Source organism: Citrobacter sp. KTE30 (genome assembly GCF_000398825.1).
Classification (GTDB): domain Bacteria; phylum Pseudomonadota; class Gammaproteobacteria; order Enterobacterales; family Enterobacteriaceae; genus Citrobacter; species Citrobacter freundii.
Genome location: NZ_KB976055.1, coordinates 2915928 through 3031270, shown reverse-complemented (window position 1 = coordinate 3031270; position 115343 = coordinate 2915928). Strand labels below are relative to the sequence as shown.

Annotated in this window: 99 protein-coding genes, 1 tRNA gene and 1 pseudogene (1 of these 101 only partly in view); 56 read left to right on the top strand and 45 right to left on the bottom strand. The window is 51.9% G+C overall.

Translation table 11 applies throughout. From position 1 onward, the window contains the following. Positions 1-16: 16 nt before the first annotated feature. From WC1_RS25135 to ubiG, 5 genes and pseudogenes are all read right to left on the bottom strand, one after another. Positions 17-106 (bottom strand): annotated as a pseudogene (locus WC1_RS25135) (hypothetical protein); the annotation flags it as partial. 21 nt (positions 107-127) lie between these two features. Next, positions 128-382, bottom strand: a complete 255-nt coding sequence (gene yfaE / locus WC1_RS08575) for a ferredoxin-like diferric-tyrosyl radical cofactor maintenance protein YfaE (RefSeq protein ID WP_003027609.1) — start codon at positions 380-382, stop codon at positions 128-130. Next, on the bottom strand, positions 382-1512 hold the full coding sequence (nrdB, locus tag WC1_RS08580) for a class Ia ribonucleoside-diphosphate reductase subunit beta (protein WP_003027605.1): 1131 nt from the start codon (positions 1510-1512) through the stop codon (positions 382-384). The genes yfaE and nrdB overlap by 1 nt, the downstream gene beginning before the upstream one ends. Before the next feature lie 110 nt (positions 1513-1622). After that, positions 1623-3908, bottom strand: a complete 2286-nt coding sequence (gene nrdA, locus WC1_RS08585) for a class 1a ribonucleoside-diphosphate reductase subunit alpha (RefSeq protein ID WP_003027604.1) — start codon at positions 3906-3908, stop codon at positions 1623-1625. Positions 3909-4396: 488 nt separating this feature from the next. Further along, positions 4397-5125, bottom strand: a complete 729-nt coding sequence (ubiG, locus tag WC1_RS08590; protein WP_003027601.1) for a bifunctional 2-polyprenyl-6-hydroxyphenol methylase/3-demethylubiquinol 3-O-methyltransferase UbiG — start codon at positions 5123-5125, stop codon at positions 4397-4399. Positions 5126-5283: 158 nt separating this feature from the next. Between ubiG and gyrA the strand changes: the two genes are divergently transcribed. Both gyrA and rcsC read left to right on the top strand, forming a co-directional pair. Further along, positions 5284-7920, top strand: a complete 2637-nt coding sequence (gene gyrA / locus WC1_RS08595; protein ID WP_003027598.1) for a DNA topoisomerase (ATP-hydrolyzing) subunit A — start codon at positions 5284-5286, stop codon at positions 7918-7920. 121 nt (positions 7921-8041) lie between these two features. Next, on the top strand, positions 8042-10888 hold the full coding sequence (gene rcsC / locus WC1_RS08600; RefSeq protein WP_016150685.1) for a two-component system sensor histidine kinase RcsC: 2847 nt from the start codon (positions 8042-8044) through the stop codon (positions 10886-10888). Between the two features lie 112 nt (positions 10889-11000). Here the strand turns inward: rcsC and rcsB are convergent, their stop codons facing one another. Both rcsB and rcsD read right to left on the bottom strand, forming a co-directional pair. After that, on the bottom strand, positions 11001-11651 hold the full coding sequence (gene rcsB, locus WC1_RS08605) for a response regulator transcription factor RcsB (RefSeq protein ID WP_003027592.1): 651 nt from the start codon (positions 11649-11651) through the stop codon (positions 11001-11003). Between the two features lie 16 nt (positions 11652-11667). Next, complete coding sequence (gene rcsD, locus WC1_RS08610) at positions 11668-14337, bottom strand: phosphotransferase RcsD (RefSeq protein ID WP_003845134.1); 2670 nt, start codon at positions 14335-14337, stop codon at positions 11668-11670. 738 nt (positions 14338-15075) lie between these two features. Between rcsD and WC1_RS08615 the strand changes: the two genes are divergently transcribed. The 6 genes from WC1_RS08615 to mgtE all read left to right on the top strand — a co-directional run bounded on the left by WC1_RS08615 (position 15076) and on the right by mgtE (position 22414). Further along, positions 15076-16191: a porin OmpC gene (locus tag WC1_RS08615; RefSeq protein WP_003027588.1), complete on the top strand. Its 1116-nt coding sequence runs from the start codon at positions 15076-15078 to the stop codon at positions 16189-16191. 115 nt (positions 16192-16306) lie between these two features. Next, on the top strand, positions 16307-17359 hold the full coding sequence (apbE, locus tag WC1_RS08620) for an FAD:protein FMN transferase ApbE (protein WP_016150684.1): 1053 nt from the start codon (positions 16307-16309) through the stop codon (positions 17357-17359). Between the two features lie 79 nt (positions 17360-17438). Further along, positions 17439-18503: a bifunctional DNA-binding transcriptional regulator/O6-methylguanine-DNA methyltransferase Ada gene (ada, locus tag WC1_RS08625; protein WP_016150683.1), complete on the top strand. Its 1065-nt coding sequence runs from the start codon at positions 17439-17441 to the stop codon at positions 18501-18503. Continuing rightward, positions 18503-19153 carry a DNA oxidative demethylase AlkB gene (gene alkB / locus WC1_RS08630; RefSeq protein WP_003027582.1) on the top strand — a complete coding sequence of 217 codons (651 nt, stop codon included), beginning with the start codon at positions 18503-18505 and terminating at the stop codon, positions 19151-19153. The genes ada and alkB overlap by 1 nt, the downstream gene beginning before the upstream one ends. 75 nt (positions 19154-19228) lie before the next feature. After that, positions 19229-20872, top strand: a complete 1644-nt coding sequence (locus WC1_RS08635; protein WP_003027580.1) for a multidrug ABC transporter permease/ATP-binding protein — start codon at positions 19229-19231, stop codon at positions 20870-20872. A gap of 105 nt (positions 20873-20977) precedes the next feature. Beyond that, the gene (gene mgtE, locus WC1_RS08640) at positions 20978-22414 is read left to right on the top strand and encodes a magnesium transporter (RefSeq protein WP_016150682.1); all 1437 of its coding nucleotides are present in this window, start codon (positions 20978-20980) and stop codon (positions 22412-22414) included. On the opposite strand, the gene WC1_RS08645 is transcribed toward mgtE, so the two are convergent. Continuing rightward, positions 22377-23624, bottom strand: coding sequence for a SulP family inorganic anion transporter (locus WC1_RS08645; protein ID WP_032948118.1), 1248 nt, complete (start codon positions 23622-23624; stop codon positions 22377-22379). The two genes, mgtE and WC1_RS08645, sit on opposite strands and share 38 nt — an antisense overlap. 278 nt (positions 23625-23902) lie before the next feature. On the opposite strand from WC1_RS08645, the gene mqo reads away from it, so the two are divergent. Further along, positions 23903-25564, top strand: a complete 1662-nt coding sequence (gene mqo, locus WC1_RS08650) for a malate dehydrogenase (quinone) (RefSeq protein WP_016150680.1) — start codon at positions 23903-23905, stop codon at positions 25562-25564. 92 nt (positions 25565-25656) lie between these two features. Here the strand turns inward: mqo and eco are convergent, their stop codons facing one another. After that, positions 25657-26154: a serine protease inhibitor ecotin gene (eco, locus tag WC1_RS08655; RefSeq protein ID WP_003027568.1), complete on the bottom strand. Its 498-nt coding sequence runs from the start codon at positions 26152-26154 to the stop codon at positions 25657-25659. A 412-nt stretch (positions 26155-26566) separates the two neighbouring features. Here eco and napF point away from each other — a divergent pair, with 412 nt between their 5' ends. The 15 genes from napF to WC1_RS08730 all read left to right on the top strand — a co-directional run bounded on the left by napF (position 26567) and on the right by WC1_RS08730 (position 38752). Then, a complete protein-coding gene (gene napF, locus WC1_RS08660; RefSeq protein WP_016150679.1) occupies positions 26567-27058 on the top strand; it encodes a ferredoxin-type protein NapF in 492 nt (163 codons plus the stop codon). Next, complete coding sequence (gene napD, locus WC1_RS08665) at positions 27048-27311, top strand: chaperone NapD (protein WP_003027560.1); 264 nt, start codon at positions 27048-27050, stop codon at positions 27309-27311. The genes napF and napD overlap by 11 nt, the downstream gene beginning before the upstream one ends. After that, positions 27308-29794, top strand: a complete 2487-nt coding sequence (napA, locus tag WC1_RS08670) for a nitrate reductase catalytic subunit NapA (RefSeq protein WP_016150678.1) — start codon at positions 27308-27310, stop codon at positions 29792-29794. The genes napD and napA overlap by 4 nt, the downstream gene beginning before the upstream one ends. A gap of 6 nt (positions 29795-29800) precedes the next feature. Next, entirely contained in the window at positions 29801-30496 is a 696-nt protein-coding gene (napG, locus tag WC1_RS08675) for a ferredoxin-type protein NapG (RefSeq protein WP_003027555.1), read from the top strand. Then, on the top strand, positions 30483-31346 hold the full coding sequence (napH, locus tag WC1_RS08680; protein ID WP_003027552.1) for a quinol dehydrogenase ferredoxin subunit NapH: 864 nt from the start codon (positions 30483-30485) through the stop codon (positions 31344-31346). The genes napG and napH overlap by 14 nt, the downstream gene beginning before the upstream one ends. Further along, positions 31343-31792, top strand: a complete 450-nt coding sequence (gene napB, locus WC1_RS08685; protein WP_003839442.1) for a nitrate reductase cytochrome c-type subunit — start codon at positions 31343-31345, stop codon at positions 31790-31792. The genes napH and napB overlap by 4 nt, the downstream gene beginning before the upstream one ends. A gap of 9 nt (positions 31793-31801) precedes the next feature. Further along, complete coding sequence (gene napC / locus WC1_RS08690) at positions 31802-32404, top strand: cytochrome c-type protein NapC (RefSeq protein ID WP_003027548.1); 603 nt, start codon at positions 31802-31804, stop codon at positions 32402-32404. A gap of 20 nt (positions 32405-32424) precedes the next feature. Next, positions 32425-33045, top strand: a complete 621-nt coding sequence (gene ccmA / locus WC1_RS08695) for a cytochrome c biogenesis heme-transporting ATPase CcmA (RefSeq protein WP_003027545.1) — start codon at positions 32425-32427, stop codon at positions 33043-33045. Continuing rightward, positions 33042-33701, top strand: a complete 660-nt coding sequence (ccmB, locus tag WC1_RS08700) for a heme exporter protein CcmB (protein WP_003027542.1) — start codon at positions 33042-33044, stop codon at positions 33699-33701. Before ccmA ends, ccmB begins: the two co-directional genes overlap by 4 nt. Before the next feature lie 76 nt (positions 33702-33777). Further along, the gene (locus WC1_RS08705; RefSeq protein ID WP_003027538.1) at positions 33778-34515 is read left to right on the top strand and encodes a heme ABC transporter permease; all 738 of its coding nucleotides are present in this window, start codon (positions 33778-33780) and stop codon (positions 34513-34515) included. Next, positions 34512-34724: a heme exporter protein CcmD gene (gene ccmD, locus WC1_RS08710; RefSeq protein WP_003027536.1), complete on the top strand. Its 213-nt coding sequence runs from the start codon at positions 34512-34514 to the stop codon at positions 34722-34724. Before WC1_RS08705 ends, ccmD begins: the two co-directional genes overlap by 4 nt. Beyond that, entirely contained in the window at positions 34721-35200 is a 480-nt protein-coding gene (gene ccmE / locus WC1_RS08715; protein WP_016150677.1) for a cytochrome c maturation protein CcmE, read from the top strand. The genes ccmD and ccmE overlap by 4 nt, the downstream gene beginning before the upstream one ends. Next, positions 35197-37152, top strand: coding sequence for a heme lyase CcmF/NrfE family subunit (locus WC1_RS08720; protein WP_003839444.1), 1956 nt, complete (start codon positions 35197-35199; stop codon positions 37150-37152). Before ccmE ends, WC1_RS08720 begins: the two co-directional genes overlap by 4 nt. Next, positions 37149-37706: a thiol:disulfide interchange protein DsbE gene (gene dsbE / locus WC1_RS08725; protein WP_003834613.1), complete on the top strand. Its 558-nt coding sequence runs from the start codon at positions 37149-37151 to the stop codon at positions 37704-37706. The genes WC1_RS08720 and dsbE overlap by 4 nt, the downstream gene beginning before the upstream one ends. Further along, the gene (locus WC1_RS08730; RefSeq protein ID WP_016150676.1) at positions 37703-38752 is read left to right on the top strand and encodes a cytochrome c-type biogenesis protein CcmH; all 1050 of its coding nucleotides are present in this window, start codon (positions 37703-37705) and stop codon (positions 38750-38752) included. Before dsbE ends, WC1_RS08730 begins: the two co-directional genes overlap by 4 nt. A gap of 101 nt (positions 38753-38853) precedes the next feature. On the opposite strand, the gene narP is transcribed toward WC1_RS08730, so the two are convergent. From narP to WC1_RS08750, 4 genes are all read right to left on the bottom strand, one after another. Beyond that, positions 38854-39501 carry a nitrate/nitrite response regulator protein NarP gene (narP, locus tag WC1_RS08735; protein ID WP_003027518.1) on the bottom strand — a complete coding sequence of 216 codons (648 nt, stop codon included), beginning with the start codon at positions 39499-39501 and terminating at the stop codon, positions 38854-38856. 207 nt (positions 39502-39708) lie between these two features. After that, positions 39709-39785 (bottom strand) — tRNA-Pro (locus tag WC1_RS08740). Between the two features lie 74 nt (positions 39786-39859). Beyond that, on the bottom strand, positions 39860-41620 hold the full coding sequence (yejM, locus tag WC1_RS08745) for an LPS biosynthesis-modulating metalloenzyme YejM (protein ID WP_016150675.1): 1761 nt from the start codon (positions 41618-41620) through the stop codon (positions 39860-39862). 31 nt (positions 41621-41651) lie between these two features. After that, positions 41652-41879: a YejL family protein gene (locus tag WC1_RS08750; protein ID WP_003027506.1), complete on the bottom strand. Its 228-nt coding sequence runs from the start codon at positions 41877-41879 to the stop codon at positions 41652-41654. A 134-nt stretch (positions 41880-42013) separates the two neighbouring features. On the opposite strand from WC1_RS08750, the gene yejK reads away from it, so the two are divergent. After that, positions 42014-43021 (top strand): nucleoid-associated protein YejK, encoded by a 1008-nt coding sequence (gene yejK / locus WC1_RS08755; RefSeq protein WP_003027504.1) that lies wholly within the window; start codon positions 42014-42016, stop codon positions 43019-43021. A 120-nt stretch (positions 43022-43141) separates the two neighbouring features. On the opposite strand, the gene rplY is transcribed toward yejK, so the two are convergent. After that, a complete protein-coding gene (gene rplY, locus WC1_RS08760) occupies positions 43142-43426 on the bottom strand; it encodes a 50S ribosomal protein L25 (RefSeq protein ID WP_003027502.1) in 285 nt (94 codons plus the stop codon). A gap of 124 nt (positions 43427-43550) precedes the next feature. Then, positions 43551-45311: a DNA repair helicase RadD gene (locus WC1_RS08765; RefSeq protein ID WP_003840048.1), complete on the bottom strand. Its 1761-nt coding sequence runs from the start codon at positions 45309-45311 to the stop codon at positions 43551-43553. A 150-nt stretch (positions 45312-45461) separates the two neighbouring features. On the opposite strand from WC1_RS08765, the gene rsuA reads away from it, so the two are divergent. The 3 genes from rsuA to WC1_RS08780 all read left to right on the top strand — a co-directional run bounded on the left by rsuA (position 45462) and on the right by WC1_RS08780 (position 48053). After that, on the top strand, positions 45462-46169 hold the full coding sequence (gene rsuA, locus WC1_RS08770; RefSeq protein WP_016150674.1) for a 16S rRNA pseudouridine(516) synthase RsuA: 708 nt from the start codon (positions 45462-45464) through the stop codon (positions 46167-46169). Positions 46170-46184: 15 nt separating this feature from the next. Next, entirely contained in the window at positions 46185-47375 is a 1191-nt protein-coding gene (locus WC1_RS08775; protein ID WP_003027494.1) for a Bcr/CflA family multidrug efflux MFS transporter, read from the top strand. A gap of 333 nt (positions 47376-47708) precedes the next feature. Then, entirely contained in the window at positions 47709-48053 is a 345-nt protein-coding gene (locus WC1_RS08780) for a YejG family protein (protein WP_085951589.1), read from the top strand. A gap of 3 nt (positions 48054-48056) precedes the next feature. Here WC1_RS08780 and yejF read toward each other — a convergent pair whose 3' ends face one another. From yejF to WC1_RS08825, 9 genes are all read right to left on the bottom strand, one after another. Beyond that, positions 48057-49646, bottom strand: coding sequence for a microcin C ABC transporter ATP-binding protein YejF (gene yejF / locus WC1_RS08785; protein WP_016150673.1), 1590 nt, complete (start codon positions 49644-49646; stop codon positions 48057-48059). Position 49647: 1 nt separating this feature from the next. Then, complete coding sequence (locus WC1_RS08790) at positions 49648-50673, bottom strand: ABC transporter permease (protein ID WP_003840055.1); 1026 nt, start codon at positions 50671-50673, stop codon at positions 49648-49650. Next, the gene (locus WC1_RS08795) at positions 50673-51767 is read right to left on the bottom strand and encodes a microcin C ABC transporter permease YejB (RefSeq protein ID WP_003834575.1); all 1095 of its coding nucleotides are present in this window, start codon (positions 51765-51767) and stop codon (positions 50673-50675) included. Before WC1_RS08795 ends, WC1_RS08790 begins: the two co-directional genes overlap by 1 nt. Next, the gene (locus WC1_RS08800) at positions 51768-53582 is read right to left on the bottom strand and encodes an extracellular solute-binding protein (RefSeq protein ID WP_016150672.1); all 1815 of its coding nucleotides are present in this window, start codon (positions 53580-53582) and stop codon (positions 51768-51770) included. A 99-nt stretch (positions 53583-53681) separates the two neighbouring features. Next, positions 53682-55241: a cyclic di-GMP phosphodiesterase gene (locus WC1_RS08805; RefSeq protein WP_016150671.1), complete on the bottom strand. Its 1560-nt coding sequence runs from the start codon at positions 55239-55241 to the stop codon at positions 53682-53684. 171 nt (positions 55242-55412) lie between these two features. Continuing rightward, positions 55413-55982 (bottom strand): bifunctional murein DD-endopeptidase/murein LD-carboxypeptidase, encoded by a 570-nt coding sequence (gene mepS / locus WC1_RS08810; protein ID WP_003027474.1) that lies wholly within the window; start codon positions 55980-55982, stop codon positions 55413-55415. 413 nt (positions 55983-56395) lie between these two features. After that, a complete protein-coding gene (locus WC1_RS08815; RefSeq protein ID WP_016150670.1) occupies positions 56396-57109 on the bottom strand; it encodes a phosphatase PAP2 family protein in 714 nt (237 codons plus the stop codon). 34 nt (positions 57110-57143) lie between these two features. Beyond that, on the bottom strand, positions 57144-58130 hold the full coding sequence (locus tag WC1_RS08820; RefSeq protein WP_016150669.1) for a CobW family GTP-binding protein: 987 nt from the start codon (positions 58128-58130) through the stop codon (positions 57144-57146). Positions 58131-58249: 119 nt separating this feature from the next. Continuing rightward, positions 58250-59716 (bottom strand): mannitol dehydrogenase family protein, encoded by a 1467-nt coding sequence (locus WC1_RS08825; RefSeq protein WP_016150668.1) that lies wholly within the window; start codon positions 59714-59716, stop codon positions 58250-58252. Positions 59717-59918: 202 nt separating this feature from the next. Here WC1_RS08825 and uxuA point away from each other — a divergent pair, with 202 nt between their 5' ends. Further along, positions 59919-61109: a mannonate dehydratase gene (gene uxuA / locus WC1_RS08830; RefSeq protein WP_016150667.1), complete on the top strand. Its 1191-nt coding sequence runs from the start codon at positions 59919-59921 to the stop codon at positions 61107-61109. Between the two features lie 45 nt (positions 61110-61154). Here the strand turns inward: uxuA and WC1_RS08835 are convergent, their stop codons facing one another. Further along, a complete protein-coding gene (locus WC1_RS08835) occupies positions 61155-62627 on the bottom strand; it encodes a MocR-like pyridoxine biosynthesis transcription factor PdxR (protein WP_003845160.1) in 1473 nt (490 codons plus the stop codon). A 164-nt stretch (positions 62628-62791) separates the two neighbouring features. Here WC1_RS08835 and torC point away from each other — a divergent pair, with 164 nt between their 5' ends. Genes torC through torD form a run of 3 tightly spaced genes read left to right on the top strand, consistent with a single transcriptional unit; the run spans position 62792 to position 67055 of the window. Continuing rightward, the gene (gene torC, locus WC1_RS08840) at positions 62792-63925 is read left to right on the top strand and encodes a pentaheme c-type cytochrome TorC (RefSeq protein WP_016150666.1); all 1134 of its coding nucleotides are present in this window, start codon (positions 62792-62794) and stop codon (positions 63923-63925) included. 9 nt (positions 63926-63934) lie between these two features. Then, positions 63935-66433, top strand: coding sequence for a trimethylamine-N-oxide reductase TorA (gene torA / locus WC1_RS08845; RefSeq protein WP_016150665.1), 2499 nt, complete (start codon positions 63935-63937; stop codon positions 66431-66433). Continuing rightward, positions 66423-67055, top strand: coding sequence for a molecular chaperone TorD (torD, locus tag WC1_RS08850; protein WP_003840076.1), 633 nt, complete (start codon positions 66423-66425; stop codon positions 67053-67055). Before torA ends, torD begins: the two co-directional genes overlap by 11 nt. 732 nt (positions 67056-67787) lie before the next feature. On the opposite strand, the gene yeiP is transcribed toward torD, so the two are convergent. Then, on the bottom strand, positions 67788-68360 hold the full coding sequence (gene yeiP / locus WC1_RS08855; RefSeq protein ID WP_003027452.1) for an elongation factor P-like protein YeiP: 573 nt from the start codon (positions 68358-68360) through the stop codon (positions 67788-67790). A 157-nt stretch (positions 68361-68517) separates the two neighbouring features. On the opposite strand from yeiP, the gene WC1_RS08860 reads away from it, so the two are divergent. Beyond that, complete coding sequence (locus WC1_RS08860) at positions 68518-68772, top strand: YkgJ family cysteine cluster protein (protein WP_003840078.1); 255 nt, start codon at positions 68518-68520, stop codon at positions 68770-68772. Here WC1_RS08860 and setB read toward each other — a convergent pair. Beyond that, complete coding sequence (gene setB, locus WC1_RS08865) at positions 68769-69950, bottom strand: sugar efflux transporter SetB (protein ID WP_016150664.1); 1182 nt, start codon at positions 69948-69950, stop codon at positions 68769-68771. The two genes, WC1_RS08860 and setB, sit on opposite strands and share 4 nt — an antisense overlap. A 368-nt stretch (positions 69951-70318) precedes the next feature. Between setB and fruB the strand changes: the two genes are divergently transcribed. The 3 genes from fruB to fruA are packed head-to-tail and all read left to right on the top strand — an operon-like array spanning position 70319 to position 74092. Beyond that, a complete protein-coding gene (gene fruB / locus WC1_RS08870) occupies positions 70319-71449 on the top strand; it encodes a fused PTS fructose transporter subunit IIA/HPr protein (protein WP_003845166.1) in 1131 nt (376 codons plus the stop codon). Beyond that, positions 71449-72387, top strand: coding sequence for a 1-phosphofructokinase (gene fruK, locus WC1_RS08875; RefSeq protein ID WP_003027446.1), 939 nt, complete (start codon positions 71449-71451; stop codon positions 72385-72387). The genes fruB and fruK overlap by 1 nt, the downstream gene beginning before the upstream one ends. Positions 72388-72403: 16 nt before the next feature. Next, positions 72404-74092 (top strand): PTS fructose transporter subunit IIBC, encoded by a 1689-nt coding sequence (fruA, locus tag WC1_RS08880; protein ID WP_003840084.1) that lies wholly within the window; start codon positions 72404-72406, stop codon positions 74090-74092. Between the two features lie 85 nt (positions 74093-74177). Here the strand turns inward: fruA and WC1_RS08885 are convergent, their stop codons facing one another. Next, positions 74178-75476 carry an anaerobic C4-dicarboxylate transporter gene (locus WC1_RS08885; protein WP_016150663.1) on the bottom strand — a complete coding sequence of 433 codons (1299 nt, stop codon included), beginning with the start codon at positions 75474-75476 and terminating at the stop codon, positions 74178-74180. Positions 75477-75551: 75 nt separating this feature from the next. Further along, positions 75552-76271, bottom strand: a complete 720-nt coding sequence (locus WC1_RS08890; protein ID WP_003840089.1) for a cysteate racemase — start codon at positions 76269-76271, stop codon at positions 75552-75554. A gap of 349 nt (positions 76272-76620) precedes the next feature. Here WC1_RS08890 and hypT point away from each other — a divergent pair, with 349 nt between their 5' ends. The 4 genes from hypT (at position 76621) to WC1_RS08910 (ending at position 81046) form a co-directional block, all read left to right on the top strand. After that, a complete protein-coding gene (hypT, locus tag WC1_RS08895) occupies positions 76621-77532 on the top strand; it encodes a hypochlorite stress DNA-binding transcriptional regulator HypT (RefSeq protein WP_016150662.1) in 912 nt (303 codons plus the stop codon). A gap of 302 nt (positions 77533-77834) precedes the next feature. Beyond that, complete coding sequence (locus WC1_RS08900) at positions 77835-78776, top strand: pseudouridine kinase (protein ID WP_003845170.1); 942 nt, start codon at positions 77835-77837, stop codon at positions 78774-78776. After that, on the top strand, positions 78764-79699 hold the full coding sequence (locus WC1_RS08905) for a pseudouridine-5'-phosphate glycosidase (protein ID WP_016150661.1): 936 nt from the start codon (positions 78764-78766) through the stop codon (positions 79697-79699). The genes WC1_RS08900 and WC1_RS08905 overlap by 13 nt, the downstream gene beginning before the upstream one ends. A gap of 96 nt (positions 79700-79795) precedes the next feature. Continuing rightward, positions 79796-81046: a NupC/NupG family nucleoside CNT transporter gene (locus WC1_RS08910; protein WP_003027431.1), complete on the top strand. Its 1251-nt coding sequence runs from the start codon at positions 79796-79798 to the stop codon at positions 81044-81046. A gap of 46 nt (positions 81047-81092) precedes the next feature. Here the strand turns inward: WC1_RS08910 and WC1_RS08915 are convergent, their stop codons facing one another. The 3 genes from WC1_RS08915 to WC1_RS08925 all read right to left on the bottom strand — a co-directional run bounded on the left by WC1_RS08915 (position 81093) and on the right by WC1_RS08925 (position 84162). After that, positions 81093-82181 carry a sugar kinase gene (locus tag WC1_RS08915; protein ID WP_016150660.1) on the bottom strand — a complete coding sequence of 363 codons (1089 nt, stop codon included), beginning with the start codon at positions 82179-82181 and terminating at the stop codon, positions 81093-81095. A 2-nt stretch (positions 82182-82183) separates the two neighbouring features. Continuing rightward, on the bottom strand, positions 82184-83041 hold the full coding sequence (nfo, locus tag WC1_RS08920; RefSeq protein WP_016150659.1) for a deoxyribonuclease IV: 858 nt from the start codon (positions 83039-83041) through the stop codon (positions 82184-82186). A gap of 71 nt (positions 83042-83112) precedes the next feature. After that, on the bottom strand, positions 83113-84162 hold the full coding sequence (locus WC1_RS08925; RefSeq protein ID WP_003027424.1) for a YeiH family protein: 1050 nt from the start codon (positions 84160-84162) through the stop codon (positions 83113-83115). 178 nt (positions 84163-84340) lie between these two features. On the opposite strand from WC1_RS08925, the gene yieE reads away from it, so the two are divergent. Together yieE and lysP are read left to right on the top strand one after the other, a co-directional pair. Continuing rightward, positions 84341-85222 carry a DNA-binding transcriptional regulator YeiE gene (gene yieE / locus WC1_RS08930; protein WP_003840099.1) on the top strand — a complete coding sequence of 294 codons (882 nt, stop codon included), beginning with the start codon at positions 84341-84343 and terminating at the stop codon, positions 85220-85222. A gap of 195 nt (positions 85223-85417) precedes the next feature. Continuing rightward, on the top strand, positions 85418-86887 hold the full coding sequence (lysP, locus tag WC1_RS08935) for a lysine-specific permease (RefSeq protein WP_003027419.1): 1470 nt from the start codon (positions 85418-85420) through the stop codon (positions 86885-86887). 64 nt (positions 86888-86951) lie between these two features. Here lysP and WC1_RS08940 read toward each other — a convergent pair whose 3' ends face one another. The 3 genes from WC1_RS08940 to serB form a co-directional block, all read right to left on the bottom strand. Next, a complete protein-coding gene (locus tag WC1_RS08940) occupies positions 86952-88937 on the bottom strand; it encodes a ligand-gated channel protein (protein ID WP_016150658.1) in 1986 nt (661 codons plus the stop codon). A 333-nt stretch (positions 88938-89270) separates the two neighbouring features. Beyond that, positions 89271-90593 (bottom strand): MFS transporter, encoded by a 1323-nt coding sequence (locus WC1_RS08945; protein ID WP_016150657.1) that lies wholly within the window; start codon positions 90591-90593, stop codon positions 89271-89273. A 31-nt stretch (positions 90594-90624) separates the two neighbouring features. Further along, a complete protein-coding gene (gene serB, locus WC1_RS08950; RefSeq protein ID WP_016150656.1) occupies positions 90625-91512 on the bottom strand; it encodes a phosphoserine phosphatase SerB in 888 nt (295 codons plus the stop codon). Between the two features lie 216 nt (positions 91513-91728). Here serB and WC1_RS08955 point away from each other — a divergent pair, with 216 nt between their 5' ends. Both WC1_RS08955 and WC1_RS08960 read left to right on the top strand, forming a co-directional pair. Beyond that, positions 91729-93099, top strand: a complete 1371-nt coding sequence (locus WC1_RS08955; protein ID WP_071599140.1) for an L-serine ammonia-lyase — start codon at positions 91729-91731, stop codon at positions 93097-93099. Next, a complete protein-coding gene (locus WC1_RS08960) occupies positions 93089-93478 on the top strand; it encodes a helix-turn-helix domain-containing protein (protein WP_016150654.1) in 390 nt (129 codons plus the stop codon). Before WC1_RS08955 ends, WC1_RS08960 begins: the two co-directional genes overlap by 11 nt. On the opposite strand, the gene fghA is transcribed toward WC1_RS08960, so the two are convergent. Then, complete coding sequence (gene fghA / locus WC1_RS08965; protein WP_003845184.1) at positions 93479-94315, bottom strand: S-formylglutathione hydrolase; 837 nt, start codon at positions 94313-94315, stop codon at positions 93479-93481. Between the two features lie 322 nt (positions 94316-94637). On the opposite strand from fghA, the gene folE reads away from it, so the two are divergent. From folE to mglC, 6 genes are all read left to right on the top strand, one after another. Then, positions 94638-95306, top strand: a complete 669-nt coding sequence (gene folE, locus WC1_RS08970) for a GTP cyclohydrolase I FolE (RefSeq protein WP_003027410.1) — start codon at positions 94638-94640, stop codon at positions 95304-95306. Between the two features lie 14 nt (positions 95307-95320). Beyond that, positions 95321-96478, top strand: coding sequence for a DUF418 domain-containing protein YeiB (gene yeiB, locus WC1_RS08975; protein WP_003840115.1), 1158 nt, complete (start codon positions 95321-95323; stop codon positions 96476-96478). A gap of 144 nt (positions 96479-96622) precedes the next feature. Further along, positions 96623-97648: an HTH-type transcriptional regulator GalS gene (gene galS / locus WC1_RS08980; protein ID WP_003027402.1), complete on the top strand. Its 1026-nt coding sequence runs from the start codon at positions 96623-96625 to the stop codon at positions 97646-97648. A 292-nt stretch (positions 97649-97940) separates the two neighbouring features. After that, positions 97941-98939 carry a galactose/glucose ABC transporter substrate-binding protein MglB gene (gene mglB, locus WC1_RS08985; protein ID WP_003027399.1) on the top strand — a complete coding sequence of 333 codons (999 nt, stop codon included), beginning with the start codon at positions 97941-97943 and terminating at the stop codon, positions 98937-98939. A 71-nt stretch (positions 98940-99010) separates the two neighbouring features. Further along, complete coding sequence (gene mglA, locus WC1_RS08990; protein ID WP_003027396.1) at positions 99011-100531, top strand: galactose/methyl galactoside ABC transporter ATP-binding protein MglA; 1521 nt, start codon at positions 99011-99013, stop codon at positions 100529-100531. Between the two features lie 15 nt (positions 100532-100546). After that, positions 100547-101557, top strand: a complete 1011-nt coding sequence (gene mglC / locus WC1_RS08995) for a galactose/methyl galactoside ABC transporter permease MglC (protein WP_003027393.1) — start codon at positions 100547-100549, stop codon at positions 101555-101557. Between the two features lie 57 nt (positions 101558-101614). On the opposite strand, the gene preA is transcribed toward mglC, so the two are convergent. The 8 genes from preA to WC1_RS09035 all read right to left on the bottom strand — a co-directional run bounded on the left by preA (position 101615) and on the right by WC1_RS09035 (position 108579). Continuing rightward, complete coding sequence (gene preA, locus WC1_RS09000; RefSeq protein ID WP_016150653.1) at positions 101615-102850, bottom strand: NAD-dependent dihydropyrimidine dehydrogenase subunit PreA; 1236 nt, start codon at positions 102848-102850, stop codon at positions 101615-101617. Then, complete coding sequence (locus tag WC1_RS09005; protein ID WP_016150652.1) at positions 102844-104085, bottom strand: NAD(P)-dependent oxidoreductase; 1242 nt, start codon at positions 104083-104085, stop codon at positions 102844-102846. Before WC1_RS09005 ends, preA begins: the two co-directional genes overlap by 7 nt. A gap of 233 nt (positions 104086-104318) precedes the next feature. Continuing rightward, entirely contained in the window at positions 104319-104558 is a 240-nt protein-coding gene (locus tag WC1_RS09010) for a DUF2542 family protein (RefSeq protein WP_003027385.1), read from the bottom strand. A 2-nt stretch (positions 104559-104560) separates the two neighbouring features. After that, entirely contained in the window at positions 104561-105280 is a 720-nt protein-coding gene (gene sanA, locus WC1_RS09015; RefSeq protein WP_003027383.1) for an outer membrane permeability protein SanA, read from the bottom strand. A 135-nt stretch (positions 105281-105415) separates the two neighbouring features. Then, positions 105416-106300, bottom strand: coding sequence for a cytidine deaminase (cdd, locus tag WC1_RS09020; protein ID WP_003027381.1), 885 nt, complete (start codon positions 106298-106300; stop codon positions 105416-105418). A gap of 148 nt (positions 106301-106448) precedes the next feature. Then, positions 106449-107144 carry a CidB/LrgB family autolysis modulator gene (locus WC1_RS09025; protein ID WP_003027380.1) on the bottom strand — a complete coding sequence of 232 codons (696 nt, stop codon included), beginning with the start codon at positions 107142-107144 and terminating at the stop codon, positions 106449-106451. Further along, positions 107141-107539, bottom strand: a complete 399-nt coding sequence (locus WC1_RS09030) for a CidA/LrgA family protein (RefSeq protein WP_003027379.1) — start codon at positions 107537-107539, stop codon at positions 107141-107143. Before WC1_RS09030 ends, WC1_RS09025 begins: the two co-directional genes overlap by 4 nt. A 131-nt stretch (positions 107540-107670) precedes the next feature. Further along, complete coding sequence (locus WC1_RS09035) at positions 107671-108579, bottom strand: LysR substrate-binding domain-containing protein (RefSeq protein WP_003840122.1); 909 nt, start codon at positions 108577-108579, stop codon at positions 107671-107673. Positions 108580-108705: 126 nt separating this feature from the next. Between WC1_RS09035 and WC1_RS09040 the strand changes: the two genes are divergently transcribed. The 6 genes from WC1_RS09040 (at position 108706) to dusC (ending at position 114691) form a co-directional block, all read left to right on the top strand. After that, a complete protein-coding gene (locus WC1_RS09040) occupies positions 108706-110064 on the top strand; it encodes a 3-hydroxybenzoate transporter MhbT (RefSeq protein WP_003027377.1) in 1359 nt (452 codons plus the stop codon). Between the two features lie 11 nt (positions 110065-110075). Then, a complete protein-coding gene (gtdA, locus tag WC1_RS09045; RefSeq protein ID WP_003840127.1) occupies positions 110076-111113 on the top strand; it encodes a gentisate 1,2-dioxygenase in 1038 nt (345 codons plus the stop codon). Between the two features lie 15 nt (positions 111114-111128). Further along, entirely contained in the window at positions 111129-111830 is a 702-nt protein-coding gene (locus tag WC1_RS09050) for a fumarylacetoacetate hydrolase family protein (RefSeq protein ID WP_016150651.1), read from the top strand. Between the two features lie 8 nt (positions 111831-111838). Continuing rightward, positions 111839-112483: a maleylacetoacetate isomerase gene (maiA, locus tag WC1_RS09055; protein ID WP_016150650.1), complete on the top strand. Its 645-nt coding sequence runs from the start codon at positions 111839-111841 to the stop codon at positions 112481-112483. Between the two features lie 14 nt (positions 112484-112497). After that, positions 112498-113691 (top strand): 3-hydroxybenzoate 6-monooxygenase, encoded by a 1194-nt coding sequence (locus WC1_RS09060; RefSeq protein WP_003840133.1) that lies wholly within the window; start codon positions 112498-112500, stop codon positions 113689-113691. 61 nt (positions 113692-113752) lie between these two features. Continuing rightward, entirely contained in the window at positions 113753-114691 is a 939-nt protein-coding gene (gene dusC, locus WC1_RS09065) for a tRNA dihydrouridine(16) synthase DusC (RefSeq protein ID WP_016150649.1), read from the top strand. 222 nt (positions 114692-114913) lie between these two features. Here the strand turns inward: dusC and WC1_RS09070 are convergent, their stop codons facing one another. Beyond that, on the bottom strand, positions 114914-115343 hold the 3' portion of the coding sequence (locus WC1_RS09070) for a class I SAM-dependent methyltransferase (protein ID WP_016150648.1). 305 nt of this gene lie beyond the right edge of the window; the window shows 430 of its 735 coding nt (coding positions 306-735); its start codon lies beyond the right edge, outside the window; it ends in the stop codon at positions 114914-114916.

The window sequence follows — 115343 nt, the reverse complement described above, 5'->3', positions numbered from 1 at the left end:
GAAACGTGATTAACTGCTAGATAAGGCCGTCTGCTGTTAACGTTTTCCTACATGCCTGCAGGAGAAATAAAGGGCTGCCGTTCATCGGCGGCTCTTTTACCAGTAACAATTTTTATCCCGCCTTGCGTTACAGCTCTATTTCAATATCGCCTTTTGCCCGGCAACAGCAGGGCAATATTTCACCCGGTTGAATGAAGGCCAGAGGTTCGGCAATCCAGTCAACCTGTCCCGCCACCAGGCGGGTACGACAGGAGCCGCAGTAGCCTTCACGACACTGATATTCGACTTCAACATCGTGCGACTCGAGTGCGGCAAGTAGGGAAGGATGTTCATCCTGGCACAGCAGTTGTGTGCCAGAGATGCGCAAAGTCACGCGGCCCATCAGAGCTGGAAGTTACTCAGGTCGTCGGTATCAACTTCCGAATCGATCTGACCGACCAGATAAGAGCTGACTTCCACTTCCTGCGGTGCGACCTGGACGTTATCAGACACCAGCCAGGTATTGATCCACGGGATCGGGTTAGAGCGGGTCTGGAAAGGCAGATCGAGTCCGACAGCCTGCATACGGATGTTGGTGATGTACTCAACGTACTGGCACAGAATGTCTTTGTTCAGGCCAATCATTGAGCCATCACGGAACAGATAATCCGCCCACTCTTTTTCCTGCAGCGCGGCCTGTACGAACAGGTCGTAACATTCTTGTTTGCACTCTTCGGCAATTTCCGCCATCTCCGGATCGTCTACACCGCTGCGCAGAAGGTTCAGCATATGCTGAGTACCGGTCAGATGCAGGGCTTCGTCGCGGGCGATCAGACGAATAATTTTCGCGTTGCCTTCCATCAGTTCACGTTCGGCGAATGCGAAGGAGCAGGCGAAGCTGACATAAAAGCGGATCGCTTCCAGCGCGTTGACGCTCATCAGGCACAGATACAGCTTCTTCTTCAGCTCACGCAGGTTTACGACAACCGTTTTGCCATTAACGGTATGCGTACCTTCACCGAGCAAATGCCAGTAGCTGGTCATCTCGATCAATTCGTCGTAGTAGCTGGAAATACCTTCTGCGCGTTTCTGGATTTGCTCATTAGTGACGATATCGTCAAACACCACCGCCGGATCGTTAACGATATTGCGAATAATATGAGTGTAGGAGCGGGAATGGATTGTTTCAGAAAACGCCCACGTTTCCACCCAGGTTTCCAGTTCAGGGATCGAGATTAACGGCAGCAGCGCGACGTTTGGACTACGTCCCTGAATGGAGTCCAGCAGCGTCTGATACTTCAGGTTGCTGATGAAGATATGTTTTTCATGTTCCGGCAATGCCTGGAAATCGATACGATCGCGAGAAACATCGACCTCTTCCGGACGCCAGAAGAAAGAGAGCTGCTTTTCGATCAGTTTTTCAAAGATGTCATATTTTTGCTGATCGTAGCGGGCGACGTTCACCGGCTGGCCGAAGAACATCGGTTCCAGAAGCTGATCATTTTTCGTCTGTGAAAAAGTGGTGTATGCCATTGATGTGAATCCTGTCTGGAATGTACTGCCGGATGCGCTTTGCTTATCCGGCCTACAATACCGCGAATTAATTTGTAGGCCGGGTAAGCGCTACGCCACCCGGCAAAAGATTAAATCTTACATGCGCCGCTTTCGCAGCCATCGTCCTGAATGGACGGTACCAGATCGTCCTGAGAGTCTTCCGCACCGTCACGGGTGTTCTGATAATACAGCGTTTTGACACCAAATTTGTAGGCGGTGAGCAGGTCTTTCAGCAACTGCTGCATCGGTACTTTTCCGGACGGGAAGCGCGACGGATCGTAGTTGGTGTTGGCAGAAATCGACTGATCGATAAATTTCTGCATGATACCTACCAGCTGCAGGTAGCCGTCGTTGTTCGGCATTTCCCACAGCAGTTCATATGCGTCGTGCAGGTGTTCGTAGTCCGGCACGACCTGACGCAGAATTCCATCTTTCGATGCTTTGATGCTCACGTAACCGCGTGGTGGTTCAATACCGTTGGTGGCGTTGGAGATCTGCGAAGAGGTCTCGGACGGCATCAGAGCGGAGAGCGTGGAGTTACGCAGACCGTGAGTTTTAATTGATTCGCGCAGGCTTTCCCAGTTGTAATGCAGGGATTCGCTGACGATAGCATCCAGGTCTTTTTTATAGGTATCGATCGGCAGAATGCCTTTCGCATAGGTGGTTTCGTTAAACCACGGGCATGCGCCTTGCTCTTTCGCCAGCTCGTTAGACGCTTTCAGCAGGTAATACTGAATCGCTTCAAAGGTTTTGTGAGTCAGGTTATTGGCGCTGCCGTCAGAGTAGCGTTTACCGTTTTTCGCCAGCCAGTAGGCATAGTTGATAACGCCAATACCCAGCGTACGACGCCCCATCGCACCGCGTTTGGCGGCCGGAATCGGATAATCCTGGTAATCGAGCAGCGCATCCAACGCACGTACCGCCAGTACGGCCAGCTCTTCCAGTTCGTCCAGACTTTCGATAGCGCCCAAGTTAAATGCGGACAGCGTACACAGCGCAATTTCGCCGTTTTCATCGTTAACGTCGGTCAGCGGTTTGGTCGGCAGGGCGATTTCCAGGCACAGGTTGGACTGGCGTACCGGCGCGACAACCGGATCAAACGGGCTATGGGTGTTGCAGTGGTCAACGTTCTGAATATAGATACGACCAGTAGAGGCACGTTCCTGCATCATCAGTGAGAACAGCTCAACCGCTTTCACGCGCTGTTTGCGGATGCTGTCGTCGTTTTCATATTGGGTGTACAGACGTTCGAACTCATCCTGATCGGCGAAGAACGCGTCATACAGACCCGGGACGTCGGACGGGCTAAACAGGGTGATGTCGCCGCCTTTCAGCAAACGGGTGTACATCAGTTTGTTGATCTGTACGCCGTAGTCCATGTGACGAACGCGGTTGCCTTCGACGCCACGGTTGTTTTTCAGGACCAGCAGGCTTTCAACTTCCAGGTGCCACATAGGGTAGAACAGCGTGGCTGCACCGCCGCGTACGCCACCCTGAGAGCAGGATTTCACCGCAGTCTGGAAATGCTTGTAGAACGGAATACAGCCGGTGTGGAACGCTTCACCGCCGCGAATCGGGCTACCCAGCGCACGGATGCGACCGGCGTTAATGCCGATACCGGCACGCTGAGAAACGTATTTCACAATCGCGCTGGAGGTTGCGTTGATGGAGTCAAGGCTGTCGCCGCACTCGATCAGTACGCAGGAGCTGAACTGACGCGTTGGGGTACGCACGCCGGACATAATCGGCGTCGGCAGCGAGATTTTGAACGTAGAAACGGCGTCGTAGAAACGTTTTACATATTGCAGACGTGTTTCACGCGGATAGTTAGAAAACAGGCAGGCTGCTACCAGAATGTAGAGGAACTGTGCGCTTTCATAGATCTCACCGGTAACACGGTTTTGCACCAGATATTTGCCTTCTAACTGCTTCACCGCAGCGTAGGAGAAGGTCATATCACGATCGTGTACGATGAACGAGTCCATCTGCTTGAACTCTTCTTCCGTGTAGTCTTCCAGCAGATGATTGTCGTATTTGCCCATTTCAACCATTTTCACGACATGGTCAAACAGTTTTGGCGGTTCAAACTCGCCATAGGCTTTTTTGCGCAGATGGAAAATCGCCAGACGGGCGGCCAGATACTGATAATCCGGCGCTTCGCGGGAGATCAGGTCGGCGGCAGCTTTGATGATTGTTTCATGGATATCGGAGGTCTTGATACCGTCATAAAACTGAATGTGGGAGCGCAGCTCGACCTGAGAGATCGATACGTTATTCAGTCCTTCTGCCGCCCAATCCAGAACTCGGTGGATTTTGTCGAGATTGATGCGCTCTGTACTACCATCACGCTTTGTCACCAGCAGACTCTGATTCATGTGGTTTTTTACCTGTCCGTGAAAGAAAAAATATCCCCCATATTATCCACAGAGTCATGTTGTGACTAAGTCTGTGGATAAATACTATATGTAGGGGTTGTTTGATAAAATAGACGCTATATGGTGAGTATTCTAGTAGGGATTCTTTTCAGCACAAGAGTTGATTTTGAGGTTAAATTGAGGTTGCAAAAGGGTGAGAATCGCTAAGTGCGCGTCTTATAAGGCCTGGCGGGGATGTCAATAATTGAGAAAAAAAATAGAAATTTTGATCGAGTGCTGATTTCTTCATCTAAGGTAAGGAAAGTTCTTATGATCTGGCGCAAAAATTGCTGTACCGGTACTACTCAGGATTGGTAGGCGATGCGTAATAACGTAGGCCTGATAAGCGAAGCGCCATCAGGCGTTAAAGCCCGGAGTCGTGCCGGATGGCGGCGCTGGCGCGCTTTATCCGGCCTACAATCCAGCGTCATAAGGCCATGAGCGCTGGTTTATTCGCTTTTGGCGGTGGTATGCACCATATAGTTCACATCAACGCCCGGACCGAGTTTGAAGGTGTTGGTGATGGGGTTGTAGTGCAGGCCGGTCATATGACGCTCTTTCAGCACGGTCTGGTCAACCCACTCTAACAGTTCAGCGGGCTTAATGAATTTTTTCACATCATGCGTTCCTTTCGGCACCATCCGCAGAATATATTCCGCTCCGACCACCGCCATCAGCCAGGATTTGCCGTTGCGGTTAAGCGTGGAAAAAAAGACTTCGCCGCCCGGTTTAACCAGTCTGGCGCAGGCCCTGACCACCGACTGCGGATCTGGTACGTGCTCCAGCATTTCCATGCAGGTCACAACGTCATACTGATGCGCATGCTTATCCGCATGTTCTTCGACAGTTTCTTGTACGTACTCCACCTGGATGCCGCTCTCCAGCGCATGCAGTTTTGCGACTTGTAACGGTTCAAAGCCCATGTCCAGCCCGGTGACGGTTGCGCCTTCGCGCGCCATGCTTTCCGCCAGAATGCCGCCGCCGCAGCCGACGTCGAGAACCTTTTTACCAAACAGGCCACCTGAGCGCTCAGTAATGTAGCCCAGACGCAGCGGGTTAATACGGTGCAGTGGCTTAAATTCACCCTCAAGATCCCACCAGCGTGACGCGACTGCTTCAAACTTGGCAATTTCTTCATGGTCAACGTTGTGAGTAACCGGGGGTTTTTCGGCATTCATTGGGGCTTCTACTCCTAAATTTGCGATGCAAATGAGTATATCAGCCTGACGGGATGAATAAAGCCTCTGTCAGGGGGAATCCATTTACCTGAATCTTCACGTATGTGTTATAATTTGCGACCTTTGAATCCGGGATACAGTAGAGGGATAGCGGTTAGATGAGCGACCTTGCGAGAGAAATTACACCGGTCAACATTGAGGAAGAGCTGAAGAGCTCCTATCTGGATTATGCGATGTCGGTCATTGTTGGCCGTGCGCTGCCAGACGTCCGAGATGGCCTGAAGCCGGTTCACCGTCGCGTACTTTACGCCATGAACGTATTGGGCAACGACTGGAATAAAGCCTATAAAAAATCTGCCCGTGTCGTTGGTGACGTAATCGGTAAATACCACCCTCATGGTGATACCGCCGTTTACGACACCATTGTTCGTATGGCGCAGCCATTCTCCTTGCGTTACATGCTGGTAGATGGTCAGGGTAACTTTGGTTCTGTCGATGGCGACTCCGCAGCGGCGATGCGTTATACGGAAATCCGTATGTCGAAAATCGCCCATGAGCTGATGGCTGACCTGGAAAAAGAAACGGTTGATTTCGTCGATAACTACGACGGCACCGAACAAATTCCTGACGTCATGCCGACCAAAATTCCTAACCTGCTGGTGAACGGTTCGTCCGGTATCGCGGTAGGTATGGCGACCAATATTCCGCCGCACAACCTGACTGAAGTGATCAACGGTTGTCTGGCATATATTGACGATGAAGACATCAGCATTGAAGGGCTGATGGAACACATTCCGGGTCCGGACTTCCCGACTGCAGCGATCATCAACGGTCGTCGTGGTATCGAAGAAGCCTACCGTACCGGTCGTGGCAAAGTGTACATTCGCGCACGCGCGGAAGTCGAAGCGGATGCCAAAACGGGTCGTGAAACCATCATCGTCCACGAAATTCCGTATCAGGTAAACAAAGCGCGCCTGATTGAGAAAATCGCCGAACTGGTAAAAGACAAACGCGTTGAAGGTATCAGCGCGCTGCGTGACGAGTCTGATAAAGACGGTATGCGCATCGTGATTGAAGTGAAACGCGATGCGGTCGGGGAAGTGGTTCTGAACAACCTTTACTCCCAGACCCAATTGCAGGTTTCCTTCGGTATCAACATGGTTGCATTGCACCATGGCCAGCCGAAGATCATGAACCTGAAAGATATTATTGCCGCGTTCGTACGTCACCGCCGTGAAGTCGTAACTCGTCGTACTATCTTTGAACTGCGTAAAGCCCGCGACCGTGCGCACATCCTTGAAGCGCTGGCAATTGCGCTGGCGAACATCGATCCGATCATCGAACTGATCCGTCGTGCGCCGACCCCGGCAGAAGCGAAAGCCGCGCTGGTTGCGCGTTCGTGGGAACTGGGCAACGTTTCCGCCATGCTGGAACGTGCTGGTGATGACGCCGCGCGCCCTGAATGGCTGGAGCCGGAATTTGGCGTGCGTGACGGTCAGTACTACCTGACTGAACAGCAGGCTCAGGCTATTCTGGATCTGCGTTTGCAGAAACTGACCGGCCTTGAGCACGAAAAACTGCTCGACGAATACAAAGAGCTGCTGGAACAGATCGCTGAACTGCTGCACATTCTGGGCAGCGCAGATCGTCTGATGGAAGTTATCCGTGAAGAGATGGAGCTGATTCGTGAACAGTTCGGCGACGCGCGTCGGACCGAAATTACCGCGAACAGCGCTGACATCAACATCGAAGATCTGATTAACCAGGAAGATGTTGTCGTGACCTTGTCTCATCAGGGCTACGTGAAATATCAGCCGTTAACCGATTACGAAGCGCAGCGTCGTGGCGGTAAAGGCAAATCTGCAGCACGCATTAAAGAAGAAGACTTTATCGACCGCCTGCTGGTGGCCAACACCCATGACACGATCCTCTGCTTCTCCAGCCGTGGTCGTCTGTACTGGATGAAGGTTTATCAACTGCCGGAAGCGAGCCGTGGTGCGCGTGGACGTCCAATCGTTAACCTGCTGCCGCTGGAAGCGAACGAACGTATCACCGCAATTCTGCCGGTACGCGAGTACGAAGAGGGCGTCAACGTCTTCATGGCAACCGCCAGCGGTACCGTGAAGAAAACGGCATTGACCGAATTCAGCCGTCCGCGTTCTGCCGGTATTATCGCCGTCAACCTGAACGAAGGCGACGAACTGATTGGCGTTGATCTGACGTCCGGTAATGACGAAGTTATGCTGTTCTCTGCTGCCGGTAAAGTGGTGCGTTTTAAAGAGAACGCAGTTCGCGCGATGGGTCGTACGGCGACCGGTGTTCGCGGGATCAAACTGGCAGGTGAAGACTCCGTTGTTTCCCTGATCGTTCCACGCGGTGAAGGGGCAATCCTGACCGTCACGCAGAACGGTTACGGTAAGCGTACAGCGGAAAGCGAATACCCAACCAAGTCTCGTGGTACGCAGGGTGTTATCTCCATCAAAGTCACCGAGCGTAATGGCTCCGTTGTTGGCGCAGTACAGGTTGAAGATACCGACCAGATTATGATGATCACCGATGCAGGTACGCTGGTACGTACTCGCGTGTCGGAAATCAGCGTGGTAGGGCGTAATACCCAGGGTGTTATCCTTATCCGTACTGCGGAAGACGAAAACGTTGTGGGTCTGCAACGCGTTGCTGAACCGGTTGATGATGAAGAGCTCGACTCCATCGACGGAAGTGCAGCTGAAGGTGACGAGGATATCGCGCCTGAAGCGGAAAGCGATGATGATGCAGCGGATGACGCTGAAGAGTAATTAAAACGTAATAAGAAGGGCCGGAGAACTCCGGCCCTTTTTTTAATGGCATTGCGACAAAAGACATTTATCGCTACCTTAACCACACTCTATTAATGCCCTGAGGCGGAGCTTCGCCCCTTTGAAATACCTTGCTTCCGTTCATTCAACCCTAAAAGTCTCACGCTACCTGTTCAGAGCGCTGGCGCTCGTTATCTGGTGTCTGATTGCGTTTGCCTCCGTGTTTTACATTGTGAATGCGCTGCACCAGCGAGAGTCTGAAATCCATCAGGAGCTTAATCTCAGCTCCGATCAGGCCCAACGTTACATTCAGCGCACCTCTGATGTGATTAAAGAGCTGAAATATATTGCCGAAAATCGCTTAACAGCGGAAAACGGCGTGATGTCGTTGCGGGCGCGAGATGATAAAACCGTCGTGCCTAATTTTGAGCCGCTGTTTGCCGACTCCGACTGTTCCGTAATGGGTAACGCCTGGCGAGGTTCTCTGGAATCACTGGCATGGTTTATGCGCTACTGGCGCGACAACTTTTCCGCCGCTTATGATTTAAATCGAGTGTTCCTGATCGGCAGCGACAACCTCTGTATGGCCAATTTCGGTTTGCGTGATATGCCCGTCGAACGAGACGAGGCCCTGAAGGCTCTGCATGAGCGCATTATTAAGTATCGCAATGCTACGCAAGAAGATAACGGCAACAACTTGTTCTGGATTAGCCAGGGGCCGCGTCCGGGGGTAGGGTATTTCTATGCACTGACGCCGGTTTACCTCGCCAATCGTCTCCAGGCGCTGTTGGGCGTAGAGCAACCTATTCGCATGGAGAATTTCTTCACGCCGGGCAGTTTACCGATGGGCGTGACCATCCTCGACGAAAATGGCCATGCGCTAATTTCTCTCACCGGCCCTGAAGGGAATATTAAGGCTGAGCCCCACTGGATGCAGGAGCGCTCCTGGTTTGGTTACACGCCGGGTTTCCGCGAGCTGGTATTGAAGAAAAATCTGCCTCCGTCCTCCCTGAGCATCGTGTACTCCGTTCCTGTTGACCTGGTGCTGGAGCGGATCCGCATGATGATCCTGAACGCTATATTGCTGAACGTGCTGGTCGGGGCGGCATTGTTTATGCTCACGCGCATGTATGAACGGCGCATTTTTATTCCAGCGGAAAGTGATGCTCAGCGGCTGGAAGAACATGAGCAGTTTAACCGTAAAATCGTGGCTTCTGCGCCGGTGGGTATTTGTATTCTGCGCACGATGGATGGCATTAATATCCTGAGTAACGAACTGGCGCACACCTATCTGAACATGCTGACGCATGAAGACCGTCAGCGGTTAACGCAAATTATTTGCGGCCAACAGGTCAATTTTGTTGATGTGCTGACCAGCAACAATACCAATCTGCAAATCAGCTTTGTGCACTCGCGCTATCGTAATGAAAACGTGGCAATTTGTGTCCTTGTTGATGTCAGTGCGCGCGTTAAAATGGAAGAGTCGTTGCAGGAGATGGCACAGGCGGCGGAACAGGCTAGCCAGTCAAAATCGATGTTCCTTGCGACGGTGAGCCATGAGCTACGTACCCCGCTGTATGGTATTATCGGTAACCTTGATTTGTTGCAAACCAAAGAGTTACCGAGTGGGGTGGATCGTCTGGTAACGGCGATGAATAACTCTTCCAGCCTGCTGCTGAAAATTATCAGCGATATTCTCGACTTCTCAAAGATTGAATCTGAACAGCTGAAGATTGAACCGCGAGAGTTTTCACCGCGTGAAGTCATGAACCATATTACGGCTAACTATTTGCCGCTGGTGGTCCGCAAGCAGTTGGGGTTGTACTGCTTTATCGATCCGGATGTGCCTGTGGCGCTGAATGGCGATCCGATGCGTTTACAACAGGTGATTTCTAATCTACTGAGTAACGCAATCAAGTTTACCGATACCGGTTGTATTGTGTTGCACGTGCAGTGCAGCGGCGACTACCTGAGCATTCGAGTGCGTGATACGGGTGTAGGGATCCCTGCCAAAGAGGTGGTTCGGTTGTTCGATCCTTTCTTCCAGGTGGGGACTGGCGTACAGCGTAATTTCCAGGGAACGGGACTTGGTTTGGCGATCTGTGAAAAACTGATCAGCATGATGGATGGGGATATTTCCGTCGATTCCGAGCCGGGAATGGGGAGCCAGTTTACGCTGCGTATTCCGCTTTATGGCGCACAGTATCCGCTGAAAAAGGGTGTTGAAGGATTGGCTGGCACGCGTTGCTGGCTGGCAGTACGTAATGCGTCACTGTACCACTTTCTCGAATCCAGCCTGACGCGTAATGGGATGAAGGTGCTGCGATATGAGGGACAACAGCCCGATGCGGATGACCTGTTGGTGGCCGACGATGTGCTGGAACAGGCCTGGCAGGGGCGAGCAGCGGTGATTTTCTGCCGCCGACATATTGGCATTCCGCTGGAAAGAGAGCCTGGAGAATGGGTACACAGCGTGGCGTCACCGCACGAACTGCCTGCGCTGTTGGCACATATCTACAGTGTAGAGTTGGGGAGTGAAGATCTCTCCACGGCGCTGCCAACCCCGGATAAAGCCGGTGCGACGAACGATGACATGATGATCCTGGTTGTTGACGATCATCCTATAAACCGGCGCTTACTGGCCGATCAATTGGGATCGTTGGGATATCAGTGTAAAACCGCGAATGACGGTGTGGATGCGCTCAATGTGCTCAGCAAAAATCATATCGACATTGTGCTGAGTGACGTCAACATGCCAAACATGGATGGTTATCGCCTGACCCAGCGTATCCGCCAGTTAGGGTTAACGCTGCCGGTTGTCGGCGTGACGGCCAACGCGCTGGCCGAAGAGAAGCAGCGTTGCCTGGAATCGGGTATGGATAGCTGTCTGTCTAAGCCAGTGACGTTGGATGTATTGAAGCAAACGCTGACGGTCTATGCGGAAAGGGTGAGGAAGGCGCGGGAATAACAGATGCCGGATGGCGGCGCTTGCCTTATCCGGCCTACGGAACACGCACCACGCAGTGTCATTCGTAGGCCTGATAAACGGCGTGCCATCAGGCACTTTGGTGTTAAAAGAATTACTCTTTGTCTGAGGGACTCAGCGTTACGGAAGAGAGGTAATTCAACAGGGCGATATCGTTTTCCACACCGAGTTTCATCATTGCCGACTTTTTCTGGCTGCTGATGGTTTTAATACTGCGGTTGAGTTTTTTCGCGATTTCAGTAACCAGGAAACCTTCGGCAAACAGACGCAGAACTTCACTCTCTTTCGGTGACAGACGTTTGTCGCCATAGCCGCTGGCGCTGATTTTTTCCAGCAGACGAGACACGCTTTCCGGGGTGAATTTCTTACCTTTCTGTAGTGCGGCAAGCGCTTTCGGCAGATCGGTTGGCGCACCTTGCTTCAGTACAATCCCTTCAATATCGAGATCCAGTACCGCGCTCAGAATAGCCGGATTGTTGTTCATGGTCAGAACGATAATCGACAGGCTCGGGAAATGACGCTTGATATATTTAATTAACGTGATCCCATCACCGTATTTATCTCCCGGCATGGAGAGGTCGGTAATCAACACATGCGCATCCAACTTAGGCAAATTGTTGATCAGTGCAGTGGAGTCTTCAAATTCGCCGACAACATTTACCCACTCGATTTGCTCAAGTGATTTACGAATACCGAACAGTACAATCGGGTGGTCATCGGCAATAATTACGTTCATAGTGTTCATGTATTGGGCTACCTTGCTACAGCAAGCTCTTGACGTAAACGTCAATGTCGCTGATGTATTTTTCTATACCTGGAGCATCTTTCTCTTGAATAAGATGTTCCAGCGCTTCACATAACTGCTTGCCGGGTACCAGATTAAGCATGGCAAACACGCCTTTCAGGCGATGGGCCGTTTGGGCTAACGCAGCGAAATCGCTGATAGCCGCCTCAGTATACAACCTCTTAACATCATCCGGTACTGTGTCTACAAAGAGAGCGTAGTAACCACTGGCATGAAGTTCGGCGTTTTCATCTCCGCCGAGGGGGAGTTCCTGGAACCCTTCTTGCGCCAGTTGCTCTTCAATCAGCTCAAGGACAGCTTCCTGCATAGCATTGCTCATATTAAAGTTAACGCGCAGTTGGCCAGGGCCAATTTTCCGCACGCCAGACTCATCATCGCTTAAAAGTAGGCCTGAAGCAGTAAGATTAGACGGATTATCCGTTAAAAAGAGATCATATTCTTGACTATTCAACCGTTCATCGGGCGTGATGCAGGTTGCCCCCCAGTTTTCCAGCTGACGTAATACAATGCTACGTACGTCATTTGAGGTGACATCAACCATTACGCAGACGTCATCCAACAGGCGCTCTTCACTATCAGCATGTTGATCGTGCAGTGGCATTTTAACATGGACTATATAACGTGTTCCAAGTTCTTCCCGCGCTTTGATATTCAGGTGTCCGCCAAGCTTACGGGCTAACTGATCGCACAACCAGAACGTCAGAGGGTTGGCTTTGCCATACCGATCGCCCTGCGTGTCATTGATGAACGGGAAATGGAGATTATCAACTTCATTCAATGTGACGCCTTGCCCGGTATCCAGAATGCGGAAGGTCAGGCGTTCAGCCTCTGACTCATCCTGGTCGACTTCCAGCGTGATTTTACCAATCTGCGTGGTGGTTACCGCATATTGGATCAATAGCAGCAAAATACGGCGCAAGGCATCGCGATCGCCACGGCGTTCATCATGGGCGCTAAGGTGATTTTTAATCAGTAGCTGCAGCCCCTTACGCTTAATGGCTGGCAGAACCTCCGGAACTACGTCGTCAATTAATGCCTGCACGGAAAACAGTGTGGATTCACCTTTCCAGGCATCGTTCTCCAGCAGGTTGGCTAGCTGGATTTCGTCCACCATTCGCACCAGAACGTCGGCCTGATTTGCCAGTTTCTGGCTGTCCGGTGTATTGAGCGCGGCGGCATTGGCAGCCAACGTTTTCGCGGGGTCTTTCAGCGCGCTGCCAATATTCTGCATAAAGGCCGCGCGGGCCTGCTGATTTTTCTCATACAGCCGCTGCGCTTGTTTCAGCTTCTTATTGACCAGCACTTCGCGGTCCTGGTCACGAATGATAAAGATCTGCGTTCTCGGGGAGATCTGGCTGCGAAACAGTCTTATTTCATACAGTTCATTATTGATGGTGGCCTGAATGATTCCCTGATGCTGCTCTGCCATGTTGGTAATGTTTTGCAGATTTAAATGCGGCAGCAGGTGATCGGCAATTTTGTTGCTGATAACCGTACGATTTGCTTCCTGATCGTGTACCAGTAATCCCAGCGGCAGAAGGGAAACAATCTCTTCATTGATTGCGCGAAGAACGCGCAGTTCATTATTTGCCGCAAGGTTTGGCGCCACTTGGGTGGAACGGACTGGGAGGTGGCGAAAAGTGGTGTAGCCAAACAGCGCCAGGGCCAGCAACGCAATGTTCAGCAAAAGCGGTAGCAGAATGCTTTGCAATGTGTCGAGCAGCAATGAGCCAAACGGAACCTGCCATACCAGCCGCATATCCGTTGAGTTTAGCGCTGAAGAGATCTCAATTTTACTGTTGTTGAAATTAATGCTGACGCTGTCAGGCGACTCTTTTTCATTCAGGTGCTCGGTCGTTGAGGTGGCATCAGGTTCCAGATAGAAACTGTCCAGCGGCATACCGGGCGGGATCAAGTCATTAATCGGCAGGTCAAAGGCGACAACCGTTGCCAGATGTCCTGGCTGATTAAAGGTCGTGCGTAGCGTGAAGTAATGCCCGTTCTGCCAGGCCAGACGGCGTAGTGAAGAGAAGCTTTCACGTTCATCTAGCGCATTAGCCTGTTGCAGCATCTCAGCGCGCCGGGAATCGACAATATTCCCAATCGTCGATTCTTTAAAACCGGAGGTAAGATCTTTCAGCGGTAACGTCGAGATTAGGATCAGGCTGTTGTCCTGACCATTCAGGTAATACATTGACCATGGGACATTCTCTGCGCCCCACAACGTATCCAGATATGTTGAAATGCGCTGGGTCATTTCCAATGTAGAACTGTCATGCGAGCCGAAAATCAGCGCCTCGGTCTTTCTGCGTGGCTTCTCAAGATAATAGACATCTTGTTTCAGACGCGTTTCCTGCAGCCCTTCTGCACCCGGCGAACTGGTTGAGGCGGCAATGTTGTCATAGATTTGCCAGGTCACGTATCGCCAGGTATCGACCCTTTTATGAATGGCATGGGTAATATCGACGATCTGATAGCTCTTATCTTTTAACCAGGTGTTGACGGCGCTCTGGACCATAACACCCATCATCACCAACAGCACAACGATCAGTAATAAGAAGAAACGGGTAATACTTCCTGGCAACAGGGAGAATCGGGTGGAAACCGTTGTGTCAGACTGACTCATTCGTGTTTATGACCTGTTAAACGACGCGAAAGATGAAGGGGCAGTATAAAGGGTAATGTATGAATTACCACACTTACACCGCGCGGCAGAGGTTGCATTTTTTACGCCTCATTTGGTTGCACCCGTGACGGTGCAAAGGTGTACAGTGGATAACGGCGGGTACAAATATTCGTACGGAAAGTATACATTTAGCATTAAATAACAATCAATTATTTGTCAGGCTTATATCTGAGTGCAGTGCTATGAGATAGTTAATAGTCGTTATAGTTTTGCATCGGTAGCACAGAAAGGTAAGTTTTGTGTAAAGAAGGGTAAAAAAAAACCGAACGCTGAGCATTCGGTTGAAATAGGGGTAAACAGACATTCATAAATGAATGACGGTAATAAATAAAGTTAATGATGATAGCGGGTCTATTTTAGTTGCGAGTGAAGATTTTTTTTTGTCATTCAGTGCTATAAGATTTTTTCGTGTAACTTGTTGATTTTAAATGGCATCAATATGATTCTTGATTATTTGTGCTTATTTTGCCTATTTTTTGATTTTAAAAAAGTTCCCTTGTATTAATATTTTGAAACATCTATGCAGATAAATGAAACACCTTAAAAGTTTTAGTATCATATTCGTGTTGGATTATTCTGTGTTTTTGCGGAGAATGAAGTTGCCGACTGGTTAATGACCTTAATCAGTATGCAGTGGCATAAAAAAGCAATAAAGGCATATAACAGAGGGTTAATAACATGAAAGTTAAAGTACTGTCCCTCCTGGTACCAGCACTGCTGGTAGCAGGCGCAGCGAATGCGGCTGAAATTTATAACAAAGACGGCAACAAATTAGACCTGTACGGCAAAGTCGACGGTCTGCACTATTTCTCCGATGACAAAAGCGCTGACGGTGACCAAACCTATATGCGTATCGGCTTCAAAGGCGAAACTCAGGTTAATGACCAACTGACCGGTTACGGCCAGTGGGAATACCAGATTCAGGGTAACTCCGCAGAAAATGAAAACAACGCCTGGACCCGTGTGGCGTTTGCGGGTCTGAAATTCGCAGACGTGGGTTCATTCGACTACGGTCGTAACTACGGCGTAGTTTACGATGTAACGTCCTGGACCGACGTTCTGCCGGAATTCGGCGGCGACACCTACGGTTCTGACAACTTCATGCAGCAGCGTGGTAACGGCTTCGCGACCTACCGTAACACCGACTTCTTCGGTTTGGTTGATGGCCTGAACTTTGCCATTCAGTACCAGGGTAAAAACGGTAGCGTGAGTGGCGAAGACGATACCGGCAGAACTTTCACTGGCGTGACCAACAACGGTCGTGAAGCACTGCGTCAGAATGGCGACGGCGTTGGCGGATCTATCACTTATGATATCGGCGAAGGCTTCTCTCTGGGTACTGCAGTCACCAGTTCCAAACGTACCGACGAACAGAACCGTTTGAACTTCGGTACCGGCGACCGTGCTGAAACCTATACCGGTGGTATTAAATACGACGCGAACAATTTCTACTTTGCAACTCAGTACACTCAGACCTACAACGCAACGCGTGCAGGCTCCCTGGGTTGGGCTAACAAAGCACAGAACTTCGAAGCGGTTGCTCAGTACCAGTTCGACTTCGGTCTGCGTCCGTCCGTGGCTTACCTGCAGTCTAAAGGTAAAGACCTGGGCCGTGGCTATGGCGACGAAGACATCGTGAAATATGTTGATGTTGGCGCGACTTACTACTTCAACAAAAACATGTCCACCTATGTTGATTACAAAATCAACCTGCTGGATGACAATCAGTTCACCCGTGACGCAGGTATCGGTACCGATGATATCGTAGCGCTGGGTCTGGTTTACCAGTTCTAATCTACATTTATTGTTATCAAAGGCCCTGCGGGGCCTTTTTTAATGCTGTTTTTCCGCCGTACAAACAACGATTTTTGGTGTACTCTTGCGCGCGTTCGCATGAGGATAATTACGTATGGAAATGAAATTTTATCGCGCAGCGCTGCTGGCGGTGACGATTTTTTTTGTCGGGTGCGATGAAGCCCCGAAACCTGCTCAGACCACAACGCCAGCCACCGTTCTGGAAGGTAAAACCATGGGCACTTTCTGGCGGGTCAGTGTCGTGGGCGTCGATGCAAAACGCGCCGCAGAACTACAGGTGAAGATCCAGACTCAGCTTGATGCCGATGATCAACTGCTCTCCACCTATAAAAATGACTCTGCATTGATGCGCTTTAACTTATCGAATAGTTTGTCACCATGGCCGGTTAGCGACGCCATGGCGGATATCGTGACCTCGGCGCTACGCATTGGCGCAAAAACCGATGGGGCTATGGATATCACCGTGGGGCCGTTAGTCAATCTGTGGGGCTTTGGCCCAGATCAGCAACCGTTGCATATTCCCACCCAAGAGCAAATTGACGCTGCAAAAGCGAAAACCGGACTTTCACATCTAAAGGTTGTGAATGAAGCGCATCAGAATTACCTGCAAAAAGACTTGCCGGATCTGTATGTGGATCTCTCTACCGTTGGCGAAGGGTACGCCGCCGATCATCTGGCACGATTAATGGAGCAGGAAGGGATCGCCCGTTATCTGGTTTCCGTTGGTGGTGCGCTAAACAGCCGCGGTATGAATGCTGAAGGGCATCCGTGGCGAGTCGCAATTCAGAAACCGACCGATCGTGAAAACGCGGTGCAGGCGATTGTAGACATAAACGGGCATGGCATTAGCACCTCCGGCAGCTACCGTAACTATTATGAGCTGGATGGCAAGCGTCTTTCCCATGTTATCGATCCACAAACCGGTCGTCCGATTGAACACAACCTGGTATCCGTAACGGTGATTGCGCCAACGGCGCTGGAAGCTGACGGCTGGGATACTGGATTGATGGTGCTCGGCCCGGAAAAGGCCAAAGAAGTTGTGCGTCGTGAAGGGCTGGCGGTCTATATGATTATGAAAGAGGGCGAAGGGTTTAACACCTGGATGTCGCCGCAGTTCACAAGCTTTCTGGTCAGCGGAAAAAATTAAAAAGCAAGATTGCGGGTTTTTGTATCCGGCTATGGGGACACACTGACGCTAAGCGCTATGCTTAACAAAGGAGTCCGAAATGAAAAATCGTTTACGCATCACTGACGATGACCGTTGGCAGTCCGTTTTGGCTCGTGACGCCGACGCCGACGGTCATTTTGTTTTTGCCGTCCAGACCACCGGTATTTTCTGCCGTCCGTCCTGTCGGGCAAAACATGCGCTGCGCAAAAATGTCTGCTTTTTCTCTGATGCTCAGCAGGCGCAGGCTGCCGGGTTTCGCCCCTGTAAGCGCTGCCAGCCGGATAAAGACAGCGCGCAACAGCATCGACTGGACAAAATTGCCCGCGCCTGCCAGTTGTTGGAGCAAGAGTCACCTCTTACGCTGGACGAGTTGGCACAACAGGTGGCAATGAGCCCGTATCACTTACATCGCTTGTTCAAAGCTACGACAGGCATGACCCCGAAAGCGTGGCAGCAGTCCTGGCGTGCCCGCCGTCTGCGCGACGCTCTGGCGAAAGGTGTTCCGGTTACGCAGGCGATTCTCAACGCCGGATTCCCCGACAGCAGCAGCTATTACCGCAAAGCGGATCAGACATTAGGCATGACCGCAAAGCAATTTCGTAAAGGTGGCGACAACGTTTTTGTACGCTATACCCTCGCAGATTGCGCTCTGGGTCGTTGTCTGGTGGCAGAAAGCGAGCGGGGTATCTGTGCGATCTTACTTGGTGATGATGACGCCACGTTAGTTGCGGATCTGCATGAGCTGTTTCCCGCCGCGCAGGATGTTCCTGCAGATGCCGATTTTCAGCAGCGCGTGCGCGAAGTGATCGCCGCGATCAACTCGCGTGACGCGTCGCTATCGCTACCCCTGGATATCCGGGGCACCGCATTTCAGCAGCAGGTATGGCAGGCGCTGCGCGCAATTCCGTGCGGCGAAACAATGAGCTACCAACAGCTGGCCAGCGCCATCGGCAAACCGAAGGCGGTACGCGCGGTGGCCAGTGCCTGTGGGGCCAACAAACTGGCGATTGTTATACCGTGTCACCGGGTGATCCGTGGTGATGGCGCACTTTCGGGCTACCGATGGGGTATTGCGCGCAAGGCGCAGTTACTGCAACGGGAAACTACTGGCGAGGAAACATAATGCTCGATCTTTTTGCGGATGCTAAACCCTGGCAGGAGCCGCTGGCTTCAGGTGCGGTTATTCTGCGACGTTTCGCTTTTGACTCTGCACCCACTTTACTGCAGGCGATAGCGGCTGTCGCCAGACAGTCGCCGTTTCGTCAGATGGTAACGCCCGGCGGCTATACGATGTCGGTGGCAATGACCAACTGCGGCCATCTGGGCTGGACGACGGATCAGCATGGCTATCTTTATTCTCCGTTTGATCCACTCACCGGCGTGCACTGGCCGCCGCTGCCGGATGCATTTGCTGACCTGTGTCAACAGGCGGCGACGGCGGCGGGCTATGCTGATTTTCAACCCGATGCCTGCCTGATTAACCGCTACACGCCAGGGGCAAAACTGTCCTTACATCAGGATAAAGACGAGCCCGACCTGCGGGCGCCGATTGTCTCTGTATCGCTGGGGCTACCGGCCATCTTTCAATTTGGCGGATTGCGCCGTAATGACCCTTTAAAGCGTTTGCTGCTGGAGCATGGCGATGTCGTGGTGTGGGGCGGTAATTCGCGGCTGTTTTATCATGGGATCCAGCCGCTTAAAACGGGGTATCATCCGTTGACCGGAGACTGTCGTTACAATCTGACGTTTCGTCAGGCAGGTAAAAAAGAATAAAAATAAGAATTATTATTGCTGTCAGCGAAGAGATGTTTAAACTGCGGGCTGTTATTACTTGCCCGGGTTGTTCGCATGGAACTTTTACTTCTTGTCTGGCGGCAGTATCGCTGGCCATTTATCAGCGTGATGGCGCTCAGCCTCGCCAGCGCCGCGTTGGGGATTGGGCTGATTGCGTTTATCAACCAGCGTTTGATTGAAACGGTCGACACCACTCTGATGGTGCTACCGGAGTTTCTTGGCCTGCTGCTGTTATTGATGGCCGTCACCCTCGGTTCACAACTGGCGCTCACCACGCTGGGACACCACTTTGTCTACCGACTGCGTAGCGAATTTATCAAACGGATTCTGGACACCCACGTCGAGCGTATCGAACAGCTTGGCAGCGCCTCGTTGCTGGCGGGTTTAACCAGCGACATCCGCAACATCACCATCGCCTTTGTCCGCCTGCCTGAGCTGGTACAGGGGATTATCCTGACCGTCGGATCGGCGGCGTATCTGGCGATGCTGTCGACTAAAATGCTGCTGGTGACGGCAATCTGGATGGCAATCACCATCTGGGGCGGATTTGTGCTGGTGGCGCGGGTGTATAAACACATGGCTACCTTGCGCGAAACTGAAGATAAGTTGTACAACGATTATCAAACGGTGCTGGAAGGGCGCAAAGAGCTGACGCTCAACCGTGAGCGTGCCGAGCATATCTTTAATCAGATGTACGTCCCGGATGCCAAAGAGTACCGTCACCATATTATTCGCGCCGATACTTTCCACCTGAGCGCAGTCAACTGGTCGAACATTATGATGCTGGGCGCCATTGGTTTGGTGTTCTGGATGGCTAACAGTCTGGGATGGGCCGATACCGCCGTAGCGGCGACCTATTCGCTGACGCTGTTATTCCTGCGCACGCCGCTGCTCTCTGCCGTTGGCGCGCTACCGACGCTGCTCACCGCGCAGGTGGCCTTCAACAAGCTGAACAGGTTTGCCCTTGCGCCCTTTAAGGCCGAATTCCCGCGTCCAAATGCGTTTCCGAACTGGCAGACGCTGGAGTTACGTAACGTGGTATTCCACTATCAGGATAACGCCTTCTCCGTTGGACCAGTGAATCTGACGATTCATCGCGGTGAACTGATCTTTCTGATTGGCGGTAACGGTAGCGGGAAATCTACGCTGGCGATGTTACTGACCGGTCTATACCAGCCGCAGTCAGGCGAAATATTGCTTGATGGTAAGGCCGTTGCCGTTGAAAAACCGGAAGACTACCGCAAGCTATTCTCCGCCGTGTTTACTGACGTCTGGCTGTTCGACAAACTGCTGGGGCCGGAAGGTAAAGAGGCTAATCCGCAGTTGGTTGCGAAGTGGCTGGAACATCTGAAGATGGGGCACAAGCTGGAGCTGAGCGATGGCCGTATCCTCAATCTGAAACTGTCGAAAGGGCAGAAGAAACGCGTGGCGCTGCTGCTGGCTCTGGCGGAGGAGCGCGACATCATTCTGCTGGACGAATGGGCTGCCGATCAGGATCCCCATTTCCGCCGGGAGTTCTATCAGGTGCTATTGCCTTTGATGCAGGAAATGGGCAAAACCATTTTCGCCATTAGCCACGACGATCACTATTTTATTCACGCCGATCGTCTGCTGGAAATGCGTAACGGACAGTTGAGTGAACTGCTGGGCGATGAACGTGAAGCCGCCTCGCGTGACGCGGTGGCTCGCACAGCCTGATCCCACGTGCCGCCGGTTTTTTAGCCACCCGGCGGCACTGTTTATTGTTATTTACATAAATCGGCATCATGATTAATGATATTTCATATCATGGATTTATGATTAATGTCCGTAATAAACAAAAACAGCGCCAGGCTGCGTGATGAAGAGCGTGCGCGCCTTATCTGGCTGCTGACCACTGATAAAGCCATTATTTCAACACTGTTGGGCAAGCTTACCCTGGCTGAGCAATATGACGTCGGTACGTTAGCCGACGATATTGCTGAGGTAGGGGCGCTGGTCGCCCACCTGCCGCCTCCCGATTTAGCCGATACCCTCGAAGCATTACCTTCAGAAGAGCGTCACGCCCTGTGGCGACTGGTCGAAAATGAAAAGCGCGGTAACGTCCTGCTTGAGGCGTCTGAAAACGTCTGGGACGACCTGATCGATGAGATGAGTGACCGCGAAATACTGGATGCGCTGCAATATCTCGATATCGATGAACAGATTTATCTGGTGCAGCATCTCCCGCGTAACCTCACTGGACGGTTGCTGGCGACGTTACCAGCCGAAGAGCGGGCGCGTGTCCGCCAGGTAATGCATTACGAGAAGAATCGCGTCGGCGCGATTATGGAGTTCGAAGTCATCACCGTGCGTCCGGACGTGACGCTGGAAGTGGTGCAACGCTACCTGCGACGGTTGGGCAAAATGCCGGAGAACACCGATAAACTCTTCGTGACCGATCGCAATAAAGTGCTGGTTGGCGAATTGACGCTAACCTGTATTCTGCTCAATGATGTGCAACGCAAAGTCAGCGAGGTGATGGAAGATGACCCGCTCACCTTTTCTCCGGACGATATCGCTGAAAACGCTGCACGTACCTTCGAACGTGACGACCTGGTCAGTGCTGCAGTCGTTGACCCTTCAGGCAAGCTGATGGGCCGCTTAACTATCGATGAGATCGTCGATGTGGTTTATGAAGAAACTGATACCGATTTACGTCGAATGGGGGGCTTAAGCGCCGGAGAGGATGTGTTTGCGCCCGTTACCAAAGCGGTAAAAACCCGTTGGGCGTGGCTGGCCGTTAACCTCTGTACCGCCTTTATCGCCTCGCGGGTGATCGACGGTTTTGAACATACGATTTCGCAACTGGTGGCGCTGGCCTCGCTGATGCCAATTGTGGCGGGAATTGGCGGCAATACCGGGAATCAAACCATCACCATGATCGTTCGCGCGCTGGCGCTACAAAATATTCAGCCGGGGAACCTGACGTTTTTGATCCTGCGCGAAATGGGCGTGGCAGTGATTAATGGCCTCGTATGGGGCGGAATTATGGGCGGTATTACCTGGTGGCTGTACGATGACATGGCGCTCGGCGGAGTAATGACCCTGGCGATGATGCTTAATTTGTTGATGGCAGCATTAATGGGGGTCATCATTCCGATGACGATGGTGAAGCTCGGGCGCGACCCGGCGGTCGGCTCGAGCGTCATGATTACGGCTATTACCGATACCGGCGGTTTCTTTATTTTTCTCGGTCTGGCAACGCTGTTTCTGATGTAGCTGCGCGTTTGTTTCTGACGATACGCGGCAGAATGAGCATCGCCATTACCCCGGCAACCACGCCAATCGCCAGGTTGCCGGTGGACACCGTGGCAGCGACGGTCACCAGCATCACCAGCGTTTCAGTGACGGGGAGTTTCCTCAGCGTGGTGGGCTGAATGCTGTGCCAACTGAAGGTTTTTACCGCCACAATCGCCATAATTCCCGCCAGCACCGACATGGGTATTTCTGCCATCACTTCGCTTAATCCAGTGACTAACAGTAGTAATACCAGTCCGGCGGCAACCGTCGAGACGCGGCTGCGTCCTTTGCCCATCTCGACGTTAACGATGGTTTGACCAATCATCGCGCACCCGGCGATGCCGCCATAAAATCCGGCCAGAATATTGGCTATCCCCAGCCCAGCACTCTCGCGATTCTTATTCGACGGCGTCACCGTCAGGTCATCCACCAGACGGGCAGTTAACAGCGACTCCATCAAACCAACAAAAGCGATGCTCAGCGCGCAGGGCCAGATAATCGCCAGCGTTTGCAGGTTGAGCGGAACCAACAACTGGGTGAAACCCGGCAGGCCGCCGCTCATCGAACCTTCGTCACCGACGGTCGGTAACAGTTGCCCGCTGGTGACAGTGAATAAGGTCAGTAGCACGATGGCGATAAGCGGTGCGGGGATGGCTTTAATAAACCGCGGAACCCACAGCACAATCAGCAGCGTCAGGACAAACAGCCCCCAGATGAGCGGGCTTTTCCCCCAGAAATGAGGGACCTGGGCAAAGAAAATCAAAATACCTAGTGCGTTGACAAATCCGGTCATCACGGCCGTAGGGATGAATCGCATCAGACGTGCCATTCCCAATACACCAAACGGGATCTGAATCATCCCGGCCAGCACCACTGCAGGCAGGATGTATTGCACGCCGTGTTGATGCACCATCGGACCAATCACCAGCGCAACCGATCCTGCAGCGGCGGTAACCATTGCGGGACGACCACCTAAAAAGGACATCGCCAGGCACAGTACGACGGAGGCGATCAGACTGACTTTAGGATCAACGCCTGCGATAACGGAAAACGAGATCACTTCCGGGATCAGCGCCAGGGCGGTTACCACACCGGCCAGTGTTTCGCGAACCAGCAGACGGGGTTGGCGGAGCACGGCACGGGTCGCGTTTTCCGCGACTGCGACAGAGGAATGTTGAGTTGCAGACATAGTTACACTCAGGTCAAAAATGGCCTGATACAGCAGACCGACAGGCATCCGTGCGGTGAATAGCAAAGCGCAGCATAGTACCCGTCTGACGGACTGGTTTCCAGAAATGATTGTCAATAACCATATAAACTATCAACGTATTAATAACATTTTTAAAAATTAAATATAATTTATAAACAATATTTAATTATTTTTACTTAAGTGTTACCGTTGATGCCGCTCGATTTTCACCTGCATTAAAAGCAAAAAAGCGATACTAAAAGTAAGGCATTAACATTATGAAAAAAGTGACTGCCATGCTCTTCACCATGGCTGTAGGGCTGAATGTTGTCTCGATGGCGGCAAAAGCGAAAGCGGCGGAAGAGCAGGAAACGGATGTACTGTTGATTGGCGGCGGCATCATGAGCGCCACGCTGGGAACCTATTTACAGGAGCTGGAGCCGCAATGGTCAATGACCATGGTTGAGCGACTGGATGGTGTAGCGCAGGAAAGCTCAAATGGCTGGAATAACGCCGGAACGGGACACTCCGCACTGATGGAGCTGAACTACACGCCTAAAAAGGCAGACGGTAGCATCAGCATTGAAAAGGCAGTCGACATTAACGAAGCCTTCCAGATTTCCCGCCAGTTTTGGGCATATCAGGTTAATAATGGCGTGATGCATGAACCACGCTCGTTTATCACTACCGTTCCGCACATGAGTTTTGTCTGGGGTGACGAGAACGTCAACTTCCTGCGTGCCCGTTACGCCGCATTGCAACAGAGCACGTTATTCCGCGGTATGCGTTATTCTGAAGATCACGCGCAGATTAAAGAGTGGGCGCCGCTGGTCATGGAAGGTCGTGATCCAAAACAGAAAGTCGCAGCAACGCGTACCGAGATTGGTACTGACGTGAACTACGGCGAAATCACGCGCCAGTTGATTACCTCATTGCAGAAAAAGCCCAACTTTGCGCTGCAGTTGAGCACCGAAGTGCGCGGTTTTAAGCGTAATGCCGACAATAGCTGGACGGTCACGGTCGCCGATCTGAAAAATAACGAAGCGGAACATGATATCAAGGCGAAGTTTGTCTTTATCGGTGCCGGTGGTGCTGCGCTGAAGCTGTTGCAGGAAACCGACATTCCGGAAGCGAAAGGCTATGCCGGATTCCCGGTGGGCGGGCAGTTCCTGGTTGCGGACAATCCGGACGTAGTCAACCGCCACCTGGCGAAAGTGTACGGTCAGGCCTCCGTTGGCGCGCCGCCGATGTCCGTACCGCACATCGACACGCGTATCCTTGATGGCAAGCGCGTTGTGCTGTTTGGGCCATTCGCGACATTCTCCACCAAGTTCCTGAAAAACGGTTCATTGTGGGATCTGCTCAGCTCGACCACCACGTCGAACTTTATGCCGATGGTCAACGTGGGTCTGGATAACTTCGATCTGGTGAAATATCTGGTGAGCCAGGTGATGCTCAGCGACGACGACCGTTTTGCTGCGCTGCAAGAGTACTATCCGCAGGCGAAAAAAGAAGACTGGCGTTTATGGCAGGCGGGCCAGCGTGTGCAGATCATCAAAAGCGATGCGGAGAAGGGCGGCGTGTTGCGTCTGGGTACTGAAGTCGTCAGCGATAAAGAAGGCACGATTGCTGCGCTGCTGGGAGCTTCTCCGGGCGCATCAACCGCGGCACCGATCATGCTGCATCTGATGGAAAAAGTGTTTAAAGATAAAGTGGCCAGCCCCGAGTGGCAGGCGAAGCTGAAAACCATCATTCCGTCTTATGGTACTAAGCTGAACGGTAACGTTGAGGCTACGGAACAAGAGTTGCAGTACACCAGTGAGGTTCTGGGTCTGAAATATGACAAGCCGCAGGTTGCTGATGAAGCACCGAAACCACAGCTGAAACCTCAGGCACAACCGCAGCCTGAACAGAAAGCCGTCGCGGATATCGCACTGTAAATACAATGCCGGATGGCGCTGCGCTTATCCGGCCTGTTTTATGCGTCTGTAGGCCGGATAAGGCGGTACGCCGCCATCCGGCACATCCTGACTTAGCGCGCGACTGCGTCCTGAATTTTATCTTCTGCTTTCCAGATACGGTATTTAACGTCCACGTTTTCCGGGGTGTAGACCACAATCGGCAGCTTGCTGTTGTAACGGAGCATGCCGTCATCACCCAGATACGCAGTAATGAATTTCTTCTCTTTCTTACCGTCCGGGCAGGCCATCATGGTTGAAACCGGAGATGTGACTTTGTCGAAGACGTAGTAGTCATATCCCCAACCTTCCAGCGTTTTGCTGTCCAGTTCGCCACCCAGGCGGTGTTGGTTGCAGTCAACTTCCAGCGTTTGTCCGATCAGCAGTTCTACTTTCAGAGTAGATTCATCTTTCTCAGGGGTAAGCTGGATAACCTGGCGCTTCATACCCTTTTCCGCCTTAGGATAAGGGGCGACTTTTTCCAGCGGTTGAGCGCCGGCTTCGTTACTGGCAGCCCATGCAGAGGTGCTGGCAAAGGCGGCGAAAAGTACGGCAGGGACAATTGTCTTCATCTTATTGTTCACAGTGTTTCCTTTCTTCTGTCTTTTGAACGAGTCTGGGGCAGGTTAACATATTCGCATCATCAATTAATCTGTATTTACTTATATTTTAAGTGTATCTAGCAATGGTTTACGTTCAATGTAGTGATATATTCTAAGAATTATCTTAAATGTAAGATTATTCTCTTAATATTGATACGCTATATACATGGCTATATAACTCATTGAAATGTGAGCAAAAGCGCATTTTTTCCCGCCAACTCAACACTCCTTTGATCCGGCAACAGCATTTACCCCAATTGGGGTATGCACCTCTAACACATCCTGAAATATCTTACGGCTAAAAATAACTACTCATAAATAGTGCAGTTTTTTATGTCGTTCAACCCGCCGAGGGAGGGCGTCATTATGGAAGGACAATGTCATGGTTGATTTATCCCTTCGAGGCATGTTGACAGGCAGTTGGCGAAACGCCAGCTCAGGGATCCGTCCGCCGTGGAGCAAGGAAGACTCTCACTTTCTGGCCCATTGCCTCCGTTGTGACGCCTGCATCCAGGCGTGCGAAACCGACATCCTGCAGCGAGGCCAGGGTGGTTACCCGAGCGTAAATTTCAAACACGGCGAGTGCAGCTTTTGCTATGCCTGCGCAGAAGCCTGTCCCGAATCACTTTTTCTTCCGCGCCACACCAGGGCATGGGATCTGAACTTTACGATTGGGGAAAACTGTCTCGCACATCAGTCCGTTGAATGTCACCGCTGTCAGGATAGCTGCGAGCCCATGGCAATAACCTTTCGCCCCACGCTGTCCGGCATTTATCAGCCGCAGCTCGACAATCAGGACTGTAACGGATGTGGCGCCTGTGTCGCTATCTGCCCGGTATCAGCCATTAACGCGGAGTACAACCATGGACAATAACTGGCAGGTCTGCAGCCTGGTCGTTCAGGCCAAAAGCCAGCATATCAACGATATCGCCACGCAGTTGCGTTCCTTTCCCGGTTGCGAAGTTGCCCTCAGCGATGTGGAAAGTGGTCAGTTGATTGTGGTGGTGGAAGCTGAGCAAAGTGAAACGCTAATGAAAACAATTGAGTCAGTGCGCAACGTTGCGGGCGTGCTGGCGGTGTCGCTGGTTTATCACCAGCAGGATGAGCAAGGTGAGGAAACACCATGAAACTCAGTCGTCGTAGCTTTATGAAAGCTAACGCCGTTGCGGCCGCTGCGGCGGCTGCCGGGTTAAGCGTGCCGGGCGTTGCCCGCGCGGTAGTCGGTCAGCAAGAAGCCATCAAATGGGACAAAGCCCCGTGCCGTTTTTGCGGGACGGGCTGCGGCGTATTGGTCGGAACGCAGCAAGGGCGTGTTGTGGCATGCCAGGGCGATCCGGATGCGCCGGTTAACCGTGGGCTTAACTGCATCAAAGGTTACTTCCTGCCGAAAATCATGTACGGACAAGACCGTTTAACGCAGCCGATGCTGCGCATGAAAGACGGCAAATATCACAAAGAAGGCGAGTTCACCCCGATTAGCTGGGACCAGGCTTTTGACGTGATGGAAGAGAAATTCAAAACGTCGATGAAAGAGAAAGGCCCGGAATCTATCGGCATGTTCGGCTCTGGCCAGTGGACGATTTGGGAAGGTTATGCTGCTGCCAAATTGTTTAAAGCGGGTTTCCGTTCCAATAACATCGACCCGAACGCACGTCACTGCATGGCCTCAGCGGTAGTCGGCTTTATGCGTACCTTCGGTATGGATGAACCGATGGGCTGCTATGACGATATCGAACATGCAGACGCCTTCGTCCTGTGGGGTGCGAATATGGCAGAGATGCACCCGATCCTGTGGTCGCGCATCACCAACCGTCGTCTGTCCGATCCTAACGTCAACGTCGCGGTTCTCTCCACTTTCCAGCACCGCAGCTTTGAGCTGGCGGATAACGGTATGGTCTTCACGCCGCAAACCGATCTGGTGATCCTCAACTACATCGCGAACTACATCATTCAAAACAATGCGATTAACCAGGATTTCTTTAGCAAGCACGTCAACCTGCGTAAAGGCGTGACGGACATCGGCTACGGTCTGCGTCCGACCCATCCGCTGGAAAAAGCGGCGAAAAACCCGGGATCCGATGCCTCTGAACCGATGAGCTTTGAGGATTACAAAGCCTTCGTTGCTGAGTACACGCTGGATAAAACCGCCGAAATGACCGGCGTACCAAAAGATCAGTTGGAACAGCTGGCACAGCTGTATGCCGATCCGAAGAAAAAAGTCATCTCCTACTGGACGATGGGCTTTAACCAGCACACCCGCGGCGTATGGGCTAACAACCTGGTCTATAACCTGCACTTGCTGACTGGCAAAATCTCCCAGCCAGGCTGTGGCCCGTTCTCTCTGACCGGCCAGCCTTCCGCCTGCGGCACCGCGCGTGAAGTCGGTACATTCTCCCATCGTCTGCCTGCGGACATGGTGGTGACAAACGAAAAACACCGCGATATCTGCGAGAAGCACTGGAATATTCCGTCAGGGACCATTCCGGCAAAAATCGGTCTGCACGCCGTGGCGCAAGACCGCGCGCTGAAAGATGGCAAGCTCAATGTCTACTGGGCGATGTGTACCAACAACATGCAGGCTGGTCCGAACATCAATGAGGAGCGTATGCCGGGCTGGCGCGATCCGCGCAACTTCATCATTGTCTCCGATCCGTACCCGACGGTCAGCGCCTTGTCTGCTGACCTGATCCTGCCGACTGCGATGTGGGTAGAGAAAGAAGGTGCCTACGGTAACGCTGAACGCCGTACACAGTTCTGGCGTCAGCAGATTAAAGCACCGGGCGAATCGAAGTCGGATCTGTGGCAACTGGTGCAGTTCTCTCGTCGCTTCAAAACAGAAGAAGTGTGGCCCGAAGAGCTGCTGGCACAAAAGCCGGAGCTGCGTGGCAAAACGCTGTATGACGTGCTGTTTGCCACGCCAGCAGTGACAAAATTCCCGGTGACTGAACTGGCTGAAGATCAACTGAATGATGAATCCCGCGAGCTGGGCTTCTATCTGCAAAAAGGGTTGTTCGAAGAGTACGCCTGGTTTGGTCGCGGCCACGGGCATGACCTTGCGCCATTTGACGATTACCACAAAGCCCGCGGTTTACGCTGGCCGGTCGTTGAAGGCAAAGAGACCCAGTGGCGCTACAGCGAAGGCAACGACCCTTACGTGAAAGCAGGTGAAAGCTACAAGTTCTACGGTAAACCGGACGGTAAAGCGGTTATCTTCGCGCTGCCGTTTGAGCCTGCTGCTGAAGCGCCGGATAAAGAATATGACCTGTGGCTATCCACCGGACGTGTTCTGGAACACTGGCATACCGGCAGTATGACGCGTCGTGTGCCTGAACTGCACCGCGCTTTCCCGGAAGCTGTGCTGTTCATCCACCCGCTGGATGCAAAAGCACGCGATCTGCGTCGTGGCGATAAGGTCAAAGTGATTTCCCGTCGTGGCGAAGTGATTTCGATTGTTGAAACACGCGGTCGTAACCGTCCGCCGCAGGGGCTGGTGTACATGCCGTTCTTCGACGCCGCACAGCTGGTGAACAACCTGACACTGGATGCGACGGATCCGCTCTCAAAAGAGACGGATTTCAAGAAGTGCGCCGTGAAACTGGCGAAGGTGTAACGCGTTATGTCCCGGTCAGCAAAACCCCAAAATGGCCGCCGCCGCTTTCTGCGCGATATGGTTCGCGCAGCGGGCGGGCTGGCCGTCGTTGGCGTGGCGCTGGGGTTGCAACAACAAACCGCACGCGCAACCGGCGTGCGGTTGCGCCCGCCTGGTGCACTGAGCGAGGAGGCATTCGCCAGCGCCTGCGTACGTTGCGGTCAGTGCGTTCAGGCATGTCCGTATGACACGCTGAAGCTGGCGACGCTGGCCTCCGGGCTGGCGGCTGGTACGCCATATTTCATCGCCCGTGATATTCCCTGCGAAATGTGTGAGGACATTCCATGCGCCAAAGTCTGCCCCAGCGGCGCGTTGGACAGAGAAATTGAATCCATTGACGATTCGCGTATGGGGCTGGCGGTACTGCTGGATCACGAAAACTGCCTCAACTATCAGGGATTACGCTGTGACGTTTGCTATCGCGAGTGCCCGAAAATCGATGAGGCGATCACCCTGGAGCTGGACCGTAACATGCGTACCGGCAAACATGCGCGGTTTATTCCTACCGTGCACAGCGATGCCTGTACCGGCTGCGGGAAATGCGAAAAAGTCTGCGTACTGGAGCAGCCAGCAATAAAAGTGCTGCCGTTGTCGCTGGCGAAAGGGGAGTTAGGACACCATTACCGCTTCGGTTGGCTGGAGGGGAACAATGGCAAATCGTAAACGTGATGCCGGGCGTGAAGCGCAGGCAAAAAAAGGATGGTGGAAGAGTCATCGTTGGCTGCTGCTGCGTCGTCTGAGTCAGTTTCTGATACTGGCGATGTTCCTTAGCGGCCCGTGGCTTGGTGTTTGGATCCTGCATGGCAACTACAGTAGCAGCCTGTTGCTGGACGCTATCCCGTTCACCGATCCGCTGATTACTCTGCAAAGCCTGGCCAGCGGGCATCTGCCCGCGACGGTGGCATTAACGGGGGCAGCCATCATTACGGTGCTGTATGCCCTGGCCGGTAAACGACTGTTTTGCAGTTGGGTTTGTCCCATGAACCCGGTCACCGATTTAGCCAGCTGGCTGCGCAGAAGGTTTGACCTGAATCAGTCTGCGACCCTGCCGCGCCATATACGGTACGTCCTGCTGGTGGTCATTCTGGTCGGTTCAGCGCTGACTGGTACGCTGCTGTGGGAGTGGATAAACCCGGTTTCTTTGCTGGGACGTAGCCTGGTAATGGGATTCGGTAGCGGAGCGTTGCTGATCCTCGCGCTGTTTTTATTTGATTTACTGGTCGTTGAGCATGGCTGGTGCGGGCATCTCTGCCCACTGGGTGCGCTGTATAGCGTGGTGGGAAGCAAAGGTGCATTAACCGTTTCGGCAAAAGAACGTAACAGATGTAACCGCTGTATGGATTGTTTTCATGTTTGCCCGGAACCGCATGTGCTACGTGCGCCGGTGCTGGATGAGCAAAGTCCGGTGCAGGTAACCAGTCGCGATTGCATGGCCTGCGGTCGCTGTGTGGATGTCTGTTCTGAGGATGTTTTTACAATAACAACACGATGGAGTTCGGGAGCGAAATCATGAAAAGCCATGACCTGATTAAAGCGCTGAGTCAATGGATGGCCGCGCTGGCCTTGCTAGTCAGTGGGGCAGTTTGGGCTGCAAACGGAGTGGATCTGAGCCAGTCACCGGAAGTCTCAGGAACACAGGAAGGGGCGATTCGCATGCCGAAAGAGCAAGTGCGTATGCCGCTGAACTATGTGAATCAGCCGCCGATGGTTCCGCACAGCGTTGAAGGATATCAGGTGACGACTAACACCAACCGCTGCCTGCAATGCCACGGTGTGGAAAGCTATCGTACCACCGGTGCGCCGCGCATCAGTCCGACGCACTTTATGGATAGCGACGGCAAGGTATTGGCTGAAGTCGCGCCGCGTCGTTATTTCTGTCTGCAATGTCACGTTCCGCAGGCTGACGCCGCGCCGATTGTTGAAAATACCTTCACCCCCTCGAAAGGTTACGGGAAATAAGAGGTCATTATGGAAAATTCTAACCGTAAACCAGGCTGGATTAAGCGCGTCTGGCAATGGTGGCGTCGCCCCAGCCGTCTGGCGCTCGGCACGCTGTTGTTAATCGGCTTTGTGGGCGGCATTATTTTCTGGGGCGGCTTTAATACCGGTATGGAAAAGGCCAATACAGAAGAGTTCTGCATTAGCTGTCACGAAATGCGCAATACGGTGTACCAGGAATACATGGAAACCGTACACTACAACAACCGCAGTGGTGTGCGAGCGACTTGCCCTGATTGCCACGTCCCACACGAGTGGGGCCCGAAAATGATCCGTAAGATCAAGGCCAGTAAAGAGCTGTACGCGAAAGCACTGGGGTTAATAGATACACCGCAGAAATTTGAAGATCATCGTTTAACGATGGCGCAAAATGAGTGGCGGCGTATGAAAGATAACAATTCGCAAGAGTGTCGAAACTGTCACAACTTCGAGTTTATGGATTTAACCGCCCAGAAAGGCGTCGCGGCCAAAATGCACGACCAGGCCGTGAAAGACGGGCAAACCTGTATTGACTGCCATAAAGGGATAGCGCACAAACTGCCTGATATGCGCGAAGTCAAACCGGGCTTTTAACAGGATGTAGATAACCAGGTATGCTTGAAGCCAGAGAATTACTTTGCGAGCGGGATGACAGAATACTGTTCAGCGAGTTGTCATTTCGCGTCAACGCAGGGGAATGGGTACAAATTACCGGCAGCAACGGCGCAGGGAAAACCACTCTGCTGCGGTTGCTTACCGGGCTGGCGCGTCCCGACGCAGGGGAGGTTTGCTGGCAAGAGCAACCGCTGCATCACGTGCGGGACAGCTACCATCAGCAACTACTGTGGATTGGACATCAGCCGGGGATAAAAACCCGGCTTTCGGCGTTGGAGAACCTGCGTTTCTTCCATCATGACGGCGACATCGCGCAGTGTCTGGCTGCGCTGGCGCAGGCGGGACTTGCCGGATATGAAGATATCCCAGTAAACCAACTTTCCGCCGGACAACAGCGGCGCGTGGCGCTGGCCCGTTTGTGGCTGACCCGCGCCCGACTGTGGATCCTCGATGAACCCTTTACCGCCATTGATGTTAACGGCGTTGAGCGACTGACTCAGCGTATGGCGCAGCATACGGAGCAGGGCGGTATTGTTATTCTCACCACCCACCAACCGCTCAATGTTGAAACCGATAAAGTGCGACGTATTGCGCTGACCAGTGAGAGGGCAACGCAATGATGTGGCGAATCTTTCGTTTAGAACTGCGAGTTGCGTTTCGTCATAGTGCGGAAATTGCTAATCCTTTATGGTTCTTCCTGATTGTTATTACGCTGTTCCCCCTGAGTATTGGGCCGGAGCCACAGCTGCTGGCGCGCATAGCGCCGGGCATCATCTGGGTTGCGGCGCTACTGGCGTCATTGCTGGCGCTGGAACGGCTATTTCGTGATGACTTACAGGATGGCAGCCTTGAGCAACTGATGCTGCTGCCGTTACCGCTACCGGCCGTGGTGCTGGCGAAAGTGATGGCGCACTGGGTCGTGACAGGTCTGCCGCTGCTGATCCTCTCGCCGCTGGTGGCGCTGTTGCTGGGCATGGATATGTACGGCTGGAAAATTATGGCGCTGACCTTGTTACTCGGAACGCCGACGCTGGGTTTTCTCGGCGCGCCGGGCGTAGGGTTGACGGTGGGCTTAAAGCGCGGCGGCGTGCTGTTAAGCGTGCTGGTACTCCCGCTCACCATACCCTTACTGATTTTTGCGACCGCCGCGATGGATGCGGCTTCTATGCACTTACCGGTTGAAGGGTACATGGCGATTCTGGGTGCGTTGCTGGTCGGCAGCGCCACGTTAAGCCCGTTTGCCACAGCCGCGGCGTTACGGATAAGCGTGCAGTAACGAGAATTAGATGTGCATGCCGGGCAAGGCGCTCCGGCACAACGGATTTTAATTTATGGAGTCTGGTGACTGAACTATGTGGAAAACACTTCATCAATTGGCGATGCCCCCTCGGCTCTATCAGATCTGTGGCTGGTTTATCCCGTGGCTGGCGATTGCCAGCGCGGTGGTACTGATAACGGGATGGGTCTGGGGCTTTGGTTTTGCGCCTGCAGACTATCAGCAGGGGCAGAGCTATCGCATTATTTATCTGCACGTTCCGGCGGCAATCTGGTCGATGGGCATTTACGCCTCGATGGCCGTTGCCGCGTTTATCGGCCTGGTCTGGCAGATGAAAATGGCCAATCTGGCGCTGGCTGCGATGGCGCCGATTGGTGCAGTGTTTACCTTTATTGCGCTGGTGACAGGTTCCGCATGGGGCAAACCGATGTGGGGAACCTGGTGGGTCTGGGATGCCCGACTCACCTCTGAACTGGTGCTGCTGTTTCTCTACGTTGGCGCCATTGCGCTGTGGCATGCCTTTGACGACCGCCGTCTGGCAGGTCGTGCCGCCGGTATTCTGGTGCTGATTGGCGTGGTCAACTTGCCGATTATCCACTACTCGGTTGAGTGGTGGAATACGCTGCATCAGGGTTCTACCCGCATGCAGCAAAGCATCGATCCGGCGATGCGTACGCCTCTGCGTCTGGCGATCGTCGGCTACCTGTTACTGTTTGTCACGCTGGCGCTGATGCGCATGCGTAACCTGATTTTGATGATGGAAAAACGCCGCCCGTGGGTGAGCGAACTGATCTTAAAAAGAGGCCGCCAATGACCCCTGCATTTGCATCATGGAGTGATTTTTTCGCGATGGGCGGCTACGCCTTGTATGTCTGGCTTGCCGTAGCGATGAGTGTTATCCCGCTGGTGGTGCTGGTAGTGCATTCCACGTTACAGCATCGCGCAATTTTACGCGGTGTAGCGCAGCAGCGGGCGAGAGAAGCACGTATGCGTGCGGCGCAAGTGCAACGGGAGGCGGCGTGAATATTCGACGTAAAAATCGGTTATGGATAGCCTGTGCGGTACTGGCGGGTCTGGCTTTGACCATTACGCTGGTGCTTTATGCGCTACGTTCCAATATTGACCTGTTCTATACGCCGGGAGAGATACTCTACGGTAAGCGCGAAACGCAGCAGATGCCTGAAGTCGGTCAGCGCCTGCGCGTGGGCGGTATGGTGATGCCCGGTAGCGTAAAGCGCGATCCGCAGTCGTTGAAGGTGAATTTCAGCATCTATGACGCCGAAGGTGTAGTGGATGTAACCTATGAAGGTATTCTGCCGGATCTGTTCCGCGAAGGGCAGGGTGTTGTTGTTCAGGGCGAACTGAACGAGGGAAATCATGTACAGGCCAAAGAGGTTCTGGCCAAACATGATGAAAATTACACCCCGCCGGAAGTTGAAAAAGCGATGCAGGAAAACCATCGTCGTCCGGAAAGCGTGTATAAGGATAAAACGTCATGATGCCTGAAATTGGCAATGCGCTGTTGTGCCTTGCGCTAGGCGTGGCGTTACTGCTGTCGGTCTATCCGCTGTGGGGCGTAGCGCGCGGCGATGTGCGGATGATGGCTTCCGCGCGGCCCTTTGCCTGGGTGTTATTTATCTGTGTGATGGGCGCGTTCCTGATTCTGGTCAACGCCTTCGTGGTTAATGACTTTACCGTCACCTACGTTGCCAGCAACTCCAATACCCAGCTTCCGGTCTGGTATCGGGTGGCAGCAACCTGGGGCGCGCATGAAGGCTCTCTGCTGCTGTGGGTACTGCTGATGAGCGGCTGGACGTTCGCCGTTGCGGCATTCAGCCAGCGTATGCCGCTGGACATCGTCGCCCGCGTGCTGGCGGTGATGGGGATGGTCAGCGTTGGCTTTCTGCTGTTTATTCTGTTTACCTCCAATCCATTTGCCCGTACGTTGCCCAACTTCCCTATTGAAGGGCGCGACCTGAACCCGCTGTTGCAGGATCCGGGGCTGATTTTCCATCCGCCGTTGCTGTACATGGGGTATGTCGGTTTCTCCGTGGCCTTTGCGTTTGCGATTGCCGCGTTGATGAGTGGCCGACTGGACAGTACCTTCGCCCGTTTTTCGCGTCCGTGGACGCTGGCGGCGTGGGTGTTCCTGACGCTGGGTATTGTGCTCGGTTCCGCCTGGGCCTATTACGAGCTGGGCTGGGGCGGCTGGTGGTTCTGGGATCCAGTTGAAAATGCCTCGTTTATGCCATGGCTGGTGGGAACGGCGCTGATGCACTCGTTGTCGGTCACCGAACAGCGTGCCAGCTTTAAAGCCTGGACGCTGCTGCTGTCAATCTGCGCATTCTCGCTTTGCCTGTTGGGGACTTTCCTGGTGCGCTCCGGCGTGCTGGTGTCGGTGCATGCTTTTGCCTCCGATCCGTCGCGCGGGATGTTTATTCTCGCCTTTATGGTATTAGTGATTGGCGGCTCCCTGCTGCTGTTTGCGGTTCGCGGTCACAAGGTCCGCTCGCGGGTAAATAACGCGCTGTGGTCGCGTGAATCTCTGCTGTTGGGCAACAACGTTCTGCTTATTGCCGCCATGCTGGTGGTGCTATTGGGTACGCTGCTGCCGTTGGTGCACAAACAGCTGGGGCTGGGCAGCATTTCGATTGGCGAGCCGTTCTTCAACACCATGTTTACCTGGCTGATGGCACCGTTCGCGCTGTTGCTGGGAATAGGGCCATTAGTGCGCTGGGGCCGTGACCGACCGCGTAAACTGAAAACGTTACTGATTATCGCGTTTGTCACCACGCTTGTTATGTCGCTGCTGCTGCCGTGGCTGTTTGAGGATCGCATTGCCGCTATGACGGTGGTGGGTCTGGCGATGGCATGCTGGATATTCGTGCTGGCGGTGTCCGAAGCGTTCCTGCGTGTTTCCCGCGGAACGAAGTTAACACCAAGCTATTGGGGCATGGTGTCGGGCCACGTTGGGCTGGCGATTACTATTGTCGGTATTGCCTTTAGCCAGAACTACAGTGTTGAACGCGATGTGCGCATGAAGGCAGGTGATAGCGTCAGTATCCATAACTATCAGTTCACGTTCCGCGAAGTGAAAGATATTACCGGACCTAACTACCGGGGCGGTGTCGCCATTATTGGCGTTACCCGAGATGGTAAACCAGAAGCCACGCTGCATGCGGAAAAACGCTTCTATAACAGCACCAGTTCGATGATGACTGAAGCGGCAATTGACGGCGGATTCACACGCGATCTGTACGCTGCGCTGGGTGAAGAACTGGATAACGGCGCATGGGCTGTGCGTCTGTACTACAAACCGTTTATTCGCTGGATTTGGGCCGGAGGATTGCTGATGGCGCTGGGCGGATTGTTCTGCCTGTTTGATCCACGCTATCGTCAGCGCACGCGTCCTCGCGCCGCGGTGCAAAAAAATGCGTCGGAGGCTGTATGAAGCGCAACGCACTGTTAATTCCGTTTATTATTTTTCTGATCATTGCGGCGGCGCTGCTGTGGCAACTGGCGCGTAACGCTCAGGGGGACGATCCCACTAATCTGGAGTCGGCGCTGATCGGCAAACCCGTTCCGACATTCCGCCTGGAGTCGCTGGAAAATCCGGGGCAGCATTATCAGGCCGATGTGCTGACCCAGGGCAAACCGGTACTGCTTAACGTCTGGGCGACCTGGTGTCCGACCTGTCGCGCCGAGCATCAGTACTTGAATCAACTGTCTGCGCAGGGCGTGCGGGTGGTGGGTCTGAACTATAAAGACGATCGTCAGAAAGCCATTGTCTGGCTGAAAGAGCTGGGCAATCCTTACTCATTAAGCCTGTTTGACGGCGACGGTATGCTTGGTCTGGATCTTGGTGTGTACGGCGCGCCGGAGACGTTCCTGATCGACGGGAAAGGTATTATTCGCTATCGCCATGCCGGCGATTTGAATGCCAGGGTGTGGGAGAGCGAGATCAAACCGTTGTGGGATAAGTACAGTAAGGAGGCTGCGCAATGAGATTTTTACTGGGCCTGCTGATGCTGGTTATCTCTGGATCCGCGCTTGCGACCATCGATGTGATGCAGTTTAAGGATGAAGCGCAGGAGCAGCAGTTCCGTCAGCTTACCGAACAGTTGCGCTGTCCTAAATGTCAGAACAACAGTATTGCCGATTCTAACTCGATGATTGCCACCGACCTGCGTCAGAAAGTGTACGAACTGATGCAGGAAGGAAAAAGTCAGAAAGAGATTGTCGACTACATGGTGGCGCGCTACGGCAACTTCGTCACTTACGATCCGCCGTTGACGCCGCTTACTGTACTTTTGTGGGTGATGCCGGTGGTTGCGATTGGTCTGGGTGGCTGGATTATTTTCGCCCGTACTCGCCGACGTGTCCGGGTAAAACAGGAAGAGTTTCCTGATGAAGTTATCCCGGATGGTAAGCGCGGTGGGTTCGGGTTGTTTGTGCCCGGCATCGTGGTGGCGCTGGGGGTTGGCGCAGTGAGCTATTATGAAACCGGCAACTATAAGCAGGTTCAGGTCTGGCAACAGGCCACCGCTCAGGCTCCGGCGCTGCTGGAGCGGGCGTTGGATCCAAAAGCTGATCCGCTCAATGAAGAAGATATGACGCGTCTGGCGTTGGGTCTGCGCACTCGCTTACAAGCCGATCCTGCCAACGTTGAAGGTTGGATCATGCTTGGGCGCATTGGCATGGTACTTGGTAACGCCAGTACGGCCACTGAAGCCTATGCCAATGCTTATCGACTGGATCCGAAAAACAGCGATGCTGCGCTGGGCTATGCGGAAGCGCTGACCCGTTCTTCCGATCCTGATGATAACCGTCGGGGAGGGGAGCTGCTACGCCAGTTGGTACGCGGCGAACATGCCAACGTGCGGGTTCTCAGCATGTATGCGTTTAACGCTTTTGAACAGCAGCGCTTTGGCGAGGCGGTTGCGGCGTGGGAGATGATGCTGAAATTATTACCGGCCAATGATACCCGTCGGGCGGTGATAGAACGCAGCATTAAGCAGGCGATGGAGCAGCTAACGCCGCAGGAGAAGTAAGAGTGGAAGATGCCGGATGGCGACGCAAAGCGTCTTATCCGGCCTACTGATGCACGTGACTTGTTGGCCCGATAAGCGTAGCGCCATCGGGCAATATCTGATTACTGCATGCCGCGTGTTTGTAAAAATAGAATGGTGGCAGCTACACGAGAACGCACGTTGAGTTTGCGCAGCAGATTGCGAATATGCACCTTCACCGTCTGTTCAGAAATATTCAGCACTGATGCAATCTGTTTGTTCGATAGCCCCTGAGCAAGTTCATGTAACACATCCAGTTCGCGTTCGGTGAGAACGCTGAATGGGTCTTCCTGGGCGCCAAACAGGTCGCGCTCGCGCAAATATTCGCTGACGCGGGTACTAAAGGCTTTACCACCTTTGGCACCACTGCGAATAGCCTCCAGCAGGACTTCAGGATCGCTGTCTTTAAGCAAATAACCATCCGCGCCGGCATCAATTAGAGCGTACACATCGTTGGCGGCATCCGATACGGTAAGAATAATAATTTGCGCGGTGACGCCATCCCGACGCAGCGCATTCAGGGTATCCAGTCCGCTCATCCCTTTCATATTGAGATCCAGTAGGATCACATCAAGGTCCAGGCGGTTTGCCAGGTCGATAGCGCTGGCACCATCACCCGCTTCCGCGACTACGTTAAAGGCGGGATCAAGTTGCAATAATTGACTAATTCCTCGCCGCATCAGTGGGTGGTCGTCAACAATCAGCACCCGAAAAGGCGTTGCTTCAGGCATACTATTCTCCTGAGTTTTTATTAGTATCATTATTGTTTTCAGCGCATCAATCGTCCAGATTCATCACGCTGATGAGAGGATAAATTTTACCCCAATTTGTGCATGGGTAAGTAGTAAAACCTGTACTGAAAGCCGTAGTAATACTCAGGAATGATGAATCTCAGACATAAAAAAACCAACCCTAAGGTTGGTTTTTTTGGGGATTTTTGGTCGGCACGAGAGGATTTGAACCTCCGACCCCCGACACCCCATGACGGTGCGCTACCAGGCTGCGCTACGTGCCGACGCTATGGCTGCTAATACTACTGCTTTCCGCTACGAATGCAAGAGCATGTCTCGCTAACTGATTTATAATTAATCAGTTAGCAATAAATCGCTTCTCATCCGTCAGAACCTGTAACAGCAGACTTAGCTGCGGTTTCTGATCTTTTATTTTCTCGCCGCGCAAATTATAGGTCTGATAATTACCGTTGTTGTTCAGCACCAGCGTCATCTCGGGTGTGGTAACGGCCATCGTGCTGCCGTCAGCGGCAGTAACCCAGTAATGGCGGCGGGTTGCATTGAACAGATCCTGCCCCTGCGAGTATTCGTTAGCAGGTGTACTGACGTGCAGCAGGCGCTGCATCAGCGTTGTCATCAGGTCCGTATGATCGGTCAGGCTATTGATGCGCTGAGCAGGCGTTCCCGGCCAGTGAATAACCAGAGGAACCTGCAGATGGCCTCGCGACCAGGCAAAGCTGTTCTCTTCCTGCGTCAGCGGCACGCCCCGACCAGCGGTAATAATCACCACCGTGTTGTTCAGTTTGCCGGAGTCGCGCAGGGCGCTCAGAATGCGGTTAATGTTGGCATCCACATCCTGAGCGGCGCTGGCATAGCGTTTGGCAAAATTCTTCTGGTTACTCTCATCAAGGTTGGTCCCGTTAAAGGAGACCCACGAGAACCAGCGGTTATCTTCCTGCGCGTAGCGTCCCAGCCAGTTAATCCACTGGCTTGCGGTTTGGTCGTCAGATTGCGTCTGCACGCTTGGCATGGAGAAATCTGACAGCAGCGCCTGGCGATAAAGCGGGCTGGTAAAGCCATCCGAGGAGAATAGCCCTAACTGATAGCCCTGCTGGTTCAGCGCGGAAATCAACGCCGCAGGCGTTCGGGTCGATAAAATCCCATCCATGTAGCTTGGTGAGACGCCGTAAAACAGGCCAAAAATCCCGTTATCCGTGGTGTTGCCAGTGCTCATGTGACGCGTAAAGGAGATATTCTGCCCGGCGAATTCAGCCAGCGCAGGCATCTGCTTTTCAAAGCGTGAATAGTTCAGGCCGTCGACGGTGATCAGCAGGACGTTCTGGCCGGTGCCCATATCGCGATAGCGCAGTTCGCTCAGCGGGTACTGCACGGAAACTGCTTCCGGATTCCCCTGCTCGATCAGGCGACGCTGATACTCTTGCGCATCCAGCAGACCATGTTTTTCCAGGAACTTACGCGCCGTCATCGGGTAGGAGAGCGGCAGATTCGCGCGCTGCATGGTAATCGGGCGATAGAAATTGGCATCCGCCCAGATATACACCACGTGCGAGGCGATAAAGCAAATGAAGAAGAATGCGGCTAACGGTTTGGCGAAGTGGCGACGACGCGTCAGGCTACGCAGCTTTTGCCAACTCCAGGTCGCAAACAGCATTTCAATTAACAGAATCACTGGCACGCTGATAAACATCAGTTGCCAGTCACGCGCCGCTTCATTCTGGTCAGGGTTGATGACCAGTTCCCAGACGATCGGGTTGAGGTGCAAATGGAAGCGGGTGAAAACTTCGCTGTCGATTAGCAACAGCGTCATGCCCACTGTCGCCAGAATAGCTGATAAGAATCGCATCAGCCTCTGGGACATGACGATAAACGTCAGGGGAAACAGGATTAGCAGATAGGTGGCAAACACCAGAAAACTAAAATGTCCGACCAGGCTTACATAGGAATAAATACGACCTGCAAGCGTTGTCGGCCAGTCGGCGACAAACAGGTAACGGCTACCGAGTACCACGGCCAACAGGATGTTGAACAAGGCAAACCAGTGCCCCCAGCTAACCATCTGGGAGACTTTCTCACGGTAGCGCTGACGATGAGTTACCATAAACTGTTGTTCGTTTCCCCGGAGCAGGCTCTTAATGCGCTTGGTCGTCGTTTACCGAAGACTGTAATGCGCGGGCAAAAGAGTTGGCAATCGCCTGGCGCTGGGCCGGTGCGATGCTTGTATTGATAAGGTTAGTCACCATATTTCCCAGTACCATCAGGGAAAGGTCGGTCGGCGCCTTATGTTTTTCCAGTACGTTGAGCATCTCATTCAGCAGTTGTTCAACGTGTTCGTCACTATAGCGGGAAATTTGTGGCATAAATCGAAATCAGTCTGTTCATGAAAGGGCAACATATTACCGTACAGACAGTTTTTTTTCTGCTTTTTTATCTTCTATTGCGTCACTGCCCGGCAGGTGGTTGAATACCGCCCGGTCTAAAAGGAGAGTTTATCATGAGTCTGGATATCAACCAGATTGCCCTGCACCAGCTTATCAAACGTGACGAGCAGAACCTTGAGCTGGTCTTGCGCGATTCATTACTGGAACCGACAGCGACGGTTGTCGATATGATGGCTGAGCTGCATCGGGTATATAGCGCCAAGAATAAAGCTTATGGCCTGTTTAGCGAAGAGAGTGAACTGGCACAAACGCTGCGTTTACAGCGTCAGGGCGAAGAGGATTTTCTGGCATTTAGTCGTGCCGCGACCGGACGCTTGCGGGACGAGCTGGCGAAATATCCTTTTGCCGACGGCGGCATTGTCCTGTTCTGCCATTACCGCTATCTGGCGGTAGAGTATCTGTTGGTCGCCGTGCTGAACAATTTAAGCAGCATGCGCGTCAATGAAAATCTGGATATCAATCCGACGCACTATCTGGACATCAATCATGCGGATATCGTGGCGCGTATTGATTTAACCGAGTGGGAAACCAATCCGGAGTCCACGCGCTATCTGACGTTCCTGAAAGGGCGGGTAGGGCGCAAAGTCGCCGATTTCTTTATGGATTTCCTCGGTGCCAGCGAAGGTCTGAACGCCAAAGCGCAAAACCGTGGCCTGCTGCAGGCGGTCGATGACTTTACTGCCGAGGCGCAGCTCGATAAAGCTGAACGCCAGAACGTGCGTCAGCAGGTGTACAGCTACTGCAACGAACAGCTACAAGCCGGTGAAGAGATCGAGCTGGAGTCGCTGTCCAAAGAGCTTTCCGGCGTCAGTGAAGTTAGCTTCAGCGAATTTACCGCTGATAAAGGCTACGAGCTGGAAGAGAGCTTCCCGGCAGATCGCAGTACGCTGCGTCAGTTAACCAAATTTGCCGGAAGCGGCGGTGGGTTAACCATCAACTTCGACGCCATGCTACTGGGTGAACGTATTTTCTGGGATCCGGCTACAGATACTTTGACCATCAAAGGTACGCCGCCGAACCTGCGCGACCAGCTGCAGCGTCGCACGTCGGGCGGGAAATAAAACCGTTTGCCGGGTGAGAGCGTAAACGCCTTATCCGGTCGACGAGAACCATCAGTATCGATTACAAAATCCCATAAAAAAACCCCGCCTTGGCGGGGTTTTTCTTCAACTTGTTTGCGATTACGCGCGAACGAAGTCGATGTGAGACAGCTTCGGCTTGAACGGGTGACGCTGTACAGCCTGAGCTTTAACTTTAACTTCTTTACCGTCAACAACGATGGTCAGAACTTCGCTGTAGAATTCAGCTTTAGCTTGCATGTTCATAACTGCATCGTGATCCAGTTCGATAGCAATCGGGGCTTCTGCGCCACCGTAGATGATTGCCGGGAACTTGTTAGCGGCACGCAGGCGGCGGCTCGCACCCTTACCCTGCTCTTTACGTACTTCAGCGTTGATAGTAAACATTTAAATCTCTCTTTAATAATTCCTGCTACAGGCGACCCAGCAACAGGTAAGTGATCTGCTTTGCGTATGCAAAAGCGGGCGAGATTCTATACTCAAACAGCTGGTACATCAATCAAAAGTACGATTAACCGCGTAATTCATGTGCCCGACGAAAGCGTCCTTCATAATCGAAGACCTTTTCACGGACCTGCCAGTACTGACCTTTCATGCGCGCGACCACGAAATCAGGATGACGTAACAGCGCCTGCTGGGCGAGGATATCGGCGGCGGTTATCCAGCGTAAGGGAATGCCAGGCGTTCGGGTATGCGGGCGAATAAACAGTTGCTCGAAGGCTGTACGCTGCGCGGGAGTATGCAGGCGAAAGCGTTCGCTGACGTCAGCGCCATCTTCATCGTAATAGGTAATTTTCAGCCATTCGCCTTTTTCATCCTGCCCATTTTGTAGCGCCATCCCGCTGCAGCGCAGAACCAGCGCATCTTTAAGCCTGAGCGCGGCTTTCAGCATGTCATCCGGGTCAACCAGTACCGCGTCGCACTCCCTACAACGGCGGGCGGCGATGTCATTTTCCGCGTTGCACTGCGGGCAGTTTTTAAAACGGAAACGAAAATCGCACTGTTCGCGATGGCCGTCATCATCTTCAAACCATCCCTGACAGCGGCGGCCAAAGTGCTCAATCAGCGTGCCGTCGGCCGTTGTTTTGCCCCAGAAGGTGTTGGCAAAGCCGCAGGCAGGACAGAACACCTGTACCGGAACGTTGTCGCTTTTCCCTTTCGGCGCACCAACTTCCGGCGCGTACAGGTCGTGCGGGTTACCAGCGTAATCGAGGATCAGACAGTCGGTTTTATCCGGCGCCAGGCGCAGCCCACGACCGACAATTTGTTGGTAAAGGCTAACTGACTCGGTCGGGCGAAGAATGGCGATAAGGTCGACGTGCGGGGCATCGAAGCCAGTGGTCAGGACCGACACATTCACCAGATAGCGAAAACGTTGGGCTTTGAACTCTTCAATCAGCACGTCGCGTTCGGCGCCAGGCGTGTCTCCGGTGATAAGTGCGGCGTCGTCAGCAGGTAGCAGACCCAGAATTTCTTTGGCGTGTTCAACTGTGGCGGCGAAAATCATCACCCCTTTACGCGTCTGGGCAAACTCGACAATCTGGCTGATGATATGCGGCGTTATTCGCTGCTGCTTTTTCAGTTCCTGATTCAGGTCCGCTTCGCTAAACAGGCCGTTACTTTGCGCCTGCAGGCGGCTGAAGTCATATTGCACTACCGGCATGTCGAGGCGTTCTGGCGGTGTCAGGTAGCCGTGTTTAATCATGTAGCGCAGCGGTAATTCATAAATGCAGTCGCGAAACAGTGCTTTTTCATCGCCGCGCACCATTCCGTGATAATGAAAATGATAAATCCAGCCTTTGCCCAAACGAAAAGGTGTGGCGGTAAGTCCGAGCAGGCGTAAGTGAGGATTTACTTTGGTCAGGTGAGTGAGGATTTGCTGATACTGACTCTCTTCATCATCGCCAATGCGATGGCATTCATCGACGATAAGCAGGGAGAATTCTCCCTGAAAGGCGTCCAGATTACGCGCTACCGACTGTACGCTGCCAAATACCACTTTCCCGTGGCTCTCTTTACGCTTCAGGCCTGCGGCAAAAATATCGGCTTCCAGCCCCAGCGCACAATATTTCGCATGGTTTTGTGCGACCAGTTCTTTGACGTGCGCCAGTACCAGTACGCGACCACGCGCCACGCGGGCCAGCTCGGCAATCACCAGACTTTTGCCCGCGCCGGTTGGCAGGACGATAACCGCCGGGGTGCGGTGGTGGCGAAAATGGTTGAGCGTGGCGTCCACGGCTTCTTTTTGGTACGGGCGAAGAGTAAAAATCATGGGCTCACTATAATAAACAATAACAAGGAGTAGTATGCCATGAATCATTTCTCTTGAGGGATGGTGTAACGCCGCTATACTGGGCGGATAACGGTCCCACTTTTCGGGCGTAAACCCGATTCTCGTATTTTTACAGGCAAAATCACACACATGCGACTTGATAAATTTATCGCTCAGCAACTCGGCGTCAGCCGCGCTATTGCCGGGCGTGAGATCCGTGCTAACCGCGTTACCGTCGACGGTGAAATCGTCAGAAATAGCGCTTTTAAGCTGCTGCCAGAACACGACGTAGAATATGACGGTAATTCCCTGGTTCAACAAAATGGCCTGCGCTATTTTATGCTGAATAAGCCTCAGGGTTATGTTTGCTCAACGGATGATCCCGATCACCCGACGGTGCTCTATTTCCTTGATGAACCGGTTGCCTACAAACTGCATGCGGCAGGGCGTCTGGATATCGACACCACTGGACTGGTGCTGATGACCGATGACGGACAGTGGTCGCATCGCATCACCTCTCCTCGTCACCATTGTGAGAAAACCTATCTGGTGACGCTGGAGTCGCCAGTGGCAGATGATACCGCCGAACAGTTTGCCCATGGCGTACAGTTGCACAATGAGAAAGACCTGACCAAACCGGCCTTGCTGGAAGTGATTACGCCAACTCAGGTGCGTTTGACCATCAGCGAAGGGCGCTATCATCAGGTTAAACGTATGTTTGCCGCAGTGGGTAACCACGTTGTGGAACTGCACCGTGAACGGATTGGTGACATCAGGCTTGATGAGGATCTGGCGCCAGGTGAATACCGTCCTTTGACTGAAGAAGAAATCGCCAGCGTTAACTTAACCCCGCGTTAATTTCAGGAGCTAAATGTGACCACCCGGCAGAACTCGTCAATTGCCATTGTCTTTATCCTTGGCTTGTTAGCCATGTTGATGCCGTTGTCGATTGATATGTATCTTCCGGCGCTGCCTGTTATCTCTGAACAGTTTGGTGTGCCAGCAGGTAGCGCGCAGATGACCCTCAGTACCTATATTCTGGGGTTCGCAGTGGGGCAACTGTTCTATGGGCCAATGGCAGACAGCCTTGGACGCAAGCCAGTGATCCTGGGCGGGACGCTGGTGTTTGCGGCGGCGGCAGTGGCCTGCGCACTGGCGCAAACCATCGATCAACTGATCGTGATGCGTTTCTTCCACGGCCTGGCTGCGGCGGCGGCGAGCGTGGTTATCAACGCCCTGATGCGTGATATCTATCCGAAAGAAGAGTTTTCGCGCATGATGTCATTCGTCATGCTGGTCACGACAATTGCGCCATTAATGGCACCGATTATCGGTGGCTGGGTGCTGGTATGGCTGAGCTGGCACTATATCTTTTGGATCCTCGCCATGGCAGCTATTCTGGCGTCGGTGATGATCCTTACACTGATCAAAGAGACTCTGCCGGTAGAGCGTCGCCAGCCATTTCGCCTGCGTACTACTATTGGCAACTTTGCCTCGCTGTTTCGTCATAAACGTGTGCTGAGCTATATGCTGGCCAGCGGATTCAGTTTTGCCGGGATGTTCTCGTTTCTGAGCGCCGGACCCTTTGTCTACATTGAGATCAACCACGTTTCACCGCAACATTTCGGTTATTACTTCGCACTGAACATCGTATTCCTGTTCGTGATGACTATCATCAACAGCCGCTTTGTGCGTCGGGTTGGGGCATTGAATATGTTCCGTACCGGTCTGTGGATCCAGTTCGTGATGGCAGGCTGGATGGTCTTTAGCACACTGTTTGGGTTGGGGTTCTGGGCCCTGGTCGTGGGCGTTGCGGCGTTTGTTGGCTGTGTGTCGATGGTGTCATCTAACGCTATGGCGGTTATTCTGGATGAATTTCCACATATGGCGGGAACGGCGTCATCGCTGGCAGGGACATTCCGCTTCGGCATTGGTGCCATCGTTGGGGCGCTGTTGTCTCTGGCGACCTTTAACTCGGCCTGGCCAATGATATGGTCGATCGCATTTTGCGCTACCTGTTCAATTCTCTTCTGTCTTTACGCCAGTCGCGCCCAAAAACGGTGATCTATTACACATCCTGGGGGCCTTAAGGCCTCCAGAGTTGATATACATCAACCGCAAATCTATCATTTCCCCTGGTTATGTTTATTTTATGTAAAATCAATTTATGTAAAAAGTCACATCATTGTAGTTAAAAAGGTTGAGTTAGATCGCAGAAACGAGTACATATAGCCCGGAAATATGCCAGAACCATTGAATAATTTTAATTACCTGGTTCGGAAAGCGGCATAAAGACAGGGTGTAAACGTTTACCAACTGTCTGAAGACGTATTGTCAATGATGTGTTAATATTGATGTAAAATAATTGTGAAGTGATTGTGCTTCCAGGGAAAGAAAGTGATGACATTACAACTCTCAATCGTTCATCGTCTGCCGCAGAGCTATCGTTGGTCGGTGGGTTTCGCAGGTTCAAAGGTTGAACCGATTCCGCAAAACGGTCAGAGCAATGAGAACAGCCTGGTGGCGCTCAAATTGCTCAGCCCTGATGGTGACAGCGCATGGTCAGTCATGCATAAGCTCAGCCAGGCCCTTAGCGACATTGAGGTTCCTTGTTCCGTACTGGAATGCGAAGGGGAGCCGTGCCTGTTTGTGAATCGCCAGGATGAATTTGCCGCGACCTGCAGACTGAAAAACTTCGGCGTGGCCATCGCAGAGCCGTTTTCAAATAACAATCCGTTTTGAGCGTCAGCTTAGCGCAAGCAGCTGACGCGTATAGGCTTGCTGTGGCGCGTTAAATACGTGCTCGCATTGCCCTTGCTCCACAACCTCTCCCTGACGTAGCACAATAACCTGATGGCATAACGCACGTACTACGTGCAAATCATGGCTGATAAAAATATAAGCCAGCCTATGCTTTTCCTGTAAGGACTTTAACAACGTCAGGATTTGCGCCTGTACGGTTCTGTCAAGCGATGATGTTGGCTCATCCAGGATAATCAAGGAAGGTTTGAGAATCAATGCTCTGGCGATGGCAATACGTTGGCGCTGACCGCCGGAAAACTCAGCCGGGTAACGATGCCGCGTTTCGCTATCCAGTCCCACTTCCGTCATCACCGCTTTCACCTGCGCTTCGCGTTGTTCGGCTGACAGGGTTGGCTGATGAACGCGTAACCCCTCCTCGATAATCTGTAGCACGCTCAGGCGTGGGTTAAGCGAGGAGTTGGGATCCTGAAATACCACCTGAATACGGTGACGGACCGGCAACAGCTGGCGACGATTTAAGGTATGCAGTGCCTGACCATCGAATACAATACTGCCCTGTGAGGAGATTAACCTCAGGAGCGCCAGTCCGGTAGTGCTTTTCCCCGACCCAGACTCACCTACCAACCCCAGCGTTTCACCGGGCCGCAGAGAGAAACTGATATTGTTAACCACGACGTTGTGGTCCACCACACGCCTCAGGATACCTTTGCGGATGGGGAAGGCGACGTGCAGTTTTTCCACTTCCAGCAGCGGGGCTTGTCCGGCCGGTAAAGGTACCGGGTCGCCGGAAGGTTCACTGTTTAGCAACTTCTGCGTGTAGGGATGCGTGGGCGCAGTGAGCAACTGTGCTGCTTTATTTTGCTCAACGCACTGACCGTTTTGCATGACCGCCACGGTATCGGCCAGCTTTTTCACAATGCTGAGGTTGTGGGTGATGAACAGTAATCCCATGTTCAGCTCGCGCTGTAGTTCCCTCAGCAGTTGCAGGATCTGTGCCTGAACGGAAACGTCCAGCGCGGTAGTCGGTTCATCGGCAATCAACAGCTCCGGTCGTGTTAGCAATGCCATGGCAATCATCACGCGCTGGCGTTCCCCGCCGGACAGTTGGTGCGGGTAGTCTGCGAGACGTTTGGCCGCCTGACGGATGCCGACGCGATCCAGACAGGTCAGGATTTCTGCTCGCGCGGCCTCCCGACGCATTCCCCTATGCAGCGACAGCACTTCATAAAGCTGTTTTTCCAGATTGTGGAGCGGGTTCAGTGACACCATTGGTTCCTGGAAAATCATGGCGATTTTATTCCCCCGCACGCCGCGAAGCGTTTGCTCATCGGCGTGAAGTAATGATTCACCATGAAAACGGATGTCGCCGGAAAGGTAGACGACCGGAGGGGAGGGCAATAACCGTAAAATAGATAGCGCGGTCACGCTTTTACCTGAGCCGGACTCACCCACCAGTGCCAGCGTTTGTCCGGCATCAACGCGCAGTGACAGACTGTTGACCACGATGCGCACGGTCTCTTGTTGACGAAAACCTACCGATAAATTGTCAATAGCTAACAGAGGTTGTGTCATCTTAAATCGCCTTGTTGGGATCGAACGCGTCGCGTACCGCTTCACCAATAAAGATCAGAAGCGATAAGAGCAGGGCAACGGAGATGAACGCGGTAATGCCAAGCCACGGTGCCTGCAGGTTGTTTTTACCCTGTAACAGAAGTTCTCCGAGCGATGGCGAGCCAAGCGGTAAGCCAAACCCAAGAAAATCCAGCGAGGTTAGAGTGGTTATCGAGGCGCACAAAATAAACGGTAAAAAGGTCAGAGCGGCAACCATCGCATTGGGTAGCATATGGCGCAGAATAATACTGCTATCGCTCACGCCTAGCGCCTGAGCGGCACGAATATAATCAAAGTTTCGGGTACGTAAAAACTCCGCGCGCACCACGCCAACCAGGCTCATCCAGCCAAACAACACCGTAATACCCAGCAGCCACCAGAAGTTAGGCTGGACAACGCTCGACAGTAGAATGATGAGAAACAGCGTTGGCATACCGGACCAAACTTCAATGAATCGTTGCCCCCACAGGTCCACCTTGCCGCCATAATAGCCCTGTATTGCGCCAGCCATAATGCCCATCACGCTCGAACACAGGGTGAGCATTAAGCCAAATAAGACCGAAATACGTGTGCCGTAGAGGATCCGTGCCAGTACATCACCGCCGTTGGCGTCTGTTCCCAGCCAGTTTTGTGCAGAAGGCGGGGAAGGGAAGGGCTTATCGGTGGCAAAGTTAATGCTGGTGGCCCCAAAGCGTATTGGTGCCCACAGGATCCAGCCCTGGTTTTCCAGGCGCTGCTGTAGCCACGGATCCTGATAATCAGCCCGGGTCGCCAGCGGTCCGCCGAAGTCGCTTTCACTGTAGTTTTTGAACAGGGGGAAATACCAGCTATTGTCGTAGCGCACCAGTAACGGCTTATCATTGGCAATCAGCTCTGAACACAGACTAAGACCGAACAGCACCAGAAAAATCCACAGCGACCAGTAGCCGCGACGGTTGTGGCGAAAGCGCGCCCAGCGGGCCTGATTGACGGGGCTTAATCGCGACATTAGCGTCCCTCAAAATCAATACGGGGATCGACCAGCGTATAGCTGATGTCGCTGAGGATATTCAGCAGCAGACCGATCAGGGTGAAGATATAGAGTGTGCCAAACATTACCGGGTAGTCGCGTGATACGGTGGATTCATACCCCAGTAGTCCCAGACCGTTAAGCGAGAACATCACTTCAATCAGCAGCGAACCGGTAAAAAACATGCTGATAAACGTCGCCGGGAAGCCGGCGATCACCAGCAACATGGCATTGCGAAACACATGTTTCCACAGAATATTTTTCTCGCTGACCCCTTTAGCGCGTGCGGTGACGACATACTGTTTGCGCACCTCATCCAGAAATGAGTTCTTGGTCAGCATAGTCAGCGCGGCAAACCCACCAACTACCGTCGCCAGCACCGGCAGGGTAATATGCCAAAGGTAGTCGGTCACTTTCTGATACCAGGGCAGGGAGTCAAAATTGGCGGAAACCAGCCCGCGCAGCGGGAACAGGTCGTAGTAGCTGCCCCCGGCAAAAAAGACGATCAGCAAAATGGCAAACAGAAAGGCCGGAATGGCATAGCCAATAATAATAAATGCGCTACTCCAGACATCAAACCGGCTGCCGTTGTGAACCGCTTTGCGGATCCCAAGGGGTATCGACACCAGATAGATGATGAGCGTACTCCATAGGCCCAGCGTAACGGAAACCGGCAGGCTGTCTTTGATAAGCGTCAGCACAGAGGCGCTACGAAACAGGCTGTCGCCGAAATCGAAACGAATATAGTCCCAAAGCATTTTGAAATAACGCTCATGAATGGGCTTATCGAACCCGTAGCGCCGAGTGATTTCCGCGATGACTTCCGGGTCCAGACCCCGGCCGCCGCGATAATTACTGTCGCTGATGTTACCAACGCCGGTTTGCGCATGGCTGGCGCGAACGCCTTCGCTACCCGCGCCAGGTAATGCCCCGCTTTGCCCGAACTCAATGGCGGCGACGGCCTGTTCAACCGGACCGCCGGGGGCAATTTGCACGATAAAAAAGTTGATGGTGATGATGGCCCAAAGCGTTGGGATCACCAGCAGCAGACGTCGAATCAGATAAGCGCCCATCTATTCTCCCTGCCGTCTGGCTGCGGGCAGTTTCGCCGCTTTGTTGACGTCATACCACCAGTTGTCGAGGCCAATGGTATAAATTGGGCGAATAGCCGGATGCGAAAATTTGTCCCACCAGGCGATACGATCCTCGGCCATAAACCACATCGGCAACATGTAGTAATTCCAGGTTAAAACTCTGTCCAGTGCCCGGCCGAGTGGGATCAGTTTGGCTTTATCACCTTGCGCGGCAATGATTTGACCGATCAGCTTATCGATAACCGGGCTTTGCACACCGGGGGCGTTATAGCTGGAGTCAATATATTGAGAAGCCCACAGAATTTGCAGGTCTGAACTCGGCCACGGCATTGCGCGATACAACCTTGGCATCATGTCATAGTCGCGACTGCGTAAGCGGTTGGTAATTTGTGAGTTATCAACCTGGCGGATGTTCATGGTAATGCCTAAGCGTTGCAGGTTGTGCTGGAACGGCAACACCCACTGACTGTTGCTGCCCGCCGGGAGCAATAGTTCAAAGCTCAGAGGTTTACCGCTGACGCTGTTTACGCGCTGCTGCCCCTTGAGTACCCATCCGGCTTGTTCCAGTAAGGTATCGGCTTTCAGCAAGTTCTCACGATCGTAGCCATCGCCTTTTGATTTTGGCGGCTGATAGATTTGGCTGAAGACCTCAGGAGGGAGATCTTTTTTCAAGGGCGCGAGTACCACCAGTTCATCTGCATCGGGGTATTTTGTCGCAGCATATTCGGTATTCTGAAAATAGCTGTTGGTCCGGCTCCAGGCGTTATAGAACAGGGCTTTATTCATCCATTCAAAATCAAAGGCCAGCGTGATGGCTTCCCGCACCCGTCGGTCACTGAACACCGGACGCTGAATATTAAAAGCCAGCCAGCGCGTATCCTGGGCGGATTCATTTTTTTGTTCATCTTTGATGATGTAATGATTCGCAAAATTTTTCCCGGTATAACGCGTCGCCCAGTTTTTGGCATCATTTTCAAGACGCAGATCAAACGCACCGGCCTTAAACGCTTCAAAGGCGACGTTATCATCCAGATAATAGTCGTAGCGGATGGTATCGAAGTTCCAGCGTCCACGATTGACGGGTAGATTAGCGGCCCAATAATCTTTGACGCGCGAATAGACAATATACTGGCCCATCTTCCATTTGGTAATGCGATAAGGGCCGCTGGCGAGCGGTGGCGATGATAAGGGATCGCTGAGCTTATGGTCTTTCCAGTACTTCTCTGGCATCACGGGTAATGAAAACAGGCTGAGCATGTCCTCTTTACTCGGTTTGGCTAATTCAATGCGTACGGTTAATGGCGCGATGGCTTTTACCGTTGTTCCCTTGTAGACCAGACGAAACTGTGGCACGCCTTCAGTCATAAATTTGTGGAAGGTGAATGCGACGTCGCGGGCGGTAATGGGTGATCCATCGTGAAAACGCGCTCGTGGATTAATGGCAATTTCTACCCAGGAATAGTCGTCAGCATAGCGTGCGCTGTCGGCAATGAGCGGGTAATAGCTACCAGGCTCATCGTCAGAGGTTGTAAACAGCGTATCGTAAAGCGTTTCGGTACGTGCGCCTGGATTACCGCGCATTGCATAGCGGTTAAAGTTGTCAAATGTGCCAATGGCGGAGAGGGTGATTTGACCACCTTTAGGGGCTGCGGGATTAACATAATCGAAGTGATTAAAGTTAAACGCGTACTTCGGTTCACCCAGCACGGCAAAAGCATAGCTTTCTTTGATGGATTGCGCCTCGGCGCTAAACCCGATGAGGGCGATAAACAGCAGCAATACGCGAGGGATCATTAAAAGCGATTTCCTTTTCCTGCCACAACCCGACGGGCATCATGCCTGAAAGATAGGAGATGTAGCGGCGAGTGAGAATATATGAATCGCATACTGCGATCACCACGTCGGCTTATTGGGCTGCGCCATCCAACGCACGAAATCAGCAAGCTTTAATGGGCGGCTAATCCAGTATCCCTGGAAAAAATGTACTCCACGTTCGCGCAGCCAACGGGCTTGCTCAGGTGTTTCTACCCCTTCAGCAACCGTCAGCATATTAAGACGTTTAGAGAGTGTCAACACAGCGTCCAGAACCGGAGAGGTCAGGGTTTCCGTCCCAATGGCGTTAATAAAGCCACGATCGATTTTCAGGTAGTCAACGGTAAAGCGTTCCAGATAAATAAGCGCACTATGACCGGTGCCAAAATCATCAATGGCAATCTCAAAACCTGCTGAATGCAGCCATTCAAATAGCTTTGTCGCCTCGTGCTGATTGAGCATATCTCGTTCAGTGATTTCCAGTACTATCTGAAAATAGTTTGCGGGAAGCGAAGCGTGCAGGTGCCGAATGTCGTCCTTAAACGTCTCGCCGTGTAAGTGCGTTGGCGCGATATTGATCCCCAATTTTGCGCCAGCGGGTAACACTTTTTGCAGCGTCGGCGCGTCCTGGGCTATCAGCTTGAAGAGGTGCTGGGTTAGCGGCACAATCATTTTCTGTGATTCAGCGTAATGAATAAAGGCATCCGGTGGGATCTCACCCGTTGTTGGGTGATGCCAGCGTAATAGTACCTCAACGCCTTTCACCTCCAGCGTTTGCATCTCTACGACTGGCTGGTACACCACATAAAACTGGTTATGTTTAATGGCGTTGAGGATATCTTTGCCTGGGCGTAAACGGATGCTGTAGATGTAGTACCAGAGAAGGAGGGCGGTCATGATCCCGGCCATGCATCCGAGCATGATGGCGTATCCAACATCTTTATACGTCCACCGATCCGCGTAAAAACGCACCTCCAACGGGAATGTAGACAAGGCTGCATTATATGATGGGAGAGCAGGGAGTTCAGACATGGGGATTAATTGTTTGGAAAACGTGGTGATAGCCGTCTTCCCGACGACGAGTGCCACACCGTTGAAATCATCTTGCCGGGCGTTATAGAGAAGATAGGGTGCCAGGTTAACATTCAGGGTGGCAAAAACGCCGCTGTTCTGTAATGAATGATTGCGATACCAAATGAGTATTGCCGGTTTATTCGGCATCATTGGCGTACCGGGCTGGAGATCCATATCGATATCTTTCGTCATGTCCAGCACGGGAACCAATTGCTGAAGAGGCGTATTCATTGAACCGGTTGCTGAAGAGCAGAAAGCGATACCGTCTTTTACCAGCAAAAAGGCCCGCACATTCAGGCTAAACGCGGCGCTGGAAGTGAGTTGAGCTGAAGCTTGCGAGCAGGTGTCTTTTACCAGAGGTTGCAGTGTGTTGGTGGTGGTTTCAAGGTCAGCGAAGAAACTTTCAATATAGTTTTGTATGTTAGACGTTAGCGTGTCGTACTTTGCGTTTCGTTGATGCCATGACATAAAAAACTGCAGTGAGCTGACGAGTAACGCGACGACTATCCCCGTTATAACGCAGGTGAGCAGGAGTTTCCGATCGGAAGAAGAGGAGCGCCTTAACATAGTTCCTTATGTTTACCTGAAGTAACCACTTATCCTGTATGAATATAACCTGAAATGACTCATGTTGTGAGATTTTTCTTAGTCACAAGGGCAAAGCAAAAAAAACACCGCCGTAGCAGTGCTTTTTTATATGTCTCATCAGGATAGCCAAGGGATAGCTGCCAAACGAAATTAACTGCGGCTCAGAACCCGGCGAGCTTCGTTGTAACGTTTTTTCCAGTAAGGCTCGTTCATGCTGGAAATGATAACGCCACTGCTGGTCGAGGCATGTACAAACTGGTTGTTGCCGATATAAATACCGACGTGTCGGCCAGTAGAACCAGCACGGAACAGAACCAGATCGCCTGTACGCAGATTAGTGCGCGAAACGGATTTACCCGTTTCCTGTTGTTCATAGGTTGAGCGAGGAAGCTCTAAACCAAATTGCTCACGAAACGTACGCTGTACGAAGCTTGAACAATCAATGCCTTTTTTGGTGCTGCCGCCAAGGCGGTAACGCACGCCTTTCCAGTCAGCATATTGGTCCATAATACGTGATTTAACATCGATATTACGTACCATATTTTCAAATTCATCCTGAGAGGCTTGCAGTGAAGAGTTATCTCCATTGCCCACAGCATGCGTCTCAGAATGCATATTCCTGGCGGTGTTCGTTGTGCTACATGCAGAAAGCAGAACCGCAACTGCTATCGCGGGTATGCCCCGCAAGATATATCTCAAAATCGGTTGAGATTTGACCATTTTGTTTGTTTTCCCTTGAAGTCCTTAACGATAAATATCGTTATAAAAAATGCCAAACGTGACGAGACTAATTACCATCGCACGATGAGACAATTCCTTAAGGTCAAATCTGTGGCAGAACGCACAAATTTATTCAGAAAGGGAATAATTATCCCGCGAGGCAAAACGTGTTCGAGATTACCCTATCGTTCCGGTCAATGCGAGTGATTTTACGTGATTTCTTATAAGAAAAATTGATACAGAAAGTGAATAAACGGCATTGTCTAAATTAAGAACAATCAGGGTAAAAAACACGCAACTTACTCATTTTAAACATGAATAAGATGACAGGAGAATGACAATCAGAATGATGAAATATTGCCAGGCATCATCAGGGAATCAGAAGTATCCCTGATGATGTTAATTACTCTGCGTTATTTGTTTAAAAATTGTTTGTTTTTGCCGGGTAGATAATTCACGAACAGAGTGACTAATCGGTCGCTTAATGGCGTCATTAGCCACCAGGGAAGGCCAATCAAGACCACCGTCATGGAACCAACCACGATATCGGTGAGCCAGTGGGCGCCAATCATTACGCGTGGGAAGGCAAAAACCACAGCGATAATAAGGCCGATTATTCCTGCGACTTTTCCGAAATAACGCAGCATGAATGCGGAAAAAATAAGCAACATCATGCCGTGATCGCCAGGAAAACTGTCTTTCGACGCATCTTTGGTCGGAATATGCAGCAGTTCGCTGACGCGATAATTATTATCCAGCATCAGGGTTGGGCTGGCACGTTTAACGGGAATAAGCGCCTGGCCCAGCTGATTTAATATCACTGCGGTAAGCAGCATAACCAAACCGATAGCCACAATGCGTCGGCGACCTTCCGATGTCTCTTTGAGCCAAAAGTGCAGCATCAATGCGCCCATTGCCAGCAATGAGCAGCCATCAAATGCCCGGTTATTGGTTATAGCAACAACCCATAAGAACAGCGGACTTTCCACTAGTTTATGATTAAAGAAGCGGAAAACGCCCGTATCCAGTGAAGACCAGAACCCATGCCCGGCTGGAATATACCAGGACAGAAACAGTGCCAGGCCCACAATATTAAGCAGGAGGATTAGAGGGTATCGGGTTTTCATCGTCGTTTACCATTGCTAAAAAACGAAGGCAACCTTACGCGCTAGCGCCTAAACGAAGTCTCAACAATGCGCTCTGTAGCGCATTCCAGTCGGTCTCGGTATCGGCGATGAGTTCAATACGACTATCTGGTGGCGCGACGTTTTGCGTCTCTATATGCCAGTCGTCTCCCTGGCGGTTAATGCGTACCAGTCCTTCTTTAATACGCATTACCCCCTTCACTCGTCCAACAGGAGCAAGACGCGACCATTCCAGCAGACCGATAGTATCGAACACAGTATCGGCGTCAAAAATCCAACCGCAGGCCTGATGGCCCTGTCCGCTGTTCAGGCTACGACGCCAGCGCTGCTGTGCGGGTAGACTCAACGCTGCTAGCCCCTTTTTGTCGGCATGACTATGGGCGTGCTCCGCGCTTGCAGGAAGCTCTGCCAGGTTTAGTCGGGGCAAATCCAGTAGCTGTCCGTCAATTTGTCCATGGTCGGCATGAACTAACTGGCGATTACCTCCATAGTGTTGCCACCAGCTTTGCAGGGCGTCTTCGCTTTCCGTCGTGGCACGGTCGGTTTTGTTGGCAACAATGATATCTGCGGCGGCCAGCTGGTCGCGGAAATTGTCATTGGCGACGCTTTTTTCATCCAGTAACAGCCGCGGGTCAAGAATACAGAGGGTCGCACGCAGATCGATCCACGGTTCGTAAACCGGTGCGGTGAGTAAATCCAGAATCTGTTTAGGGTGGCCGAGGCCGGTGGGTTCAATGAGCAGACGGTCAGGTTTTCCCTGACGTAGCAGCGTATTGAGACCAACCTGCATCGGCAGACCGTTAACGCAGCACATACAGCCGCCGGGGATCTCTTTTAACAGCGCACCGCTGTTAGCCAGTAGCGCGCCATCAATGCCAACTTCGCCAAACTCATTAACCAGCACGGCCCACTTCTCAGCAGGATCTTTGTTTGCCAATAAATGAAGAATAGAGGTGGTTTTGCCACTGCCGAGAAAACCGGTGATGAGATTGGTTTTAGTCACATTTACTCCAGATTCATAAATTACCGTAATGGCATTTAACAATCCTGGCGAAAAACGGTGAAAAAGAGAAGGGGTGAGAGGACGAAGACGCGCTTCGTCCTGTTTAATGGCAGAAATCGTTAACTTTTTAACGTATCAATGACAGCCTGATGCGCACCGTATTGGGCAATGCGTTGCCAGGCCTGCTGAATGGCCGCGACAAACTGCGGATTCTGGACGAGATCGGTGGCGAAAATCTCGCGCAGCGAAAGCAGGGCGCTGACACGTTCTGACTCTGTGCTCTGTTTAACCAGAGCGGCAATTTTCTCACTTAGTGGGTCACGAATATCAATTGCGGCGCCTGAGTCATCCACGCCGCTCACATAACGCATCCAGCCTGCGACACCGAGCGCCAGCAGCGGCCATTCGCTTTGGCGGGCTAAATGTACGCGGATCCCTTCCAACATGCGCTGGGGTAATTTCTGGCTACCGTCCATCGCAATTTGCCAGGTTTTATGTTTCAACGCTGGGTTGGCAAAACGCTCCAACAGGCTTAGGGCATACTGGTCTAAATCAACGTCGGTAATTTGCAGCGTAGGCGCCTGTTCGTTGAGCATCAGACGGTAGGCGGCTTCACGAAATGCGCTGTCCTGCATACAGTCGCTGATGTGCTGGAACCCGGCCAGATAACCGAGATAAGCGAGAAACGAATGACTGCCGTTCAGCATCCTCAGTTTCATTTGTTCCCACGGCAAGACGTTTTCGACCATCTGGACGCCCGCCGTTTCCCATTCTGGGCGGCCACACACAAAATTATCTTCAATCACCCACTGGATAAACGGTTCGCAGCTGATTGCGCAAGGATCGGCAACGCCCAGCTCGCGTGCGATTTCAGCCAGTGACTCTTCGGTAGCGGCAGGAACAATGCGATCCACCATGGTACCCGGGAAGCTGACATGCTCCTGAATCCAGGTTGCCAGTTCTGGTGAACGTTTTTCCGCCATTCCCAGTACGGCGTTTTTTACCACATGACCATTGTCCGGGATATTATCGCAAGAGAGGACGGTAAACGGCTGTAGCCCGCGTTCACGTCGGCGGTGTAGCGCTTCAACAATAATTCCTGGGACAGAGTGCGGTTCAGTCGGTGTTTGCAGATCGTGAGCAATACGTGGATTACTGAGGTCTAACGAGCCTGTAGCCGGATCGATGCAGTAGCCTTTTTCCGTAATGGTTAACGAGACAATAGCCACCTGAGGCTCGCAGAATTTTTCAATAATAGCCGCCAGTGAATCCAGCCTGGCGTTGAGACATTCGTTGACGGAGCCGATAACAATCGGTTGGTTGCCGTTGGCCCCTTTCTCCAGCACGGTAAATAAATGATCCTGTTCGCGCAGTTGGCTCATCAGTCGATCGCCGCTGAACAGACTGATCTCACAAATACCCCAGTCTCCACCCTGCGCATTCAGCACCCTGTCGGTGAGTAACGCCTGATGGGCGCGGTGAAAAGCACCGAAACCAAAATGTACAATCCGCGTTTTTAATTGCTGGCGGTCGTACTGCGGCATCATGACATTTTCCGCCAGTGGCGCTGAGGCAATAGTTTTCATTAAATACACCTGATTAACCATTAATTAACAATGGCAGTATAAAGTTATATGACAGCAAATTGAATTGGTGTGCCTCATTTATCCGGGGAATGTGAGCTTGATCAACCAATCATCGGCAATGTGTTGATCATCTAACGGATGCCTGTATGGTAGTCATCATTAAGGTGATTTAATTTGGTATAACAACTTGTGGGGTGAAACAATGGAACAAACCTGGCGTTGGTACGGACCTAACGATCCGGTATCGCTTGATGATGTGCGTCAGGCTGGCGCAACGGGTGTTGTAACCGCCTTGCACCATATTCCTAACGGTGAAGTGTGGCCGGTAGATGAAATTCAACAGCGCCAGGCCATTTTGGCTGAAAAAGGGCTGACCTGGTCGGTGGTGGAAAGTATCCCTGTCCACGAAGATATCAAAACGCGTTCAGGTCAGTATCAAACGTGGATTGCCAACTATCAGCAGAGTATCCGTAATCTGGCGACCTGCGGCATCGATACCGTGTGCTATAACTTCATGCCGATCCTCGACTGGACGCGTACCGACCTCGAATATCAGCTGCCGGATGGTTCCAAAGCGCTGCGTTTTGACCAGATTGCCTTTGCAGCTTTCGAGCTGCACATTCTGCAACGCCCGGGAGCTGAAGCGGATTATACCGACGAAGAACAACGCCAGGCGCTGGACTACTTCAATGCCATGAGCGATGCAGAAATTGAAAAGCTGACACGCAATATTATTGCTGGCCTGCCTGGTGCAGAAGAGGGCTATACGCTGGATCAGTTTCGTGCGCGCCTTGCTGAATATGACGGCATCAGTAAAGACGATCTGCGCGAAAATATGGCGGTATTCCTGCGGGCGATTGTGCCAGTGGCAGAAGAAGTCGGCGTGCGTCTGGCCGTGCATCCTGACGATCCGCCGCGCCCGATCCTCGGTCTGCCGCGTATCGTTTCGACTATCGAAGATATGCAGTGGCTGAAAGAAACCGTCGACAGTATTAATAATGGTTTCACCATGTGTACCGGTTCTTACGGCGTGCGCGCTGATAACGATCTGGTGAAAATGATCGAAACCTTTGGCGATCGTATCCACTTCACGCACCTGCGCTCGACCTGTCGTGAAGATAACCCGAAAACGTTCCACGAAGGTGCGCACCTGCAGGGTGATGTGGATATGGTATCGGTGGTGGCTGCCATTTTGAGCGAAGAGCAGCGGCGTAAAAAGGCGGGCGACCTGCGTCCTATCCCGATGCGTCCGGATCATGGACACCAGATGCTTGACGATCTGCACAAGAAAACCAATCCGGGCTACTCGGCGATTGGTCGCCTGAAAGGACTGGCAGAAGTCCGCGGCGTTGAGCTGGCGCTGAAACAAACGCAGTTCCGCGACCTGCTGTAAGTCTAACAACAGGGATTGCGCTACAGGTGCAATCCCTGTTGTTCATCAAGGCTGCGCGAGCGCCTGCTCCAGCACTGTCAGCACTTTATTGATCTGCTGTATCTGCAATCCACCAAATCCAAAAAACATAACAGCATCGCTGTTTTCTTTGCGCCATGCGGCTTCTGATCCATTTTCTATATCCGACAGAGTGTCGAAACGGATCCCAGCCAACAGGCAGCTTTGTTGCAACCTGGCGATGAATTCGGTATGTCTGGCAATGCGTAACGAGAGGTGCAGACCTGCCGTTGCGCCAGCGATTTTCCCTTCGGGAAACAGAGTGGACAGGCCATCGCGTAACAGAGTGAGGCGCGTCGCATAGCTGCAGGCCAGCTTGCTGATATGCGTATAAAAAACCTGATTTTGCATCAGTTCGGCTAAAAATTGCTGCAACAACCACTGACTGCCGTTGTTATTGAGCGCTTTCATATTCTGTACCGCCGGAAGCAGTTCATCAGGGCAAATAAGATAGCCAAGCCGTGCGCCTGGCCCCAGCGTTTTAGAAAATGTCCCCATATAGATAACCCGGTTGTGATAATCCATGGCTTTCAGCGCGGGAAGGGGATTGTCCCCATAGGTAAAAACGGCATCGTAATCGTCTTCAATGATGTAAGCGCCGACGCGTTGCGCCCACGTTAATAATGACTGACGGCGCTCCAGCGAAAGCACACTTCCCATCGGATACTGATGAGCTGGAGTAACATAACAAAGCTGGGTTTCATACTCGGGTAAATTATCTGTTTGCAGCCCGTGGTTATCTACGGCAATTGACGTAATGTCTGCACCGTAATAATTAAAAAGATGCCATGCGCCAGAATAACAAGGGGATTCGGTCACAATATGGCACTTTTTTTGCTGACTGACAGCATGATGAATAATAAATATTTGGCTGAGCAGTGATAATCCTTCCTGAATCCCGTTGGTAATGATGATGTTCTCTGCTCGGGTATTAATTCCGCGGGATAAATTAAGGTATCTGACCAGTTGCTCACGTAGTGAAAATAATCCATTTGGTGAATGGTACCGGGTAAATAATTGTTCTTTAAGTATGCTTGGAGCATTATTCCATTTCCGCCAGCTTGACCAGGGAAAAGCGTTGGGGTCGGGGACGCCCATCCGGCAGTAGCACTCTCGTCCAGGCTCGGCGTAAACATCGGTAGAGACCCCGGCAGCTTTAGGTTTTACCGGTGGGGAGCCTTGGGTTACGGGCACATGAGTTGGGGTTATACGTACAGGCGTGGTGAATATCACTTCATAGCCAATGCCGTGTCGGCTCTTGATTAACCCAGCCGCCATCAGCTTATCATAGGCCATCACTACCGTTATTTTAGCAACGTGCAATACCTGAGCCTGCTCACGAATAGAGGGGAGTTTGTCTCCACAAAGCAAATCACCCTGCTGAATTGCCTGGAAATAAAATTGAAATATCTGCAGTTGCAGCGGAGTACGGCTTTCTCTATTGAGCGTCAGTGTTAGCATAAGAAATTCCTTATTTACAGATGGTCACTATATTACGAATTTCTGATCTTTACTATTTGACTCACCTCATAGAGTGGATGCTGTTCCTATAATCTGCTTTCGCTGTCTCTATTTTTGATTTTTATTATCCCTTAGCGTGTCGCTATTAAAAAATGGAGGCAAGCATGTCGTGGATAAGAAAGAACGCATTGTGGTGCGCATTCGTCGGGGCGTTAGTAATGGCCTTGGCTATTTGGGGAACGTGGCAAGGCGTTCATTACACCAGTACCACCGAATTTTGTTTATCGTGTCACTCGATGCGCACGGCTGGAGAGGAATATAAAACCAGCGTGCATTTTCGCAACGCGTCTGGCGTGCGGGCTGAGTGTAAGGATTGTCATATTCCACCGGGCGTTGTGCCAACGCTTATTCGTAAAACTGAAGCCTTAAACGATCTCTATCACACCTTTATTTCTCCTTCTATCGACACTCCGGAAAAGTTTGCTGCCAAACGCTCGGAGCTGGCCCAACGGGAGTGGGCGCGCATGAGCGCGAATAATTCAGCGGCGTGTAAATCCTGCCATAGCTATGAGGCAATGGATCATGGCAAGCAATCGGCAAATGCGGCGGCGCAAATGACCGCGGCGGCAGCAAAAGACAGTAACTGTATCGATTGCCACAAAGGAATAGCCCATCACAAACCCGATATGAGCTGCGGTTTTCGCGATCGCTTTAAGCAGCTACAGCGTCAGGGAGATACGCCAACGGATGCGTCCACACTGTTCTCATTAAGCGAAAAATCATTGGCGGCAACGGCAGAAAGTCCGGCAGGGAAGGCGCTGTTATTTCCCGCCACCGAGGCCAAGGTGCTGAAAAAAGAAGGCAGTAACGTCCAGCTCGAAATTACGGGCTGGCGTGAAAGCAAAGGGCGTGGACGGGTGATCACCCAGTATATGGGGAAACGCGTTTTCTCCGCCGTGCTCGATGAGCCCCTGATGGCGAACGTAAAAGTGCTACAAACCCAGGTCGATCCTGATTCACATCAGGAATGGCAGCAGGTGAGCGTCACCGCCTGGACCACCGATCAGGACTTTATCAGCACACTTGCGCCAATCTGGGAGTACTCAGATCAAATGCTGCAATCCACCTGTAGCGCCTGTCATAGCACTCCTCCTACGACCCGATATACCGCTAATGGCTGGATCGCTGGATTGAAAGCCATGTCGACCTATTACCGGCTTAATCCGGTGGAGGAACGTACGTTGTTGAAATACCTCCAGACCCACGCCAGCGATGTGTCTGACACCAACAAAAAGTAAGGATAATGTATGGATATTCATGACTTTAATCCGTCCCGCCGCCGTTTTCTCAGCGGTATGTTGGCGGTGGGTGCTGCCAGCGCACTGGCGCCTAATCCGCTGATATCAAAAGTGTGGGCGGCGGGGGAAAATCCCGAACAGTGGATTCAATCAGGTTCGCACTATGGCGCTTTTGAAGCCAAAGTGGTCAACGGTGAGTGGACCGAAACCCGTCCGTTCAAACATGACAAATATCCCTGCGATATGCTGAACGCGGTGCGTGAAGTGGTCTACAACCCGTCGCGGGTGCGCTACCCGATGGTGCGTCTGGACTGGCTGCTTAAACGTGAGAAGTCGGATCGCAGCCAGCGCGGAGATAACCGTTTTGTACGGGTCAGTTGGGATCAGGCGCTGGATTTGTTTTACGAAGAGCTGGAGCGGGTGCAAAAAACCTATGGTTCATCAGGCGTATTTACCGGGCTTGCTGACTGGCAAATGGTAGGCAAATACCATAAAGCGGGCGGGGCGATGGACCGGGGACTTGGCCTGCATGGTAGCTATGTGACAACTGTCGGCGACTATTCTGCGGCAGCGGCCCAGGTCATTTTACCGCATGTGATTGGTTCACTGGAAGTTTATGAGCAGCAGACGTCACTCCCGCTGGTGATTCAAAACAGCAATACCATCGTGTTGTGGGGTTGCGATCCGATCAAGAACTTGCAGATCGAGTTTTTGGTTCCCGATCACGATGCGTTTGGCTACTGGCAGCAGATTAAAGAGGCGGTAGTGCAGAATAAGATGCGCGTTATCAGCGTTGATCCAGTGCGTAGCAAATCTCAAAACTATCTTGGCTGCGAGCAATTGGCGTTGCGGCCACAAACCGATGTCGCGTTAATGCTGGCACTGGCGCATACCCTGTACGAAGAAAAACTGTATGACACGGCGTTTATTACCGATTACACCGTCGGCTTTGAACAGTTTTTACCGTACCTGCTGGGCGAGAGTGATAAACAGCCGAAAAATGCCGAATGGGCGGCAGAAATCTGCGGGCTGACAGCAGAGCAGATCCGAGACTTCGCCCGCCTGTTGGTGAAAGGCCGGACACAGTTTATGGGCGGTTGGTGCGTACAACGCATGCACCACGGTGAGCAGTATCCGTGGATGCTGGTGGTACTGGCCAGCATGGTCGGTCAAATTGGTTTGCCCGGCGGCGGGGTCGGATTTGGCTGGCACTATAACGGCGGTGGGACGGTAACATCGACCGGGCCAGTGCTCTCTGGGCTGGGGAGTATTACTAATCCCCCGCAGGCGAAGTACAAAGCGGATTTTCGCGGCGCATCGGAGCATATCCCCACTTCGCGTATCGTTGACTGCCTGCTTGCGGCAGGCAACAAGATTGCCTTCAACGGTGAGACGTTAACGTATCCTGACATCAAAATGGCGATCTACAGTGCGGCCAATCCATTCCACGCCCAGCAGGACAGGAACCGTATGATTGAGGCATGGAAGAAGCTGGAAACCGTGGTGGTGTTAGATCACCAATGGACCGCGTCGTGCCGTTTTGCCGATATCGTTCTGCCTGTGACTACCCGTTTTGAACGTAACGATATTGAGCAGTTTGGCACGCATTCGAATAAAGGGCTGATGGCGCTGCATCAGATTGTTAAACCGCAATACGAAGCGCGGCATGATTTTGACATCTTTGCCGGGCTGTGTAAGCGATTTGATAAGGAAGCGGTGTACCGTGAAAACCGGAATGAAATGCAGTGGATACAGGCGCTTTATGACGAAGGTGTGAAGATGGGGGCGTCGCTCGGTGTTACCTTACCGGACTTTACAACGTTCTGGCAGGGTGACGGATATATTGAATATCCGCCGGGTCAGCCGTGGGTACGTCACGGTGAGTTTCGTGAGCAGCCAGACCTGAATCCGCTGGGAACGCCGTCAGGTCTTATTGAAATCTACAGCAAAACCATCGCGGGCTTTGCCTATGAGGATTGTCCGGGGCATCCGGTGTGGATGGAACCCTTTGAGCGTACCCATAGCGGCAAAAAAGATAAATACCCGCTGCATTTGCAATCCTGCCATCCGGATAAACGTCTACATTCCCAGTTGTGCTCAAGCGAGGCGTTTCGCAACACCTATGCAGTTGCCGGAAGAGAGCCGCTTTATATCAGCGAACAGGATGCCACCACTCGTGGCTTAAAAGCCGGTGATATCGCCCGCGTTTTTAACGCTCGTGGTCAGGTACTGGCTGGCGTGGTAATCAGTCCGGATTTTACCCCTGGCGTGGTCCGTATTCATGAAGGCGCGTGGTACTCCCCGCAGGAAGGGGGGAAAGCCGGGACATTATGCACCTATGGCGACCCGAACGTGCTGAGTGCGGATATCGCTACTTCACAGCTGGCCCAGGGGCCTTCAGCACATACCGTGCTGGTGGAGGTCGAGCGTTATCAGCAGAAAGCCCCGCAGGTGACGGCTTTCGGTGGTCCGCAGATTGTGAAAGAGGAGGGGACCAGTGCAGCATAATCAAATTCATCAGCAGCGGGCGGCTGTGTACCAGTGGTTTTCGCAACTGTTATTTCGTGAGCTGGATGAAAAACAGCTCGCCAGTCTGGAAAATGGCAATAGCCAGGCATGGATTGCCTCACTCGAGGCGATCCCCGGATTATCTGCCAATGTTAAACGTTTTGAGCGTAGCCTGGGCCGGGTTCTGCGGCGCGACTCCCGACAGCTTGAGTTGGCCGCAGATTTTGCCTCGTTGTTTCTGCTGGCCCCGCCGGCTAGTGTTTCTCCCTATGCGGGGCACTATCCACACACGACGGCGGCAGAAGAACGTCTGCAAATGAATGTGCTGCTGGTTGAGCAAGGGCTGGCGGCTCGGGAGAATGAACCCTCCGATCATATTGCCGTACAGTTGGCATTAATGGCGAGGATGGTTGCTAAAGAGGAGAAATTCTCCGCGCAGTATTACTTTTTGCATCATCATATTCTGTGCTGGGCACCGTTATTTCGCGACGCTTGTCTGGTGCGGGATAACGAGGGGTTTTATCCTCAGGCGGTTAATCTGATAGTGCGTTTTATGCAAGAGGATGAACAGTATCTGGAGTCGCTGCTGATGGATGATTTTTATTTCAGCAGTCAGCGCTGAAAATGACAAAGGGACAGCCTGCGCTGGCGGAGGTAAAGAACAGGCTATCTCGGAGAAAGAGTTCCGTTCACCTCATGTTCATCGTTTCTCTGAAATCCGGATTCCTGTGAACGTGTAAAGGGCGTTCTCCGCCACGCCCTTTACAATCCCGGCTCCCGGCGGGAAAATTGTTGCTACGCAATACCCTCCGCTTATTCCTCCAGGCTATCGGGCCGGGCGCGAGGAAGCGTCCTTGCAAAGCGCGCCCTGAGCCAGCATCCATGCTGGCTCTCCCGGCCTTACGGAAACACGTCGGCAATTTTCAGCCGGACCAGCCCACACCTAACCACCTGTATTTTTATTTGAATATATCTGAACAGCAAAACAAATTTAACTGGAAGTCAGAGCTGTGCAGCGGTGACCACGGTCCGGCTGAAAATCGATGAGGCGTTGACGGCTGACCGGGGCTGCCCGCAGGGATGCGGGCAGAGGGGACGGCCTGCAGGGATGCAGGCTCGGCACCGACCCGACAGGCAGACGACATAAGACGAATAACTCGCGTAGCGACGATTTTCCCGCCGGGAGCCTGGGTTGCAAGGGAGGCGGCGGTGAGCCTCCCTTGCACGTTCACGGGTATCTGCGCTTCAGAGAAATGATGAGCATGAGGTGAACGTAACCCTGAGCCGGAATCACATGTTCACCATATATGCTTAAAAGACGAGCTGTCCCTTATCGTCAGCGAGCGGTAGAAAATTAATCTGCGCGGCCCATATAGCGACGCTCTTCGATATGAATACGGATTTTTTCACCCGCACTCAAATACTCAGGAACCTGGATCACCAGACCGGTGCTCAGGGTTGCTGGCTTGTTGCGCGCACTCGCTGAAGCACCTTTAATACCCGGTGAGGTTTCAACGATTTCCAGGTCTACGGTCTGCGGCAGTTCAAGCGCCAGCAGTTGGCCGTCCCAGGTCAGTACCTGCATATCCGGCATACCGCCTTCCGGCATGAACAGCAGCTCTTCTTCAATCTGGTCTTTGGTGAAGGTATACGGGGTATAGTCTTCTTTATCCATAAAGATATATTCGTTGCCATCGACGTAGGAGAAATCAACCCCGCGGCGGCTCAGGGTGACGGTATCCACGATATCGTCGCCTTTGAAGCGCTCTTCAACTTTCAGACCGGTACGCACATCAGAAAAACGCATTTTGTACAGCGTAGCTGCACCACGTGCGGACGGTGATTGAATATCGATATCTTTTACAATCAGCAGTTTGCCGTTGTAGTTCAGTACCATACCTTTTTTAATTTCGTTCGCTCTTGGCATCGAAAAGATCCTGTAGTGAGGAGTGTCTAAAATATCGCGTAAAACTACTCGCGCCGGGGCATTCAGGCAAGCGGAATTGATGCTTTTGCTGGTGCCAAAAAGGTGGTACTGTGCGCTTTCCGCACAATCCGATGGTTTACGATAAAGAGAGTACTGTATGGAATGCCGTCCGGATTGTGGTGCATGCTGCACCGCGCCTTCAATCTCCAGTCCCATCCCTGGCATGCCTGATGGCAAACCTGCTAATACGCCATGCGTTCAGCTGGATGAATCCCTGCGTTGCAAAATTTTTGCTTCGCCGCTACGACCAAAAGTGTGTGGCGGTTTACAGCCCAGTGCGGAAATGTGCGGACAGACGACGCACCATGCCATGGTTTATCTCATCGAGCTTGAAGCGCTGACCGCGCCTTAAACGTCCTTGATGCGCGCAAGGCACACGACGGTGGCGACGATCATCACCAGCGCAAACCAGAACACCGCGTGATAGTTCCAGATTTCAGCGGCAATCCCCGCCAGCGATCCGGCAATAATCCAGCCCACGCGAATGGTATTCGTATACAGGGTCGTTGCTGAGCCTGCCTGTCCTGGCATCAGATCCTGGAAATAGAGCATGCCAATTCCGCCGAGGATGCCGATGTAAATCGCATTCAGCAGCTGTAAGCCAAGTAATATCGCCGGAGAGTGAGCCAGCAGCATACCGGCATAAAAGAAGAATCCGGCGACGACGGCAATTCTCATCAACAGACGTTTGCCCAGACGCTTTGCAAAATAGCCAGCAATCAACATGGTCGGGATTTCCAGTCCGGCAGCGGTACCCATCATGATGCCAGCCAGTTTTTCCGGCAGATGCAGTTCGTTGATGATAAACAGCGGCATATTAATGATATAGAGACTATTAGTGCCCCACATTAATGTGCAGATAACAAACAGCAGCAGCGTGTCGCGTCGATTGCGGCGCGGGGCTTCAACTGCGCCTGTTGCGAGCGGCACGTTTTTACTCATCGAGGGTAAAAATAACCAGACCATTACGCCGCAGACAACAAACGCCACCGCTGCGCTGAGATACATCACCGTAAAGCTGAACCCCATGGCCAGCGCGTAGGCCAGCGGTGGGCCAATTACCCAGGCCAGCGAAACCTGCGCACGTAATATTGAGCTGAACATGACGGCTTCCCGACCTGTGCGATCGGCGTGTTCACGGGCGAGAGCAAACATTTGCGGGTTGGCAGTCGATCCAAAGCTGCTGAGGAATACCCCGATAAACAGCAGAATAAAATAGTTACGGTTCCAGGCGAACAGCACGCAGGCCAGCATCCCCAGCACGCAGCAAAACACAATCAGGTTTTTGCGATCGCCTTTTTTATCCGAGCGCCCGGCCAGAAACTGACTCACCAAAATGCCGATCACGGCGCTGCCGGTAAAAAAGAACCCGACCATGCCGGGACGGGCATGGACTTCATCCGTCAGAAAAAGGCTAAGCGTTGGCGTCTGCAACGCACCGGCGATACCCGTCAGAAATGCGACAAGCAGGAACGCCGAAGACGTTAAATCAAACGCCTTGGGTGTGGCGGCTACGGGGGTGTTATGCATGTTTTGATATCAATGATGTGAAGAGACGCGGAGTTTACGCCGCTTGTCAGAAAATAAACAGGGAGCCAAATCAAAATCGGCATCAAAAATCAAAATAGCATTTCAGTCAAAGAATGCTGTTTGCTGACGTTGCTGAATCTGACAAGCTGACGCCGTTTTTCCGTCAGCAGTTTTTTCTCCTTCGCAGAGAAAATGTGCGTTATCTCTAAATTCAGCAAGTAATTTGTCAACTTTACTTGTGTGCTGAAGAAAAAAGAGCAAGACTTCTTGAAACGTTTCAGCGTCATCTCGCCATAACTGATGGAGTCAGGTGACGCCTTTTTTCTCATGTTAGCTGAATCGTTTCAAATCAGCGGGAGAGGAGAACCATGTTCCAGTTATCTGTTCAGGATATTCACCCGGGCGAACAGGCCGGGAATAAAGAAGAGGCTATTCGCCAGGTTGCCGCTGCCTTAGTGCAGGCGGGTAACGTCGCGGAAGGCTACGTCGATGGCATGCTGGCGCGCGAACAACAGACGTCCACGTTCCTCGGCAACGGTATTGCGATTCCTCACGGTACGACGGACACGCGCGATCAGGTGCTGAAAACCGGTGTGCAGGTTTTTCAGTTTCCGCAGGGCGTGACCTGGGGCGAAGGGCAGGTTGCTTATGTGGCAATCGGCATCGCCGCAAGCTCTGATGAACACCTCGGTTTACTGCGTCAGCTGACACACGTGCTGAGCGATGACTCCGTCGCTGAACAGCTGAAATCTGCGACCACGGCGGAAGAACTGCGTGCGCTGCTGATGGGCGAAAAGCAAAGCGAACAGCTGAAGCTTGATAACGAAACGCTGTCGCTGGATGTCGTGGCCAACTCGCTGGTGACGCTGCAGGCACTCAACGCGGCACGACTGAAAGAAGTCGGTGCAGTTGACGCCACCTTTGTGACCAGAGCAATCAATGAGCAGCCGATGAATCTCGGTCAGGGGATCTGGCTGAATGACTGTGCTGAAGGCAACGTGCGTAGCGCTGTTGCGGTCAGCCGTGCAGCAACAACGTTCGATGTACAAGGTGAAGCGGCAGCCCTGCTGGTGACCGTCGCCATGAATGACGATCAACCGGTTGCCGTGCTGAAGCGCCTTGGCGATCTGCTGCTGAATAATAAAGCTGACCGTTTGTTGAAAGCCGATGCGGCAACGGTGCTGGCGCTGCTGACCAGCGATGACGCCTTAACTGATGATGTACTGAGCGCCGAATTTATTGTGCGCAATGAGCATGGGTTACATGCCCGCCCGGGCACCATGCTGGTGAATACGATTAAACAATTTAACAGTGAAATTACCGTGACAAATCTTGATGGAACCGGCAAACCGGCGAATGGACGCAGTCTGATGAAAGTTGTGGCATTAGGTGTGAAAAAAGGACATCACCTGCGCTTTACCGCCCAGGGCGAAGATGCTGAACAGGCGCTGAAGGCGATTGGAGAAGCCATCGCGGCAGGTCTGGGGGAGGGCGCGTAATGAGCAGACGTGTTGCGACTATCACCCTTAACCCGGCTTACGACCTGGTGGGCTTTTGCCCGGAAATTGAACGCGGTGAAGTGAACCTGGTTAAAACCACCGGTCTGCACGCGGCAGGGAAAGGAATTAACGTCGCTAAGGTTTTGAAGGATTTAGGTATCGATGTCACTGTGGGCGGCTTCCTGGGTAAAGACAACCAGGATGGTTTTCAGCAGTTGTTCAGCGAACTGGGTATTGCCAACCGTTTTCAGGTTGTCCAAGGGCGTACCCGTATCAACGTCAAACTGACCGAAAAAGACGGTGAAGTTTCTGACTTTAATTTCTCCGGCTTTGAAGTCACCCCGGCTGACTGGGAACGCTTTGTGAATGACTCGCTGAGCTGGCTGGGCCAGTTCGACATGGTGTGCGTCAGCGGCAGTTTGCCGACCGGCGTGAGCCCGGAAGCCTTCACCGACTGGATGACGCGCCTGCGCAGTCAGTGTCCTTGCATTATCTTTGATAGTAGTCGTGAAGCGTTGGTGGCGGGTCTGAAAGCGGCACCGTGGCTGGTGAAACCAAACCGTCGTGAGCTGGAAATCTGGGCAGGCCGCAAACTGCCGGAAATGAAAGATGTGATTGATGCGGCGCATGCGCTGCGCGAGCAGGGTATTGCTCACGTGGTGATTTCACTCGGCGCGGAAGGTGCGCTGTGGGTTAACGCTTCAGGTGAGTGGATTGCTAAACCGCCGTCAGTTGAGGTGGTCAGCACCGTCGGCGCGGGTGATTCAATGGTTGGCGGTCTGATTTACGGCCTGCTGATGCGTGAGTCCAGTGAACATACCCTGCGTCTTGCGACGGCTGTTGCCGCCCTGGCAGTAAGCCAAAGCAATGTAGGCATTACCGATCGTCCTCAGTTGGCCGCAATGATGGCGCGTGTCGACTTAAAACCGTTTAACTGACAGCAGGAGAGGCATAATGAAAACGCTGCTGATTATTGACGCTAATCTCGGCCAGGCTCGCGCTTACATGGCGAAAACCCTGCTTGGAGCGGCGGCACAGAAAGCACATCTGGAAATTATTGATAATCCGAATGATGCCGAACTGGCAATTGTTCTGGGCGATACGCTTCCTGCCGACAGTTCGCTGAACGGCAAAAAAGTCTGGCTGGGCGACATTGGTCGTGCGGTTGCGCACCCTGAACTGTTCCTCAGCGAAGCGAAGGGCCATGCAAAACCTTACAGTGCCCCGGTTGCAACAGCACCTGTGGCCAGCAGTGGTCCAAAACGCGTGGTGGCAGTGACGGCGTGTCCGACCGGTGTTGCTCATACGTTTATGGCTGCTGAAGCGATTGAAACAGAAGCGAAAAAACGTGGCTGGTGGGTGAAGGTTGAAACTCGAGGTTCTGTTGGCGCAGGCAATGCCATTACGCCGGAAGAAGTGGCTCAGGCGGATCTGGTGATTGTGGCAGCTGATATTGAAGTTGATCTGGCGAAGTTTGCCGGCAAACCGATGTACCGCACCTCTACGGGTCTTGCGTTGAAGAAAACCAAGCAGGAGCTGGACAAAGCGCTGGAAGAAGCAACACCGTACCAGCCAACCGGTAAAGCGCAGACTTCAGCAACCGAAAGTAAGAAAGAGAGCGCGGGGGCATATCGTCACCTGCTGACGGGCGTCTCTTACATGCTGCCGATGGTGGTTGCTGGCGGTCTGTGTATTGCACTCTCGTTCGCTTTTGGTATCGAAGCGTTTAAAGAGCAGGGTACGCTGGCGGCGGCGCTGATGCAGATTGGCGGTGGTTCAGCTTTTGCGCTGATGGTGCCGGTTTTGGCAGGTTATATCGCGTTTTCCATCGCTGACCGTCCTGGTCTGACGCCGGGTCTTATCGGCGGTATGCTGGCGGTGAGCACCGGTTCCGGCTTTATTGGCGGGATTATTGCTGGTTTCCTTGCCGGTTATGTGGCGAAGCTTATCAGCACGAAGTTGAAACTCCCGCAGAGTATGGAAGCGCTGAAACCGATCCTGATCATTCCGCTGTTCTCAAGCCTGGTGGTTGGTCTGGCCATGATTTACCTGATCGGCAAACCGGTGGCTGGCATTCTGGAAGGTCTGACCCACTGGCTGCAAACCATGGGTACGGCGAATGCGGTGCTGCTTGGAGCGATTCTTGGCGGCATGATGTGTACCGATATGGGTGGTCCGGTTAACAAGGCGGCGTATGCTTTCGGTGTGGGTCTGCTGAGTACGCAAACTTATGCGCCGATGGCGGCCATCATGGCGGCAGGTATGGTTCCCCCGCTGGCTCTGGGTTTGGCAACGCTGGTTGCGCGCCGTAAGTTCGACAAAGCGCAGCAGGAAGGCGGCAAAGCAGCGCTGGTACTGGGCCTGTGTTTTATCACCGAAGGGGCTATTCCATTCGCTGCACGTGACCCGATGCGCGTTCTGCCTTGCTGTATCGTTGGTGGTGCGATTACCGGTGCTATCTCGATGGCAGTGGGTGCGAAACTGATGGCGCCACACGGCGGGCTTTTCGTCCTTTTAATTCCAGGCGCAATTACGCCGGTACTGGGCTACCTGCTGGCCATTATTGCCGGTACGCTGGTAGCCGGTCTCTCCTACGCGGTGCTGAAGCGCCCGGAAGATGAGGTTGTGGCAAAAGCGGCATGATTTAATGCTGACATCAGGGGCAGAGATTTCTCTGCCCCTTTTTTTATCGATTAACTGCTGCCTGAAGATAGATATGTAAAACGGTTCAGGCAATCATTGGCGCGATGATAAAACCAAAGGCCACGCCAGCAATGATCCCACCCAGTCCTGGCAGCATAAACGGATGGTTTAAGACATACTTGCCCACGCGTGTTGTCCCTGTGGTGTCGAACTCCATTGCCGCCAGCGAAGTCGGGTATGTTGGTAGAACAAACACCCCGGTTACCGCCACATAGGAGGCCAGAATCGCCCATGTAGGTGCGCCAAGTGCAACGGCCAGAGGGATAATCAGCGGCGTTGTGGCGCCTTGCGAGTAGAGAAGTGCGCAGGTACCAAACAGCACCAGCGCCAACAGCATCGGATAAGCCCGTAGAATATCGCCTGCGATATCCTTAATCTCCGCTAAGTGGGCATCAATGAAGGTCGTTCCCAATGTAACAATCCCGAGAATGACGGCCAGTGAACTCATCCCTGCTCGAAATGTGGAGGTCAGGACAATAGCATCGGTTGATGTTTTGCATAACACCACCATCAGGCAAGCGGCAGATAACATACAAATAATGATGATATCCCGGGTATTCATTGGGTTGCCGGCATCAAATCCGGGGCGTAGCTGCGGGCAGGCGGCAAGAATAACGATGACGACCGTTGCCAACATGAACAGGGCGACTGAGAGTTTGGCACCCGGTACAGTGCTGTTTTGCCCTTCATATTTACGCACCAACCCTTTTTGCAGGCGTTCAAGATAGACTTCATCATCTTGTAGCTCGCATCCCTGACGTGAGGCGATAAAAGCGGCGGCCATCGCGGCAACAAACGAAGCTGGCAGACATACCGCCATAACCTGGATAAAGGTGACACCGTTGCCTTCCATAATGGTCAGCATCGCCGCCATTGCGGCACTGATCGGCGAACCGGATATCGCCACCTGAGAGGCGACCACGGAGCCGGCGAGCGTACGAGAAGGGCGGATACCGGACTCTTTGGCGACTTCGGCAATCACCGGTAGGGTAGAAAATACAATGAACCCTGTTCCGGCCATAATGGTCATCGACCAGGTGATAATCGGTGCAATAATATTGATATATTTAGGATTACGCCGCATGAAATTACCGGCTACGCGAACCAGATAATCCATACCTCCGGCGGCCTGTAGCGCCGATGCTGCCACGACAACTGTCATAATAATGAGAATAACGTCAACGGGGGGCGAACCAATTTGTAGATCAAATCCCAACGTTAAAATAGCCAGCCCCAGCCCGCCGCATAAACCGATACCTATTCCGCCGAGGCGGATACCAAAAAATATTGCACCCAACACGACGATAATTTCTAACCAAACCATAATGGCCTCCGCCAGAGAATAATTTGTTATTAAAATAAGTGTTTGTTTAATGCTTTATTAATCTGGTGACGGCTGTTATTGCGCCAGAAGATGATGTTTACCAACCCGTTTTTCGTACCATTTAATACCGGCGCGTACTAATGAACCGGTTGAGTCAATATATTTATCTGGGGAGTTTTTGACTGCGTTGGCAAGAATGACGGGGACTTCAGTACATCCCAGTACAATGACTTCTGCACCGCGTGAAAAGAGCATTTCAGCCTGTTCATTCATCAGCGTTTGTGCCCGCTTAAGATCGCCGGCTTTTAAGCAATAAATACTATCCATGACTTTTTCCTGACCGGATGAATCAGGGCTGACACAGGTTAAGCCAAGAGATTCTATGCCTTTTTGGTAGAGTCCCATGTAAAGGGTGGCGTTGGTAGCAAGTAAACCGATACGTGATTTTCCGCAGTTTTTGACTTCATCCATGGTGGTTTCAACGATACTGAGTAACTCTGTATGACAGCACTCTTTTAATTCATTAAACCAAAAGTGGGCAGTATTACAGGGGATCACAATACACTCCGCACCAGCATCTTCCAGTTTATGCATATAATCACGCATTGCCGGAAGTGGGGAATGACCATGATGCATTAACGCATCAGTTCGATCTGGAATATCAGGGATGGATGAAATAATTAATGGGATATGTTCCTGATCGCGTTGCGCTGCGGTAAAGGTGACGAATTTATTAAAAAGATCGACGGTTGCAGCAGGTCCCATACCACCAAGTACGCCAATTAAACCTTTCACGATATATACCTCTATTACCGATATTTAATATCAGGGCTGGTGTGTGTCTGGTGTCTATGTTTAACAGCAGTGTGTCGTGAGGAGAAATGCAATAATGTATGGTTCAATGCAAAAACTGCATGGGTGCAGTTTCTTTTGCCACCTCAGCAGGCCAGTAATCAGGCAGGTGTCTGAAATTCCGCGGCGATAAGCGGTCGTGGTCGATGGGTAAAGAAACAGGTTAATGTCAAAAACGAAGGTGTTATGCAAAAAACGAATCACCAGATGCTGATGTTGAATATCATCTCCGGGCATATTCAGGCATGATGCTGAAGACTAATTGACATATTTAAACATCCGCGTGACAGGCATGAAAAATATCGAGACAAAATGGTTATATGACTTTTTGACGCTGGAAGCGTGTCGTCATTTTTCCCAGGCCGCGGAGGAGCGCAACCTATCCCAACCGGCATTTAGCCGGCGGATCAAGGCGCTCGAATCCGCCGTTGGGGTGTTGCTGTTTGACCGTACGACGAGTCCACTGCAGTTGACGGAGGAGGGTAAGTTATTCCATTCGCAGACCCGTAGCCTGCTGCAACAGCTGGAATGTAACTTAGATGAGCTTAGTGGTCACAACCTGCTTGGCGTTCCCAATATCAAAATAGCGGCAGCGCATTCTCTGTCGCTGACGATGTTGCCCAGATTAGTACATTCAATGTCAGCATGGGGCGAGGAGTTTGTATACCACGTCGAAGCGATTGACGTAGTCCAGGCAGTGAATACGCTGCGCGAGGGGAAAAGTGATTTCATTATCTCCTTTCGCGATGAAGACTTAATGCAGTCACCTTTCTGCGGCTTGAAGGTGTTTGAGTCTGAGCTGTATCCCGTCTGTGCTGCGGATTCACAGGGTAAGGCGTTGTTTGATATCTATCAGCCGCAGGTGCCGATACTGAACTATACCAGCACATCCTACATGGGAAGATTGGTTAACCGTCACCTGGCGGAGGTGGGTAGTATTTCGGCGCGTACGCTGTTTATGTCTTCGATGAGTGAGCTATTGAAGAATATGGCATTGGATGGGCATGGTATTGCCTGGCTGCCAGCGTGGACGATCGTGAGCGAACTACGGGATAAACGCCTGGTTTGTCTGGACACGCCGGAGTTGATGGTGCCTATTCAGGCCTATATTTATAGAATGGATACCCGCCTGAATAAAACGGCTGAGCACTTCTGGCGGATTTTGTACAACCATATGCCAGAGGATCTGGTTTCGCTTAGTTGATACGCGCCAGTTCGCCTGGCGCGTCTGAAAAACCTTCGGTTATGACCAAAGATGCTTTTTAACCTGATCAATTTGTGTACTACCTCTCATTTTCTCTCTCCCTGACAAACTGTATCTATAAAAAATTGTGATTCTGTTCATATCTATCGACTTTATAGCTTGTGGATGGATTTACTTTGTCAAAAACACGCCTACTATGAACATGTGTTTGATAGTGAACATGTGCTCTAATAACCTAATGTGTGGCGTTGGTTATTTTTAACGAACTCATTTTTGGCAAATTAATTGCCAGGGGACGTGCTATGCGTGAAAAGGAATACATCGTAACGATTGGCTCGGCCAATATGGATGTTGCTGGGTATTCGCATGCTTCTCTAAATTATGCGGATTCGAATCCAGGTAAGATAAAATTCACTCCCGGTGGCGTTGGACGCAATATCGCACATAATCTCGCGCTGCTGGGTAAAAATTCTTGGTTGCTAACAGCGGTTGGTAACGATTTTTATGGTCAATCATTATTGGCACAAACTAATCAATCAGGAGTACATGTCGACAAGTGTCTTATCGTTTCCGGAGAGAATACATCCAGTTATTTATCGCTGCTTGATAATACTGGTGAAATGCTGGTGGCTATTAATGATATGAGTATCACCGAGCATATTTCAGCAGAGTTTTTATCACAGCATTTTGATTTTATTCGGCAGGCAAAAGTCATTATCGCCGATTGCAATATCAGCGAAGACGCTCTGGCATGGGTACTGGAAAACGCCGGAGATGTTCCGGTGTTTGTTGACCCGGTGTCGGCCTGGAAGTGCGTAAAAATTCGCGGCCGCCTTGCAAAAATTCACACCCTCAAACCAAACCGCCTTGAAGCCGAAACGCTCAGCGGTATTGCGCTTTCTGGGCGTGATGACGTTAGCAAAGTCGCCGCGTGGTTTCATGATCGCGGCTTAAACCGGCTGGTGCTCAGCATGGGCGGCGACGGCGTTTATTACAGTGATATTGCGGGGAGTTGTGGTTGGTCGCTCCCCATTAAAACTCGCGTCATTAATGTCACAGGGGCTGGTGATGCGATGATGGCTGGACTGGCCGCCTGCTGGGTAGACGGCATGCCCTTTATTGATTCGGTTCGATTTGCGCAGGGGTGTTCATCAATGGCATTAGCCTGTGAATATACCAATAACCCTGATTTGTCTGTTGCGAATGTTAGCTCAATAGTGGAGAACACAGAATGTCTGAATTAACTCTTTCCTCTGAATTATTACAAATATCACCAGAAGTCCAGGAAGCATTAAACAGTAAAAAACCGATTGTTGCGCTTGAATCAACCATTATTTCTCATGGAATGCCATTTCCGCAGAATGCTCAGACAGCGATTGAAGTAGAAGAGACTATTCGTAAGCACGGCGCTGTTCCTGCGACCATCGCCATTATCGGCGGAATAATGAAAGTAGGTTTAAGTAAAGATGAAATTGAATTGCTTGGACGAGAAGGACATAGCGTTACGAAAGTAAGTCGTCGTGATTTGCCATTTGTGGTCGCGGCAGGGAAAAATGGTGCCACCACCGTTGCCTCTACGATGATTATTGCCGCGCTGGCTGGAATTAAAGTATTTGCGACCGGGGGAATTGGTGGCGTTCATCGTGGTGCTGAACATACGTTTGATATTTCCGCGGATCTGCAGGAACTGGCACATACCAATGTCACGGTAATTTGTGCTGGTGCTAAATCTATTCTGGATCTTGGCTTAACGACTGAATATTTAGAAACCTTTGGCGTGCCGTTAATTGGATATCGAACCCAAGCGTTACCGGCATTTTTCTGTCGTACCAGTCCGTTTGAAGTCAGTATCCGTCTGGACAGCGCTAAAGAGATTGCCCGCGCGATGGCGGTGAAATGGCAAACGGGTCTTAATGGAGGCCTGGTTGTCGCTAATCCAATCCCGGAGCAGTTTGCCATGGCAGAAGAGAAAATTAATGCGGCAATAGATCAGGCGGTAAACGAAGCGGAAGAGCAGGGCGTCGTGGGTAAAGAAAGTACGCCGTTCCTGCTGGCGCGAGTTGCGGAGCTGACCGGTGGCGACAGCCTGAAATCAAATATTCAACTGGTGTTCAACAACGCAGTGCTGGCCTGTGAAATTGCGAAGGAGTATCAACGCCTCGCCTGACAGAATTTCCCGGGCAGAATGCGGTCGCCCGCGAATATCAAACCTACCAAAACCTGGCGATAACGCCGGGTTTCCTGGCATGAAGGGAATTTCATTATGGATATAATGAGAAGTGTTGTGGGTATGGTGGTATTACTGGCCATCGCGTTTCTGCTGTCAGTAAATAAAAAACGTATTAGTCTGCGCACCGTTGGGGCTGCGCTGGTACTGCAAATTGCCATCGGCGGTATTATGCTCTATTTCCCGCCGGGAAAATGGCTGGTTGAACAGGCCGCGCTCGGCGTCCACAAGGTGATGTCATATAGTGACGCGGGTAGCGCATTTATCTTCGGCTCCCTGGTTGGGCCAAAAATGGATGTGCTGTTTGACGGGGCAGGGTTTATCTTCGCCTTCCGGGTGCTCCCGGCCATCATTTTTGTGACCGCACTCATCAGTCTGCTCTATTACATTGGCGTGATGGGGCTATTGATCCGCATCCTCGGCGGTATTTTCCAGAAGGCGTTGAACATCAGTAAGATCGAGTCATTTGTCGCAGTAACCACGATTTTCCTCGGGCAAAACGAGATCCCGGCAATCGTGAAACCGTTTATTGACCGCCTTAATCGTAATGAACTGTTTACCGCTATTTGTAGCGGGATGGCCTCGATTGCTGGCTCAATGATGATTGGTTACGCCGGAATGGGCGTCCCGATTGACTATTTGCTGGCGGCATCATTGATGGCAATCCCTGGCGGTATTTTGTTCGCGCGTATGCTGAGTCCGGCAACGGAAGAATCTCGCGTCACCTTTGAAAACCTGTCATTTACTGAAACACCACCGAAAAGCATCATCGAAGCGGCGGCCAGTGGGGCTATGACCGGGCTGAAGATCGCCGCAGGCGTTGCGACGGTGGTAATGGCATTTGTCGCCATTATCGCGCTGATTAACGGCATTATCGGCGGAATTGGCGGTTGGTTTGGTTTTGGCCACGCCACTCTGGAAGGGATCTTTGGCTATGCGTTAGCCCCGCTGGCGTGGATTATGGGCGTGGACTGGAGCGATGCGACGCTGGCAGGTAGTCTGATTGGACAGAAGCTGGCGATCAACGAATTTGTTGCTTATCTCAACTTCTCGCCGTATCTGCAAACGGGCGGAACGCTGGACGTGAAGACCATCGCGATTATCTCGTTTGCGTTGTGTGGTTTCGCGAACTTCGGTTCGATTGGCGTCGTGGTCGGGGCATTTTCGGCGATTGCGCCACAGCGTGCGCCGGAAATCGCGCAACTTGGAATGCGTGCGCTGGCAGCAGCAACGCTATCAAACCTGATGAGCGCCACAATAGCCGGTTTCTTTATCGGACTGGCATAAAATAAAGTTTGTAGGCCGGATAAGCGTAGCGCTATCCGGCAGACATTCAAGCTGTTTGCAGCAAATACAGAGCGTTATCCGCAGAGAGCGTTGGGTTGTTGATACTGACGCTGGCCCGCGATAATGCCGCGCAGGCCATGGCAAAGCGTGCGCTTTCACGAAACTCACTGCCTTCCAGAAAACTGTACAGTAATCCCGCCATAAAAGCGTCATCGGCACCAAAACTGTCTACCACCGTATGCTCAGGCGGCGTCAATAAAAACTGTTCGCCGTCCTTTTCGCTGCAAAAAACGGATTCATCTTCCAGGCAGACAAAAATGCGTTTTACCCCTTGCTGATGCAGGCTATTGACGGCCAGTACGCGATCCGCATCAGTATGAATAGGTTGGCCCCATAAAATCGCCAGCTCTTTCTGCGTGGGTTTTAGCGTATGAATATGCGTAAACCAGGTTTTCATTTTTTCCGCTTTGAACTCTGAAACGGTGTCAATGAATACCGGAATATCATCGGCAATAGTAAAGACCCACTCAATGGCTTCGGCGGTCAGATTGCAATCGGCCAGTACGACACCGGAATGGCGAATCAAATCTCGCGAACCGTTAAGCAACTGCGGCGTCAATTGTTGCAGGATATGGGTATCGTTAATGGCCAGTACGGTCTCTTCCTGTTGATTAGCGATCGACAGGTAGGTTGAGGTGTTGTGTCCATGCAGACGAATGCAGCTGGAAACGTTAACCCCAGCCTGACGCGTTTGTTCCAGCAATGTTTCGCCATAGAAGTCACTGCCAACAGCGGAAATTAAATGTACGTCGCGGCCCAACAGCGCCAGGTTGTGGGCGATGTTACGTCCTACACCGCCTGCTGAGCAATGAATGCTGCCAGGGTTAGAGGCTGCCTGCGGATAATGGATGTCTGCAACACCCCGGATATCCATGTTGATAGCACCGACAACCACGCAATAATCCTGTTCGGTAAGGATATAACCTTTACCTTTGATCATGCCTTTACGCATTAAATCCATAATATGCGCAGCGACGCGTGAACGGCTGATCTGCAAAATATCGGCGATTTCATTCTGCTGAATCAACGGATTGCGGCGCAGGATCTTAAGGATCTGCTTTTCCCTGTCGTTCATGATTAGGCCACCGCTTTTTCAGTTTGCTGGGCTTTCAGCCAGGCAATCTCTTCTGCCCAAATGTCCGGATTAATGGTTTCCAACACCAGCGGAATGCCGTCAAAACGATTGTCTTGCATGATCCAACGGAAGGCATCGTGGCCAATATTGCCTTCACCTAAGCTGTGGTGACGGTCAACGCGGCTGCCAAACGTGCTCTTGGCGTCGTTCAGGTGCATACCGCGCAGATACTTGAAGCCGACAATTCGTTCAAATTCCGCAAAGGTCTTTTCGCATTCCTCAACGGAACGCAAATCGTAACCGGCCGCGAAGGCGTGGCAGGTATCAATACAGACGCCGACACGGGATTTATCTTCTACGCCGTCGATAATGGCGGCCAGGTGCTCAAACTTAAAGCCAAGGTTGCTGCCCTGTCCGGCGGTATTTTCAATGACCGCCGTAACGCCCTGGGTCTGGGCGAGGGCGATATTGATCGATTCCGCAATGCGCGCCAGACATTCATCTTCCGGAATCTGCATCAAATGGCTGCCCGGGTGAAAGTTAAGCAGGGATAAGCCAAGCTGTTCGCAGCGTTGCATTTCATCAAGAAACGCGTCACGGGATTTTTCCAGCGCATCGCTGACCGGGTGGCCGAGGTTAATCAGGTAGCTGTCGTGAGGCAGGATTTGCGCGGAAGTATAGTGATACTTCTCGCAGGCAGATTTGAAATCATCAATGATTTCGGAGGTCAGCGGCGCGGCACGCCACTGACGCTGATTCTTGGTGAACAGGGCGAATGCGGTCGCTTCGATTTCTGCGGCTCGAATAGCGGCGTTAGCCAGACCGCCAGCGGCGCTTACGTGCGCTCCGATGTATTTCATAAATTAAACCCGCCATACTCAAATGCAAAAGGAGGAAGTATAGCGGGTTAATGGAGGTGAGTCGTGCTCGTTTATGCCATCAGCGCATGGATAGCGAGGTTAATCGCGCCACCGCCTACAATCAGCCAGACAAACAGCAGCAGGGCCATCAGTAACGGTTTAGCACCGGCTTTTTTCAGGGCGCTAACGTGAGTGGTCAGCCCCAGTGCGGCCATCGCCATTGCCAGCAAAATGGTATCCAGTGTTACCAGCATGTTCACTACCGACTGCGGCAGAAAGTGGAACGAGTTAAAAATCGCGACCACAATGAACAGGATGGCAAACCACGGAATGGTGATTTTGCTCTTCTCACCACCGGAGGCCGGAGACAGCTGTTTAACGCGGGCGGCCAACAGGATAAGAAACGGTGCCAGCATCATGACGCGCAGCATTTTGGCAATAACTGCGGCATTTTCCGCATCCGGGTTAATGGCGTGCCCGGCAGCCACTACCTGTGCCACTTCATGCATGGTGGAACCAATGTAAATGCCGTAGGTTTCCGGGCTAAACCAGTGTGCCAGCAGCGGATACATTGCCGGATACAGGAAGATAGCGATGGTACCGAAGATCACTACGGTGGCGACAGCGACGGTTACCTTACTGGCTTCCGCTTTCACTACCGGCTCGGTTGCCAACACGGCGGCGGCACCACAAATGCTGCTCCCCGCGCCAATCAGCCAACTGGTGTGGCGGTCCAGACCAAACACTTTTTGCCCCAGGAAACAGGCAATCATAAAGGTACTGCTTAGCGTTAACACATCAATCACGATACCGCTGACGCCGACGTCAGCAATTTGCGCGAAGGTGAGGCGGAAGCCGTAGAGGATGATCCCCAGACGTAATAAATGTTGTTTAGCAAACAGCACACCGCCGTCACAGCTTTTCCAGATGTGCGGATAGACGGTGTTGCCGAGAACCATCCCCAGTAAGATTGCTAAGGTGAGGGCGCTGAACCCGGCACCTGCAACGGCGGGAATGGATCCACCCCATAAGGCGACCCCAGTGATAACTGCACTCAGGGCGAGCCCCGGAATAAAATGCCACGCTGTACGACGATGAGTCTGCAAGGTGAGTTCTGTCATATCCTTCTCCTTTATCTGGGTAAAAGAGTACGGCGAAGTGGTTTAAAAATAAAATTGATTATATATTTATAATTAATCTATATAAGTGGTATACCCGTCATACTTCAGGTTGCATGTGCGCTGGCTGCAACTCGAATTATTTAGGGTATAAGTAACGGTTATCCGGTGGAAAACGACTATGCATATCACCCTGCGACAACTTGAAGTGTTTGCTGAGGTATTAAAAAGCGGCTCAACGACCCAGGCGTCTGTCATGCTGGCATTGTCGCAGTCGGCGGTGAGTGCGGCACTTACCGATCTGGAAGGGCAACTCGGCGTGCAACTGTTTGACCGTGTTGGTAAACGACTGGTGGTCAACGAACACGGGCGCTTGCTCTACCCACGGGCGCTGGCGCTACTTGAGCAAACGACCGAAATCGAACAGCTTTTCCGCGAAGATAATGGCGCTATCCGGGTTTATGCCAGTAGCACCATTGGCAACTATATTCTCCCTGCCATGATCGCCCGCTATCGGCATGATTTCCCCGATTTGCCGCTGGAGCTTAGCGTGGGCAACAGCCAGGACGTGATCAATGCGGTGCTGGATTTCCGGGTAGACATCGGGCTGATTGAAGGGCCGTGTCACAGTACGGAAATTATCTCTGAACCGTGGCTGGAAGACGAGCTGGTGGTGTTCGCCGCACCGTCGTCACCGCTTACAAAGGGACCCGTTACGCTGGAACAACTGGCTGCTTCGCCGTGGATCCTGCGTGAACGAGGATCGGGTACGCGTGAACTGGTGGATTACCTGCTGTTGTCTCATTTGCCGAGATTTCAGATGGCAATGGAGTTGGGTAACTCCGAGGCCATTAAGCATGCAGTGCGCCATGGCCTTGGGATCAGCTGTTTGTCACGGCGGGTCATTGCCGAGCAGTTACAGGCGGGAACGCTGAGCGAAGTTCCTGTGCCGCTTCCACGTTTGGTCCGCACGCTGTGGCGTGTTCATCATCGACAAAAACATATCTCCAATGCCATTACGCGCTTTTTGCACTACAGCGACCAGGTAGAGCAGGGGGAATAGGACGTTCACTGTCGTAGCGACTCCTTTTTGCATAATGGCGGTTACGTTTTAACCGCCTTGCACCCTCTATTTTCTGCTTTACTTATAATCCGCGGCCAGTCATGAAGGTCTCTTATAACAGCGCATTTGTGCCGGAAGAATGCCGTTTCGTCTGCTACAATCGCGCCTCATTTTTTGGATGGATAGCATTTTCACATGGTTTCCGAAACTAAAACCACAGAAGCGCCCACGCTACGTCGTGAACTGAAGGCGCGTCACCTGACGATGATTGCCATTGGAGGCTCCATCGGTACAGGTCTTTTCGTTGCATCTGGTGCAACTATTTCTGCAGCGGGTCCTGGCGGCGCGTTGTTCTCTTATATTCTGATCGGTCTGATGGTGTATTTCCTGATGACCAGCCTCGGTGAACTGGCGGCCTATATGCCGGTTTCTGGCTCGTTTTCCACCTACGGTCAGAACTACGTAGAAGAAGGCTTTGGCTTCGCGCTGGGCTGGAACTACTGGTACAACTGGGCGGTAACGATTGCCGTTGACCTGGTGGCCGCACAGCTGGTGATGAGCTGGTGGTTCCCGGACACGCCGGGTTGGATCTGGAGTGCGCTGTTCCTCGGCGTGATCTTCCTGCTGAACTACATTTCTGTTCGCGGATTTGGTGAAGCGGAATATTGGTTCTCACTGATCAAAGTTACCACCGTCATTATCTTCATCGTAGTTGGCGTAATGATGATTTTCGGTATCTTCAAAGGCGCTCAGCCGGTGGGCTGGAGCAACTGGACGACCGGTGATGCACCGTTTGCCGGTGGTTTTGCTGCGATGATTGGCGTGGCGATGATCGTCGGCTTCTCCTTCCAGGGGACGGAACTGATCGGTATCGCGGCAGGTGAATCTGAAGATCCTGAAAAGAACATTCCACGTGCGGTACGTCAGGTATTCTGGCGAATCCTGCTGTTCTATGTGTTCGCGATTTTGATTATCAGCCTGATTATTCCGTACACCGATCCGAGCCTGCTGCGCAACGATGTGAAAGACATCAGCGTTAGCCCGTTCACGTTGGTATTCCAGCATGCGGGTCTGCTGTCTGCGGCAGCGGTGATGAACGCAGTTATCCTGACGGCGGTGCTGTCTGCAGGTAACTCCGGGATGTACGCTTCCACGCGTATGCTTTACACCCTGGCATGTGACGGTAAAGCGCCACGTATTTTCGGTAAACTTTCTCGTGGCGGCGTACCGCGTAACGCGCTGTATGCGACCACCGTGGTGGCGGGGCTGTGCTTCCTGACCTCGATGTTTGGCAACCAGACCGTATACCTGTGGCTGCTGAATACTTCCGGGATGACGGGCTTTATCGCCTGGCTGGGGATCGCCATTAGCCACTATCGCTTCCGTCGCGGTTATGTACTGCAGGGCCACGATGTGAAGGATCTGCCGTACCGTTCTGGCTTCTTCCCGCTGGGTCCGATCTTCGCCTTTGTGCTGTGCCTGATTATCACTCTCGGCCAGAACTACGAAGCGTTCCTGAAAGACAGCATTGACTGGGGCGGCGTGATGGCTACCTATATTGGTATCCCGCTGTTCCTGATTATCTGGTTTGGCTATAAGCTGACCAAAGGAACCCATTTTGTTCGCTACAGCGAAATGAAATTCCCGGGTCGCGTGAAGAAATAACAGTATAAAAAGCATAACAAAAACCCCGGCATGATGAGTGCCGGGGTTTTTTATTGCGTCAGACTTAGAAGCTGTAAGTCATGCCAACAGTGTAACGACGACCATCGAGAACGGTGTCGTAGGTATCGTAATCGATTTGCTTATCCAGCACGTTATACACGCCAGCGGTCATCAACAGATCCTTGGTGGCATAGTAACGTAAACCCACATCGACCTGCGTATAGGACGGCGTACCCTGCGCCATGGAAGTACGGCTCAGGTATTCAGACGTTTTTCCACGCAGATTCAGGCGGCTCCAGAAACCGAGATCCTGCGTGGCCTGCCAGTCCAGCGTCGTGTTAAACATATGCTTTGGCATTTTGTTCAACGGCTGGCCGGAGAACTGACCGCTTTTCTGCTCAGATTCCGTGTAGGTGTAGTTCGCAGTCCAGTTGACGTCAGAGGTTATTTTCCAGCCGAAGGTGGATTCTACGCCACGCATATTGGCTTTATCGACGTTAACGCGATCGCTGACGAAGTCATAATGGGTATTGCCGATGGTGCAGGCCGGATCGGAACTGCTGTTACAACGGCGCACTTCAGTGATTTTGTTCTTGAAGTCGGTATTGAACAGGGTGACGCCTGCGTTGAGGTTATCGCCGTTATCCCACAGTAAGCCGATTTCTTCGCTGAGGCTTTTCTCCGGCTTCAGGTCCGGGTTGCCGACAATGATTCCGTTCAGACGACCGCCACCGGTGACCTGTCCCCAGTTTGCTGATGACTGGCGCAGGTCTGGCGCACGGTAGCCCGCCGAAACGCCGCCTTTTAAGGTCCATTGATCGCTCAGATGCCATACGCCATAGCCGCGTGGCGTCCAGTTGTCACCGTAGTTCTCATCTTTATCCATACGCAGACCGCCGGTCAGCGAGAAGGTATCGGTAACGGCCCATTCATCTTCAGCAAACAACGCCCAGCTCCAGCGGGTCAATTTGTTCAGCCCATCAGCCGCTTGCAGCTGGTTGCCGTTATCACGCAGTTTCTCATAACGGTATTGCCCACCTAGCGTCAGGGTATGCGCCCCAAGGAAGACCTGGTTCTGGCTATTGAAAATCGTATTGTAAGACTTCATTTTGCGACCCGGGTTTTCGCTCTCTTCCTGCTGGACATAGCTGGTGGAGTTGAAGTCATCGTAATAACCGCTATGGGTTAAAGAATACGTCGTGTGCAAATACTTGCTTTCGCTTTTGCTGTTCGGCTTACAGCTTCCGTTACGACAGTTTTCCTCAGCCATAGATTTGCCTGGGGTACTGTCGCGATCCTGCAATTCACGTGCGTAATCGAAATCGATATCGTTTTTATCGTCTGGCGTAAAGTTCAGGGTTAAGCCCCCGTTACGCATACGCTGTTCATTGTAGCCATTGAGGATTTTATCTTCCGCCCGATGGGAGAATAACCCGGTCACCTTCGCGCCAAGTAATCCGTCAATCAGTGGCCCAGACGCATAGGCGTTGGTCTGGTAAATATCGCCGGAGTCTCTGTCTTCCTGGAAAGTGGCATCGCCGTGCAGAGAACCGGTCCAGGCTTTGGTATTCGACACTTTCTTGGTGATGACGTTAATGACACCGCCCATCGCGTCGGAGCCGTACAGGGATGACATCGGGCCACGGATGACTTCGATACGCTCGATGGATTCAAGCGGCGGCAGCCAACCTTGTTCAATACCTGAGTTGTCGCTATTAGGACGTGTGCCGCGGGTGCTGATGCGTTTACCGTTGACCAGGAAGAGCGTGTATTGCGAAGCCATACCGCGAATACTGATATCGCTGCTGCTCCCCCCGCCGGTGACGACGACGCCAGGGACATCTTTTAGCGCATCGGTGACATCGCGATAGGCTTTGTCCTCAATCTGCTGCTTGGTAATAACAGATATCGAAGCCGGGGCATCCTGAATTTTCTGCTCAAAGCCGGTAGCGGTAACGACCACGGTATCTTGTTCAGCGGCATGGCCGAGTGATGGGAGACTGGCGACGCATACTGCGGCAGCTACAGCCTTAACGTGAGGTATAGTCATTTGTATCATTCCATTTAAATGAATCAAACTGCGCGTCATGTGAAAGGCCATGACAAATGTATGTATTTGTCTTTTAAGGACTCTTTTCAGTAAAGAAGCGGGGGGATTGTACAAAAGTATGAATATTTGTAAACACAAATGATAATAGAAATCATTTGTGTTTGATGTGATTTGGGGTGAAATGCTTTTTTAATCAATAAGATAGTGAAGGAAGAAAAAAGGAGAAAAAGTGAAGGAATGATGGAGGGATGAAGAAGATGGACACCTTTTTGACGCTGAAAGAACCCAACCGAAAGACAGCGGCGATGGCGCCACTGTCCTGTTATGGTTGGCTTATAGTCTATGGAATTTGGCGAGTAAGGCCAGTGACAAGGTGGTTAACAGGATTGCGATCACGGCATAGAGATAGACTCCAGACCACTCCCAGTTGTTCTTCACTAATATCACCGGTACGCCTGCTAACGCCGCGCCGACATAGCTAAACAATCCGCGGAAGCCAGTTATCGATCCCGCCGCATCTTTGTGAGTGACGTCCAGACAACCTACGGCAAAAAGCATATGCGGCCCGTACAGGGCGAAACCCATAATGGTGAAGAGAATGGCCGTAATGGTATATGAGGTATCCTGAACCAGTGGGATTAAGGTAATACATACGCACAGCATTAATGCGAATATTAAGCCTGTCATCCAGCGGTTACTTTTAAACATAAAGTCAGATAAGTAACCCGCCAGTAGCCCTCCGGCAAGTCCACCGGCTTCAAACCACGAGATAATGGAGTTGGCTTTAATCAGACTCCAGCCATGCACCTGAGAATAGTAAATTTGCGGCCAGTCATTGAGGATGGTGCGGGCAATATAAACGGACATATCGCCAATGATAATAATCCACACTAATGGGTTAATCAGGATATATTTGACGAAAATCTGCCAAAAGGAGAGATTTACCGGACTGGCTTTCACTTGGGCAAGCTCTGTTGGATCCTTACGCCATTCGCCAACGTTAGGCAAACCTAAGGTCCCGGGACGGTCTTTAATCGTAAAGAGCGCTACGAGCCCCATCAGCAAGGAGATTGCGCCCGGTACATAAAAACCCATTTTCCAGCTACCGCTCCAGACAATCGCGAAACTTGTCAGCAGTGGGGCGAGACTCCCGCCAATATTATGCGCCGCTTCAACGACCGCCCACCAACGTCCGCGTTCATTCTTGGAAAACCAGGATGCCATGATCTTTGCCATTGGTGGAAAACTGGTGCCCTGGAGGATAGCATTGAGGCTGTACAACACATAAAACGCGGCAACGCTGTCGGAAAAACCAAACAGAATATTAACGATCCCCACGCCAATGAGCACCGGGCCGGTCATGGCTTTCGGATTGATTTTATCAACCAGCATGCCGCCAACAAACTTCATTGAGCCATACAGGATGTAAAACAGTGAAGACATGATGGCAAAATCTTCTGCGGTCAGAGTGGTATCTGACAGCATGGCCGGCATGGCGGCTGAGAAGTTTTTACGTGTTAAATAAAAGACCGCGTAAGAGATAAAAAACGAGGTAATAATCTCTATCCTGAATTTTTTGTAAGTATGGTCAATCTCTTTTTTTTCTTTTACAACCGGCTTATCAGCCTGGCTGAATATAAATGATTTCAAGCTCATATGATCTTCCCTTCAGACAGTGCTTGTGGGGTTATAATTCATTTTCGATAAAGAACAAAAGCGACTCGAATCCGTGAAAATTAATCTGATTTGTAATTAAATTTCTGACCGCGGGTTTTGCTCGCCAGGCAATACCAGTGCCAGCATACGTGAGCATGGGAATATCGTTGGCGCCATCACCGCAGGCGATAATATTATGCTGAGGCATCTGCAGAGAGTCGGCAAGCATGGCCAATGTTTTTTGCTTATTTTCTGCATTCATAATTGGCGCGGAAATATTATCTGTCAGCATGCCATTCCTGACTTCAACGGTATTTGAAAATATATAGTCCAACTGATATTTCTGTTGTAAGCGGTGGGTGAAAATATCCAGTCCGCCGGAAATGATCGCTGTTTTAAATCCTTTCTGCTTGAGGAATGGCAAAATGGTGGTAATGCCGGGAGAGGCCGTCATCCGATCGCATACGGCATTAATGACATGGATGTGTGTCCCTTTTAACATTCCGATGCGCTGGGTGAAACTGTTATTGAAATCCAGTTTTCCTTCCATCGCTTGCTGCGTCAGTTTCGTTATCCGATCGGTGATGCCTAGCGCGCGGGCAATCTCATCCACACCTTCTTCCTCGATAAACGTCGAGTCCATGTCAAAGGCGATGATCCCGTTAATCGGGATGATTTGCGGTTTTAGGAAAAAATCAAATTGCTGAGTGAACGATGTAGCCCTTAGTTTCTTGTATATGTCATCGGTGAATATTTCATCGGGTATTGATAATTTTAAATACGGTTTATTGAATGCGGCTATAGATAATTGTTCCAGTGCGCACGGATATTGTTTGGTCTCGGTATTTAGAAATGTATTGTGCAGCCATGCCTGAAGTTTTTCAGGATCTTTTGCACTAATAAAATAAATAATTGCCATTATGTCACTCCTGTAAATTAAGGTTATTTTAATAGTAGGGGGTGACGATTGAATCCTGCTTTATCACAGATGTGAATGTTAAAAAAAAGATAAAATAGTATTGTTTTTTATACCAAGAAATAAACAAAGTCTGAAAGGTATCATTTTTGATATACGCGTCACGGTCTGTTGTTACTGGCGGTATATTCTATTTTAACTAACAGGGATGGGTCTAAAATGGAAAGTTGTATTGATATTTTTAAAGTCGTCATAGGGCCTTCCAGTTCAAGAACAGTAGGGCCAATGCGTGCCGCGTTTAACTTCATTTCACAATTAAAGCTACAGGAGATCTTACCGCTAACGCGAGAAATCGAGGTTGAGCTATACGGCGCGCTCTCATTAAGCCGCAAGTGTCATAACGTTGATATCGCTCTTTATCTGGGGCTGTTGGGCAATCAGCCGGATGATGTTGATTTACTCCAGCAGATGGATCTCATTAAACGTGCTGAACAGGACGGCACCCTGACGCTTTCTCCTTCAGTTACCGTGACGGTCGCGATTAAGCCGAATCAACAACCGCATTCTGGCCATCCCTATGCGATGACGTTTCGTGCCAGGGATGATTATTTTACGTTGTATGAAGAAACATGGTTTTCAACCGGCGCCGGCCAGGTTCGCAAACCCGGCGAGCCGCCGCCCGAGAGAGCCGCGCAAAAAAACGCATTTCCTTTTGCGTTTCAAAATGCCGCGCAGCTGCAGGAACTGTGTCAGCGTAATGGACTATCCGTTGCGGCATTAATGATGAAAAATGAATTACAGGTGCATTCCCAGGCGGCGTTGCATGACTATTTCGCGTACGTTTGGGCGATAATGCAGCAGGCCGTCCATCGTGGTCTGCATACTGAAGGCCTACTGCCAGGCTCGTATCAGGTGCCGCGCAGGGCCTGCTCGCTCTATAAATTACTGGCAATGAAACCCTCTGCTAACGACTTTCTCACCAACCTCAACTGGGTGAATGCGTTTGCGATTGCCGTCAGCGAGGAAAACGCCGCTGGAGGGCGAGTGGTGACCGCGCCGACCAATGGTGCGAGCGGTATCATCCCTGCGGTCCTCAGTTGGTACGATAAGTTTGTCTGTAAGTTGGATAGCGCATCGGTTATCCGCTTTTTCCTCACCGCTGGCGCCATCGCGCTACTGTTCAAACAAAACGCGTCTATTTTAGGTTCTGAGGTTGGGTGTCAGGGAGAGATCGGCGTGGCCAGTTCGATGGCCGCAGCCGGATTAGCGGAACTGATGGGGGCGTCAGTTGCTCAGGTGCTGAATGCCGCAGAAATCACCATGGAGCACCATCTCGGACTGACCTGCGATCCGGTTGGCGGGCAGGTACAAATTCCCTGCGTCGAACGAAACGCGATTTCGTCCGTAAAAGCGATTAACGCCGCAACGATGGCGATGAGCCGTGTCAGCGAGCCATGCGTTTCGCTCGATGAGGTGATTGCCGCCATGTATGAAACGGGTAAAGACATGAGCGCGAAGTACCGTGAGACGTATCACGGCTGCCTTGGGAAAATTCAGCCCAAAAATCGGGGAGGGCGGCATGAAATATAACACCATGAATAATGATGAAATCATCTTGTCATTATGCGCTCGTATCAGAGAAACGCGGATTTCTCTGGCGCTAACGCAGCAGCAACTTGCTGACCGCGCACAGGTCGGCATTGCGACCATTAAACGCATTGAGAAAGGCGGCGGCCTCAATCTGGACACGCTTATCTCCCTGTTGCGTGCACTGAATAAGTTGCATCACCTGGATGCAATCTTATTCGAGTCTGAAGTGCGTAATTTTAACGAAGGTTATGAAGGCGGTGAGAGCGTGGGGCGATTACAGGTACGCCAACAGGCGGCCGATCTAAATCGTAAAGCGTCCGCGCCGCAGTCAGAAGAGATGAGCTACAGCGCGGCAATAGAAAAGACGCTTTACTGGTGATCACTTCAGCAAATACTGGGCATGAAAGCGCAGGTGATCCTCAATAAACGACGCAATAAAGTAATAGCTGTGGTCGTAACCTGGCTGGATACGCAGTGTCATTGGCCATGCGGTTTGACGGGCTATTTCGGCCAGCACTGCGGGCTGCAACTGATCGGCAAGAAACTGATCGCTGTCTCCTTGATCAATTAGCGTCGGAATCGCGTCAGTGGGCTTACTGGCCAGCATTAACGCGCAGCTATCCCACTCAGCCCATTGTGTTTTATCTTCACCCAGATAAGCGCTAAAAGCCTTCTCGCCCCACGGAACGCGACAAGGGTTTACGATCGGCGCAAAGGCTGAAACGCTGGTGTATCTCCCGGGATTTTTCAGCGCCATAATCAATGCGCCGTGACCGCCCATGGAGTGTCCGCTGATGGCGCAGCGATCGCTGACATTAAACTGCGAATGAATCAGTGCCGGAAGCTCATCACGCAGATAGTCATACATGCGAAAATGCGTTGCCCATGGCTGCTGAGTGGCATTGAGGTAAAATCCCGCGCCCTGGCCTAAATCGTAGCCATCATCGTTGGCAACCTGCTCGCCGCGCGGGCTGGTGTCTGGCATCACCAGGACAATGCCGAGCTCAGCCGCGATGCGCTGTGCGCCGGCTTTGGTGGTGAAGTTTTCATCATTGCAGGTCAGGCCCGACAGCCAGTACAGCACCGGAGGCGGGGCGTTATCGCGGGGTGGTGGAAGAAAAATACTGAAGGTCATGGCGCAATTTAACGTGGTGGAGTCGTGACGCCAGCGTTGCTGCCAGCCTTCAAAACAGCGGTGCTCTTCAAGCATTTCCATGCGTGGCTCCTTGTTGTGTTGAACCTGTATGTGTTTGCGAACTCACCATAATACAGATTATTCATTGCACTGTGAGTAACTTTCACTTCCGCATTGAGCAAACATACTTCATCATCTATATAACTTTACATTAACACTCGACGTCACCGGGCTGAACAGAAAGTGAAGTTGCTACAGCTGAAAGGCTGTGCCAATTTCAATAATTATCGCGGTGAATACTGGATTATGTGCGCCGCCTCACGCACAATGTTCTGGCTGTGATACAGCCTAAAAACTTTGCCCCATGCAGGGCAGAGGCGCCCCACCTGCAGGAGAAGAAGAAATGTCATCACTCAGTAAAGAAGCGGCACTGGTTCATGAAGCGCTGGTTGCGCGTGGTCTCGAAACCCCGCTGCGCCCGCCCGTGCAAGAGATGGATAACGAAACACGCAAACGTCTTATCTCTGGCCATATGACCGAGATTATGCAATTGCTCAATCTCGATTTGAGCGATGACAGTCTGATGGAAACTCCGCATCGCATTGCGAAAATGTATGTCGATGAGATTTTCTCCGGCCTCGATTACGCCAACTTCCCGAAAATCACCGTCATTGAAAATAAAATGAAGGTGGACGAGATGGTCACGGTCCGCGATATTACGCTGACCAGCACCTGCGAACACCACTTTGTCACTATCGATGGCAAAGCGACGGTGGCGTATATTCCGAAAGATTCGGTTATTGGTCTGTCGAAGATTAACCGCATTGTGCAGTTCTTCGCCCAGCGCCCACAGGTACAGGAACGCCTGACCCAGCAAATTCTCACCGCGCTGCAAACGCTGCTCGGGACGAATAATGTGGCGGTGTCGATTGATGCGGTGCATTACTGTGTGAAAGCGCGCGGCATTCGTGATGCGACCAGTGCGACCACCACCACTTCTCTTGGTGGATTGTTTAAGTCAAGCCAGAACACGCGTCAGGAATTCCTGCGCGCAGTACGTCATCACAACTGATTAGGGCAGGAACCATGGAGCGTAATGTCACGCTGGATTTTATTCGTGGCGTCGCCATTCTTGGTATCCTGCTTCTCAATATTAGCGCCTTTGGCTTGCCAAAGGCGGCATACCTCAATCCTGCCTGGTATGGCGACATCACCTTATCCGATGCCTGGACCTGGGCGCTGCTCGATCTCTTTGCGCAGGTAAAATTCCTCACGCTGTTTGCGCTGCTGTTCGGTGCCGGTTTGCAAATGCTGCTCCCACGCGGTAAACGCTGGATCCAGTCACGGCTTACGCTGCTGGTGTTATTGGGTTTTATTCACGGTTTACTCTTCTGGGATGGCGATATCCTGCTGGCATATGGCTTGATCGGCCTGATTTGCTGGCGGCTGATCCGGGATGCGCCGTCGGTAAAAAGCTTATTTAACACTGGTGTGCTGCTGTATCTGGTGGGCGTTGGCGTACTGCTGCTGTTGGGTGTGATCTCCGGGAGCGAAACCAGCCGCGCCTGGACGCCGGATGCTTCAGCGTTGCTGTATGAAAAATACTGGAAAGTGAACGGCGGAATGGAAGCAATCAGCAATCGCGTGGATATGATGTCCAATAGCTTGCTGGCGTTGGGTGCTCAGTACGGCTGGCAACTGGCGGGGATGATGCTGCTCGGCGCGGCATTAATGCGCAGCGGTTGGCTAAAAGGGCAGTACAGTTTGCAACACTATCGACGTACCGGCGTGCTGCTGGTCATTATTGGGATGGCGATCAACCTGCCTGCTATCATCGCTCAGTGGAATCTGGACTGGGCCTACCGCTGGTGTGCTTTCCTGTTACAAGCCCCGCGAGAGCTGGGAGCGCCGATGCAGACCATTGGTTACGCCGCGCTGATGTACGGTTTCTGGCCGCAGCTTAGCCGTTTAAAATGGGTCATTGCCGTCGCCTGTGTGGGACGCATGGCATTAACCAACTATCTGTTACAAACCTTAATCTGTACCACGCTGTTCTATCAATTCGGCTTATTTATGAAATTCGACCGACTGGAGCTGCTGTATTTCGTCATCCCGGTCTGGGTCATTAACTTACTTTTCTCCGTGATATGGCTACGTTATTACCGCCAGGGCCCGGTGGAATGGCTGTGGCGTCAATTAACCCTGCGTGCTGCAGGGACATCATTACCGCGAACATCCAGATAACGATCTGGATCACATTCATTAACAAAATGGATGTAAGCGCTTTCATTCCTGTGACATCACTCACGCAGTCCGTTTCATTGTGCTGACAAAATACCCAGCCTGGGGTGTCTGTGGGCAGCCGCAATCTAAAACAGGGCAGTGAATATGGTAACCATTCGTGATGTGGCACGGCAGTCTGGCGTTTCTGTAGCGACCGTTTCCCGCGTACTGAACAACAGTGCGCTGGTGAGTCCCGATACGCGTGAAGCGGTAATGAAAGCAGTCACTCAGCTTGGCTATCGACCTAATGCCAACGCACAAGCGCTGGCGACGCAGGTAAGCGACACGATTGGTGTTGTCGTCATGGATGTATCAGATGCGTTTTTTGGCGCGCTGGTAAAAGCCGTGGATATGGTTGCCCAACAGCATCAGAAGTATGTCCTGATTGGCAACAGCTACCATGAGGCGGAAAAAGAACGTCATGCCATTGAGGTGTTGATTCGCCAACGCTGTAACGCATTGATTGTACACTCTAAAGCACTGAGCGATCGGGAACTGGCCGAGTTTATGGATCAAATTCCCGGCATGGTGCTTATCAATCGCCTGGTACCGGGTTACGCCCACCGTTGCGTCTGCCTGGATAACATCAGCGGCGCTAAAATGGCGACCCGTATGTTGCTGAATAATGGTCATCAACGCATCGGTTATCTGGCATCAAGCCATCGCATTGAAGATGACACCATGCGCAAAGAAGGGTGGTTAACTGCTCTGAAAGAGCAGGGGATTGTTGCGGCAGAAAGCTGGGTCGGCACCGGTTCGCCCGATATGCAGGGCGGAGAGTCTGCGATGGTGGAACTGCTGGGGCGCAATTTACAACTGACGGCAGTCTTCGCTTATAACGACAATATGGCCGCTGGCGCGCTGACCGCGCTAAAAGATAACGGTATCGCTATTCCATTACACCTTTCAATCATTGGCTTCGATGATATTCCCATCGCGCGTTACACCGATCCGCAGCTAACCACCGTGCGCTATCCCATTGCCTCTATGGCAAAAATGGCGACGGAGCTTGCACTACAGGGCGCGGCTGGCACGTTGGATCCGCAGGCGACGCATTGCTTTATGCCGACGCTGGTACGTCGCCATTCAGTGGCGCTGCGGCAGAATGCGGCACCGATCACTAACTTATAACGCAGCGCGATGTAACCGCTTTCAATATGTGAGTAAATTCACAGTATATTAACAATGCGATAGCTATGATGACACTGTTTGTTGCGCTGTAACTACTATGTAGCGGTGAATAATCACTTTCATCGAGGTATAGCTGCCTTAAACGATAATTAAAGCCTGTTTTGGGAGCGTTGCCAGACACGGAAGAAATATTTTTAAAAGTGAGCTTCGGCGTTCAGTAACACTTCAGTAACGTTCTGCCTGCCGAGCATTTATCTCAAGTACTACCCTGCATAATAAAACCGGAGATACCATGAATAAGAAGGTGTTGACCCTGTCTGCTGTAATGGCAAGCATGTTATTCGGCGCGGCTGCGCACGCTGCTGATACCCGTATTGGTGTGACTATCTATAAGTATGACGATAACTTTATGTCAGTGGTACGTAAGGCTATTGAAAAAGATGCCAAAGCGGCGCCAGATGTACAACTGCTGATGAACGACTCGCAGAACGACCAGTCCAAACAAAACGATCAGATCGACGTGCTGCTGGCAAAAGGCGTTAAAGCACTGGCGATTAACCTGGTTGACCCGGCAGCTGCAGGCACGGTCATTGAAAAAGCACGCGGACAGAACGTACCGATCGTGTTCTTCAACAAAGAACCTTCTCGCAAGGCGCTGGACAGCTATGACAAAGCGTATTACGTCGGTACTGACTCTAAAGAGTCCGGTATTATTCAGGGTGATTTGATTGCCAAACACTGGGCAGCTAACCCGAACTGGGACCTGAACAAAGACGGCAAAATTCAGTTTGTTCTGCTGAAAGGCGAACCGGGACACCCGGATGCTGAAGCACGTACTACTTACGTGATTAAAGAGCTGAACGACAAAGGCATTAAAACTGAGCAACTGCAGTTAGATACTGCAATGTGGGATACCGCTCAGGCGAAAGATAAGATGGATGCGTGGATGTCCGGTCCGAACGCGAACAAAATTGAAGTGGTTATCGCCAACAACGATGCGATGGCAATGGGCGCAGTTGAAGCGTTGAAGGCACACAATAAAACCAGCGTACCGGTATTTGGCGTGGATGCCCTGCCTGAAGCACTGGCGCTGGTGAAATCTGGCGCTATGGCCGGTACCGTGCTGAACGATGCTAATAACCAGGCGAAAGCCACCTTTGATCTGGCGAAAAACCTGGCTGATGGCAAAGGTGCGGCAGATGGCACTAACTGGAAAATTGAGAACAAGATTGTTCGCGTTCCGTACGTAGGTGTCGATAAAGATAATCTGGCCGAGTTCACCAATAAGTAAATACTCCGTCTGTGGGCGCAATTTCATTGCGCCCTTAATAACGCACTCTGCAAGGCCAACAAGGTATAATTATGGTCAGCACACATACTCAGTCGTCAGGCGAATACTTGTTGGAAATGACCGGCATCAACAAGTCCTTCCCCGGCGTTAAGGCGCTTGATAATGTCAATTTAAAAGTCCGCCCGCATTCTATTCACGCCTTAATGGGGGAGAATGGCGCGGGGAAATCAACATTATTGAAATGTCTTTTCGGCATCTATCAAAAAGATTCCGGCAGTATTTTATTTCAGGGTAAAGAAATCGACTTTCATTCTGCTAAGGAAGCGCTTGAGAATGGTATTTCGATGGTACACCAGGAATTAAACCTGGTATTACAACGCTCTGTGATGGACAACATGTGGCTGGGACGCTATCCCACCAAAGGCATGTTTGTCGATCAGGAAAAAATGTACCGCGATACCAAAGCGATATTTGATGAACTGGATATTGATATCGATCCGCGTGCGCGCGTCGGCACATTATCCGTTTCACAAATGCAGATGATTGAAATTGCGAAGGCGTTCTCCTATGACGCCAAAATCGTCATCATGGATGAACCAACGTCATCGTTAACCGAGAAAGAAGTTAATCATCTGTTCACTATCATCCGTAAGCTGAAAGAGCGTGGATGCGGTATTGTTTATATTTCTCACAAAATGGAAGAAATCTTCCAGCTGTGTGATGAAATTACCGTACTACGCGACGGCCAGTGGATTGCGACCCAGCCGCTGGAAGGGCTGGATATGGATAAGATCATCGCCATGATGGTTGGGCGTTCACTGAACCAACGTTTTCCGGATAAAGAAAACAAACCTGGTGAAGTCATTCTGCAAGTGCGTAACCTGACCTCGCTGCGTCAGCCGTCGATTCGTGATATCTCGTTTGATTTACACAAAGGGGAAATTCTCGGGATTGCCGGTCTGGTCGGCGCAAAACGCACGGATATTGTTGAAACGCTTTTTGGTATTCGTGAGAAATCATCGGGTACGATTACGCTACATGGCAAAAAGATTAATAACCACAGTGCAAATGAAGCCATCAACCATGGTTTTGCGCTGGTCACGGAAGAGCGCCGCTCAACCGGTATTTATGCGTATCTGGACATTGGTTTTAACTCGTTAATTTCTAATATCCAAAATTACAAAAACAAAGTCGGGCTGTTGGATAATTCCCGCATGAAGAGTGACACCCAGTGGGTAATTGACTCCATGAGGGTGAAAACACCGGGCCATCGTACGCAAATTGGTTCACTTTCTGGCGGTAATCAGCAAAAGGTGGTTATTGGTCGTTGGTTATTAACGCAGCCAGAAATTCTGATGCTGGATGAACCGACGCGTGGAATCGATGTTGGCGCGAAATTTGAAATTTACCAGTTAATTGCCGAACTCGCGAAAAAGGATAAGGGGATTATTATTATTTCCTCTGAAATGCCGGAGCTGCTGGGTATTACCGATCGTATTCTGGTGATGAGCAATGGTCTCGTTGCCGGAATTGTTGACACTAAAACAACAACGCAAAACGAAATCCTCCGTCTTGCGTCTTTGCACCTTTAAGATTAGGGGCTCCTCATGAGTGCGTTAAATAAGAAAAGTTTTCTTACTTACCTGAAAGAAGGCGGAATTTACGTTGTTCTTTTGGTTTTGCTGGCGATTATTATTTTCCAGGATCCCACTTTCTTAAGCTTACTGAACCTGAGTAATATTCTCACGCAATCCTCGGTGCGTATTATTATCGCATTGGGTGTGGCTGGACTGATTGTTACCCAAGGGACCGACCTGTCGGCGGGGCGTCAGGTTGGCCTGGCGGCAGTGGTGGCAGCGACTTTGTTGCAGTCGATGGAGAATGCCAACAAGGTGTTCCCGGAAATGGCGACGATGCCGATCATTGTAGTGGTGCTGATTGTCTGCGTGATTGGTGCCATTATCGGTCTGGTGAACGGTATTATCATTGCTTACCTGAACGTGACGCCGTTTATTACCACCCTGGGTACGATGATTATCGTTTACGGGATCAACTCCCTGTACTACGACTTCGTCGGCGCATCGCCAATCTCTGGCTTTGACAGCGGATTTTCAACCTTTGCACAGGGCTTTATTGCACTGGGCAGTTTCCGACTCTCCTACATCACCTTCTACGCGCTGATTGCCGTGGCCTTTGTGTGGGTGCTGTGGAACAAGACCCGCTTCGGTAAAAACATTTTCGCCATCGGCGGAAACCCGGAAGCTGCGAAAGTGTCTGGGGTAAACGTTGCGCTGAACCTGTTGATTATCTATGCGTTGTCTGGCGTGTTCTATGCCTTCGGTGGTTTGTTGGAAGCCGGGCGTATCGGCTCGGCGACCAACAACCTCGGCTTTATGTATGAGCTGGATGCGATTGCGGCGTGCGTGGTTGGTGGCGTGTCGTTCAGCGGCGGGGTAGGTACCGTGTTTGGCGTGGTGACCGGTGTGATTATCTTCACCGTCATCAACTACGGTCTGACCTACATCGGCGTAAACCCTTACTGGCAGTATATTATCAAGGGCGGCATTATCATCTTCGCGGTCGCGCTGGACTCACTGAAGTACGCGCGTAAGAAGTAATCGTACAATGTAAAAAGCCCGGAGCAGCGCAACCTGCACCGGGCTTTTTTATCCGCGTTACAACGTTAACGCATGTTCTTTCTCTCCGGGTTTAAATTTCACCTCGCCCAGATCAATACAGGCTACCGGGCAAACGTGACCGCACAATAAACATCCCACACATTTTTCTGTATTGCAGTGCGGTGTACGGGTTTCCTCATTCCATTCCATCGCCTGATGCCCGCCGTCATAGCAGGAGATGTAGCAACGACCACAGCCGACGCATTTATCAAGATGGATGTTCGGATAGACAATGTAGCTACGGTCAAGCTCCTCGGCGGGGATGATATTGGCATTGGCCAGACCCACCATCTCCTCCAGTGAGTCAAACCCTTGATCGGCGAGGTAATGTGACAGCCCGCTGATCATGTCTTCCACAATCCGATATCCATACTGCATGATCCCGGTGGTCACCTGCAGCGTGGCCGCGCCTAACAGTAAAAACTCGGCGGCATCTTCCCAGGTCTCAATTCCTCCAATGCCGCTAATCGGAAAATCCCGCAGTTCAGGGTGCATGCGTAGTTGTTGGATAAATCGCAGGGCGATAGGTTTAACGGCCTTGCCGGAGTAGCCGGAAATACTGGATTTACCGTTGACGACCGGCATCCCGATTTTCCTGTTCAGGTCGATATTAGTGATGGATTTAACCGTATTGATGGTCGCGATACCGTCGGCTCCTCCGCGTTTTGCCGCCAGCGCCACCTCACACATATCACCAATATTTGGTGTCATTTTAGCCAGCATTGGCAGGGACGAACCGCGTTTAACCGCCCTACAGTATTTTTCAACCAGCTCAGGGCTTTGTCCTACATCGCTGCCCATAGCATGCGAGGTCATTTGCGGGCAGGAGAAGTTACACTCGATCATATCTGCACCCGCTTCTTCAACCAGGCGGGCCAGTTCCTGCCATTGCTGCTCATTTTCCCCCATGATCGACGCAATCAGGACCTTATCCGGGTAGTCTTGTTTCAGTCGCCGAATAGCAGCCAGATTCTCCTCCAGCGGATGCTCGGCAATTTGCTCCATGTTTTTGAAGCCAATAAAGCCCGTATCTTCTTTGCTGAGATGGTCAAAGCGCGGGGAGACTTCATTCGCAATAAAGAACCCGATCGTTTTAAAAACAATGCCGCCCCAACCGCTATCATAGGCTTTGGCGCACATTTCATAGCAGTTGCCCACCGGAGAGGAAGAGAGGCAGAACGGGTTGGGAAATTTGACGCCGCAAAAGGTAATAGAAAGATCTTTCGTTAACATGAGCAAGCTCCCTCTAAATAGTGATGAATGGCCTGAGCGGCTTCTTTTCCGGTTTTCACGGCGTAAACGACCGTTTTATCGCCTTCAACAATATCGCCTGCAGCAAACAGAACCGGATCGGCGGTTTGGTAGTTTTGCGTATTGATTAGATTGCGCTGTGGCTTTAACGTGGCGAAATTATCAAGCTGAGCGTGTTGACCGACGGCAAGAATAATGTGCTCGGCTTCTAGCATGAGTTCGCCTGGCAGGCGTACGTGCTTAAAGGTAACTTGATTTCCGCTTACCGCCACGGGCGTGAAACCGTCAATAATCGACACGCCTAATGCCTGGGTGCTGCTGAATTCTTTATCGCTGGCCGGAAAATCAGCCAGTTCTTCACGCGCGACACAGGTGACTGACGGGCAGCCCAGCAGTTTCAACGTACTGGCGACATCCATCGCCACATCGCCACCGCCGATGATCAATACACTTTTGGCGACGGTAATATCGCCGCTGGCTTGTCGGGCGCGTTGCAGAAAATCGACGGCAATTTCAACGTGATTCGCTTTCTCAAAAAGAGGCAATGTTGAGCCGTAAGACATACCTGGGGTAACCAGTACGGCGCGATATTCTGCTTTGAGTTGCTCAACGGAAAGGGCATTGCCGACTTCACAATTGCACTTGATGGTCACGCCCATTTCAACGATACGGGCAATTTCATGATCCAAAACCGAATGTGGCAAACGAAACTCTGGGATGCCATAGCGCAACCAGCCGCCTGGCTGAGCCTGTTTTTCGAAGATGGTTACGTCATAACCAAGATTGCTCAGCGTTACGCTGGCCTGTAATCCTGCCGGACCTGCACCGATAATGGCGACCTTGCCCAGCGTTTTTGTTGCCGGTTGATAGATTTTCATCGCGGTCTGCTGTTCAAAATCGGTAATAAAGCGCTGCAGACGCGCAATATCGATAGGTTTATCAATTCCTGAACGCGTACACCCGCGCTGGCATAATTTTTCGGTTGGGCAAACTCGAGCGCACACCGCACCGAGCGCATTATTTTCGCGGATAGTTTCGGCTGCGCCTTTAAAATTACGGAAATAAATGGAGCGAATAAATTTCCCCGGGTCGGTTTGCGCCGGGCAATCCTGACTACAGGGGGCATCGTGACATAATAAACAGCGGGAAGCCTCTTTTATTGCTAATAATGGGGTAAAAGCAGGCGTGAGCTCATCCAGATAATTTTGTTGTGGCATATTTTCTTCCTTAATGCTTGAGTAAATTAAGGCAAACCGTTAATAACAAAATATAAAAAGTGAAAGGCTATTCTTAAGGCTAAGCACTGCAGGAAGAGTATTCTGTGAAAGGATTCACAAATAGAAGATAGTTTGAGGGAAATGCTGACGGGCAGCATTAATCCCTTATCTTGAAATGGTAACTATTATCAAAATATTAGCTATTCTCAAACGCTAATATAAAGGCAAATGCGTTATCGATAAAAAACTAAGTAAATAACCATACCGAAGGATAAGCACCCGCATCCAGCATAAACCAGTACGTAAGACCAAAATTGCAGCGGCTCTTGATTGCGATAAGCGAAAACCGGTTCGCGCGCATTCTTTTTAATTTTATCTACGGCTCCCGAGCGCCAGCCTTTCCAGGCTTCACGAAAACAAAACACGGGAATGAGCAGAAAGGCCAACACGACGAAAAGGGTTTGTACATCCATGCTTATTTTCCTTGTTTCTTTTGTAATTCGAGCAGTTGTTCAGGCGTGACTGCCGGATATCCCTGTGCATCGTCCGGTACCTGATGCATGGTAGGGATAGGGACCAGTGGGCCTAAAAAGCGGGGTTCACGTTTAAAAATGTAGAGATCGGCAAGTGCGCCAAAACGGGCGCCAAATTCACGTACCCGCACGGTGAGCATATCTTTTGGCGAAGGTACGGCGTAGCACTGGGCCTGGATACCCATATGGAGCGCAATAAACAAGGCACGTTCACAGTGGAATCGCTGGGTAATAATGATGAAATCGTTGGTATCGAACACCTTACGGGTACGCACGATGGAGTCGAGCGTTCGGAACCCGGCGTAATCAAGCACGATGTCAGCGGGATCGACGCCTGCGGCAATCAGATCTTTACGCATCGTCATGGGTTCGTTGTAGCTTTGCTGCGCGTTGTCGCCGCTTAACAGCAGATAGTTTACCTTCCCGCTGTTATAGGCGTTCAATGCGCCCTGAATACGGTAGCGGTAATACTGATTGATGACGCCGGTGCGGTAATACTTCGCCGTGCCCAGAACCACACCTACCTGGCGGTAGGGTAAATCCTGCAGTTCGTCGTAAATGTAGGGAGCAGTCTTCCAGCTCATCCACCGATCGAGTCCAAGCACAGTCAAAAGCAGCAAGCCTAGCAGGACTAACAGGCTGTAAAACACGCGCTTTAACATGCAGAAAACTCGTTATTTGGATGGAATTTCAATCAGGCTACTTTACCCGAAGACGTAGCGCAAGAAACAGCAATCTGATTGAGGGGATTTTAGTCACTGTTGCCCGATGGCGTTACGCCATCGGGCAACAGTGACTTAGTCGAGTAGCACGCGCTCTATATTGTCGCAGCCCAGTGCTTTCAGCGTGGCAGATGTCGCATCCCACTGAATTAACGGCGCATCGGCTTTTTCAGCCAGCACGGCGCGTTGGATATCTGGATAATCATAACCGTTCAGATTCAACAGGTTCAACGCGCCTTGCAGTGGTGGCAGGGTTGGGTTAAAAGCAGCATTTTCAGCATAGCTGCCGCTAAAAATACGACCATCTTTACACTCCAGCGCCACGCCGCTTGGGGATTTGCTGTACGGCATATGACATCTGTTGGCAGCGGTGATTGCTGCCTGGGTTAACGCATCGCCCTGCAGTGCGAAGCCGTGATCCTGATCGTCCATCAGCAGCGTTTTAATCTCCAGATCCTTCGGGCCGAAGGCATCTGGCAGGTAATCGCGTAGTACGTGTGGCGCACGTCCCGGCAGATGAATACGTAAATCCAGTCCGCTGTTTAGTTCATTCATAAACTGGCGACAGTGGCCGCACGGCGTGTAGTTGACGGTGATGGCGGCGAGCCCTTTTTCACCGCGCAGCCAGGCGTGGCTGATAGCGCTTTGCTCGGCATGAACAGTTTGCTGCATGGTCGCGCCCAGGAACTCCATGTTCCCACCGAAGTACCAGTTGCCGCTGATGCCGCGAGAAATAGCCCCAACGTTGAAATTGGACAGTGGAGTACGCGCGCAGGCCGCAGCCAGCGGCAGCAGAGCGAATGCCAGCGCGTCTTCGTCCAGTCCCGATTCGCGTTTCAGCAAAGAGACCTGCTCAGCAGTCAGCATGGCGGGGAAATGCGCATCCGCCAGAACAGGGGCCAGGGCTGATTGCAAGTTATCCGCGAGTTGGGCAAAAGCAGTTTGAAAACGTGGATGCATGGCGATGCCTCATAACAATGTAATGGAATCGTAGTTTACGGACCTGTTATGGCTTTATATGTGATCTAAATCCCATTACATATGCAACTTATGAAACTTAAATGAAAAATGTGCAACGCATCGCAAATAAATAGCTAAAAAATGAAGGTTAACCCACCACCGCCAGAATAATCGGGAACAGGAATGGGGCAACCAACGAGGTGATAATGCCGCAAATAACCAGCGCCAGAGAACTAAACGCGCCTTCCTGGTAGTCCAGTTCTGCACAGCGTGCGGTACCCAGGGCGTGCGACGCGGTGCCCATTGCCAGCCCCCGAGCGGCCTTGGTGCGAATGCGCATCGCATTAAGCAACGTATGACCAAATACTGCCCCGAGGATACCGACAAAAATAACGCATACGGCGCTGATAGCCGGAATGCCGCCAATACTGCCTCCCACGGCCATAGCGATAGGCGTGGTGACCGATTTTGGCATGATAGACGCGGCAATTTGCGGTGATGCGCCCATCAACAAAGCGATTGTTGTACCTGTTACCATTGCCACAACGCTCCCGGCAAAACAGATAGCAATGATTGATTTCCAGCGGGCGCGAATTTGGTGCAGCTGTTCGTATAACGGATAGGCCAGCGCGACCACGGCAGGTTGCAGTAAATCGTTCAGTACTTCGCTGCCTTTGAAATAGTGATCGTAGGGAATGCCGGTCAGCAGCAGAATGGGAATAATCACCACCATGGCAACCAGCAGCGGGTTCAATAGCGGCATTTTAAATCGTGCAGCCAGCTTACGTGCGCCAAAAAATACCGCCAGCGTAAGAGGTAACGACCACCAGATATACGACATCATTCTTTAGACCCTTTTTGCCCAACGATTTTGCGTTCACCGTGCACAATGTGCGAGCTCCAGCTCACCACCAGGAAAACGACCAGCGTACTGATGGTACAGGACACCACTACCGGACCAAATTGTGCGCGGAGCAGGTCAAAGTACTGCATGATCCCCACGCCAATCGGGACAAACAGCAGGGCCATATAACGAATCAGCACGTAGCAGCCAGGGTTAACCCATTTTGCCGGTAACACCTGCAAAGCCAGTAAGACAAACAGAATCAGCATGCCGATAATGCTGCCCGGAATGGTGATAGGAAGTAGCGACGCAAGAAAAATACCTGCGTAGAGGCAGGCATAAATCAGGACGAATGCGCGCAAATATTGCCAGATAACGTTCAGTGCTTTGCTCATAGTTGAAACCCTTGACGAGACTGATTCATCATACAATTAAACTTAAAAACGTGCTACCGATCACATCATGAATTCTAAGCATAGAGGAAATAGATATCTGGAACATCGGGCGATGGCCCTAACTCTCCGCGCTAAGCCTGTGCCAGATAATACAAAAAACGATTCAGGGCGGTAGTAGGTGTTTCGTTGTTGCGCCAGAAGACGCCGACGCTGCCTTTTTGTTCAATCTTCGGCAGATTCAGAATAGCCAGCTGTCCCTGGGCGGCATACCGTTGTGCCAGACGCAAAGAAAGAATAGAGATCATATCGCTACTTTGCAGCAGGTTGGTACTGACGTTGATCGACGCCGATTCAATGATGTTTTCCGGCAACATGACGCCGTTATCAACCAGCGCGTTATCAATGCTTATCCGGATAGGGGTTCCTGTTGGCCAGACAATCCAGCGCCAGTTCGCCAGATCGTGCCAGGTGAGCAAGGGATATTTTGCCAAGGGATGATCGGGACGGGCGACGAAACAGACCGGCTCGGTATACAGCACCTGGTAATTGAGCGGCAACTGAAGCGCCCGGCCACCGACGCGACCGACGACGACATCCACCGAACCCGCGAGCAGATCGTGCAGCAGCGGGGTCATCACTTTCTCTTCGATATTAAGGTTCAGGGTTGGCAACTCTTTGAGCAAACCCAGTATTGCCAGTGAAACGCAGTCGGTCGCCACGGGTGAGCAGCCAATCTTCAGACTTCCCACCAGGCCGCCTTGCTTAAAACGGGCGATTTCATATTGCGAACGTTCCATATCATTGAGCAGGCGTTGGGCATGCTGCAGTAGCAGTTTGCCGCCTTCGGAAGGACGCAAGCCTTTGCTATGACGTTCAAAGAGGGTGATGCCAATCTCATCTTCGAGCTGTGATAACCATTTTGACAACGCTGGCTGGGTGATATTCATCATCCGTGCGACGTGAGTCAGATTTCCCTGTTCGCCCAGCGCGATAAGCGTTTGCAGGTGTTGCAACTTAAGTTTCTGCGCCCAGTTTGCCATTTGCTATAACCTCCAGGTTATGCCTCTGCATGAAAAGCCATTGTACATTTCATCTCCAAACATACAAAGTCGCAACATACCTAAAACAAAACAGACATCTACTCTACCTGCACTGAGGCATTCACTATGACTCATCAACGTGATCTACAAGCACTGATCGATTCCGCTCCCGTCGGTAAGACCCAGTGGCGCGTTATCATTTGCTGTTTTCTGGTCGTCATGCTCGACGGATTTGATACCGCAGCTATTGGCTTTATCGCTCCCGACATTCGTACTCACTGGCAGCTGACTGCCGGCGATCTGGCGCCGTTGTTTGGCGCAGGCCTGTTGGGGCTAACCGCTGGCGCATTGCTCTGCGGCCCATTGTCTGACCGTTTTGGCCGCAAACGGGTGATTGAACTCTGCGTGGCGCTGTTCGGCGCCCTGAGCCTGATTTCGGCTTTTTCTCCCGATCTACAAACGTTGGTTATTTTGCGCTTTCTTACCGGGTTAGGTCTGGGCGGCGCGATGCCAAATACCATCACCATGACGTCAGAGTACCTGCCAGCGCGGCGGCGTGGCGCGCTGGTGACCATGATGTTTTGTGGATTTACCCTGGGGTCGGCGATGGGTGGAATTGTGAGCGCGCAACTGGTGCCGGTCATTGGCTGGCACGGCATTCTGGTGCTGGGAGGCGTTCTACCACTCATGCTGTTTGTGGCTCTGCTGTTTGCGCTTCCAGAATCCCCGCGCTGGCAGGTTCGTCGCCAACTGCCGCAAAACGTGATTGCCAGAACCGTTAGCGCCATCACCCGGGAACGTTATGACACTACCCATTTTTATCTCAACGAGGGCACCGCGATTGCTAAAGGAAGCATTCGCCAGCTGTTCGTCGGGCGACAGCTGCCTATTACCCTGATGCTATGGGTAGTGTTCTTTATGAGCTTGCTGATTATTTATCTGCTCTCCAGTTGGATGCCAACGCTGTTAAACCATCGTGGAATTGATCTGCAGCATGCCTCATGGGTAACTGCCGCCTTCCAGATTGGAGGAACGCTGGGGGCGCTGGCGCTGGGCGTGCTGATGGATAAATACAATCCTTTCCGCGTGCTGGCCGTGAGTTATGCACTGGGCGCAGTGTGCATCGTCATGATTGGCCTGAGCGAGAACGGTCTGTGGTTGATGGCTCTGGCTATTTTTGGCACCGGCATTGGTATCAGCGGTTCTCAGGTTGGTCTAAATGCGTTAACCGCCACGCTATATCCGACACAAAGCCGGGCGACGGGCGTCAGCTGGTCTAATGCGGTGGGGCGCTGCGGCGCGATTGTCGGCTCGCTTTCTGGCGGCGTGATGATGGCGATGAATTTCTCATTCGATAACCTGTTTTTCATTATTGCCGTCCCGGCGGCCATCAGCGCGGTGATGCTTACGCTGCTGACGGTTGTTATCCGCCAGTCGGCCTCTGCCTCAAATACTCTGCCTCGCGCAGGTGTTGTGAATGAATAAGGAGAATCCCTATGTCTGAACTGAATCAGGATGTTAAGAACAGCCGTCAGCAGTTTTACCAGCATATTTCCGGGCAGAATCTGACCCCGCTGTGGGAGTCGCTGCACCGCCTGGTGCCGCCAACACCGAACGCACATTGCGCGCCTGCGTACTGGAACTATCAGGAGATCCGCCCTCTGCTGTTAGAAAGTGGCGATCTGATTGGCGCGAAAGAGGCGATTCGCCGCGTGCTGGTGCTGGAAAACCCAATGTTGCGCGGACAGTCTTCAATCACCCCAACGCTGTACGCAGGATTGCAGTTAATTATGCCGGGCGAGGTTGCGCCGAGTCACCGCCACAACCAGTCTGCGCTGCGCTTTATTGTCGAAGGGAAAGGGGCATTTACCGCTGTGGATGGCGAGCGCACCCAGATGCATGAAGGCGATTTTATTCTGACGCCGCAGTGGCGCTGGCACGATCACGGCAACCCGGGCAGTGAACCGGTGGTGTGGCTGGACGGTCTGGATCTGCCGTTGGTGAACCTGCTGGGCTGCGGCTTTGCGGAAGACTACCCGGAAGATCAGCAGCCGGTCACGCGCCAGGAAGGGGATTACTTACCGCGCTACGCGGCCAATATGCTGCCGCTGCGCCATCAGAAGGGTAACTCATCGCCGATTTTTAACTATCGCTACGATCGCAGCCGTGAAGCGCTACATGACCTGACCCGTATGGGCGACGCCGATGAGTGGGACGGTTACAAGATGCGTTACGTCAACCCGGTAACCGGCGGTTATCCCATGCCTTCGATGGGAACCTTCCTGCAACTGTTGCCGCAGGGCTTTTCCTCACGAATGGCGCGTACCACTGACAGCACTATCTATCACGTGGTGGAAGGAAGTGGGCAGGTCACCATCGGTAACGAGACCTTCAACTTTTCGCCAAAAGATATTTTTGTGGTGCCGACCTGGCACGGCGTGTCGTTCCAGACCCACGAAGATACCGTCTTATTCAGTTTTTCGGACAGACCGGTTCAGGAAGCGCTGGGGCTGTTCCGTGAAGCACGCTATTAATTTGGGAGAGAGAAAATGACGCAATATGTATTCGAACCACAAGCGCCTGTTACCGTTCCGGTGGTTGGTAGTGATGAACAATTTCCCGTACGCCGCGTTTATTGTGTGGGCCGTAACTATGCCGCTCATGCGCGTGAAATGGGCTTTGATCCGGATCGCGAACCCCCGTTCTTCTTCTGTAAACCTGCTGATGCGATAGTCCCGGTGGCAGCTGGTCAGATCCTTGAACTGCCGTACCCATCGCAGACCGATAACTATCACTATGAGATAGAGCTGGTGGTGGCGATTGGTAAAAAGGGCAGCGATATTCCGCTGGAAAAAGCGCACGAATATATCTGGGGCTATGCCACCGGTCTGGATATGACCCGCCGTGACCGGCAGATGGAGATGCGTCAGATGGGGCGTCCATGGGAAATCGGCAAAGCGTTTGATCTCTCCGCGCCCATCGCGCCGTTGCATAAAGCCAGCGAAAGTGTGGATGTTAACCATGCGCCAATCTGGTTGCAGGTCAACGGCGACGATCACCAGCGTAGCGATATTCGCCACCTCATCTGGTCTGTGAATGAAACCATCAGCTATCTGTCAGGCTTTTTCGAACTGCAGCCAGGCGATCTGATCTACACCGGTACACCCGAAGGCGTAGGGGCGGTAGTGAAAGGGGATGTGATCACCGGAAACGTAGACGGTTTAACCCCCATCGCCGTGAAGATTGTCTGAGGTGGATAATGAAGCTGTACAGTTTCTTTAATAGCTCCGCGTCATATCGTGTACGCATTGCGCTGGCGCTGAAGGGGCTCGATTACCAGACGGTGGGCGTCAATATTCGCATTGGTCAGCAGAACGAACTGGCATACCGGCGGATGAACCCGTTGGGGCTGGTGCCAACGCTGGTCACCGATGATGGCGAATCGCTCGGACAGTCTCTGGCGATAACCGACTGGCTGGATGGCCACTTTCCGCAGTCGCCGCTGCTGCCTGCTGACTTCCCGACGCGCAGTAAGGTGCTGGAAATTGTTTATGCCATCGCCTGTGATATCCACCCCGTGAATAACATGCGGGTGCTGCGCTACCTGAGCGAAGAGTTAAAGGTCAGTGAAGAAGATAAAAAACGCTGGTATGCGCACTGGATCCAGCAAGGGTTAAGCGCGGTGGAACAAATGCTGCGCCAGAGTCACTCGGGGACGTTTTGCGTGGGGGACGCACCGACGCTGGCGGATTGTTGTCTGATCCCGCAGTGGGCAAACGCGTTGCGGATGGGTTGCGATCTGAGCGGATATCCGCGCTGTCAGGCGGTATATGATGCCTGTACTCAACTTCCGGCGTTTATCGCCGCCGCGCCCGAGAATCAACAAGACAAAATTCCAGCCTGATAAGGAGAACGACAATGGCTAAAGTGACACGCGCAATTATCGTGGGTGGCGGGATTGGCGGCGCGGCGACCGCGCTATCGCTGGCCCGTCAGGGCATTAAAGTGATGTTGCTGGAGAAAGCGCACGAGATTGGTGAAATTGGCGCAGGTATTCAGCTCGGGCCGAATGCATTCTCTGCTCTGGACAGCCTTGGTGTGGGGGAAGTTGCCCGTCAACGCGCCGTTTTTACCGACCACATCACGATGATGGATGCGGTAAATGCGAAAGAGGTAGTACGGATTGAAACCGGGCAGGCGTTCCGCGATCACTTTGGCGGTCCTTATGCGGTTATCCATCGAGTTGATATTCACGCCAGCGTTTGGGAAGCGGCGCTGGTGCATCCTAACGTTGAGTATCGCACGTCAACTAACGTGGTTGATATTCGCCAGACAGAGAATGACGTGACGGTATTTGACGAGCACGGCAACAACTGGACGGCGGATATTCTGGTGGGCTGTGACGGTGTAAAATCGGTTGTTCGTCAGTCTCTGATTGGCGATGCTCCACGGGTTACCGGGCACGTGGTCTATCGCGCCGTGATTGATTGCGATGATATGCCGGAAGATTTGCGCATTAACGCGCCGGTATTGTGGGCCGGACCGCATTGTCATCTGGTACACTATCCACTGCGCGGCGGCAAACAGTACAACCTGGTGGTGACCTTCCACAGTCGTCAGCAGGAGGAGTGGGGGGTGAAGGATGGTAGCAAAGAGGAAGTGCTCTCCTATTTTGCGGGTATTCATCCACGCCCCCGTCAGATGCTGGATAAACCGACGTCATGGCGGCGCTGGTCAACCGCCGATCGTGAGCCGGTAGAGAAATGGGGAACCGACCGCATCACGCTGGTGGGAGATGCCGCGCACCCGGTGGCGCAATATATGGCGCAAGGAGCCTGTATGGCGCTGGAAGATGCTGTCACGCTAGGTAAAGCGTTACAGCAGTGTGACGGCGATGCGGCTGATGCCTTTGCGCTGTATGAGTCGGTGCGTATTCCGCGTACCGCACGCATCGTCTGGTCAACGCGCGAAATGGGACGCGTCTACCATGCCGCAGGCGTCGAGCGTCAGGTGCGTAATCTGTTGTGGAAAGACAAATCGCAGGCGGAATTTTATCGCGGTATGGAATGGTTATACGGCTGGAAAGAAGATAACTGCCTGCTACCACGCTGAGCCTCTTTAATCTCCCGAACGGAGGCGCTACCATAGCGCCTCTTTTTTTACGGGTGACGATATGCGTGTTTTACTGGCGCCGATGGAAGGCGTGCTCGACTCACTGGTGCGCGAGCTGCTGACTGAAGTGAATGATTACGATCTGTGCATCACCGAGTTTGTGCGCGTGGTGGATCAGCTCCTGCCGGCAAAAGTATTTCATCGACTCTGCCCGGAACTGCATAACAACAGCCGGACGCCATCCGGCACGTTGGTTCGCATTCAGCTGTTGGGGCAGTACCCGCAATGGCTGGCGGAGAATGCCGCGCGTGCGGTAGAACTGGGATCGTACGGTGTCGATCTGAACTGTGGTTGTCCGTCGAAGCTGGTGAATGGCAGCGGCGGTGGCGCAACGTTACTGAAAGATCCTGAGCTTATCTACCGGGGCGCAAAAGCTATGCGCGAGGCGGTCCCGGCTCATCTCCCGGTGACGGTGAAAGTGCGTCTGGGCTGGGATAACAGCGATCGGCAGTTTGAAATTGCCGATGCCGTGCAGCAGGCTGGCGCCAGCGAACTGGCGGTGCATGGTCGAACCAAGGAACAGGGCTATAAGGCAGAACATATTAACTGGCAGGCGATTGGCGAGATCCGCCAGCGACTGACTATTCCGGTTATCGCGAATGGCGAAATCTGGGACTGGCAGAGCGCCCAGGATTGTATGGCCATCAGCGGATGCGATGCGGTGATGATCGGACGTGGCGCATTAAATATTCCAAACCTGAGCCGCGTGGTGAAATACAACGAGCCGCGTATGCCGTGGCCTGATGTCGTGACGCTGTTGCAAAAATATACCCGTCTTGAAAAGCAGGGGGACACCGGGCTGTATCATGTAGCGCGGATTAAGCAGTGGTTAGGGTATCTGCGAAAAGAATATTCAGAGGCAACCGCGCTGTTTCAGGAAATTCGTGCGTTAAACAATTCGCCGGATATCGCGCGTGCGATTCAGGCTATTACCCTTTGAACACAGCTGATGCGCCAGACCGGATTAAATGCTAATGCCTTATCCGGACTGGCTGATAGGCAGCAATATCAAAAAATCATCTTAAACACGCCTGTTACCACCAACAGTCCAATCAGAAAAATAATCAGAATAACCCACAGCAGAATTTTCATTAACTTTCCTTTTTTTGGTAAGTTCAGATTGAGTATAGGAAAGTATTAATCATTCTGCCTGGAGGCGCTGTTATGCTGGTTTACGTGCGCTGAGCAGAAACACCATCGGCCGCTCTTTTTCTTCATCTAACGCTGGGTTTTCAGCAATCTGTTGCGCGGAAGGTCCCCACTCATCGACACAAACGATGTCGAATCCGGCCCCAATCAGCGCATTAATCCAGGTCGCCAGCTTACGATGCTGTTTTTTGACGCCCTCAGCAAACCAGTTACTGATGCGCTCACCTTCCTGCTGATAATGATTAATCGGCCAGGAGAGTTGCCCGGTTTTATCTTTGATCCAGCCCTGGTTAAGCGGTGCGGTATAAATTGGATGCTCAGCAGAGAAAACCAACATGCCTCCCGGTGTTAATGACTGGTAAATGGTTACGAATAATCGTTCTATATCGTGCAAATAGTGCAGGGCAAGCGAGCTATAAACCAGATCAAAGGAATTTGGGGGC

Bases quoted from the DNA above. Each gene is read 5' to 3' on its own strand.
- yfaE (WP_003027609.1), bottom strand. From the start codon at position 382: ATGGGCCGCGTGACTTTGCGCATCTCTGGCACACAACTGCTGTGCCAG.
- nrdB (WP_003027605.1), bottom strand. From the start codon at position 1,512: ATGGCATACACCACTTTTTCACAGACGAAAAATGATCAGCTTCTGGAA.
- nrdA (WP_003027604.1), bottom strand. From the start codon at position 3,908: ATGAATCAGAGTCTGCTGGTGACAAAGCGTGATGGTAGTACAGAGCGC.
- ubiG (WP_003027601.1), bottom strand. From the start codon at position 5,125: ATGAATGCCGAAAAACCCCCGGTTACTCACAACGTTGACCATGAAGAA.
- gyrA (WP_003027598.1), top strand. From the start codon at position 5,284: ATGAGCGACCTTGCGAGAGAAATTACACCGGTCAACATTGAGGAAGAG.
- rcsB (WP_003027592.1), bottom strand. From the start codon at position 11,651: ATGAACACTATGAACGTAATTATTGCCGATGACCACCCGATTGTACTG.
- rcsD (WP_003845134.1), bottom strand. From the start codon at position 14,337: ATGAGTCAGTCTGACACAACGGTTTCCACCCGATTCTCCCTGTTGCCA.
- WC1_RS08615 (WP_003027588.1), top strand. From the start codon at position 15,076: ATGAAAGTTAAAGTACTGTCCCTCCTGGTACCAGCACTGCTGGTAGCA.
- apbE (WP_016150684.1), top strand. From the start codon at position 16,307: ATGGAAATGAAATTTTATCGCGCAGCGCTGCTGGCGGTGACGATTTTT.
- ada (WP_016150683.1), top strand. From the start codon at position 17,439: ATGAAAAATCGTTTACGCATCACTGACGATGACCGTTGGCAGTCCGTT.
- alkB (WP_003027582.1), top strand. From the start codon at position 18,503: ATGCTCGATCTTTTTGCGGATGCTAAACCCTGGCAGGAGCCGCTGGCT.
- WC1_RS08635 (WP_003027580.1), top strand. From the start codon at position 19,229: ATGGAACTTTTACTTCTTGTCTGGCGGCAGTATCGCTGGCCATTTATC.
- mgtE (WP_016150682.1), top strand. From the start codon at position 20,978: ATGTCCGTAATAAACAAAAACAGCGCCAGGCTGCGTGATGAAGAGCGT.
- WC1_RS08645 (WP_032948118.1), bottom strand. From the start codon at position 23,624: ATGTCTGCAACTCAACATTCCTCTGTCGCAGTCGCGGAAAACGCGACC.
- mqo (WP_016150680.1), top strand. From the start codon at position 23,903: ATGAAAAAAGTGACTGCCATGCTCTTCACCATGGCTGTAGGGCTGAAT.
- eco (WP_003027568.1), bottom strand. From the start codon at position 26,154: ATGAAGACAATTGTCCCTGCCGTACTTTTCGCCGCCTTTGCCAGCACC.
- napF (WP_016150679.1), top strand. From the start codon at position 26,567: ATGGTTGATTTATCCCTTCGAGGCATGTTGACAGGCAGTTGGCGAAAC.
- napD (WP_003027560.1), top strand. From the start codon at position 27,048: ATGGACAATAACTGGCAGGTCTGCAGCCTGGTCGTTCAGGCCAAAAGC.
- napA (WP_016150678.1), top strand. From the start codon at position 27,308: ATGAAACTCAGTCGTCGTAGCTTTATGAAAGCTAACGCCGTTGCGGCC.
- napG (WP_003027555.1), top strand. From the start codon at position 29,801: ATGTCCCGGTCAGCAAAACCCCAAAATGGCCGCCGCCGCTTTCTGCGC.
- napH (WP_003027552.1), top strand. From the start codon at position 30,483: ATGGCAAATCGTAAACGTGATGCCGGGCGTGAAGCGCAGGCAAAAAAA.
- napB (WP_003839442.1), top strand. From the start codon at position 31,343: ATGAAAAGCCATGACCTGATTAAAGCGCTGAGTCAATGGATGGCCGCG.
- napC (WP_003027548.1), top strand. From the start codon at position 31,802: ATGGAAAATTCTAACCGTAAACCAGGCTGGATTAAGCGCGTCTGGCAA.
- ccmA (WP_003027545.1), top strand. From the start codon at position 32,425: ATGCTTGAAGCCAGAGAATTACTTTGCGAGCGGGATGACAGAATACTG.
- ccmB (WP_003027542.1), top strand. From the start codon at position 33,042: ATGATGTGGCGAATCTTTCGTTTAGAACTGCGAGTTGCGTTTCGTCAT.
- WC1_RS08705 (WP_003027538.1), top strand. From the start codon at position 33,778: ATGTGGAAAACACTTCATCAATTGGCGATGCCCCCTCGGCTCTATCAG.
- ccmD (WP_003027536.1), top strand. From the start codon at position 34,512: ATGACCCCTGCATTTGCATCATGGAGTGATTTTTTCGCGATGGGCGGC.
- WC1_RS08720 (WP_003839444.1), top strand. From the start codon at position 35,197: ATGATGCCTGAAATTGGCAATGCGCTGTTGTGCCTTGCGCTAGGCGTG.
- dsbE (WP_003834613.1), top strand. From the start codon at position 37,149: ATGAAGCGCAACGCACTGTTAATTCCGTTTATTATTTTTCTGATCATT.
- WC1_RS08730 (WP_016150676.1), top strand. From the start codon at position 37,703: ATGAGATTTTTACTGGGCCTGCTGATGCTGGTTATCTCTGGATCCGCG.
- narP (WP_003027518.1), bottom strand. From the start codon at position 39,501: ATGCCTGAAGCAACGCCTTTTCGGGTGCTGATTGTTGACGACCACCCA.
- yejM (WP_016150675.1), bottom strand. From the start codon at position 41,620: ATGGTAACTCATCGTCAGCGCTACCGTGAGAAAGTCTCCCAGATGGTT.
- WC1_RS08750 (WP_003027506.1), bottom strand. From the start codon at position 41,879: ATGCCACAAATTTCCCGCTATAGTGACGAACACGTTGAACAACTGCTG.
- yejK (WP_003027504.1), top strand. From the start codon at position 42,014: ATGAGTCTGGATATCAACCAGATTGCCCTGCACCAGCTTATCAAACGT.
- rplY (WP_003027502.1), bottom strand. From the start codon at position 43,426: ATGTTTACTATCAACGCTGAAGTACGTAAAGAGCAGGGTAAGGGTGCG.
- WC1_RS08765 (WP_003840048.1), bottom strand. From the start codon at position 45,311: ATGATTTTTACTCTTCGCCCGTACCAAAAAGAAGCCGTGGACGCCACG.
- rsuA (WP_016150674.1), top strand. From the start codon at position 45,462: ATGCGACTTGATAAATTTATCGCTCAGCAACTCGGCGTCAGCCGCGCT.
- yejF (WP_016150673.1), bottom strand. From the start codon at position 49,646: ATGACACAACCTCTGTTAGCTATTGACAATTTATCGGTAGGTTTTCGT.
- WC1_RS08790 (WP_003840055.1), bottom strand. From the start codon at position 50,673: ATGTCGCGATTAAGCCCCGTCAATCAGGCCCGCTGGGCGCGCTTTCGC.
- WC1_RS08795 (WP_003834575.1), bottom strand. From the start codon at position 51,767: ATGGGCGCTTATCTGATTCGACGTCTGCTGCTGGTGATCCCAACGCTT.
- WC1_RS08800 (WP_016150672.1), bottom strand. From the start codon at position 53,582: ATGATCCCTCGCGTATTGCTGCTGTTTATCGCCCTCATCGGGTTTAGC.
- WC1_RS08805 (WP_016150671.1), bottom strand. From the start codon at position 55,241: ATGTTAAGGCGCTCCTCTTCTTCCGATCGGAAACTCCTGCTCACCTGC.
- mepS (WP_003027474.1), bottom strand. From the start codon at position 55,982: ATGGTCAAATCTCAACCGATTTTGAGATATATCTTGCGGGGCATACCC.
- WC1_RS08815 (WP_016150670.1), bottom strand. From the start codon at position 57,109: ATGAAAACCCGATACCCTCTAATCCTCCTGCTTAATATTGTGGGCCTG.
- WC1_RS08825 (WP_016150668.1), bottom strand. From the start codon at position 59,716: ATGAAAACTATTGCCTCAGCGCCACTGGCGGAAAATGTCATGATGCCG.
- uxuA (WP_016150667.1), top strand. From the start codon at position 59,919: ATGGAACAAACCTGGCGTTGGTACGGACCTAACGATCCGGTATCGCTT.
- WC1_RS08835 (WP_003845160.1), bottom strand. From the start codon at position 62,627: ATGCTAACACTGACGCTCAATAGAGAAAGCCGTACTCCGCTGCAACTG.
- torC (WP_016150666.1), top strand. From the start codon at position 62,792: ATGTCGTGGATAAGAAAGAACGCATTGTGGTGCGCATTCGTCGGGGCG.
- torA (WP_016150665.1), top strand. From the start codon at position 63,935: ATGGATATTCATGACTTTAATCCGTCCCGCCGCCGTTTTCTCAGCGGT.
- yeiP (WP_003027452.1), bottom strand. From the start codon at position 68,360: ATGCCAAGAGCGAACGAAATTAAAAAAGGTATGGTACTGAACTACAAC.
- WC1_RS08860 (WP_003840078.1), top strand. From the start codon at position 68,518: ATGGAATGCCGTCCGGATTGTGGTGCATGCTGCACCGCGCCTTCAATC.
- setB (WP_016150664.1), bottom strand. From the start codon at position 69,950: ATGCATAACACCCCCGTAGCCGCCACACCCAAGGCGTTTGATTTAACG.
- fruB (WP_003845166.1), top strand. From the start codon at position 70,319: ATGTTCCAGTTATCTGTTCAGGATATTCACCCGGGCGAACAGGCCGGG.
- fruK (WP_003027446.1), top strand. From the start codon at position 71,449: ATGAGCAGACGTGTTGCGACTATCACCCTTAACCCGGCTTACGACCTG.
- fruA (WP_003840084.1), top strand. From the start codon at position 72,404: ATGAAAACGCTGCTGATTATTGACGCTAATCTCGGCCAGGCTCGCGCT.
- WC1_RS08885 (WP_016150663.1), bottom strand. From the start codon at position 75,476: ATGGTTTGGTTAGAAATTATCGTCGTGTTGGGTGCAATATTTTTTGGT.
- hypT (WP_016150662.1), top strand. From the start codon at position 76,621: ATGAAAAATATCGAGACAAAATGGTTATATGACTTTTTGACGCTGGAA.
- WC1_RS08900 (WP_003845170.1), top strand. From the start codon at position 77,835: ATGCGTGAAAAGGAATACATCGTAACGATTGGCTCGGCCAATATGGAT.
- WC1_RS08905 (WP_016150661.1), top strand. From the start codon at position 78,764: ATGTCTGAATTAACTCTTTCCTCTGAATTATTACAAATATCACCAGAA.
- WC1_RS08910 (WP_003027431.1), top strand. From the start codon at position 79,796: ATGGATATAATGAGAAGTGTTGTGGGTATGGTGGTATTACTGGCCATC.
- WC1_RS08915 (WP_016150660.1), bottom strand. From the start codon at position 82,181: ATGAACGACAGGGAAAAGCAGATCCTTAAGATCCTGCGCCGCAATCCG.
- nfo (WP_016150659.1), bottom strand. From the start codon at position 83,041: ATGAAATACATCGGAGCGCACGTAAGCGCCGCTGGCGGTCTGGCTAAC.
- WC1_RS08925 (WP_003027424.1), bottom strand. From the start codon at position 84,162: ATGACAGAACTCACCTTGCAGACTCATCGTCGTACAGCGTGGCATTTT.
- yieE (WP_003840099.1), top strand. From the start codon at position 84,341: ATGCATATCACCCTGCGACAACTTGAAGTGTTTGCTGAGGTATTAAAA.
- lysP (WP_003027419.1), top strand. From the start codon at position 85,418: ATGGTTTCCGAAACTAAAACCACAGAAGCGCCCACGCTACGTCGTGAA.
- WC1_RS08940 (WP_016150658.1), bottom strand. From the start codon at position 88,937: ATGACTATACCTCACGTTAAGGCTGTAGCTGCCGCAGTATGCGTCGCC.
- WC1_RS08945 (WP_016150657.1), bottom strand. From the start codon at position 90,593: ATGAGCTTGAAATCATTTATATTCAGCCAGGCTGATAAGCCGGTTGTA.
- serB (WP_016150656.1), bottom strand. From the start codon at position 91,512: ATGGCAATTATTTATTTTATTAGTGCAAAAGATCCTGAAAAACTTCAG.
- WC1_RS08955 (WP_071599140.1), top strand. From the start codon at position 91,729: ATGGAAAGTTGTATTGATATTTTTAAAGTCGTCATAGGGCCTTCCAGT.
- WC1_RS08960 (WP_016150654.1), top strand. From the start codon at position 93,089: ATGAAATATAACACCATGAATAATGATGAAATCATCTTGTCATTATGC.
- fghA (WP_003845184.1), bottom strand. From the start codon at position 94,315: ATGGAAATGCTTGAAGAGCACCGCTGTTTTGAAGGCTGGCAGCAACGC.
- folE (WP_003027410.1), top strand. From the start codon at position 94,638: ATGTCATCACTCAGTAAAGAAGCGGCACTGGTTCATGAAGCGCTGGTT.
- yeiB (WP_003840115.1), top strand. From the start codon at position 95,321: ATGGAGCGTAATGTCACGCTGGATTTTATTCGTGGCGTCGCCATTCTT.
- galS (WP_003027402.1), top strand. From the start codon at position 96,623: ATGGTAACCATTCGTGATGTGGCACGGCAGTCTGGCGTTTCTGTAGCG.
- mglB (WP_003027399.1), top strand. From the start codon at position 97,941: ATGAATAAGAAGGTGTTGACCCTGTCTGCTGTAATGGCAAGCATGTTA.
- mglA (WP_003027396.1), top strand. From the start codon at position 99,011: ATGGTCAGCACACATACTCAGTCGTCAGGCGAATACTTGTTGGAAATG.
- mglC (WP_003027393.1), top strand. From the start codon at position 100,547: ATGAGTGCGTTAAATAAGAAAAGTTTTCTTACTTACCTGAAAGAAGGC.
- preA (WP_016150653.1), bottom strand. From the start codon at position 102,850: ATGTTAACGAAAGATCTTTCTATTACCTTTTGCGGCGTCAAATTTCCC.
- WC1_RS09005 (WP_016150652.1), bottom strand. From the start codon at position 104,085: ATGCCACAACAAAATTATCTGGATGAGCTCACGCCTGCTTTTACCCCA.
- WC1_RS09010 (WP_003027385.1), bottom strand. From the start codon at position 104,558: ATGGATGTACAAACCCTTTTCGTCGTGTTGGCCTTTCTGCTCATTCCC.
- sanA (WP_003027383.1), bottom strand. From the start codon at position 105,280: ATGTTAAAGCGCGTGTTTTACAGCCTGTTAGTCCTGCTAGGCTTGCTG.
- cdd (WP_003027381.1), bottom strand. From the start codon at position 106,300: ATGCATCCACGTTTTCAAACTGCTTTTGCCCAACTCGCGGATAACTTG.
- WC1_RS09025 (WP_003027380.1), bottom strand. From the start codon at position 107,144: ATGATGTCGTATATCTGGTGGTCGTTACCTCTTACGCTGGCGGTATTT.
- WC1_RS09030 (WP_003027379.1), bottom strand. From the start codon at position 107,539: ATGAGCAAAGCACTGAACGTTATCTGGCAATATTTGCGCGCATTCGTC.
- WC1_RS09035 (WP_003840122.1), bottom strand. From the start codon at position 108,579: ATGGCAAACTGGGCGCAGAAACTTAAGTTGCAACACCTGCAAACGCTT.
- WC1_RS09040 (WP_003027377.1), top strand. From the start codon at position 108,706: ATGACTCATCAACGTGATCTACAAGCACTGATCGATTCCGCTCCCGTC.
- gtdA (WP_003840127.1), top strand. From the start codon at position 110,076: ATGTCTGAACTGAATCAGGATGTTAAGAACAGCCGTCAGCAGTTTTAC.
- WC1_RS09050 (WP_016150651.1), top strand. From the start codon at position 111,129: ATGACGCAATATGTATTCGAACCACAAGCGCCTGTTACCGTTCCGGTG.
- maiA (WP_016150650.1), top strand. From the start codon at position 111,839: ATGAAGCTGTACAGTTTCTTTAATAGCTCCGCGTCATATCGTGTACGC.
- WC1_RS09060 (WP_003840133.1), top strand. From the start codon at position 112,498: ATGGCTAAAGTGACACGCGCAATTATCGTGGGTGGCGGGATTGGCGGC.
- dusC (WP_016150649.1), top strand. From the start codon at position 113,753: ATGCGTGTTTTACTGGCGCCGATGGAAGGCGTGCTCGACTCACTGGTG.